This is a genomic window from Haloarcula terrestris (genome assembly GCF_031624315.1).
Taxonomy (GTDB): Archaea; Halobacteriota; Halobacteria; order Halobacteriales; family Haloarculaceae; genus Haloarcula; species Haloarcula terrestris.
Genome location: NZ_JAMQOM010000004.1, coordinates 438,833 through 546,503, shown reverse-complemented (window position 1 = coordinate 546,503; position 107,671 = coordinate 438,833). Strand labels below are relative to the sequence as shown.

The following is a 107,671-nucleotide window of genomic DNA, read 5'->3' as shown; positions in this document are numbered from 1 at the left end:
CTGATTTAGACTTAGCGACCGTAACACGGGTGAAGAGGCGGATTTCGGATGTCAAACCAATCTGTCTCTTCGCTTTCTACCAAGATAACGCAGTCGTAGCTGTCGCGGCTAGCGAAACTACAGAGCCGAAATATCGATACCAAGATGCCGAGGCCTGGCACCAACGTACTCGTACTATTTGTCGTAGTTTCTGTTATCGGTGTCTTGCTGCAAATTGAAGCAGGGGACCATACGCAGGCCCTTGCCTGGACGATGATTTCTGTGGCTCTCTTTATCGGGATGTGGAAGCACAAAGCGGGCGAAGTTGGGTAGGGAACGGGTAGGGAACTCTCTGAAAGGCCTAGAGAAGGCAGACACGTAGACGCACTACCAAGCCAGTACGAAAGGGGAGTTCTGCTGATTTCAGAGCCGCGAGAAGCCACTTACAGCAAGTCTGGGGATGCTGTGGAGCAGTCCAGAGATGAGGTCACAGGTCGATCGCCATCATCACTTCGTCGGCATACTCGTCAGCGAACTTGTAGTGGTCCTCGCGGACAGCTTCGGTATCCCAGCCGTGGGTTTCGAGGAACTCGATGGCGTCCTCGTTCGTCGAGGGGACAGAGTTGTACAGCTTCTCGTAGCCGTTCGAGGCCGCCCACTCGGTGCCCCGGGCGAGCAGCTGGGAGCCGATGCCGTGGCCCCGGTACTGTTCGAGGACGCCCAGCGTCAGCTCCGCCGTGTGGCTGAGCTTCGCGACCTCCGGGTGCTTGAGGTGGACCCAGCCGACCACGTCGTCGTCGATGCAGGCGACGAAGAAGATGCGCGATTCCAGTTCGTTGTGCCGGAGCAGGACACCCTCCGAGTCCACCACGTCGGCGACAGTCTCGGCGTCGACGTACTCCCCGCCGCCGATGGCGGCTCGAATAGCTCCGACGAGACCAGTCAGGTCTTCCTGACGGGCCTGCCGAATCGAGAACTCGATATCGTCGGCCTCGAACTCCTCCTCGACAGTGTCGTTGTAGGCGATGCGGAGTTCGCCGTCGATCTCTTCCAGTACCCCGTCGCGTTTGAGTATCGCCACGTGGTGGCCGAACGGTCGCGGGTCCATCTGTAGCGACCGCCGGGCGGCGCTCGGCTCAACCGACCCGTGCGATTCGACGTACTCGTAGATGTCCCGTCGGTCCTCGTGGTCGAACTGCAGCGGCTCTGTTAGCTCCATGGTATCTGTTACCACGAGACAGTACTTAGTCTTTTATCAAAAACCATGTACTTCATAGTAGAGAGTCGCTACCGCTCCGGAACGCCGGTCAGCAGTGCTGCCACGTCCCGAGCGTTGTGCGTATCGACGAGTAGTTCTGCGGCTGCTCTGATCGAGTAGGTGCCGTCTAATGCCACGCCGTAGCAGGCACCGTAGCAGTCCAGCCAGTCGTTCATCGCGCCCTCCAGTCGCTCGAACTCCGCGTCGGAGAAGCGGACCCACGACTCGCCGGTCCGGCCCTCACAGTACAGCGCAACGGTGGGGCCGAACCCTTCTCGAAGAATCTCCATCGCGCGCTCCTCGTCCGGCGGGTCGGGGTCCAGCGACTCCCGGGCCTGCTCGGCCCGGCGCGAGAGCGACTGAATCCGGTCGCGGTACTGGTGGCTCATCGGGACGTTTCAGCCCTGGTTGAACTCCACGCCTTTCCCGCCGGCGGGATGTTCCCACTCGGTGTCGGCGACGATGGCGCAGGTCCCGCACTCGACGCAGGGCTGTGTGTCGAGGCTCACGAGGTGTTCCTTGCGCCCGTTGGTCTGGACCATCTCGTCGCGGTAGCAGCCGCCGCCGAAGTCCTCGGCGCTGACCGGACAAGCCGTGACGGCAGTGCCAGAGGCTTCGAAGGACTTGTTGACGAGTTCGATGTGGGGGTCGCCCACGTCGTAGGTCAGGTCGCCGATACGGTCGGCCAGGTCCGGCGGTGAGACCGTGTTCTCCTCGGTCACCGGCTCGCCCAGTTCCTCGGCGATGACCGTCGGCAGCGTCACGTAGGGCAGTTTCGTGTCGGGGATCATCGACACCATGCGGGGCGATGAGTACGCCCGTTCGAGCAGTCCGGCCGCCGCGCGAACCCCGAACCGGCCGACGGCGGACTCGGCGATGACGTTTGAGAGGTCATCGACGGGACCGACTTCGCCGACCCGTCCGAACACCTTGTATCCGGTCGGCCGGAGCTTGTCCATCACGCCCTCGTCGTGGAGCTTTTTCTCGTACAGTTCGCCGGCCTGCGACGTGTCCCCGCGTGCCCGGGCGTCGGCGAACGCCTCGGCGGCCAGCGCCCCGGCGGTGACGGCGTGGTTCATCCCCTTGATGATCGGACCCTGAGCCTGCATCTGGCCGGCGGCGTCGCCGACCAGCACGAGGCGGTCCTCGTGTGGCGAGGGATGGGCGGCCTTCTTCGAGTCCGGGACCAGTTTCGCGCTGTACTCGCGCTCGTCGTACTCGTCGCCGAGCCACTGGGCCATGAGCGGATGGGTAAGCAGGCTATCAAGCAGTTCGTGGGGCTCGGCCCGTTCCGCGGCGAGAGAGTCGAGGTGGAAGACAGTGCCGATAGACAGCGAGGACTCGTTGGTGTAGAGGAAGCCGCCGCCCCGGACGCCGTCGAACAGATCGCCCGAGAACAGGTGAGCAGCGCCGTCGTCGGGAGCCACGTCGAAGCGGTCGTTGATGAGTTCGGGCTCCATGTCGACGACCGCTTTGACGCCCTGGAACCACTCTTCGGGGTCTTCCCAGTCCATCAGCCCGGCGTCACGAGCGAGTTCGGAGTTGACGCCGTCGGCCGCCACGACGAGATCGGCCTTGATCGGGTCCAGTTCCTCAGTCGTCACACCGACGATTTCCCCCCGTTCGCGGAGCAGGCCGGTGACGTGGACCTCAGTCAGCAAGCCGCCGCCGGTCTCACGGGTTCGCTCGTGGACCTGCTGGGCGAGCCAGGAGTCCATCTTCCGGCGGAGCACGGCATCGGCCCACGCCGTGTCGTGGTGGTGCAGGTCGCCGATGTCGAAGGACTTCACCTTGTCGCCGGCGATGTTGTGGATGTAGTTCTCGGTGACCGGCCGCTCCGTCGCTTCCTCGCGGAAATCGGGGAACAGCCCGTCGATGGTGTAGGGGGCCGACTCCTCGGCGTAGATGAGCCCGCCCGAGACGTTCTTCGAGCCGGCGTCGACGCCGCGTTCGAGCACCAGCGTCTCGACGCCGTTTCGCGCGAGCGTCGCCGCCGCGGCGGCCCCGCCCGGGCCACAGCCGACGACGACCGCCTCGTACTCCTCGACAGCGTCAGTCATCGCTTGCCTCCATCATCGCGCCGAGTTCACCGGTTTCGACCGCCTCGGTCAACTGCGGGAGCACCTCGAACAGGTCGCCCTCGATGAGGTAGTCCGAGAAGTCGCGGATGTCGGCGTCCGGGTCGGTGTTGATAGCGATGATGGTGTCGGACTCGTCACAGCCGACCTTGTGCTGGATCGCGCCGGAGATGCCCGCCGCGATGTACACGTCCGGCTCGACCGCCTGTCCCGACTCGCCGATCTGGCGCTCCTCGGTGACGTACTGCTCGACGTGGCCGTCGAAGGAGTACGAGGAAGTGATGACGCCACGAGAGAGGCCCAGGTCGGCGTCGTCGAAGGCGTCCACCAAGTCAATCGCCTGTTCGATGCCCCGCGTCGGGTCGTCGCCGATACCACGACCCACGGCGACGATAACGTCGTTTCCGGTGAGATCGACGCCGCCGGAGAGGCGGTCGAACTCCTCGACCTCGACGTTGAACCAGTCGTCGTCGAGGGCCATCTCGTAGTCGACGACCTCGCCGTTGCGCTCGAAGTCCGGGTCGGGCATCTCGAAGCTTCCCGGAATCACCGACGCCCCTTGCGGGTGGAAGTCCCGGTTGGGCTTGTCGATACAGAGGATCGTCGAGTACTCGAAGCCGGAGAAGTCCGGTCGCTTCATGTGCAGCACCCGTTCGAACTCCTTCTTGTCGCCGGCGGTGCCGACTTTCGCGGGATTGGATATCATCGCGTTCTCGATGTATAGCCCGGAACAGTCGGAGGCCAGCCCGGAGTCGAGTTCACCCTGAACGAGCGCCGAGAGGTCCCGGCCGTTGTTCGTCGCCGGGAAGACGGTGTAGCGCGGTTCGTGGTATTCCTTCCATTCGACGGACTCGCGGCCCTCGGCGGCGAGTTCGCCGCCGGCGCGGGCCATGTCACAGAAAATCTCGGTGTAGGGCTGGTGGCGGAACCGTCCTAAACGGGGGTCCTCGTGATACACCACCAGGTCCGCGCCGTAGGCGATGACATCCTCGACGTGGTCGCTGGCGTCAGCGCCGATGAGGACGGCGACGACGCGCTCGCTCTCATCGTACTCGTCGTTGTAGGCGTCCATCAGTTCCCGGGCCTTCCCGAGCATCTCCTTCGAGACATCGACGAGTTCGCCGGCCTGGGTCTCGCAGTACACCCACATGTCCCGATACTCCGCGCCGACAGTTCCCTCGACCCACTGCTTGTCGTTGGTCGGGTGGTCGAGGTCTGGGTACTTCTCTTCGGGCGGGACGTACTCGACCGCAGTCGCTTCCTCGCCCTCAGCTTCCTTCGTCCCTTCGACAGACTCGATACGGCTCTCGATCTGTGATTTCGCCGTCTTCCTGTCTTCGCCCGCCTTTTCGCGTTCGAGCAGGTCCCGGAGCACGTCGGCGTCATCGACCTCTCGCACCATGTTCGCCACATCCGCGACAGTGAGGTCGGAGAGGTCGACGGTTTCCGGGTCGATTTCGCCGTCGTCTTCCGATTCGACTTTGTCGATGCGGTCCTCGATGAGCGTCTTGACCGGGACTCGGTTCTCGTCGCTTTCCTCCAGATCCAGCATCGCCCGGAGTTCGTCGGCGTCGTCGATGTCCTTGATTTTCGGTCCGAGTTCGGCGATTTCGTGGTCTGTGGGGTCGATTTCGGGCATGGTCAGTCACCCGCCGCGTAGGGTGTCAGTTCGTCGAGTACCGGTTCCAGTGCCTCGCTCTCGTCGGCCTCGATCATCGTCGCCTCCCGTTCGGAGGGGGCTTTCGGAATCGGGTCGACCCCGGAGACGATGGTCGGGGAGCCGTCCAGGCCGATGTAGTCCGGGTCGAGATTGAGGTCCTCGTGGTCCCAGACCGTGAGGTAATCCTCGTACGCTTCGGCCCGCTGCTGGGTCTCCTCGCGGAGGTCCTTGTGTTTCAGCCGGTGGCTGGCCTTCCGATAGGTCGGTTCGAACTCGGGGTCGGCGACGATGAAACACGGCATCGGCGCTTTGACCGTCTCGATCTCGGAGATGTCGCCGTCGACCAACCGCTTCGCCCGAACGGTGCCGGCGTCCTCGTCGATGTCCAGCGAGAGAACGTGGGTGATTATCGGCCAGTCCAGACACCAGCAGGTCTGTGGACCGGTGTGGCCGGTCTCGCCGTCGGCCGTCTTGAACCCGGCAAACACCAGGTCGGGCTGGTCGTCCAGTTTCTGCAGGCCGGTGGCGACGGTCATTGCGGTGGCCCAGGTGTCCGCCGCGCCCATCTCGCGGTCCGAGAGGAGATACAGGTCGTCGGCGTACACGTCACGCATCCCCTCCTGTAAGACCTCTTCGTACCCCGGCGGCCCCATGCTCAGCAGCGAGACGTGGCCGCCGTTGCGGACTTTCGTCTGGAACGCCGCACGGAGCGCGTGCTTGTCGTTGGGGTTCATCACCGTCGGTGTCTTCCCCCGTTCGAGGTGCCCGTCCTCGTCGAACGATACCTGTCCCTCGCGGAAGTCCGGAACGCCCTTTGTCATGACGACTGTGTGCATATGTATCACGACCCTCGTGAGTGTATGTCACACAAGAAACGATAATAAATGTATGTTTACAATTCTGTGTGATAGGTCGAGGGCGATAGTCCAAGTGCGGTGGAATCCGGACAGCACTCAGGAAGCCGTCGATCTAGTCGCTACGGACCGGTTATCTATCAGATAGAGAATACGGTAACCGCGCGGAAACAGCAGCTTCTCGGGGTCTAGATACGACCGGCACGGCCCGGGTCCACGTCGATGGCGTCGACCGGGCACACGTCGACACAGAGCATGCAGTCGATGCACTGGTCCTCGTGAGCGGGGTCGGCTTTGATCTCGCTTTCCGGGTGGTCCGGCGTGTCGACCCACTCGAACACGTCGACAGGGCAGTCCTCTAGGCACGCACCGTCGGCGATGCAGATGTCGAAGTCGACGGCGACGTGTGTCCCGTGAATGCCCAGTTCCTCGGGCTCGTCGACCGGTCCCCAGACATCGTGTCCGTCGTGCTGTTCGACAACGTCGCGGTTCTCCTCGAACTCAGGATCTATGGCCATTGGTATCTTATCTCACTTTTGCGAGCTACTTAACGTTTCGACCTGTGCGTCAGAACCCCGGGCCGTCGCGGCGATCCGGGCCGTTCGGGTCCCTGCCGTCTATCGGTCCAGGGCCGTCGATACCGTCGCCTGGTCCCGGTAGGTCGCCACCGGACAGGCTGGCGGTTTCGGCTGCATCGGCCGCTTCCGCCGCATCCGCGCCGGCAGTACCCACTCCCCGGAAAAACTCGACGGTCCGCTCGTACACGTCGTCGTAGTGCGCCCCGTGGAACGGGAACCCGTGATCGGCGGGGACGGTCTCGTGAACCACGTCGGTCATCGGCCCGAGCGCGTCGGCCAGCAGTTCGGACTGGGACGGCGGTACGACACTATCCTCAGTTCCGTGGAGCAACAGCGTCGGCGGCGCGTCGGTATCCACCTGTGCGACGGGAGATGCGAGTTCGTAGGCTGCTGGTTCCTCGTCGGGCCCGCCACCGAGATACGCTCTGTGGGTCTCGCCATCTTCGGCGTCGGTGGCAGTGTCGATGGCGTGGAAGTCGTAGACGCCAGCGTAGCCGACGACAGCCGACAGGGCCGAGGACGCGCCGGGATACAGTTCGGGTTCGAACCCGGGCTCGTCCGCCGTCAGCGCGGCCAGGACAACGAGATTCGCCCCTGCCGAGTGGCCGATGCCGACGATCTGGTCGGTATCCGCGCCGTAGCCCTCGCCCTCCGTTCTGGCCCACTCGATGGCGGCCTTCACGTCGACCAGCGCCGCCGGGAACGTCCACGCCGGCGCGAGGCGGTACTGTGGCTCGATGACGAGGAAGCCGTCCGCCGCGAGGTCGAGCGCGTGCCGGGCGAACTCGCCCTTGTCGCCGAACGTGAACGCGCCGCCGCGGACGAGGACAGCGACCGGTTTCGGGCCGTTGGTCGCCGGCGAGTCGTACAGGTCGAGCGTCAGCGTCTCGCCGTCCACCTCGTGAAACGGGATGTCGCGCTGGACTGTCACCGACTCGGGAGCGCGGTCTGTCACGGTTGTCAGTCGGGCGGTCACCGGCTTAAGCCCGACGCTATTCGCTCTCGACTCCCCCGGAGTCGGGGGTGAACGCCGTGGTGTCAGGGGTGGGCGAAGTACGCGACGGACTCCGTGTCTGAGTCCTCGGCAATATCATCGAAGCGGGCGAAGCCGATGCGTTCGAACTGAACCACGTCGTCAGCCTCGTAGCCGAGCACTCCGGGTTCGGCGATGCCCGATACGTCGCCGTCCATCGTCCGCAGGCGAAGGACTGGGCCATCGGCGGGAGCCCAGTGAATCACGTCGACTCCCTCCTCGCGGACGGCGTCGATGTCGTCGCCGGTGTATTCGAAGGCGTCGCGGGTGTGGCGCACGCAGCCGTACCCCTTGAGCCAGATGCGCTCGCCGTGGGCCGGCAGGTCGTCGCCCTCGACAGCGACCCCGCCAGCCACCGGAATCTCGCGGCGGCCACGCTCCTCGAAGTCCGGGTGCAGCGGCGGTTCGCCGGCGTCCGGACCGCCGACGATCTGGCGCTCGACAAGGCTCCCGTGGTCGTCGGTGTCCCGGACGAAGAACGCCCGGTCCGAGTCGTCGTCGATCAGATCGCGGTTGTTCGAGTAGATCGACGACATCGCCAGGTCGACGTTGGACGTGGAGGTCCCGAGTTCGATCATCGCATCGACGACGGCCTCGCCGCGGATGCCGCGCCGTTCGAGGCTGGCGACGGTCGGCGCTCGGGGATCATCCCAGCCCGCCAGGTCGCCGTCCGCGATGAGTTCGGCAATGCTCGACGTGGAGAGGGGAACGTCGTAGGCGTCGACTTGGACGTGGCCCCAGTGGATGACCTCGGGGTACTCCCAGTCGAAGTAGTCGTAGACGAACCCCTGGCGCTTTGCGGAGTCCTGCAGGTCGATGCCGCGGATGATGTGCGTGACGCCCAGCAGGTGGTCGTCGAGCCCGCTCTGGAAGTCCAGCATCGGCCAGCAGCGGTACTCTTCGGCCGCCTCTCGCGGATGGGGCGTGTCGACCATCCGGAAGGCGACGAAGTCCCGCAACGCGGGGTTCTTGTGGGTGATATCGGTCCGGACCCGCAGCACCATCTCGCCGCTGTCGTAGTCGCCATCGACCATCGCCTCGAACTCAGAGCGCGTGGTCTCGGCGTCCTTCTCACGGTGGGGACAGGCCTCGCCGTTGTTCTTCAGGTCGGAGAACTCACCCTGCGGACACGAGCAGGTGTAGGCCCCGCCCTTCTCGATGAGCTCGCGGGCGTACTCGTAGTAGATCTCGACCCGGTCGCTGGCGTTGACCACGTCGTCCGGTTCGAAGCCCAGATAGTCGATAGCGTCCAGAATCGCGTCGTAGGCGTCGAGATCCGGGCGCTTCGTCTCAGGGTCGGTGTCGTCGAACCGGCAGATGAACTCCCCGTCGTAGCGCTCCTTGTACGTGCCGACGACAGCGGCCATCCGCGCGTGGCCGATGTGCCACGGGCCGTTGGGGTTGGGCGCGACCCGCATTCGAACGGTGTCGTACTCGTCGGCGTTGGGCAGGTCCGGCAGCGGGTGGTCTTCGCCCTCGTCTTCACTTTCCAGTTCTTCGAGTTTCTCCGGGGCGAGTTCGGCAAGGCGCTCGCGGCGCTCATCGGCATCCATGCCGTTGACCCGCTCGACGACCGGCGCGATGACGCCCGGGATCTCGTCGCCGTGCTCGCGGAACTCGGGGTTCTCGCCCATGAGCGGCCCCATTATCGCCCCAACCTGTGCCTCGCTGTCGTGTTTGACCGCGTTGAGGAGGGCGTTCGTCTCCGCCGCCTCCCTGATTCGGTCTCGCAGCTCGTCGTCCATTACCGGGACCTGCGACTGGGAGGGTCAAAACGCCGTCGGACCACCTTTTTCATCGTCGCCTTTCCTCGCTCGCTTTGCTCGCTGCGGGACGGTTCTCTGCTCACGGGCGCTTCGCGCCCGTTCGCATGGTCAGCGGGACCGATGGCCCCCCTCGACTCGAAAAACGTGGTCTTGCTGAGTGGAGTCGTTCGAGGGGCGCTTGCGCCCCTCGTGATGACGAGAGAGCGAAGCTCTCTCGAACCACGAAGCAAGGCTCGAAAGACGAGCGACGCGAGTCTTTCGGTGGCGAAAAAGGCCGGAAGCGCCGGCTTCGCCGGCGGATACTCGTCTCCACACATCGTTTCTTTTACCCACCGATATGCGCCCCTATCTTCTCCAGCGCCTCAATGCCGGTCACCTCGCCGGACTGATCGGGGACCGTCCACAGGTCCAGCTCAGGCAGCGATGCCCGAAGCTGTGCAATAGCCTCCTCCTGCACCGCCTGCTTCCCCAGACAGCGCTGACAATCGCCAGCGTCCTCGATAACCTTGTTCACGACCAGCGTCGTCACCGGCACGTCGAACTCGCGGAGCTTCTCAACCAGCCGCTCCGTTTCGCGGACGGCCATCGTCTCCGGAATCGTAACGACCCGAAAAGCCGTCTGGTCGGGGTCCCGCAGGACTGTGCCGACTCGCTCCATGCGCTCGCGCATCGCGGTGAAGTCGTCCGGGCCGTCGTCGCGCCGGCTCGCCATCGGGCCGAACATCATGGTCCGGGCGGTATTGACCTTCCGGCGGACCTGGTCGCGCAGGTCCATCGCCGTCGCCACACCGCGGTCCATCACCGACGGCAGGTCGAGCAGGCGGAGCGTGTGGCCGGTCGGCGCGGTGTCGAACACCACGCGGTCCCAGCGGTCGCTCTCGACGTACGTCGCCATGCCCTCGATAGCCGCCAGTTCGTCGCTGCCGGGCATCACACCGGAGGTAAACAGCTCAGTGATTTCGTCCTCGTCCATCCGGATGCCGGCATCGGAAAACTCCGCCGCCAGCGTCTCGAACAGCGACCGGTAGCGGTCGATGCCGGTCTGTGGGTCGATCTCGACGCCCCACAGGCCTGGCCGAATTTCCGTCGGGTCGCCGCCGACCTCGGTTTCGACGGCATCGGCCAGCGAATGCGCGGGATCGGTCGAAACGACCAGCGTCTCGTGGCCCGCCTCCGCCAGCCGATGACCGGTCGCCGCGGCTACCGTCGTCTTGCCGACGCCGCCCTTACCGCCGTAGAGAAGGAACCGGGTCACACGACTGCCTAGGGACTGACAGGTCTTAGTTGCTCACCAGCACCATTCAGGGTGGAAAAGAGGCGCGGCAAACGGGCCGCCGAACTGCCCTCAGTAGTCGCGTTCGACGAGGTAGTTCGCGATGCCCTCTAGCAAGTAGCGCGACTCGTTGTCCGGCAGGACTTCGAGGTTCTGCTTGCCGCTTGCAATGAGGTCCTGGCCGGTCTGGCGGGCGTATTCGATAGAGCCCACCTCGCGCAGGCGCTCGACGGCCGCGTCGATTTCGGCCTCCGAGACGGCCTCGACGGAGTTCGTGTCGATCAGTTCGCCCACGTCGACGCCTTGCTGGCGAGCGTGCAGTGTCACTAGCGTCTGCTTGTTCTCGACGAGGTCCGAGCCTCGCTGCTTGCCCAGTTTCTCCGAGGGGGTCGTCAGGTCAAGCAGGTCGTCCTGGATCTGGAACGCGCGGCCAACGTCGAGCCCGTAGTTGTACAGGGCGTCGACTGTCTCCGCGTCGGCCCCGAGCAGCGTGGCCGGGATCGAGGCGGCCGCGCCGTACAGCACGGCCGTCTTGAGTTCGACCATCTCCAGGTACTCCTCGGGCGTGACGACATCGCGTTGCTCGAACTCGATGTCAAGCGACTGGCCCTCGCAGATGCGGGTACACGTCGTGGCGAGTCGCTTGTTCGCGTCGACGGTCCGCTCGGGGGCCGCACCCGTATCGAGCAGGAACTCGAACGCTTTCGAGTACAGCGTATCGCCGGCCAGAATCGCCGTCGAGAGGTCGTACTCCTTGTGGACGGCGGGCACCCCGCGACGGAGCGCGTCGTCGTCCATGATGTCGTCGTGGATGAGCGTGAACGTCTGGATGACCTCGATGGCGAGGGCGGCCGACATCACGTCGGCCCGCCCGCCGTCGAGGGTCGGGAACTCGCGGTAGTCTGCCGTCAGCGAGTCGACATCCAGCAACGACTCCGCGACCAGCAGCAGGACTGTCGGGCGGAGCCGCTTCCCGCCAGCGTCCAGCAAGTAGCGCGACGCCTCGTAGAGGTGGTCCGGCTTCTTGACCGGAAGGTCCTCGGGAAGGGCGTCGTTGACCCGGTCCCGTCGGGCGACAATCGCGTCTTCGACCTGCTGATGGCGTTCGGACATCGATTTACTCTGTGAGCTGGATCATGTTGCCGTTGCGGGTGATGTGGAGGTCCCGTCCGGCTTTGTAGCCCATGTCTTCCGCGAGGTCGACGTACGGTGCGAACCCTTCCAGGCTCTGGTGGGCCGGGATGACGTTCTGGGGCTGGAGCGCGTCGAGCATCTCGTAGTGGCCCTCACTGCGGAGGTGGCCCGACACGTGGATGTCGTCGTAGATGCGCGCGCCCTGCATGCCCAGCAGTTTCTCGGACTGGTAGCGCTGGCCCTCGTTGGTCGGCTCCGGGATGACCCGGGCCGAGAACAGGACCTTGTCGCCGTCGTCTAGCTCGTAGGGCGTCTCGCCGCGACCCATCCGGGTGAGCATCGCGCGGGGCTCGCCCTGGTGGCCGGTGACGATGGGGAAGAAGTTCTCCTTGCCCTCGTTCATGATTCGCTTGAACGTTCGGTCGACGGATTTCCGGTGGCCGTACATGCCCAGGTCTTCCGGGAAGTCGACGAAGTCGAGCCGTTCAGCCGTGCCGGAGTACTTCTCCATCGAGCGGCCCAGCAGCACCGGCTGGCGGCCGATGTCGTCGGCGAACTCGACGAGGCTCTTGACGCGAGCGATGTGTGAGGAGAACGTCGTGGCGACGATGCCGCCGTCGTAGTCCTCGATACTCGTCATGACATCTTTGAGGTGGGTTCGAGCGACGTTCTCGGAGGGCGTGCGGCCCTTCCGCCCGGCGTTCGTACAGTCCTCGATGTAACAGAGGACACCCTCGCCCTCGCGGCCGATCTCGCGGAACCGCTTCATGTCGATGGGATCGCCGATGACCGGCGTGTGGTCCATCCGCTTGTCCAGCCCGTAGACGACAGCGCCTTCCGGCGTGTGGAGGACGGGGTTGATGGCGTCGATGATGGAGTGGGTAACGTTGACGAACTCCAGTTCGTTGCGCTCGCCGATGGACATCGTCTCGCCGGCTTCCATCTTGACGAGGTCGTTCTGGACCCCGAACTTCTCCTCGCTCTTGATCTGCTGTTTGACGAGTTCGATGGTGAACGGCGACGCGACGATGGGGGCGTCGTAGCGGTGGGCGAGCTTGGAGATTGCGCCGATGTGGTCGAGGTGACCGTGTGTCGGCACGATGGCCTTCACGTCGCCTTCCAAGTCGGACATGACCCGGTCGTCCGGGATGGCACCCATGTCGATGAGGTCCAGCGAGTGCATCCGTTCGGTCTCGACGTTGTCGTGAATCAGTACCTTCGAGAGGTTCAGGCCCATGTCGAAGATGACGACGTCGTCCCCTGCACGGACGGCCGTCATCTGTCGGCCTACAGCCTCGTAACCGCCAATTGTCGCGATTTCGACTTCCATGGTTGTAGCTCCGAGTGGAAAGCCGGCCGCGGGTCTGCGGTGGGGCACGGCAACGACGGTATCTGCAATGTTAGCGACTTCGTCCGCGTCGGCGCTCCAGGCCAGTCGGGTACGCCCGTAGCCTGTGCAACCGCAGTGGGAGGGACTTCCGTCCCGCAACTTACATCCGCCGTCTGCCGGCCGCCAGTACCGCAGTCCGCGGGCGGCCGTGCGCTCGGTTACTCCGGACTACAACGGCGCTTCTTAAAACGGTGTGGGTTTGTCGCTACTCGTCGTCTAAGGCGTCGGAAAGCGGATCGTCGTCGCTGGCCACGTCGAAGCCGGTGATGCCGTCCTCCGCGAGCGTCGAGTCCTCGTCGGCGTCCGCGGATTCGTCCGTGTCCGCAGGTGCGTCCGGATCCGGTGGCCCTCTCTCTGCCTGTCCGCCTTCACCGACCTGGTCACCGGTCCGCTCATCGTCAGCGCCCCCGAACAGGTCATCAGTCGTCCGCGGACCGCTCGATGTGTCAGAGTCCCCGGACTCATCGAACAGTCGCGTGTCCTCTGTCACGGCGTCACGCTGGCCTGTGTCATCAGCCACTGTGTTGTCGCCCCCCGCTGTCCCGGTAGCGTCACTGGCCTCGTTCTCCCAGTCGTCCGTCTCCGACGATTCGTCGGCTCCCCAGTCGTCAGCGGCCACCGGGTCCTCGCCCTGGGTGTCGAACTCCGCGGGGTCCGGCGGGGTCCATTCCTGGGGCTCCGTACTGGGCTCCGGCTCCTCAGCAGGGTCCTGTTCGAGCAGATCGCGGTCCGACTGCTCGTCAGGTTCGGATCGAGACGCTGGCGCTTCCGAATCAGCCGGGGGTTCCGACAGGGGCGAATCGCCGGTGGGAGCCTCGGCCGCCGTCTCCGGTGCTGGGTCAGCAACGGTCTCTGCCGGCTGGTCGTCTTGTGCCGCTGCGGGTGACGGCATCGCGTCGTCGTCTGTCGCCGGAGGCACTGTCTCGTCAGCCACAGGTGCCGGTGACGTGTCTTCCTCTACCGCCGGCGCATCGTCCGCTATCGGATCATCCGGCAGCGGGTCGTCGGTCGCGGCCGTCGCCGACGCGTCAGCCGGTTCGGTCGGCGAAGCGTCGGACACGTCCGTCGGTGCTTCTTCGTTAGATTCTGTTTCGGGCTGTGTCGCCGCGCGTATCTCCGACTCATCTGCGAGACCAGCGTCCGGGTCGGCGTCAGCGACCGGTTCCGATGCCTCGGATTCGACCGTCGGCGGCTCGACGGTTTCCGGGTCGTGGGCAGGATCCGTCTCCTGGGACACCTGCGGATCGGGATCGGCTGGCTCCGGAGCCGGTTCGTCGGACACCGCTGACTCGGGGTCTGCTTCCTCGGCCCCAGCGTCTGACTCGGCGTCGGGCACAGCACTGCCGGCGGCTGCTCCAGTTGCCGCCTGGTCAGTCGCCGAGGACTCGTCGGTAGCCTCACTGCTCGCATCAGGCTGGGCCGTCTGTGCCGCGAGTGCGCCCGCCATCGTCGCGTCGGCGACGAGTTTGTGGACTAGCCCGAACAGGCCGGAGAGCAACAGGAACCCGCCTATCACGCCGACAGCGATGCCGAGTATCGCGCGATAGCCCGCGTTCCCTTGAAGCGAGCTGAGTGTGCCGTTCTGTATCAGAACATATCCGACAGCGATGAGGCTGCCACCGACGCCGGCGACAACGAGCAATGTCCCGAAAAACTTCGTTCCGTATCGATAAACGTCGGTCAGACCTACTGCAGACATAGTCGCATAATTGATAACAGAGGACAAATATGTTACGACGGTTGACGAAGTGATATTTAGTTTACCTATCTGAATCCGGTGACTGACGAAATCGAGTTATCGGCCATTTTGAGTGCGTTACGGCACGGTTAGCGATCTTCAGGAAGCAAGCAGGTCCGTCAGTCCCCGCCATCACCGGCGATAGTCGTCCCGGGACTCTCACCAGCGAGAAACGCGGGGAGTGCGTCGGGGCCGAACACGACTGCTGGGGCCGAAAGCGCGAGGAGCGCACGGACCTTGCCAGCCATCCCGCCCGACACGTCCGTCGCGTCGCTCCCGCCCAGCGCCGCTGCCACCGCCTCGAACGATTCGATGCTGTCGACGACAGCGCCGTCCTCGTCGAGGACGCCCGACACGGTCGAACAGACGCCGACGCGGTCCGCGTCGACGGCGGGCGCGAGTTCGACGACCAGTTCGTCGCCGCTGAGAACCGTCGCGCCCGCGCCAGCGTGTGCGACGAGGTCGCCGTGAAGGACCGGGACGAACCCCTCCTCCAGCAACGTTGTGACCTGCCCCGTCGGCAAAGAGAGATCGCCGTCGGCATCGCGCGTGGCCGCCGAGAACGGATGGACCGGGACGGCCGGGACCCCCTGTTCTGTGAGCGCATCGACGACGGCGTCGTTGAGCCGGCACATCGCGCCGTGGATTGCCTGCACGCCGGCAACATCGTGGGTCCCGGCGGTCGTGCTGACACCGTACTCGGCGGCGTGATGGTGGCCGAAACTCCCGCCGCCGTGGACGAGCACGATGTCGTCACCGACCGCCGACTCGGCGATGGCCGACACCGCCGCCGACAGCGCAGCCCGGTCGACCGTCTCTGGCTCGTCTTTCTCCGTGATGACACTGCCTCCGAGTTTGAGGACGACCGTCATTCCTGCCGGACCCCGTCAGTGTCCAGTTCGGCCCGGAAGACGTTCTCACACCCCGGCGTGTACTTCAGCGCTGTGAGGGCGTCGTCCGTCTCGTCCAGCGCGACGATACAGCCGCCGCCGCCGGCCCCGGTGAGTTTCGCGCCGTGGGCGTCGGCGTCGCGGGCCGCCCACACCATCGAATCCAGCGACCGCGAGGAGACGCCAAGCGCCGAGAGCAGCCCGTGGTTGAAGTTCATTAACTCCCCCAGCGTCTCGTAGTCGTCCGTCCCAAGCACCGCCTCACCCTCACGGACGATGTCTCCGATTGCCTCGACAGTGTCGGCGGCGAAGTCGTACTCCTCGCGGAGGTCCCTGACGCCGGCGACCAGCGCCCCGGTGTCGCCGGCCCCGCCGTCGTAGCCGATGACAAAGGGAAGGGTGTCGATACCCTCCAGCCGTCGGCAGTCGTTGCCCTCCACGCGGACTGCCCCGCCCATCGCCGAGCAGAACGTGTCCGCGCGGGAGGCCTGCCCGTCCTGGACCTCGTGTTCGACCCGATAGGCGCGGTCGGCGATCTCGCTCGCCGACAGTTCGACGCCGAGTTCCCTGGTCGCCGCGTCGATGGCCGCGACGACAAGCGCGGCAGAGGAGCCCAGTCCCGCCCCGAGCGGGATGTCGCCCTCGACAGAGATCTCGAAGCCCGCTTCCGGCGCGTCGGCCGCGTCGCGGGCCTGTGCCACCGCCTCGTTGACGTACCCCATGCCGGCTTCGACGAGTGATTCGGCGACATCCACGTCCGGGTGGCTCTCCCCATCACCGGAGTACTCGACGGTGAAGCCGTCGAGTTGCAAGTCGTTCGCGTGAATGCGTAATCCTTCGTCGATCTCGGTTGCCGTCACGCGGACCCGCCGCTCGATAGCGCAGGGGACCGCCGGCTCGCCGTAGACGACCGCGTGCTCCCCGAACAGGTACACCTTCCCGGGAGCGCTCGACGTGACCATACCCGCCCGTGTGCACCCAGGGCGTTAGGCGTTTTCGGAGTTGCAGGACGCTCGGGGCGGGCGGCTACGGAGCGTCAGCATCGACACCGGTGATCTCGAACCGCGCGCCGCCCTCGCTGCCCTCGGTTACCCGGACAGTCCAGCCGTGTGCTTCAGCGACCTGGTCGACGATATGTAATCCGAATCCGGTTCCCTGCGTGCTCGTCGAGTAACCGGCATCGAACACCGTCTCGCGGTCGTCCTCTGGGATGCCGGGCCCGTCATCCTCGACGTAGAACCCACTGTCGTGTTCCCCCACGGTGACGGTCACCTCGTCGCCGCCGTGCTCGACCGCGTCGTCGGACCCTGTCCGACTGCCCGTGGAACCATGTTCCACACTGTTCCGAATGAGGTTCTCGAACAGTTGTCGGAGCCGGCTCTCGTCGGCGACGACGGCGAGATCGGTGTCGACGACGAGCGTCGCCGCTTCCGTCTCGACGTTTTGCCAGCAGTTCCGGACGAAGTCGGCGAGGTCGACCGCGGTCGCCTCGGACGGCGACATGCCATCCCGTGCGAGCTCCAGCAGGTCCTCGATCAGCGTGTCCATCCGCTGGTGTGCCTGTTCGATGTCGTCGAGGTGGTCGCTGTCACACTCCTCGCGGACGAGCGCCAATCGGCCCTGGGCCACTGTCAGCGGGTTCCGAAGGTCGTGGCTGACGACGCTTGCGAACTCCTCTAACCGCTCGTTTTGTTCTTTGAGTTGCTGCTCGCGCTGTTTGCGCTCGGTAATATCGCGGTTGTTCGTGACGATGCCCTCGATCGCGTCGTGGTCGAACTGGTTCGTTCCGTGGACTTCGAGCCAGCGCCACTCGCCGGAAGCCGTTCGAAACCGACATTCGACTGTGACAGTCTCGTCCGGGTTTGACAAGAGGTTATTGAACGTCTCGAAGAGGCTGTCAACGTCGTCCGGGTGGATGTAATCGAACCCGTTCTGTCCAGTCAACTCCCCGGGTTCGTACCCGAGAATCCGCGACACGGACGGGCTCTCGTACTTGATAACCCCCTGGTCGTCGAGCACCGTGATGATGTCGGTCGACTCCTGTAAGTACGCCTCGTACTGTTTCAGTTCGCGCTGTCGCTCCTTGCGCTCGGTGATGTCACGCTCGGAGACGAGCAGCGAGACGACCTCCCCGTCGTCGTTTGTGACCGGTCTGAACACGCCCTCGACCGTGTAGGGGTCGCCGTCCGGACGGACGAGATCGGCTTCGAAGGAGACGTACTCGCCGCCTGCGGCACGGTCGATCCACTCTCGGACGGACTGCTGTACGTCCGGCGAGTTGTCGAACCACGGCGTCTCCCAGAAGGGCACTCCCCGTACGTCGTTGGGCGAGGCATCAACGTACTCCATCGCCGTCTCGTTGATGTCGAGCACCGTCCCGTCGGTCGCAAGCAGCCCAGTGAGGAGCTGTGGGTCGTTGAAAACCGCCTGATACCGGCGCTCTATTTGGTGGAGTTCACGCTCGCGCTCTTTCCGGTCGGTAATGTGACGCGCCACTCCGACGACGCCCTCTATCGACCCGTCTACCTTCAGCGGGGTCAGCCGGTAATCCATGATCGTGTGGCCCTGGTCCGGAAAATCCGTTGCCGTCACCCCGCGGAACTCCGCTCGTTCCCCGTTGAGTAGTTCCTGGAAGGGGTCGGTGTCGCCGTCGGCTTCAGAGCGGATGTGTGGGATGAGGCGGCTTCGCTTCCCGATCAGTTCGTCCCGGCTCATGCCGTACCACTCCACGAGCGCATCGTTGACGATTTTGAACCGCTCGTCCGTGTCGTAGATACAGGCGGTCTCCCGCATCGAGTTCACCATCCGCTCGTAGCTCCGCAGTTCGCGGTTCTGTTCGCTGAGTGCCTGCTGTGACCGCCGGTGTTCGACGGCGTTCGTAATGCGGTTCGCCAGCACGGCGTACTGGTCGGGCCCGCCTCCTTTTTGTAGGTAGTCAGTTACGCCCGCTGAGATCGCCTCGCTTGCGACCTCTTCTGACCCCTTGCCGGTGTAGAGTATGAACGGGAGGTCGGGGTACTCCTGGCGAACGGCTTCGAGGAACTGGAGGCCGTTCCGGTCGGGCATGTCGTAGTCCGAGACGACACAATCGACGTTACGGTCGGCCAGCGCATTCTCGGCGTCGGCAACGTCAGTCATCGTCTGTACCTCGAACCTGTCGTTTTCGCGTTCGAGAAACGCCTCGACGAGTTCACCGATCGCCGGGTCATCATCGACATGCAGTACGCGGATTCGGTCAGCCGCTTCGTGGACCTCGGTGAGTGTCATCCGCCGCCCTCCTCTGGGTCCGCAATTCCAGCACAGCCAGTGTCGTCACCGCCACTGCCCGTCTCGGCAACGTTGGCTGGGGAACGCACGTCACGCGCGTCGTTGCCGCCGTGTCTGGCGGACCTCGTGAGAACGGTGTCGGTTGCAAGTACGTAGCTCGAACGTGTCGGTGCCATGATAATCACGTGAACGGAAAGCGGGTGTTGGCCGGTCCGTAGCGACTGGAATCGGGGAAACTCGGGTGTCGCGCCGGCCGGCCACAGGACCGCCTTCGATCCTCCTTACAATCACAGAGTGGGTAATCCACAAAACGATTGTGGCACTCTCACCGGGTACGCCGCGGAATCCGGCATCGCTGAGAGCGCGGGCAGAATCTACCGTTCCAGCACGCGCATCGACATTTCTTGTCTAGGATGGGCTGTCAGCGACGGCAGCAGTTCCAGTGGCGTCTCCCCCTGGAACTCCAGCCGGTACTGGCTTGCCGTCGTGGCAGTGATGAGTTGCGCTTCCAGCATGGCGAGGTGCTTCCCGATGCAGTGGCGCGGCCCCCCACCGAACGGGAAGTAGGCGAAACGCGGGCGCTCGTTGGCTCGCTCGGGCTTCCAGCGCTCCGGGTCGAATGCCTCGGGGTCGTCGTAGAACCGCTCGGAGCGGTGGACGCCCCACTGGGGGACCATCAGCGTCGTCCCCGAGTCCACATCGTAGCCCGAGAGCGTCACGTCCGCAGTCGGTTCCCGGAAGATGGTGTACACCGGCGGATAGAGTCGCATCGCCTCTTGAACCACCCATTCGAGGTACTCCAGCTCGCGGACGTGTTCCATTCCCGGTCGGTCGTCACCGATGACAGCGTCTAGTTCCTCGTGGACCCGCTGTTCGGCCTCGGGGTGTTCCGACAGTAGGAACCAGGTGTAGGTGAGCGTTAGCGCGGTCGTGTCATGGCCGGCAAGCAGCATCGTCATCATCTCGTCGCGCAGTTGCTCGGGCGACTGGTTCCCCTCGTCGCGGGCACGCAGGAGTACCGACAGGAAGTCCATCGGGCCGTCATCGTCCATCCCGACCGAATCCTCGCGGACCGCAATGATGTCGTCCAGAACCTCGTCCAGCGTCCGCACGGCGCGGTTGAACTCCGCGTCGTCGGGCATCGGCATCCACTGAGGCATGGCGAACCGGATGGGGTCCGGCTCGAAGCGCTGGCCAAGCGGCAACAGTTGCTCCTCGATGGTCTGGACTCGCTGCTCGGAGAGTTCGACGCCCATCATCAGGTCCAAGATCACGTCCAGCGTGACCCGCGTCATCGACTGCTCGGCGTCGATGACATCGCCGTGGGACCAGTCGGCGATCCGGTCCTCGGCGTGGCCGGTAATCCGGTCGGCCATCCCCGACAGCCGTGCCATCGAGAATGCGGGGTTCGCAAGCTTTCGCTGTTGCTCCCAGATCTCGCCCTCGCTCAGCAACAGCCCGTCGCCCAGCAGGTCCCCCAGCGCGTCGCCCTGGAAATCCGGTTTGCGGAACTGATCGGCTTCCGAGACGAGAACGCGCTCGATCGCCGTCGGATCACACAGCATGACCGTGTCCATCGGTCCCATATCGAAGCGGGCGACGTTCCCGTAGGCCTGCTCCAGCGCCGAGATGAACCGGAACGGGTCCCGCGCGTACGTGCGGCTGCTGCCGAACAGCGGTTCGCCCTTCGGTCCGGGCGGCGTCTTTGACATTACTAGTGGTTAGGGCCGGACACGTTTGAACCACATGCCAAATCACCGGAATATGGATTCTGTCGAGCGGATTCAGAGCCAGCGGCTGGCGTCCAGATTCCAGTCGGTGTGGCCGACGACCCAGACACCGCCGAGGCCACCGAGCGCGCTCAGGCCGACGGTGTACAGCAGAAAGAAGGCGAAGACCAGCGCCAGGAACAGGTCGTACCCCGGCGCTCCGGGCGGAATTCCGAACCCGAGCAGGCCGGCGATATACAGCGCCGGCATGAAAAGGGCAAGCAGCGGCACCATCGCACAGACACCGGCCAGCGTCCCCAGCCAGAGCCCCGTCCGGTAGCCACCGCCGTGGTTCGCGGCGGCCACGGCACCGCCGGCCACCGACGAGAACGGAATAAACGACAGGGCAACCGTGACGAGCGCCCCGATACCGGCGTTAGTCACCGACTCGCGCATACGCGTTCTCGTAGTGGGTTCCCCGTTGATGTAGGTATCGGCGGTTTCGGGCCGGACGGCTGCCCGCTCAGTCACCGATAGTCGTGTCGTACTTGACGTAGTTGCCCAGCCAGCCCCCGAGCGCGCTCAGGCCGAGGAAGTACGCGGCGGTCATAACCGTTCCGAGGACGAGCACGAGCAGTCCCGCCGCACCGAACAGGCCGAGTGCGTCGGGAACGATCGCCAGAAACGCGGCCAGGAAGACGAACACGACCGCGAAGAAGACCAGCGAGATCGCCAGCCCGATGACGCCCGATAACAGTCCGACGCGAAACCCGTCGTCCCGCTCGCCGCCTTCGAGATAGCCGGCGATACCACCACCGAGGAGCGGCGCGAACGGGACGAACCCACTCAGCAGAGCGGTTGCGACGGCACCGATGACGGCGTTGACGAACGTGTCTCCCTCTCCCATTTGCCGGTGCTACTCCGGGCCTCGTGGTAGGTCTTGTGTTGGCGAACAGTGGCGTCGCCACTTCTGTATCAGCGGGCCGGAAAACGAAACGAAGTAACAGCGACGTTAGATGTCGGACTCGAAGTCGTCGAGTCCGTACGTCGGCTCGGCACCGCGGCGGTCGAGCGTCTCGTTGGCCAGCAGCCAGTAGACGACCGACAGCGCCTTGCGCCCCTTGTTGTTCGTCGGGACGACCAGGTCGACGTTCGACGTGGTGTTGTTGGAGTCACACATCGCGATGACCGGGATACCGACCGTGATGGCTTCCTTGACAGCCTGGGCGTCACCGATGGGGTCAGTGACGACCACGATGTCAGGCTCGATGTAGCCGTCGTAGTCGGGGTTGGTCAGCGTGCCGGGGATGAACCGGCCGGTGCGGACGCGCGCCCCAATGGCTTCGGCGAACTTCTCGGCCGGGAACCGGCCGTACTGGCGCGAGGAGGCGGCCAGAATCTGCTCCGGCTCGTAGTTGGCCAGGAAGTCCGCGGCGGTGCGGATGCGCTCGTCGGTCATCGAAACGTCCAGCACGTAGAGCCCGTCGGTCCGGACGCGGTGGATGAACCGCTCCATGTCCTGGGTCTTCTGCTGGGTCCCGATGTGGACACCGGCGCCGAGGTAGTCCTCGACGGGGATGAGGAGATCAGCTTCCGACTGCTCGTCGGGCATGACATCCTCGTCCAGCTGCGGGCCGGCGGCCTCGTCGGCCTCGGCCGCTTCGTCGGCATCGTCGGTTGGTTCGGCCTCTGTCGCCTCAGCGGCGTCGTCGGCGGGCTGTTCGGCTTCCGTTTCGGTCTCCGCGTCGACCGCTTCGTCGTCCTCGTCGGACGGGTCGAAGTCGGAGTCTGACGCGTCGAGACCTTCTTTTTCGTTGCCGCTCATACTGCGTTGTCCTCGATACGGATTAGTTCATTCAGCTTGGCTGTGCGCTCGCCGCCGACCGCGCCGGTCTTGATGAACGGTGCGTCAGTGGCGACAGCGAGGTGTGCAATCGTCGTGTCTTCGGTCTCGCCGCTACGGTGGGAGACCACGGACTCGTAGCCGTTTGCCGTCGCCAGTTCGATGGCGTCGACAGCGTCGGTGAGCGTCCCGATCTGGTTCGGCTTGATCAGGATGGAGTTGCCGGCGTCGGCGTTGATACCGGCCTGCAGGCGCTCGACGTTCGTGACGAACAGGTCGTCACCGCAGACGAGCGTCTGGTCACCGACCTGTGCGGTCAGGTCCGCGAAGGCCTCGTAATCGTTCTCGTCGAGGGGGTCCTCAACGTAGACGAGGTCGTACTCCTCGACCTTCCCAGCGATGTACTCGATCTGCTCCTGGGTGGACTTGACGCCGTCGTCGTAGACGTAGCCGTCCTCGTCGGCGTCGTAGAGTTCCGCGCCGGCAACGTCGAGGCCGAATGAGATTGCGAAGCCGAAATCGTCGGCCACAGTCTCAACGGCCTCGTCCATGATCTCGAACGCTTCGTCGTCCGAGACGGACGGTGCCCAGGCCCCTTCGTCGCCCTTGCCCGCTGGCAGGTCGCGGTCGGCCAGGATGTCGTGGACCTCCTGGTGGACCGCGGCGTTGGCGAAGACGGCCTCCTCGACGCTTGGCGCGCCGACGGGGGCCGCGAGGAACTCCTGGATGTTGGTCGCGTCCGCGGCGTGTTCGCCGCCGCCGATGATGTTACCCAGCGGCGTCGGGTACTCGTTGCCCCGGAAGGTGCCGCCCAGGTGCTGGTACAGCGGTGCGCCCAGCACGTCAGCGCCGGCCTTCGCGGCGGCCATCGAAATGGCGACCGCGCTGTTGGCGCCGATACCGGAAAAGTCGTCGGTGCCGTCGGCGGCGTGGAGCGCTGCGTCGACATCGCGCTGGTTCCCGGCGTGGACCTCACCGATGAGCCGCGGGAGCGCTTCCTCGCGGGCGTTGGCGATGGCCTCGTTGGCGGGGAGTTCGATCGCCTCGTACTCGCCCGTGCTCGCACCGCTCGGTGCCTTGCCACGGCCGAAGCCCCCACTCTCGGTGAGCACGTCGGCTTCGACAGTCGCGTTGCCACGCGAGTCGAGAACGCGGCGGAGTCGTACGTCAGTGATGCGCGTCATCGTTAGTCACTCCTGTTGACCGTAAACGGTAGGACGCCAGCGTCGTACTCCTCGGCTGCGATGAGGATCGGCTGGGTGTGTTCCGTCTCGATGAGCACAGGCGCACCGTGGGCCAGCTGCAGCGCTCGTGCGCCGAGTTTGCGGGCCTTCTCGTAGCGGCTTTCCTGTGCGTTCATTGGTAGGGTGAGACGATGTCGACGAGGTCTTTGTGCGAGACGAGCATCCGGCGACAGCAGTGCCGCTCGACGCCGAGTTCGTCGAGGACCTTCTCCGGGTCCTCGGGCTCCTCGGCCTCGCGGGTGCGTGCCTTGAACTCCTCCCAGTGCTCGCCGACGACGTTACCGCACGTGAAACACCGGACCGGTACCATCATACCTGAATCACCTTAGCGGTACGATTTCTGGTAGCGGGCCCGCGCACCGGGGCCGCCCCACTTCTTGGGTTCGGACTGGCGAACGTCGTTGACCAGCAGCGAGCGGTCGAACTCCATGAACGCGTCGCGGAGTTCGGCGTCGTTGGTGTGGTCGACGAGCCCACGAGCGATGGCGGTTCGGGCGGCGTCTGCCTGCCCCATGACGCCGCCACCTTCAACGGACACTTCGACATCAACCTCGCCGCGGAGGTCGTCCTCAGCGATGCGGAACGGTTCCAGCATCTTGAGCTGCGCCAGCTCGGGGTCGACGAGTTCGACCGGCTGCGAGTCGATACGCACGCGGCCCTCGCCCTCGCGAACGGTCGCGCGGGCGACGGCGGTCTTCTTCTTACCAGACGTGTTCGTTACCATGTCTTGTTCGCTCCAAGTGTTTCGCTGACCTCGCCCAGCGTGACGAACTTGATGTTCGACAGTCGGTCAAGCGACGTGCCGTCTAGGACCTCGCCGTCCTCGTCGTACGGGTTGCCGAGGTAGACACGGACGTTCTCGAACGCCTCGCGGCCACGCTGCTTCTTGTGGGGCAGCATGCCACGGATGGTGCGCTTGAAGATGCCGTCCGGTCGCTTGGGGTAGAAGTACCCGTTGTCGTTACCGATGTCGACACGTTTCTTGTACTTCTCCGTGATCTGCTCCTCTCGGCCGGTGATCACGGCGCGTTCGGCGTTGACGACAGCGATGGTCTCGCCGTCGAGTGCCTGTTCGGCGACCTGTGATGCGACGCGGCCCATGATACAGTCGCGGGCGTCAACGATGACATCCGCGTCGAACTCTGCGACGCTCATCGGATCACCCGGACGTGGGAGCCTTCTGGGTTGTTTTCGATTGCCTGTTCGAGTGATACAGCCTCTCCAACCTGGTCGATCTTCGTCTCGGCGGTTCCGGAGAAGTCGACGGCGGCGACGGTGACATCCTTCTGCAGGACACCGGAGCCAAGCACCTTGCCGGGCACAACGACGGTTTCGTCTTCCTGGGCGTATCGTTCGATACGGCCGAGGTTGACTTCCGCGTGTGTGCGCCGTGGCTTTTCTAAGCGCTCGGCGACGTCGCCCCAGACAGCACCGCCCGAACTGCGGGCGGCTGACTTCAGGTCGGCGATGAGACTACTGAGTCTCGGGTTCGTCTTGCTCATTTGATTCCTCCGTTGTAGGAAAAGTGCAGGGAGCAGGATTTGAACCTGCGGACCCCTACGGGACAGCGCCCTGAACGCTGCGCCGTTGGCCAAACTTGGCTATCCCTGCGCGCGATTGTTCGTTTTGCGTGCCCCGTAAAACCCCTTTCGGTCCTCGCGCTCGGGGAGCGGGCGGTCATCGGCGCCGTGGAGTTGTGTCGGGACATTGTGTCGTTACAGTTGGACTGCGTCTTTCAGTTCGGTCGCGCGGTCACGCAGCGTCTCGACCGCACGCAGGACCAGTTCCTCAGCGGTGAACGACCCATCCGTCTCGACGTGGAACACAAACGCGTTCGGCACGTCCGAGACCTCGACATCCTTGCCGGGGTAGCGGTTCCGGAGGTCGTTGTCGAACTCGTCTGTCGCGACGAGGTCGCCGTTGGTGGCGTCGCCGGCGGCGTGTTCGGCCGCCTGCTCTTCGATGACGCCACGCAGGATGTTCGGGTCGTCGTCCTCGAACTCGCCGAGGTCGCCGACGACCTCCACCTGCTGGAGATGTCGGTAGCCGACGGCCACGCCACCCTGGTGTTTGGCGTGTTCCCGACCGGTGTCGAGAACGGCGTCGGCCTCGACTTCGAGGCGCTGGCCGTCCTTGAGGTCGATAACGGGGATGTTGTCGTCGGCCGCCTCGACCATCGGGTCCGAGGAGACGAGGTCACTGGAGTAGGCCGTGCTCGGCCCGTCGACGGACAGCGACAGCGTCACCTCGTCGCCGATCTCGAAGTCGTCGAGGTCGGTCGTCAGCGGGACCAGTCCCAGTCGGAGACCGATCTGCTCGTTGAACATCACGCTGGTGTTCTCGATGACGCGGACAGTGTCGATACTGAACGTCGGCACGTCCGCGACCATCGCTCGCCGGATACCGTTGGCAAACGCCGGCGTGATGCCACGCACGAGGATGCGGGCCTCGCGCTCACCGCGTTCGACGAACTCAACCTCGTAGTCCTGTGTCATTGGTTAGAATCCGGAGTTCTTGGGTGCACGAGTGCCGTCGTGCGGGGTCGGCGTGACATCCTCGATACGGCCGATCTCCAGACCGGCTCGGGCGAGTGCGCGGATCGTCGCCTGCGCACCCGGACCGGGCGAGGTCTGGAGGTTGCCACCGGGACCGCGGACCCGAACGTCGACGCCTTCGACACCGCGGTCGAGGGCTTTCTCCGCAACGACCTCGGCCATCTGCATCGCCGCGTACGGCGACGCTTCGTCGCGGTTCTGCTTGACGACCGTTCCGCCGGAGCTCTTTGCGAGCGTCTCCGCGCCGGTCTGGTCGGTGATGGTGATGATCGTGTTGTTGAACGATGCGTGCACGTGGGCGATGCCCCAGATGTCTTCGGTTTCTTCGCTCATTCTTGGGCCTCCGCGCGCTCAGGATGGAGTTCGTCCGACAGCGAGCTGTGCTCGTCGAAGCCGACCGAGCTCTCGACGGCGGTTTCGACCGTCATGCCGGGTCGGGTGACGCGAGCGTCGTCCAGCACGATGTGTCCGTGGACGATGAACTGGCGGGCCTGCTCGGGCGTGTTCGCGTAGCCCTTGCGGTAGACGACCGTCTGCAGGCGACGCTCCAGCACGTCGGTCACGTCCAGCGACAGCACGTCGTCGAGCTGGTCCTGCTCGTTGAGGATGCCGTAGCGCTTGAGCCGAGCGAGGAACTCCGCAGCCTCGGTCTCGTGTTCGCCGGCGCTGCCCAGCAGCTTCCGGGCCTCGCGGCGGTAGCCACGCAGCTCGGACTGTGCGCGCCAGAGCTCCTCTTTGTTCTTCAGGCCGTAGCGACCGATGAGGTTGGCCTCGTCGGCAATGCGTTCGCCCTGGAAGGGATGATTCGGCGTCTCGTAGAACTTCGTGTTTGAGCCAAGCGCCATTATTCGTCATCCTCCGCAGCGGCTTCCTCAGCCTGCTCTTCTTTGATCGCCTCGACGTTGACGCCGATGGTCCCCTCCGTCCGGCCGGTGGACTTGGTGCGCTGTCCACGGACCTTCTGGCCGCGCTTGTGGCGGACACCGCGGTAGGAGTCGATCATCTTCATGCGGTTGATGTCCTGCCGGCGGGTGAGCTGGAGGTCGTTGCCGGTCTCGTGGGTGGTCTCACCGGTGAAGTAGTCCTTCTGGTGGTTGGCCATCCACTCGGGCACCTCGTCGGCGAAGTTCTCGACGTGATCGACGACGCGCTCGATGACATCGTCGTCGAGCTTGCCGAAGACCGCGCGCCGGTCGACATCCGCCTTCTGGGCGATAATTCGGGCGGCCCGGTGGCCGATACCGTTCAGTTCTGTCAGTGCTCGCTCGACGGATTTCGTCCCGTCGAGGTCTGTCTGTCCGATGCGGACGAAATAGCGGATGTCCTCCTCTTCCTCGGCATCCGCGTCCTCGCCCGCGTTGGGGTCTTCTGCACTCATATGTAGGTACTGATGGGTGAGCGTCGTGGCTGGGATTCGAACCCAGGAGGCTGTACGCCACAGAGTTAGCAACCCTGCGCCTTGGGCCAGGCTTGGCTACCACGACACACGTTCTATGACACTCGCGCCCGCAGCACGCGGACTCGGGGGCCGGTCCCCCTACACGAGTCTATCCGATTCTATTCCGGGGTTGTATTTAAACGCAACGAAGGGGGCCGGCCGCGTGAATCCGAGACATGCCCACTGAGGGACACTGACACGCATCCGGCTCTCTCCCGACCCAACGTATTCCATGGAGATCGACGTGTGTCCGTACATGGGACGACCCGTCACTGACGGCGGCAGTAGTGTGGATCCGACTGACAGCCCGGCGGTCCGTGACCACCTCGAACGGTTCGCGGGACCGGCCGCAGTTACGGAGGCAGACGACGGGACGCTTCGGGCCGAGTTCAGTGGCCGGACCTACGTCGCGGTAGCACCCGAGGGTACAATCGACACCGGCATGCCACTACACTCGTTCACCGGGACGCCGGACCGACTGGTGTTCGACCACGACAGCGGTGAGCTACGTGCCGAACTGGACGGTGAGAGCGTCTACGTGTTCCGCCGTCCGTGACCAGTCGGTTCCATGCGCACGCGAGAAACCTGGATACTTCGCTGCTGTTGAGCCACGGATCGCCGCTCACCCGCGTTCGCGGGGTCACAATCCTTATCGCACCTCCGGGACCTACCCCTGTGCATGAATACAGACGACGTACGCGAGCGCCTGCGAACGGTCGAGGACCCGGACCTTGGAGACGACATCGTCTCACTGGGGCTGGTCAACAGTATCGACGTGACCGACGACGAGGTCAGTATCGACCTAGCGCTCGGTGCGCCGTACTCGCCGACGGAGACGCGCATGGCGAACGAGGTCCGCGAGGTGTTCGACGACCTAGAGCGCGAGACAGCGCTCTCCGCGAGCGTCGACCGCGGTGTCCCGGAGGCCGAGGACCCGCTGCCGAAGGTCAAGAACGTCATCGCGGTCGCCTCGGGTAAGGGCGGCGTCGGCAAGTCCACCGTTGCAGTCAATCTCGCTGCCGGCCTCTCCCGGCTCGGCGCGCGCGTTGGACTGTTCGACGCCGACGTGTACGGCCCGAACGTCCCGCGGATGCTCGACGCCGACGAACAACCGCGCGCGACCGAGGACGAGGAGATCATCCCCGTCGAGAAACACGGGATGAAGCTGATGAGTATGGACTTCCTCGTCGGCAAGGACGACCCAGTCATCTTCCGCGGCCCGATGGTCGACAACGTCCTCACGCAGCTGTGGGACGACGTGCTCTGGGGCGAACTCGACTACATGGTCGTGGACCTACCGCCGGGGACCGGCGACACGCAGTTGACGATGCTCCAGCAGGTACCCGTCTCCGGGGCCGTCATCGTCACCACGCCTGAGGAAGTCGCCCTCGATGACGCCCGCAAGGGACTCCGGATGTTCGGCCGCCACGAAACGCCCGTTCTGGGTATCGTCGAGAACATGTCGTCGTTCGTCTGTCCGGACTGTGGCGGGACACACGACATCTTCGGCAGCGGCGGCGGCCGCGAGTTCGCCGACGAGACGGAGATGCCGTTCCTCGGCGAGATTCCGCTCGACCCCGAAGTCAGGGAAGGCGGTGCCACCGGCGAACCGCTCGTCCTCGACGAGGACAGCGACGTGGGCGAGTCGTTCCGCGACATCGCCGCCCGCACCGCCAACATGCAGGGTATCATCCACCGGAAACGACAGAGCGACAGTCAGGCCGCCCAGCCCGAGCAGTAGCGGACCAGCGGCTGGAGGGAGCACTGCTCAGTCGCCGCAGGAGACAGAGAGAAAGAACCGAATTACGCTTCGACGGGGTTGTTCATCTTCCGGGTGACGTAGCCGGCGATACGGTTGCGGACACCCTTGGACTCGATGTTGGTCAGTTCCTCGACGACATCCTTGTTGTGTTCGAAGTCGGCACCGAAGGCGTCGGGGTACCGCTCCATGAGGAGCGTCCCGGTCTTCTTGACGTAGGCGGGTTTGATTGCCATGCGCGCTACTTGCTTGGTCGTACTCAAAAAGGGTTCGGAACAGACCACGCACGCGAACGTTTATCAGGAGGGACAGGACGACCAGGGACCGTGCGCTGACCGTCGCTGTGGCAGGAACCGCGGGAGTGCGACACGACCTGTCACCGACTGCGGTGTGTCGCCTGTTCGCCCCACTTCCGTGTCGAGTGGCTACCACTCGGCATCAATGAGTTCGCGAACGCGATCAAAGGCCGCTCGCTCGCGCTCGCTACCGGCCGTCTCGACCACGGACTCGAAGTACGCGAGCCGGCCGAGCATCGTTTCCCGGTCGTAGCTCGGTACGTCCAGCCGCGAGGCCGCGACAGTCGCCTCGACGACGGCGGCGTGGCCGCGGTTCGTCGTCGGGACGACGCGTCGCTCAACAGCGCTATCCACCGGATGGAGCGCCCACTCCACCCACTGGGTGTCTCCCTCCGAGCCGGAGCTACGCCGTTCGACATCGACCTCTACCCACGCGTCCGCACTGTCCAAGATGGGGTCGTCCTCCTCCCGAACCGACAGCGCCGCCTCGGCGAAGTCCACCGGGTCGCGCGTGAACTGGACGTAGCCGCCGCCACGCTCCCGGAAGTTCCGCCAGGTCCGGGTCCGGCCCCACGTCGTCGCCGTGGCTGGTTCGCGGCTGTCGGGCGCGTGGACCCCGAGGGCGGCGACGTTCCAGCGCTCATTTGGACCCAGTGTGGTGACGACCGTTTCGGTAACGCCGGCGAGCGCAACGGGCCACTCCGCTCCGGAGTCAGCAGCGTCTGACCCACTATTGCCGGACGAATCCGTGGTCACACTTCGAGCCCCCGTTCTAACGCGACGAACAGCCCGCCCACGACTAGGTCGGCGGTCGTTCCCGGGTTGATGTCCCGTTCGACGAACTCTGCTGCGAGCGCCGTCGCATCCTCCTCACCGTCGAGAACGGCCTGTGCACGTCGCTGGACCTCCTCGGCGGTTTCGCGGTTCTGGCGCGTGACAACGAACGTGTCCGGCTCGTCTGCAAGAAGCGCAATGAACACGTCAGAGGCGCGGTCGGCGACGGGTCCCGATCCATCCAGCAACATCTCGCTGGCCTCGAACACGCGCTCGAAGCCGGACACCCATTCGGCTGCCACGCCGTCGACATCGGCGCTGGACTCCATCACGTCGAACAGCGTCAGCCCGCGCGACCGGAGCTCCGGAATCGCGTCGCTCCCGCGACGAACATCGAGCGGTTCCAGCCCGTCCGGCGGGTCGTCGACAGCCACGTCGACGTGCTCGAAGGACCGATAGAACGCCGCCGCGTCGTCGACGGTCGTCTCACGGACCACGGCATCCACACCAGATGGCGACAGCCGCCCATCACTCGCTGCAGCCGCCAGCGGCGTGAGTATCAGCAAGGCCCCGAACTGGGTGTTCCCGGCTGATTGGCCAGCCATCCCCTCGACGGCTGTCTCGAACGCAGGACCGAGAGGGTCACCAGCGGCCGCGCGATCCAGCCCCGGACGTGCGCCCACAGCGCCGGCCATGAAATGCTCGAACCGGAGGTCGTCGTGCTCCCGCTCGCGGTCGACGTTGCCCGGTTTCGGCGTGCCGGAGACCTCAAGCAACAGCGCAAGCTGAGCGTTCTGTGCAACCGACCGCTCGCTCACGGAGACACCCCCTGTGGGAACCACGCCGCCGTCGCTTCACGGACAGCGCGGAGCGTCTCGGGGTCGTCGCTCGCGCGGCCAATGCTGACCGCGTCCGCGCCGTATTCGAGGTACTCCTGTGCTGTCTCTGTGCCTCGAACGCCGTTGTTGGCGACGACGAACAGGTCGGTGGCGTCGGCCACGTCGCCGATGACTGGTTCCGAGTCCATGGCATCGATGTGGAACATGTCACCGCCAGCGTCCTCAATGGCCTGGGCGACGGCCGGGAGCGAGACATCGTCGAGTTCAGCGCGGCCCTTCACCGAGACGGTCGCCCCTGTCGACGCTGCGGCCGCCACGAACTCGGCCAGCCGATCCGGTTCCCGGAGCAGTGACTCGCCAGCACCGGCGGCGCACATCTCGTCCTGCCGGCAGTGGGCGTTGATCTCGATGACAGCTCCGTGACGCTGACAGACGGCAGCGGCACGCTCAACAGGAGCGAGCGTCGCGCTTCGGACATTGAATGCCGGGCGCAGCGGTGCGTCCGCAAGCGCAGCCAACTGCTCGTCGATGAACGCGATTGGGTCATTAGGCAGGAACTCGGAGCGGTCGCGGTCCACCATCGCTCGGGCGGCCTCGCGGGTCCGAGCATCGAGTGCGATGCCGCCGAGGAACGCACACCCGACGTGAGATTCGACCGCGCGGGCCCACGACGCGTCGGCCTCGCCACTCAGACTCGCGAGAGCGACTCGCGGCTCGAACATCAGGCCACCTCCGAGAGGGCGGTTTCGACGGCGCGAGCCACCCGTTCGGCGTCAGCTTCGTCGTCGATGGTGGTGTCGGTTCGGACGACCGGCACGTCAAGCGGCGTCGAATCCGCCTTGTCGAGGACAAACGCGTCGGCGAAGGGGTAGGCTTCGCTAACGCCGGCGGTGCTTGGCTCCAGCCCCACGCCGGCCATCAGGTCCGCCGCCGGCCCCGAAAACACGGTGTCCTCGATGAACGGCGAAACGGCAACGACGAGTGTTTCGTGGAGCGCCTGCTCGATCTCGTCGATAGCGAGCAGTGGCCCAATCGAAGTGACGGGATTCGATGGGCCGATGACGACCGGGTCATCGAGCGCCGTGAGGACGGCGTCGGTCGCAGTGGCTCTTTCTGCGCCCCGGAACGCCACGTCCTCGACCGGCGGCTCGCCGTTCCGCCCGACCCACCACTCCTGGAAGTGCATCGGGCCGCTCGGCGTGTGGATGATAGTTGCCACGGGGTCGTCGCTCATCGGGAGCAGCGTCCGGTCCAGCCCGAACGCGTCGGCGAGTGTGCGCGTCACCTCAGTCAATGATCGGCCCTCGTCGAGCAGCGAGGTCCGCGTGACGTGGACCGCGCGGTCCCGGTCGCCGATATGCATGAACTCCGCGACGCCGGAGAAACGCCGCCAGCGAGCGAGATCACGCCCCTTCGTCTGTGCATCGTCGGGCAGGTATCGCGGCCCCCCGTCCAATCCCGCGGCGTCAGCGAGACGCGTCAGTTCGGTGTGTGTCTCGGCGGTGTCGTCAGCGATGCCCCACCACGTCTCACGGTCAAGGACGCCACCGTCCAGAAACAGGACAGTGTCCAGATCCGGACAGACGAGGTGGCCCCCGAGCTCGATATCGTCGCCGGTGTTGGCGACAACTGTCGTCGCCGCCGGCGAAAACACGTCGTCGGCACCGGCGAGAAGCTTCGGCGTGCCCGTCCCGCCGGCGAGAAACGTCACCATGTCTCGACGTAGGGGGAACTGACAGTATAAACGTGGCCACTGCTACCGGTCGGAACTGGAGACCAGATGTCGGCCCCGCATCCGGAGAATCACAGCTGAGAACTGGGTGGGTAGAGTGAAGGGAGTCCGTGGGATATCGGTGACAACGGGTGCTATGCCCATCGTGAATCCACACCGCTTCGCGCCTGCAACCTCCAATGAGGAGTACGTCTATGGCTCCTGTGCGCCGGGCTGGCATACAGCCGCCACACACCAAGACGCTATCGACGATTGGATCACACACATGCAGGCACACGACATCGAGCGGATCTGCTGTCTGCTTCCCGGCCGACAGCTCGACGACGCTGGGGCCAACATCCAGCGCTACCGGGAGGCCTTCGGCGCGTCGTCAGTCCGCCACGTACCGGTCCCCGACCACCAACTCATCCCCAAAGACCGCCTCCACGACGATATTCTGCCGTTCCTGGTCGACGCCCGCGACGCACAGGAACGGGTCCTCGTTCACTGCCTGGCCGGCATCGGCCGCACCGGGCAGGCACTCGCCGCGTGGCTGGTGTATCATTACGACTACGGCCCAGACCGCGCCATCGAGACTGTCCAAGAGATGGGACGTGACCCCGAGGAGGCCGTCAAATCGGGGAACGCGACCGAGGACGAACTGTCTGAGCTGCTGTCATCCGTCGCGCGCTTGTAGGTCGTTCTGGGCGGTCAGTCCGTCCGAGGAAGGAGACGAGCGCCGACGACGAAGCCGACGACGGCACAGACTGTGAGCACGGCGAGCGGGCCGAGCGCATCACCGCTCCCCGTCGTCGCGGCACGGACACCCCGCGAGAAGTATGTCAGCGGCGAAAGCCAGGTCGGCAGCCACGCGGGCAGGAGATCCTGTGGGACGAACGTCTCCGAGAGAAAGAGCAGCGGGAGCGCCAGTCCGTTGCTCGCCGCGATGACGCCGTCCTGTGAGTCCGCAAGGCTGCCAAGCATCGCACCGACGGCACAGAACAGCGCGACACCGAGGCCGACGAACGGAAGGAGAAGGACGGAAGGGCGGATGGTCGCCCCCGTCAGCCAGACCATTAGGCCCAGTATGAGGAGGCCGGCGATACCGATAATGACGACGTTGACGAGCGTCTGTGCCAGCAGCCACTCGGTCCGAGTCAGCGGCGTCGTCGCCAGTTTCTCGAATCGGTTCCCGTCCCGGTGGCGGGCCACCTCGCTGCCGACACGCGAGAGCGGCGTGAACAGGACGACGACGGCTAGATACCCCGGCGCGTAGAAGCTCGGTGGCTCCGTGAACAGTCCGCCGCCGCCCGGTTGGGTCTGGACCAGCACGCCGAAGATGACGACGATAATGACCGGGAAGAAGAACGTGAAGAAGACGGCGGTCCGTCGCCGAAGGAAGGCGAGCGATGCCGCACGCGTCTCCGATGTGAGCCGGCCAAGTCGGCTCATTGGACACCACCCGCGACCGGCTCTGTCCGCCGTGGTTCGCCGCGCTTTCCGACGGCCGTCCCGGTGAGTTCGAGGTACACGTCCTCCAAATCCGGCTGTTTCCAGGTGAGGCTGTCATACTCGATACCCGCCGCACCCAGTTCCTCGGTGATACTGCCGATAGACTCCGGGCGAATACCGTAGAAAACCAGCCGGCCGTTCCGTAGCGCCGTCTCTGCCGGGTAATCAATGGCCGAGACGGCGGCCTCATCGAAGGTCCCATCGACGATCAGTTGACTATCGCCGCCGTGGTCGGCCACGAGCCGGTCCGGCGAATCCAGTGCGATGAGTGTCCCATCAGCGAGGAGACCGACGCGGTCGGCAAGGCGCTGGGCTTCCTCCATGTAGTGCGTCGTGACGAGTATCGTTACGCCGCGGTCGGCAAGCCCCTCCAGCAACCGCCAGAGGTCACGCCGGCCGGCCGGGTCGATGCCGGTCGTCGGCTCGTCCAACACCAGCAGGTCCGGGTCGTTGATGAGCGCCGTGGCGACACAGGTCCGGCGCTGTTGCCCGCCCGAGAGGTTCTCGTAGGTCGTTTCGGCAGTGTCAGCCAGACCGACATCATCGAGGACGCCCTCGACAGCACGGGTGTCGTCGTACAGGCCGGCGTAGTATTCCAGTAGCTCCCGCGCCGTCAGTCGCTCGTGGGGGTCGAACGACTGGGGCAGCAAGCCGATCCTATCACGGGCGACCGCCGTTGGTGACTGGCCGAACAGTCGAACCTCGCCGGTGGCGTCCGTCGTTCCAGTCAGCGCCCGCACGAGTGTGGTCTTGCCGGCACCATTGGGACCGACTAGCGCGAGTACTTCGCCGGCGGTCGCCGTCAGTGAAACGCCGTCGAGCGCGACCGTGTCGCCGTAGTGTCGCCCGACATCCGACGCGACCAGTACCTCATCCATGCGCCCTCGTCCGGTCGGGTCGTCAAAAGCAGTTCCGTTCTTGCGCGAGAACCGGCTACACGTTGCGCCCGCATTTCAGACAGACAGCCGGGAGCCACGGCTTGTCCGTGACGACTGGTTGGGTGTCTTCACAGTGGTCACAGAATTCGGTTTTCGTCGCCATATGATGGATGTGTCACACCAAACCAATAAATAGCTTGTCGTGTGGTACATCCACTCACGGTACAGAGTCACCGGACAGGACGAGCCGCCAAACGAACCGATATCCGCCCTACACGACGTGTGAACGGATTTCACGGACGATGGCGTCCACGTCGAACTCGTCTCCGCTCTCGGCTTTGTCGTACACGGTCTCGCCGTCGACACTGACTCTGAACACGCCGTGGTCGCCCATGACCAGACGGACGCTGTCGAGGTCCCGCTCTAACCCCGATAGAACCGCTTGCTGGACGTTCAGCGCTCGCTCGCGGAAGCCACACGGTACACAGTATTCGATTTCGACAGTACTCATACCGACATTTACGCCTGTCACCCTGAAAGCCCTATGGCCGGTCGACCAGCGTCCGAAGCTGACCCACGAGCGTCACGTCGAAGCGGTGGACGCCATACAGCAGTGCGACTGAGATGACGAACACAGCCGTCGAAAGCCCGTACGACTGGCCGAGCGCGGCCTGGGATAGCGTTGCACCAACGCCCACGAACCCGCCCAGTATCGACGCGATAATCGGGAGGACACAGGAGACACAGGAGAACAGGCCGACAATCCCGCCCAGCGCGCCGCCGCTGGCGTCGAGGACGGTCACGAACACCAGATACGACAGCGCCAGGTAACCGGCGACCTTCCACGGGATCAGCACCACGCTGAGGGTCGCACCGCTGAACACGACCGTCGGCGAGAACCCGGGCGGGGCCTGCGTGACCAGCCGAAGGCCGGTCCCCTGGCCCCCCGTGCCGTACACGCCGCCGACGTACCCCAGCACGAGCAGATAGCCCAGTGTGACGACTGCACTGACGAGCGTCCGGCGGCGGCCACTCAGTGTCGGGCGCACCCGGAGGAAAACGAGACCGGCGATGTTGAGCCAGACGAACGGGAACACCAGCAGGAACGGGTCCGTTGCCGGCTGGGCCGTGTTGACGACGTAGCCAAGGATGAGGATGAACTCAGCGTTCAGCACTGCTGCCCAGGTCACCAGCGAGCGCGTGTCCGGTATCGCGTCCCTGAGGGTCGCTGTCGTGGTACTCATAGTGCGAGTGCGTCAACGACGATAGCGATCAGGACCGCTCCGAGATAGGCATTCGACGCATGGAACGCCCGGAACGCCGCCGCTTCAGTCTGCTCGTGGTGGAGCCTGACGACCGCCCAGAGGAACACTGCACCCAGCAACACCGACGTGAGAGCGTACAGCCACCCGAGGGATGTGAGTACCCCGAGAGCGCCCGAGGCGATGAGCGTCGCGCCGAGGTAGTAGACGATGTGTTTGCGCGTCTCCGTTTCACCGCGGACGACCGGCATCATCGGGAAACCGCCCGCCTCGTAGTCGTCCTTGTACGCGAGCGCGAGATTGTAAAAGTGCGCCGGGGTCCAGAGGAAAATGACGACGGCGAGGACGATGCCCGGGAGGCCGACCGAGCCGTCGGCGGCGACCCAACCGATGAGCGCCGGGAGCGCCCCGGCGGCCCCGCCGATGACGGTGTTCTGGACGGTGTTTGGCTTCAACACGAGCGTGTAGATGACGCTGTAGAACACAATCGCGGTGAGCCCGAGCAGCGCGACGAGCGCGTTCACCTGCCAGAACAGTCCGAGTGAGGCAAGCGAGAGCAGCAGGCCGAACGCCAGCGCGTTCCGGACCGGAATCTGGTGGGTCGCGATGGGGCGGTCCGAGGTCCGGTCCATCCGCTTGTCGATGTCGCGTTCGAGGACGTGGTTGAACGTCCCCGACGCGCCGATAGAGAGGACGCCGCCGCCGAGCGTGAGCAGCACCGTCCGAATGGCGAGTTCCTGCCCGGCGGCGAGTGCCATCCCGGCCGCGGCGACCAGACACAGGAGCCACATCAGTCGGGGTTTCATCAGCCGGAAATAGGCGAACGCGGTCCCGACGATCCGCTGTCGGGTAGTCAGTGTCGGCGTCCGGTCGGGCGTCCCGTCGTCGGCCGGTTCCGGAGCGAGCGTCGGATCCTCGACAGGGTCCTCGTCGTCGTTGCCCGTCTCGGCTTCGAGATGCCAGGCCAGGCCCAGCACGAACGAGCCGAAGATGGCCATACCCACAGCGAGGTGGGCGCCCGGAAGCAGCGCCGTACCCACGCTCGTTGCGACAAACGCGCCGAGTGCGATCTGTATCGGGTACAGCGCGGCCCCGAAAGCGAGGGCCGATTTCACGCGGCCGCGGCAATCGGACCGCAGTCCCACAACAGTTGTGACGACCGCGAGCAGTCCGACCGCGGCCGCGACGAGTCGGTGGCCCCAGGCGATCAGTAGAGCCGTGTTCGTCACCGCGACCGGGCCGTCACACAGCGGCCAGGTGGTACAGGCCGCTGCTGCGTCTGTGAGCGTTGTCGTTGCCCCGGCGAGGACCAGCAGGTACACGCCGACGGCGGTCGCAGCGAGCAGTCCGGTGAAGGTCCGGCTCTCTGCCATTGTCGTAACCTTCGGTGCTGTCCACTTAGACCCCGCGATTCCGCTGTCCCCGTCCGGAGATGTTCGGGTGTGCGTTTTCCGAAAATCCGGCGACTGCGGCGAAGACAGCAGTTATTTATCCCCGAAATCCTAAGCCGCATCCATGACCCGGAAACGTGCCGGTCTGGTCGCTCTGTTCGGTGTTGCGCTGCTCGCGCTCGCCGTCGAGCCGGCCGCCGCACAGATTCAGGACTCGACGACGGAGAGCCTCATCTGGGGGCTGAACATGAACCTCCTGTACGTCGCGATCCCGATTACGGTCCTCGTCGAAGGGATTCTCATCTACACCGTCTGGCGGTTCCGTAACCAAGAGGAGGCGCTGCCGACCCAGGAGAACCGCCGACTCGAAGTCACATGGACCATCGCAACGGCGATTATTCTCCTGTTCGTTGGCGTCGCATCCTACCAGGTGATGGCTAGCCCGTACGTCACCGCAGAGGCCGGTGACCAGGCCGCACAGCAGGCAGCGGAGACCGAACACGTCGTCGTCGAGGCCCAACGGTACGGCTGGACGTTCTATTACAACGGTTCCAGTTGGGACGGCGAGGCTAACGTGACGACCACGACGAACCTGAAGCTCCCGGCCAACCAAGACGTGTCCTTGCGGGTCACGTCGACTGACTGGCTCCACGCGTTCCACGTCCCAGGGCTCGGGCTGAAATCCGACGCGTTCCCCGGTCAGTACAACCGCATCCGGACAAACGTCGACAATACCGGCACGTACCAGCTCTACTGCGCCGAGTACTGTGGCTCGGGCCACTCCAACATGCTCGGAACCGTAGAGGTCGTCCCGCAGGACGAGTACGAGGACTGGCTGGCAGAACAGCGAAGCGGCGGTGACGGCTCCGAGAACAGCACCGAGTCGAGCGGTAACTGAGCGGTTTTTCCTTCGAGCGTCGTCGACTTATCGAACAGTATATTATCAGCAGGTCCGGAATTGCTTGCAGAATACGTCTGTAAATCACCGATTGTAGAGCGCTTTTTTTACTGCTGTCCGCTGTTTCTACCCATGGATTGGCTCACCGCATCCAACGGCTTGCTCGTCCGCGCTGGTCTGTACGCCCTCGTGTTCTGGCCACCAGTGGGGTACTATATCTACCGAGACGCAACGGAGCGTAATCTACCCTCACCGAAAATTCGAGGCGTTGCATACGGAGTGTTGGGGATACTCGGCTTGGCGATCTATCTGTTTCAGAAAGCGAAGAGCGAGACTAATTCTCCGTGACGCGATCCGTACGGGCTGAGTTCTCACCGCGACGGACCGATTGAGTCCGGCGTCTATATGCGAACGCTTCACCGCAGAGAGGCGCGCGGGCACCGCTGACAGTGCTCGACTAGACGACAAACGTGGAGCCTGCACTGATGCCTGTGGCGACAAAACAGCGATCACGGACACGCGACCAGCAGAACGGTCGCCGTGTCAGTCACTCTATCCAGCCGTTATCCGCAGATGTTCGCGGTCGCGTACACGTTACCGGTTTCGGTTATCTGCACGCCGATGCCGACGAGGTTAGCGTTGCGGAGCATGAGCCGGTCCTGATAGTCCGGCCACGCCATCCAGTCGTCGACGATCTTCTTGGCGACCTCCTTATCGGTGGCGTGGAACTTCTCCTCACCGCCTTCCTCGTAGGTCTGTCCGGCGACGGTCTTCTCGACTGCCTCGAATCCGTTGCGGTCCGGATTCTCGACGTAGTCACCCTCTGCGGACTGGAACTCACACCGGTCGTAGAGGCCGCTGTTCTCGTAGCGGTCCTTGCTTGAGACGCCGTCGATCTTGTGGATCGCCTTCCCCTCGATGGCCATCTGCTCGCTGTGGCCCTGTGCCATCTCGTCGAGGTCACTCTGCGTCTGCAGCCCCGATTCGAACGTCGGGACACCGGCGGCCTCGCGTTCCTCGTTGAGGTACTGACGGATGTAGTTCGAGATGTCCTGGGCATTGAACTCCCGTGCCGGAATTGACTCCTGTCCGGGGGTCGCTGTTTCTGTTGGCGCGGCCGTGGCCTCCGCTTCCGGTGTCGCCGTCGTGTTGCTGTTTGGCGTCGAGGTAGCCGTCGCCGTCGAACCGCCGCCTCCGTTATCGTTCTGTGACCCGGTCGTCTGTGTCGACGTGTCCGCTGTCCCGCCTGCGAACTGTGTACCGATGAGAACTCCTGTCCCCAGTACCACAAGAAATGCCACAGCAGCGATAGCGAGTAACCCTTTCTTTACCATGCTTGTCACCGTTAGATTGTAGGGGCATGTAAGTTTGATTCTTCATATACTTCAACTGGTTTTCACGTACGTTGCCGTCGCCGATGACGATAACCCATATATGCCACGGGCGGCCACTCCCGGTATGGTCGAGAACGTTATCTGGCCGGTGGCGCTCGACGCGGACCGCTCGCGCAACGACGGGCGTCGTGTCCCACTGGATCTGGCCGTCGAGGAGCCGACTGTCGACGAGATCGCCAAGGCCGTCCAGCAGGTCGGCTACGACGCGGTCATCGAGCGGGACAAGACGTACCCACGGGAGTACGAACCCCGGGGACGAGTCGTCGTCAAGGACGCGGACGACGCGACGAAAAGCGACCTACTCGGGGCCGTGGCGGCCTACATGCAGGCGCTGCGTGAATGAAACGCATCGGCACAGTCTCGCGGGTCGCACAGGGACTGGCTATCGTCCGGGCACCCGACGAGGAGTACGCGTCCGTCGGCACCGCTGTCGTTGACGAGGAACTACACACCGTTGGCTCCGTCGTCGATGTCTTCGGTCCCGTCGAACGCCCCTACCTCGCCGTCTCGCCGAACGATGACGTGCATCTCCCGGCGCTGGTCGGCAACGTCCTGTACGCGCGGTAGGTCCACTAACCGCTTGCATCCGTCCACACGCGCTTCGTAACGCTCAAACCGGTTCCTGCAGGACGTGTGTGCATGGAGCGACGGTGGCGAATCCTCGGCGGCTGTGGCCTCATCGCTGGTATCTTCCTGTTCGTCCAACTCGGCGCGCTGGCGCTGGTCCAGCCCTTCGAGTCGGCCGGATACCAGGCCGTCGAGGATCCCTCTGACCCCACGAACAGCCTCATGTACATCGGGGCGATCCTGGTCGCGACTGTCGTCATGTTGCTCGCCTTCCGCTACGATGTCGACCAGCTCATCCGCGGCCTCATCGTCTTCTCCGCGGCCTGGCTCTCCCTGTACGTGTTTCAGGTACTGGTCCCGCCGGTACTCACGTATGCCGGCCTCAACGTCGTTGCCGTCGCGTTGGCGCTGGGCCTGGGGGCAGCACTGCTTCTCTACCCCGAGTGGTACGTCATCGACGCCGCCGGTGCGGTAATGGGAGCGGCTGCCGCCGGCCTGTTCGGCATCAGCTTCGGTATTCTGCCGGCGCTGGTCCTGCTGACCGTGCTCGCGGTGTACGACGCGATCAGTGTCTACGGGACCGAACACATGCTCACGCTGGCTTCCGGCGTGATGGACCTCAAGGTCCCCGTCGTGCTCGTGATTCCGATGACGCTGTCGTACTCGTATCTCGACGCGGCCACGCCGGACCCGGCAGCAGCGGCCGAAGAAAGCGACGAGTCGCCGGCGGATGAACCCGGAACTGACCCCGACGGCCCGGCGGTCGCCGACGGGAGCCAGCCGGCGGCCGAAGCGGCGGCCGCGGAGCCAGAAAGCGACGAGGAGACAGACGACAGCCACGGCGATCCGCTGGAGCGCGACGCGCTGTTTATCGGCCTCGGGGATGCCATCATCCCGTCGATACTCGTCGCCAGCGCCGCGTTCTTCGCCTCGGCGGACGTGCTGACGGTGTTCGGCGTGCCGCTGCCGGCCCTGACCGCGATGGTCGGCTCCTACGTCGGCCTGGCCATACTGCTCTGGATGGTACTGAAAGGGCGTGCGCACGCGGGCCTCCCACTGTTGAACGGTGGGACTATCGCCGGCTACATCGTCGGCGCACTCGCCGCGGGCATCAGCCTGATCGACGCGCTGGGACTCGGGCCGTACCTCTAACTGACGGGATCTACCGCCGCTACCGGCCCGTCAGGGCCTGGCTCGCGGGCGCGAAATCGATCTCCTGGCCGCGGCCTTCGGCCTTCGCTCGCTCGTACAGTAGATGGCCCGCAGCGACGGTTTCGATGGCTGTCCCGCCGGAGTCGAACACGGTGATTTCCTCGGGTGACTGGCGACCCTTGGCATTGCCGGCGACGATGTCGCCCAGTTCCGCGTGGACGTGATCCTCGTCGATGACGCCCTCATCGAGGGCGTTGATGAACGACCCGGCGTCCTGTGTCACCCGCTCGCGCAGGTCCGGGACGTACGTGGCGCGTTCGATTGTCGTCGCGTCCAGTTCGTTCTTCTCGGGATGGTACTGCCCCATCGCGGTCACGTGGGTCCCGGGTTCGAGCAGGTCGCCGTCGAACACCGGTTCGCTCGCATCCGTCGCCGTGATGACGACATCGGCCCCCTCGATTGCCGCCGCGGGGGAAGCGACGGCCGCCACTGTCGGGTCCAGTGCGTCGTTCATCTCTGCGGCGAAGGACTCGCGGTGGTCGGCCGTCGGCGAGTACACTTCGATACGGTCGAAATCACGGACCGTCGCCGTCGCCCGGACCTGCCCGCGGGCCTGTGCGCCGCTGCCGATGACCGCGAGGTCGCTGGCGTCACGGCGAGCCAGCGCATCGACACCGACCGCCCCCGCGGCACCGGTCTTGTGTGGGTTCATGCTCGCGCCGTCGAGGACGGCCAGCGGTTCGCCGCTGTCGGCATCGAAGATCGGGAGCGCGAAGTGAGCATCCCGCCCGCCGAAGCCGGCGGCGTAGGTGTATCCGCCCATCGCGCCAGTGTCGGGGAGAATCGCGAGATAGCCCGTCAGCATGCCCGCGGGATCGTCCGAAAACAGCGTTGTTCTGGGAGTCGCCGGGGCACCCTCGCCCCGCTGGCGGTACCCCTCCCGGACGGCGTCGACGTACTCGGCGGGGGCGGCGAGATCAGCGACCTCGTCACTCTGCAGGAACAGCGCTGTCGCATCCGATGTCATACCCCGACGTTCGACCACCCGGCCCTTATACTGTCCGGCGATGGGACAGGATCCGAGACGCTGCCACGCCCTACACACGCCTGAATAGTCAGCTACACCAACCGAAAACAGGAGAGTAGACGGGTGAAACGACGCTCAATCCGCAGTCTGAAGCGGCTCCGACTGCGCGCTCTGCTGGGTCGACGCCTCGTTCGGAACCGGGTCAACGGGGGCACGGACGAACATCGCATGGCCGATGAGGCCGACAGTCACGACAGAAGCCATCGGAATCGCGGTTGTGAGGCCAAAGCCAGCAACGAACAGGGAGGCGGTGATGCCGGCCATGGCGAGCGGAATGAGTCCGAGAATGATGTCGTAATAACCCGTCATAAGTATGAATTATTCTATGGTGGAGGAGTATATGAACCTTTCCCTAAAATGTGGGTTTACACATTCAATGGCCCCTGCAAATTTACTCAGTACCTCCCGTATAACACTCCCATAAGTTATGAGTTGAATACAGGGGGAAAGTTAATATACTCGTATTCCTGTGAGCCGTTGACAATATAAGGGTAGAACCGTCCCGTTGACGCTGGCCCGCGGACCGGTTTAATAAGTGAGATATGCCACGGGAAATGTTAAACAGTCTGTAGTACTCTCGGTCTGGCAACTCCGACACCGGAAGTCTGATTCTCGGTAGAGTACCCATCTATCGCCTGTTTTCAGAATTTGAGAACTAGATTAGGTGGTACGTGGAGTGCTAATGGCTCCTATTTTCTCCGGTGATAACTGGGTCCGTGCGCTTATTAGGTGTGCCGGGATACGTTGAGCCGGAGAAAGACGGTAACGCCGACTTCCAACCGAGACAATGAGCACGAACGCAACGGACAACACGACGGGCGCCGCGACCGACGATCAAGAACGACGATACGCCGAACTGAACATCGGCGACGAGGAGTTCGTAATCTACGACCGGGAGAACCACCAAGCGTGGATCCAGTCCACAGAGTCGCTTGAAGTCGACAGCATGCGATAGTCCGTCACGGACACTGCGCCCACGTTGCAGACCCTTATTTTGCGAGTGCGACTGCACCGCGCCAGAGCATCAGCAACGTTCCACCGACGATCACAGAGACGAGCGCGAAGGTCACTGCGGCATTGCCGGGGAACACCGCTGTCGACCGGAGTCCCTGTGCGATCACAACCGCCAGTACCCACCCGACGATAGCGCGGCCGACCGCTGCCCGCACCGTTTCGGTCGCACCGGCGGTGTAGAGGCCGCCGAGTCCCGCGACAAGGAGCCAGCCGATATAAAACGGCGTCAGCGTCCCAGCGAACCGGCCGGGATTGAGGATTGGATTGATACCGTGGGTCACCTCGCCGACGCCGACGAACAGCGCGATCGCCAACAGGTCGCCGACGGCCACCAGCGCCGTCCGGGCGGACAGTTCGATACGACCGTTCCCCACCGTCGAGACGCTCATACAGACCGTTCCGGCTCCGGACACTTCGCTCTCCCGGATTCGGTGACACTGTGGTCGGTTGTGCCCCCTGGCCTACGGTAGCGACGCGAGACAGACCACCACCGATTACGGTGTTCGACCTATTCGGTTGGACTATGGAGTTCTCACTGCTCGGCTGGCCCGAGGAGGGACACCGGCTCCGGCTGGACCACGAGCAGTTCGCGTACGCGGGCAAGTTCGTGATGACCGCGACCGGGAAGGCCGTCGTCGGCGACGACGGCGTGGTAGCCGCGGCCGCGTTCGACGCCGACCGGACTGACCCCGATACCCTCTGTGTCCGGTATATCACAGTTCGGCAGGACCGGCAGGGCGACCGCCTCGGCGCTCGCCTCCTCCGGTTCGTTCGGGAGCAGGCCACGGAACGGGGCTTCGAGCGCGTCTCAATCGGTGTCAACAACCCCTTTTCCTATCAGGCCGCCTACCGGGCCGGATTCTGCTTCAGCGGCGCGGAGTCCGGGATGGCGGAACTCGAGCTCGTCTGGCCCGGGGACCGCAGTCCCGACCGGTATCAGGCTGGACTGGACCTGTTTCGGGAGCGTGACCTCTCGTCCGAGGAGGACTCGTTCCTCGACGCGAAGACTGGGGCCGAGCCGCCGTCGGTTCTGGATGACTGGGCCGAGCAGCCACCCGCAGGGACCGACTGAACTCCCGGACCGTGCGTCGACGTGGTGCCCCACGGTCCGAGGGATTCAAGCGGCTGTCGGCCGAAGCGCTGTCAATGGGAAACGCTGATTTGCGGTCGCTTGCGGCCTTGTCGGACGTGTCGTTCGACGACCTCGGCGGGAGCGTCGTCGCTGTGGACGCCCACAACTGGCTCTATCGCTATCTGACGACGACGGTGAAGTTCACCAGCGAGTCGAAATACACCACCAGCGACGGCGCGGAGGTGGCGAACCTCATCGGCGTTATCCAGGGGCTACCGAAGTTCTTCGAGCACGACATGACCCCAGTGTTCGTCTTCGACGGCGCGGTCACCGACCTCAAGGACGATGAGGTCGAGAAGCGCCGCGAGCAACGCGAGAAATACGAGTCCGAACTGGAGGCAGCCCGCGAAGCGGGCGATTCGACCCGCGTGGCGAAACTGGACTCCCGAACGCAGCGCCTGACCGACACCATCGTCGACACGACGCGGGACCTGCTGGAACTGCTCGACGTACCCATTGTCGACGCTCCGGCGGAAGGTGAGGGCCAGGCGTCGGTGATGGCCCGCCGCGGCGACGTGGACTACGTCGGGACCGAGGACTACGACGCACTGTTGTTCGGCGCGCCAATGACGCTCCGCCAGATTACGTCGAAGGGTGACCCCGAACTGATGGAATTCGAGGCCACGCTCGAGAACCACGATCTCACCTGGGAGCAACTGGTCGACGCCGCCATCCTGATGGGGACGGACTTCAACGAGGGCATCTCGGGTATCGGCCCCAAGACCGCCGTCAAAGAACTCCACGAACACGGCGACCTCTACGCCGTGCTTGCGGCCCGCGACGAACACATCGACCACGCCGACCGCATCCGGGACCTGTTTCTGGACCCGGCGGCCACCGACGACTACGAGATTCCCGACAGCATCGAACCGGACCTCGATGCCGCCCGCGCGTTCGTCACCGAGCAGTGGGAAGTCGACGCCGACGAAGTCGCTCGCGGCTTCGAACGCATCGACGAGTCGGTCGTCCAGACCGGTCTGGACCGCTGGGCCTGACGGCGCTGTCACGGGTCAGACCCGTTGATCAGTGACCAACAGCGGCGGCGAAAACGGACCGTCGAAAAAGCCTGCGCTACGACCGATCTAAACGACCGATTCGACCGTTTCGATCTCGTCGAGCTTGCGGTTCCGAATTGCCTCGCCGCTGGCCGTGTCGAAGAGGTGGACCGCGTTTTCGGGAATTCGGACTTTGACGCGCTGGCCGGCCTTGAGCTGTTTCATTCCGCCGACCGTCGCGATGAACTGGTCGTCCATCGACTCGTCGAACTGCAGGTGGGCCGTGTTCTCGTTCCCGCGCGGCTCGACGACGTGGACCGTCGAATCGAATACGTTGGGGCCGTCGCCCTGAACGAACTCGATGTCTTCGGGCCGGATGCCAAGCGTGATGTCGCTCGTCCCCTCGACTGCGGCGACCGTCTCGTCACTGAGTTCGTACTCGAACCAGTCGCCACGGAGCGTCGACCCGTCCAGGGTCATCGGGAAGAAGTTCATCGACGGCTCGCCGATGAAGCCGGCGACGAAGAGGTTGTTCGGCTCGTGGTAACACTCCAGGGGCGTCGCACACTGCTGGAGGACGCCGTCGTTGAGGATGGCGATGCGGTCGGACATCGTCATCGCCTCCGTCTGGTCGTGGGTGACGTACACCGTCGTCACGTCGAGGTCCTGCTGGAGCTCCTGGAGTTCGGTCCGCATCTCGGCTTTGAGCTTCGCGTCGAGGTTCGCCAGCGGCTCGTCCATCAGGAACACTTCGGGGTCCCGGACGATAGCACGGCCCAGGGCGACACGCTGTTGCTGGCCGCCGGAGAGTTCGCCCGGCTTGCGGTCGATAAGCTCGAAGATGCCCATGTCCTTGCAGGCCTGTTCGACGCGCTCGTTGATCTCGTCGTCGGGCATGTCGGTCGACTCCTCCAGCCCGAAGGCCATGTTCTCCCGCACGGTCATGTGGGGGTACAGGGCGTAGGACTGGAACACCATCGCCACGTTCCGGCGGGCCGGCGGCTGGTCGTTGATGATCTGTCCGTCCAGCCGAATCTCGCCGCTCGTGATGTCTTCGAGCCCGGCGATCATCCGCAGCGTCGTCGATTTCCCACAGCCCGATGGGCCGACGACACAGAGGAACTCGCCGTCCTCGATGTCGACCGATACCTTATCAACCGCGACAATCTCGCCGTCGTCGTCTTGGAACGTCTTCGTTACCTCGTCCAGTGTGAGTTGTGCCATTGTGAATACCTCCGTGATTACTCTCCAGCGACGCCTTTCGCGAACTGTTCGCCGAACACGATGTAGACGAGCAGCGTCGGCAGTGCTGCGACGATGGCCCCTGCCATCGTGGTGTTGAACGACTGGACGACCCCGCCAGTAAGCGCCGCAAGGCGCTGGGTCGCCACCTGCGAGGCCGGTTCGTTGATGAGCACCAGCGCGAACAGCAGGTCGTTGTACACCTGCGTGAACTGGTAGATCAGCGTCACCGCGAACATCGGCAGCGACAGCGGGAGAATGATGTTGCGATAGATACTGAACGCGCTCGCGCCGTCGAGGCGAGCGGCCTCGATCATCTCCTCGGAGATGCTCTGATAGTACGACCGGAACAGCAGCGTACAGATCGGAATCCCGTACGCCGCGTGGGTAATCGACAGTTGGAGCAACTGCACGTAGCCGTTGCGGCTCGGGTACTGCCAGTTACCGCCCGTAATGAAGCCAAAGAGGGTGTTGATGAACCCCTCGAGCAGTCCGGGAAGCACCTGGAACCAGAACTGTGCCAGCGGGACCAGCACGGCCTGGTAGGGGATGAAGATGCCCGCGATAATGAGGACGACCACGCCGACCTGCCCGCGCCAGCTGATCGTCGTCAGTCCGTACGCGGTCATACTGCCCAGCAGCGCCGACACAATCGTTGCGGGAATCGCCATCAGCAGCGAGTTCAGGAGTCCCGGTCGGAGCGTGTTCCAGGCGGTGGCGAGGGCTTCGAGCGTGAAGCCGTCAGCGCCCGGCGGCGCGAACGGGAGCGTCCGGGCGAACGCGCTCTCGGTCTTGAACATCGTCATCACGGCCGTCTCCACCGGGAAGAGGTAGAAGACGATGCCGGCCAGCAACAGGGCGTACAGCCCGATACGGCTGTTTTCTGTACTGCGGAGTTCCTCGATGAAATCGCCGTCTCTAATACTCATAGTTCACCCCGTCGGTATTCGCTGTAGAGGTACGGTCCGATGACCAGCAGTGCGAGGGCAAACAGCACGATAGCGACGGCCGACCCGTACGCCCACTGGAGGCTGTCGAACGCGACCCGATACATCATTGTCGCCAGAATGTCCATGTTCGCCCCCGGCTGTGAGCCACGGAGCGCGTAGATGAAGTCGAACGCTTTCAGCGCGAACACCATCAGCACCACCGACGCCGACACCGCGGAGGCGCGAAGCTGCGGGATGATGACCCGCGCGTACAGACGAACCGTCGACGCACCGTCGACCCGCGCGGCCTCGTAGTGTTCAGTCGGGATCGCCCGGAGGCCGGCGAGGAAGACGACCATCGCGTAGCCGCTGAACTGCCAGATGAGCGCGAAGATGACCGCCGCCAGGGCGGTCGTATTCCAGGAGAGCCACTGAATTACTTCGGCGTTGACTCCCGCCGGGCGAAGCAGCGCCACGAGCGCCCCTTCGAGATTGAATAGCCGGAAAAGCTGGTTGAGCACGCCGTTACGGGCGTTATACACCCACGCCCACATCGTCGCCGTAACGACGAACGAGAGGCTCATCGGCAGCAGGTAGATCGTTCGGAACGTGTTCTCAAAGCGTATCTGCTGGTCGATGAGGATGGCGACAAGCAGGCCAAGTGCCAGACAGAGGACGGTGAACACGACCAGTAACACCACTGTGTTCTGTGCCGCCTGCCAGAACGTCCCGTCGTTCAGCATGCGGGTGTACATGCTGAAATCGAAGGTCTCGTACTGTGCGCCGCCCAGACCGTTGTAATCAGTCAGCGACAGGAGGAAGTTCCAGGCGATAGCGCCGTAGACGAAAAAGCCCGCAAACAGGACTGGCGGGAGCCAGAACGGGGCTGATTCGACGAGCTCCCATTCGATCGGGAGCGAGTTCCGGAGCGAGTCGCCCCGGGTCGTCTCCACCGTCGCACCCCCGTCCGTTGCCAGTTGCTTACCGTCCGATTCGTCTCTCGATACCGCCGACCGGAGCCTACCCCCGGTGGCGAGGAGTCTGCTGAGTATCTCGCGCATGGTTGTGTCAGTCGTTCGCCGACGTGAGTTCGCCGTCCATCGTCCCGACGGATGTGTCGTCAGTCACATAAACTCGCCAGCCCGCACGCGCGCCAGCCGTGTCGATCCGGCCCAGCCTGTCGCACCAACACAGGCTGACGGTCGTGGCGGCGACGCCGGCGTGACGGGTGTGCCATCCCGTCGTCGTGCCGAGCGGGCGAGTGGTTGCAACGCGGCGGGTACACCGGCTGCGAGCGTTCGCGGTGTGTCACGTCCGTCGGTGTCCCATCGGCCCCCGACCGCCGACGACGGCAGCAACACACCGCCGTCATCGGGCATCGTGGGGCAGCAGTCATGAACGTCTCTGTGGCGTCGAACTCATGGTAAGTGGAAAGAGATTCTACTTAATATTTCCGAATGATAATACACGTTTATCCAGGTCAGGGGTTCTGAGCGCCCGGTCTCCGTCTTTCGGCCGCGTTTCGCGGTGACTGTCCCGACAGCCACAGATCTGTGCCGAGTGGTGCCCCGACTCGTACCGGTGGGTTTTACGACGGGGCGAACCACCCCCCGGACGTATGACCGACGAGTACCGGACAGAGCAGGACAGCCTCGGTGAGATGCAGGTGCCAGCCGACGCGTACTGGGGGGCCCAGACGCAGCGCGCCGTCGAGAACTTCCCGATCAGCGACGTGACCTTCGGGCGGCGGTTCATCCGTGCGCTGGGCGTCGTCAAGAAGGCGGCCGCACAGGCCAACCGTGACCTCGAAACGATCCCAGCGGACAAGGCCGACTGTATCGTCGAGGCCGCCGACGAGGTCATCGCCGGCGAACACGACAACCAGTTCCCCGTCGACGTGTTCCAGACCGGATCGGGCACGTCCTCGAACATGAACGCAAACGAGGTCATCTCGAACCGTGCCACGGAGCTGTACGGCGGCGACATCGGGACCCGCGAGATCCATCCGAACGACCACGTCAACTTCGGCCAGTCCAGCAACGACGTGATCCCGACGGCGATGCACGTCGCCTCGCTGGAGGCCGTCGAGAAGGACGTGATTCCGGGCCTGAAGACGCTGCGTGACGAACTCAAGGCCAAGGAAGACGAGTTCGACAACGTGGTCAAAACCGGGCGAACCCACCTCCAGGACGCGACGCCGGTGACGCTGGGCCAGGAGTTCTCGGGCTACCGGACACAGGTCGAGAAAGGCATCTCCCGCGTGCAGGACACCCACGGTCGCCTCGCCGAACTCGCGCTCGGCGGAACCGCGGTCGGGACCGGCCTGAACACCCACCCCGAGTTCCCGGCGAAGGCCGCCGAGTACATCAGCGAAGAGACGGACCTCGACTTCCGCGAGGCCGACAACCACTTCGAAGCCCAGGCCGCCCACGACGCGATGTCCGAGGCCCACGGCGCGCTCCGGACGGTCGCGGGCTCGTTGAACAAGATCGCCAACGACCTCCGACTGCTCGCCTCCGGCCCCCGAAACGGTCTCGGCGAGATCGACCAGCCGGAGAACCAGCCCGGCTCCTCGATCATGCCCGGGAAGATCAACCCCGTCGTCGCCGAGGCGGTCAATCAGGTCCACAAGCAGGTCGTCGGCAACGACGCCGCGGTCTCGGCCGGCGCGGCGGAGGGCCAGATCGACCTGAACCTCTACAAGCCCGTGCTGGCCTCGAACTTCCTGCAGTCGGCCAAGCTCATCGCCAACAGCAGTGCCGTGTTCGGCGAGAAGTTCGTCGCCAAGCTTGAGGCCGACGCCGAGTACTGCGCCGAGCGCGTCGAGCAGAGCATGGCACTGGCGACGGCGCTCAATCCCGCTATCGGCTACGACAAGGCCTCGAAGGTCGCCAAGAAGGCCCTCGCCGAAGAGAAGACCATCCGTGAGGTCGTCCTCGAAGAAGGCTACCTCGACGAGGACGAGGTCGACGACGTGCTCGACCCCGAGAAGATGACGAAGCGCGGAATTTTGGGCGAGGAGTAGCGAAGGCTGAGCGAAGCGAGGGGCGCGACCGTAAGGAGCGGCCCTCGGAAATGCGAACGGCGACGGACGGAGCCGTGAGCAGGGAGCTTCCTCGAAAATGCGAGCGGAGCGGGACCGACGGTCCCGCAGGCAGTCGGGCGGTATTGCCGCGACGACGGGGGACGGAGTGACGCACGGGCAGGCAGCCGCCCTCGCCGCATTTCATCACGCATCTCTCCTGAGCCGGCAGTCAAGAATGACACCCGATAGCCGACAGGTGACAGTCTCAACCCTGTGACTCGTCGTCGAGGACGTACCGGCTCTCGGGGTAGCGCTCGCCGCCGATATCGGTCTCGCTCTCGTCGGCGAACCGGAACCCGAACCGTTCGTAAAACTCGACGCCGGGCTCGTTCGCCGAGAGGACCATCGCGTTAATGCGGTCGACACCACGCTCGAACAGGTCCGCACAGGTCCGCTCTAACAGGGACCGGCCGACCCCCTGCCGACGATGGTCCGGATGCGTATAGAGACGGAGAATGTACCCCTCGCTTTCGGCGTTCGTCCACGTCGCGTGGATGAACCCCACGATGGACCCGCCCCGTTCAGACACCAACAGGAGCGTCTGCGGTTCGACCAGTTCCGATTCGAGCTGCTCTGTGGCGTACCAGTCGCTGACACCGTCTTTGACAGTCTCTCGGGAGAGAATATCCGGATAGTCCGTTTCCCAGGCCGCCGTCGCGATTCTATTGATGGCCGGCACGTCGTCCGGAGTTGCCGCTCGGGTTGGCATATGAAAACATACAGCACAGTCTGTGATATGTTTTCTCCGACTGAAAGAACTGAATTATCAGGTGTTGATCCTGTGATCGATTGGAGCGGGCAAAACCGACGACCGTACAGAACACATTCATAATCTTTTTTAATTATGTATTCGAGAGATACGACACCGATGCGCTACTCCGAGACGTTGCAGCTGTTCGACCAGGCCTGTGATTTCCCCGCCGACCACACGACTGTCGTCCAGCAACTCGGCGATGTCAAACTGGTCGCCCAGAACGGTGACTCCGTCCGAGTGAGTGAGGTATTAAACCGGACCGGCGAAACGAAATACGAGAGCTCAGAGGGGCTGTACAACTCGCTCGTGGGGAACCTCGACGACAACTTCATCGGCCGGAAATACTACGACGACCGGGCCGGCAGCACCGCCGGGACCGACGAGGTTCGCATCGAGAGCGACAGGCTGTGACGCGATGCCTGCCAGTGCTTGCCGTGGTCCGGGTCAGTTCCCCGGCGCGGTTTCGTTCAGCCACGCCGGTCGAGTAGCGGTGGTCTCACCGACGCGCTCGTACCAGAACCGGTACTCCACGACACGGTCCTCGGTGCGGTACCGAACGTCGAACTGACGGACGAAACCGTCGGGTTCGACCAGCAGTTCGACGCGATACGCTTCCAGCCGTTCCGCCGTCGGGATCTCGCCGCCGGAGCCCCGAATCCGATACAGCCGACTGCCGTTTCTGGTGACGACGGTCGTGGAACTCCGGTTCACCACGGCGTAGCGGTTCAGGTAGAACGTCGTCCTGTATGCGTACTTGTCACCGCCAAAGCGGACCGTGCCGCGCTGGCGCTCGACAGTGCCGTTGTCACGGCGTTCGTACCAGTTGGTGCCGTCGGCGAAGGTCGACTGTTCGTACCGCTCGACGGTCCCGTTCGCGCCGGTGGTCATTCGAACCATCTCGTCCCGATAGCGCGTCGGCGATGCGACCGCGATGGTCTCGGTTCGCCGGACGGAACTGGTGTCGTTTCGCCCGGTGTTGAACTCGTTGTACCGCTCGTTCAGCGTGTAGCTGGTGCCGTTGACCGCCTGTTGGTGGGCAGCGGAGAGGATGGCCACGTGACTGAGACCGTCCGTGGTAACGCCGGGGGGCGGGTCGGGGGTGGCTGGCGTGGCCGGCTCCGCCGCAGTCGGAACCGGGGCCGGCGTGACAGTGCCACGGGCTGCGGTGTCAGCGCCGACGAAGGCGTTACAGCCGGCTGTCGACAGGAGAACGACGACGGCGACCATCCACAGCCAGCGCATACGGACAGTGAGGAGTAGACCGGCAAAAGCGCGGCGACGAGCGCGGGAAGGGTGCGTTTTTTGGCCCCCGGTCCCGGACACCTCGACAATGACCGAGTACGACTACGAGGAGCTGGGGCTCGTTGCCGGCCTGGAGATCCACCAGCAACTCGACACCGCGACGAAGCTGTTCTGTGACTGTCCGACGACGATCCGCGAACCCGAGGAGAGCAATCGCTCCTTTACCCGCTATCTCCATCCCACCAAGAGCGAACTCGGGGAGATAGACGAGGCGGCACTGGAGGAGAGCATGGTCGACCGGGAGTTCGAGTACCTGGCCTACGACACGACCTGTCTCGTCGAGGAGGACGACGAGCCGCCCCACCGCGTCGACCGCGAGGCGATGGAGACGACGCTCGAAATCGCCCAGCTACTGGATATGTCCGTCGTCGACCAGGTGAATGTGATGCGGAAAATAGTCGTCGACGGGTCGAACACGACGGGGTTCCAGCGCTCCATGCTGGTCGCCAACGATGGGGCCATCGAGACCAGCGACGGCCCGGTCGGTATCGAGGACATGCTGCTGGAGGAGGAGTCCTGCCAGCGCGTCGAGGAGACCGAAGACGGCGTCCGCTTCTCGCTGGACCGACTTGGCATCCCGCTGGTCGAGATCGGCACGAAACCGGACATCAGGTCGCCGGAGCAGGCCCGCGAAGCCGCCGAGCGCATCGGGATGCTCCTCCGCTCGACCGGGAAAGTCAAGCGCGGCCTCGGGACGATTCGCCAGGACGTGAACGTCTCCATCGCCGATGGCGCGCGAATCGAACTCAAAGGCGTCCAGAGCCTCGACGACATCGACGACCTCGTCCGCAACGAGGTCCGCCGGCAGGTCGAACTGCTTGACATCGCCAACGAACTCGCCGAGCGCGACGCCGTTGTCGGCGAGCCAGAGGACGTGACCGATGTGTTCGAGGACACGGAGTCGGGCGTCATCGAGGGCGCGCTCTCCGCGGGCGGCGACGTGCAGGGCCTGCTACTGTCTGGCTTCGACGGTCTCGTCGGCCGTGAAATCCAGCCCGACAGGCGGCTCGGCACGGAGCTGTCAGACCACGCCAAGCGCCACGGAGCCGGCGGCATCTTCCACACCGACGAACTGCCTGCCTACGGCGTCACCGAGGCGGAAGTCGAGGCGCTGCGGGACGCTGTTGGTGCGGGTCCCGAGGACGCCGTCGCCATCGTCGCCGACGACCCGGAGACCGCCGAACTGGCTATCGAGGCCGTCGCCGAGCGGGCCGAAACGGCGCTCGAAGGCGTCCCGGAGGAGACCCGCGACGCCAACGAGGACGCCACCTCGCGGTACCTCCGCCCGCTTCCCGGCGCGGCGCGGATGTACCCCGAGACGGACGTGCCACCGGTCGAACCCGACGTGACCGAGGTCGAGACGCCGGAACTGCTCACGGAGAAGGTCGACCGGTACGAAAGCGAGTTCGACCTCGGCTCCGGCCTCGCCGAACAGGTCGCCTACGGCCAGCGGTGGCCGCTGTTCGAGGCCCTGGTCGAGGGTGAGGGCGTCGATCCGACGCTGGCCGCCGGCACGCTGGAGTCGACGCTGACCGAACTCCGCCGGGACGACGTGTCCGTCGAAAACCTCACTGACGACCACCTGCGGGAAGCGATCCTGCTGGTCGACGGCGGGGACGTGCCCCGCGAGGGGATGGAAGACCTGCTGACGGCGCTCGCAGAGACCCCGTCGCTGACTGCCGAGGAAGCCGTCGAACAGGAGGGGCTGGGCGGCGTCGACGAGTCGGAGGTTCAGGAGGCCGTCGCCGAAGTCGTCGAGCGCCACGCGGACCAGGTCGCCGAGGAGGGCATGGGGGCGTTCTCGGCGCTGATGGGCGAGTGCATGGGCGCACTCCGTGGCAAGGCCGATGGCGATACGGTCAGTGACGTGTTGCGCTCGGAGATTCAGAAGCGGGCTTAACTGGAGCGTTCAGCGTCTAAGGACTCCATCTCGACGGATTCCCGTGACAGACCGTCGCCGTCTCCGGAGAGGTCGTGTTCCAGTGTCGTTTCGAGCAGCGGCACGAGGGCCGGTGCGTTCGGCCCGATATCGACCGTGTCCTCCCCTTGGTCGTACTGAACGACGCCGGCGTCGACCAGCCGCGGGAGGTGATTGTGATAGAGGGTCGTGTAGATATCGAGTCGCTCGTCGCGGTAGCTCTCGACCGGCGTTCCGTGTTCGATTTCGGTAACTGTGTCCGCCAGCACTGCTAGTGAGACCGGCGTCGTGTACTGCGAAAGCGCGTACAGGAGGTACCGGCGATAGCGCGAAGACAGGAGCGACAGCCGGTCGTCTAGCGGAACCAATTCTTGTGTCTCGGGTTGTTGGGTGTTCATTTTTATCGGGCGTTGTGACAGGATGGATCGAGCGGGTGGCGGGCGTTTCGAGCGCGTCTGTCCGCGTGCCAATGCGATGTAGCCTGTCCGGTCATCTGTGGGGTGGCGCTACTGACGATCCAATACGGAGACGCGCTCGTCTTCGGTTGCGTCTGTGGGCTGTGCGGTCTCTGCGAGGCGGGTGATGCGGTCAGAGACGCGGTGGACTGTCCCATCGCGCGTACAGGGGGCAACGTGGTGGAGATCGCCGTCGACGTATTCGGCAAGGGCGACCGTCGGCAGCGCGATGACAGTGATCGACTCCTCGGAGGCCATATTCGTCATCGCGTGTCGCCAGTCGAAGGCGTCCAGGGAGGCATCGGAGTCTCCCTCCCAGCGCTCGAACATGGCAAGGCGATCCAGCAGGTTTCGGCCGTCCGCTGTCTGCCGTGCGAGTGACGGTGCGATCCGGTTCCCCCAGATCAGTATCGACAGGTCGTCGATACGGTCCGCGTTCTCTAGCGCCTGTAACTGATCGATCAGGTGGTTCTGTCGCTGTGTCGCGTCGACGGGACACAGCGACCGGACAAACAATTCGACGCGAACGGGCTTGGCAGTGGAATCCATAGTGGCGTGTCGGTGTCCTGTCCACCGCTACACCGGTAACCGCCCTAAGCACTCTCTCTAGGCCCCTAGAACGAACGGCGGCGAATCGGAGGAGCGGGTGATATATCCGGGTCGGTAAATAGCCGAGAGTGTCCGCACAACGGTGGGCCGGCTTCCGATTGTGTATTCAAAACTGCACATAAATACGTTGAAAAGTACGTTCAGGCTCTTTCCTGGCGTTCCTATGCGCTTTTGACGGTATTCATTAATATTACTATTCCAACTAAACGCCGGGCGTTAAGTGGCTCGCCGTCACAGGAACTGTATGGTACCGAGTGTCGTAGATGGGCACGATGTCGCGGCGCTGTACGGGCCGGCCATCGATACAGTCCCTATTATGTTCGCTATCGTTGACGACGCCGGGGTGATTCTCTCGACGAACGAGACATGGAGCGAGTTCGGTCAGGGAAACGGAATTCGAATGCCACCGGACGCGCTCGGAGTGAACTACCTCGACGTTGCTGACGCGGCAGACGATGCGACGGCCCGGCGGGCAGCCGACGGTATCAGGGCCGTCCTCGACGACGAGCGATCCACGTTCGAACTCGAATACCCGTGTCACTCCCCGTCGACGAAGCGGTGGTTCCTGCTGTATGTCGCCCCGTTCACCGCCGACGGATCGCGCTACGCCTCCGTCGCACACATCGATATCACGGCCCGGAAGCAACGGGAGTCGACGCTCGAAGCGGCCTACGACATCTGTACTGACGCCGACCGATCGTTCACAGAACAACTCGACGCGTTGCTGGAACTCGGCCGAGACACGCTCGGCACCTCGTTCGGAACGCTGTCCCGGGTCCACGGCGACGAGTACGTGTTCGAGGCGATCACGACACCGCCACCGACGGATCTAGAGGCTGGCAGCACGGTCAGCATCGATGCACTCCCGAACTGCAGACACGTCGTCGAACACAGTGAGCCACTCGCACTCAGCGATGTCGAAGCGGAGGCCCCGGACCTCGCTGACCCGGAGTGGGGGATCGCGAACTACATCGGCGCGCCCGTCTTCGTTGATGGAACGGTGTACGGGACGTTCTGTTTTTACGGGCTAGAGCCACGTGAAACGGAGTTCACGCAATGGGACTTGACGTTTGTCCGGATGCTCTCGGACTGGGCGGGCTACGAACTCGAACGGCGACGCCACGCAGAGCAACGCAACGCCCTGAGCACCGCCCTCCCTGACCCCAGTTTTATTATCGACGCGGAAGGGCGGATGCTCGACTGTCTAACCGACCCCGAAACGATGATGCTGGTCGACGACACGGATTCGCTTGTCGGCCGGACGCTACACGATGTGTTTCCCGCCACCACCGCCGATTCGTTGCTTTCGGCGGTTCGTACGGCTCTCCGGACCGGATCACTCCAGGCCGTGGAGTACAAGTTACAGCCACCCTCGGGGGACCGGTGGTTCGAAGCGCGGGTCGCGCCCCTCGAAAGCCGCGCGTACGACCTCGATACAGCCATCTTCATCGCACGCGATATCACCGGTCACAAGGACCGCCAGACGGAACTCGAACGCCAGCGCGACGAACTCGAACAGGCCCAGCGGCTCAACGTCCTGGGGCGGGAGATCGCCAAGGCGCTACAGGACACCCAGACCCGCGAGGAAATCGAGTCGGCGGTGTGTACGCACCTCACGGAATCGGACCTGTACCGGGCCGTCTGGACCGGGACGCGGGAGAGCGCCACGACGGTGACACTGGGTGCATCTGCCGGTATGGCCGTCGCACCATCGGACAGCGTGTCCCCGGCCGAGCACAGTCTCGCGATCGACGCCATCGAGACCGGCGAGGTCCAGGTCGTCGAGGACATCACCGGCGTGTCGACGGAGTCACCCACCGGCACCGACCGCCCGCTACTCCGGGACCGCTCCGCCGTCGCGGCGGTCCCCCTGACGACCGGCGAGACCACATACGGTGTGATGATGGTGTACGCGCCCGCCGGGGCCACAGTCGGCTGCCGTGAATCCGACATTCTCGCCGACCTGGGCCGACTCATCGCCCTCTCTATCCAGCGCGTGCACAGTCAGCGCTCACTCCTGGCCGCGACGACCGTCAGGCTGGAGTTCCTGACACCGGATTCCGACGGCATCTTCGCCGGACTGTCGGCTGCTCTCGACTGTTCGTTTACCGTCGAACGCCGAGTTCCGACCAGCGCCGAGAACTGCCTCTACTACGTCCGTGTCAGCAGTGCGGACACCGAACAGGTGTGTCAAGCGCTCGCCGAGATTCCGTCGGTCGAGTCCTGTACCGTCGTCGAGACGGCGTCGGAGAACCGCCAACCGCTGCTCGAAATCACACTCGATGAGATATCCGCGTCACCGCTTGACACGCTCGCGGACTACGGCGGCGCTGTGACACGGGCGGTCGCAACCGACGGAGATCTGCGGTTCTCGGCGGAGCTGGCACCGGACGTTGACATCCGCGCCGTCGTCGAAGCGGTCAGAGAGACAGCGCCCGGGACGGAACTACGGAGCAAGCAGTACTTCGACCAGCCGGTCTCGACGGCCGCGGACTTCCAGACGCGGATGCGCGACCGGCTGACGCCGAAACAGGCCGCCGCGCTCAAGACCGCCTACGCACGCGGCTACTACGATTGGCCCCGCAAGAGTTCCGCCGAAGAGTTGGCGGAAACGCTCGACATCTCCGCGCCGACCTTACACTACCGGCTGCGGAGAGCACACGACACCGTCATCGGGGCGCTGTTCGACTCCGAGGCCGGGTTCGAGGGGCTTGCCTAACCTGTCACTCGTCTTCGGCGCGCTCGATGCGCTGTCGCGCCTGCCGGAACAGGCCCCGAAGGGTCTTGGTCTCCCGACCGGTCGGCTGGGCACGCCCAAGCACCCGGCGGAACAGCCGTCGGGACTTGTGCTGTTTCTCTTCTGGGTGGCCGATAGCCCGCAGGAACCGGTCGAACTCCGCGTGCAGTCCCTCGACAGCCGGTTTCGCAGCGAGGGTGTGGAGTTCCTCGGGGTGCTGGGTCTCCGAGACGGTCAGGTCACGGAGTTCGTACAGGACGATGGTGGCCGCCTGGCCGAGGTTCAACACGGGATACGACGCGCTGGCCGGGATCGAACAGATCACGTCCAGCCGCGCGAGTTCGTCGTTCGAGAGCCCCACGCGCTCGCGGCCGAAGACGACGCAGATATCGCCCTCGACGCCCCGGAGTGAGTCAGCCAGATCGGCCGGCGTCGTCGCCGGATACCGGACGTGGTTGGCCGGGTCCTCGTTCGTCGTGGCCGTACAGGCGACGGTGTGGTAGTTCTCGGCGATCTCGTCGAACGTGACCGTCCGGGCGTTCGGGAGGATGTCGTCGCGGGCCTGCCCGGCGAAGCCGTACGCTTCGCCGTCGGGGTCGAGTTCCGGCGGGTCGACGAGCAGTAGTTCAGACAGGCCGAAGTTCTTCATCGACCGGGCGATTGTGCCGATGTTGCCCGGCGTCTCCGCGTCGACGACGGCGACCGAGATCATACGTCCAGATCGCTGAGGTCCATATCAATCGCGTCGAGGTCCTCCTCGTCCATCTGCTCGACTTCGTCTTCGAGCCCCGGAATCGCCTCGTCCCTGTCGGGTGCTTCCGGCAGCGCTGTCGGGTCCTCGTCGACGTGTTCGAGACCGACGTACCCCTCGGGGGCGCGGTTCCCGTCGGCGAACCACTCGTGGAAGGTCGAGGCCAGGTCCGTGTCGCCGGCGTAGGCCTCGCCGCCTTCCTCGCGGAACCAGTAGATGAAGTCCGTCTCGTGGTCCGAACAGACGACCACCTCGCCCATCGGCTCCCCGTAGATGGCGTCGGCGACGTTGCACTGTTCGATGTCCGCGTCGCCGTGAATCAGCCAGCAGGCGTCACAGGGGTCGACGACTCGCTCTGCAAGCACCAGCAGCCGCTGGCGGGTCTCCGGCTCCATCGTCTTGAGTGGCCGGACCCGCCCGTCCGATCCGAGCACGTCCTCGTCGAAGCGCCAGCCCCGTAGCCCGATATTGACCTTGCTCATACGCTGAAGTGGGGGAGTCCCGGACTAAAAGAGCGCGATATGGCGGTCGAGCCATGACTGGCCGTCCGCGTTCCACCGTCGTCCCGGAGCAATACGCGGGTACGACGGGCGGTTACACCTGCCACTCGTCCGAAACATACACTGTTCTAGTTAAATTTAACATCATTATTCCATCTATCCTTTCTGACCGGGGTTCAAATCAGGCAAAACTATCGGTCTCGCCCAAACATTTATACGTCATTAGCTTTTCTCCGTAAAAGAACACATGGAACGGCCCACGCGCCAGCGGGAGTCTGACCAGGAGGAACGCGAGGAGGAGTCCGAGAGCACGGGCCAGCAGACCTGTCCCGAGTGTGAGTCGGAGTCCATATCCAGCGACGGCGGTGGTGAACTCGTCTGCGAGGACTGTGGCCTCGTCATCGAGGACGAGAACATCGACCGCGGGCCGGAGTGGCGGGCGTTCAATCACTCCGAACGCCAGTCCAAGTCACGCGTCGGAGCCCCCACGACCCAGACGATGCACGACAAGGGGCTGACCACACAGATCGACTGGAAGGACAAGGACGCCTACGGTCGGTCGCTCTCCTCGGAGAAGCGGAGCCAGATGCACCGCCTCCGGAAGTGGCAGGAACGCATCCGAACCAAAGACGCCGGCGAACGGAACCTGCAGTTCGCGCTGTCGGAGATCGACCGCATGGCCAGCGCACTCGGCGTCCCGCGGTCGGTCCGGGAAGTCGCCTCGGTCATCTACCGACGGGCACTCAACGAGGACCTCATCCGCGGACGCTCCATCGAGGGTGTCGCCACCGCCTGCCTGTATGCGGCCTGTCGACAGGAAGGCATCCCCCGCAGTCTGGAGGAAGTCTCGGACGTGTCCCGGGTCGAACAGAAAGAGATCGGGCGGACGTACCGCTACGTCGCCCAGGAACTCGAACTGAAGATGGAGCCGGTCGACCCCAAGCAGTACGTGCCACGCTTCGCTTCCGAACTGGAACTCTCCGAGGAGGTCCAGTCCAAGGCCAACGAGATTATCGACACCACCGCCGAACAGGGCCTGCTCTCGGGCAAGTCGCCCACTGGCTATGCCGCCGCGGCCATCTACGCCGCCTCGCTGCTGTGCAACGAGAAGAAGACCCAGCGCGAGGTCGCTGACGTGGCCCAGGTGACGGAGGTCACCATCCGGAACCGGTATCAAGAGCAGATCGAAGCGATGGGCATCCACTGACTGGTCGCTCCCGCCGCGTTTTTGTGCGATAGTACATCCGTCGGTCGCAACACGAATACGGGCACGACCGACACAGGCAGTGTGCAGAACTATCTGTCTGGACGCGATACCCTAGGTATGCCTATCTCTCCGTCACAGAAACGGATCGCACTTCTTGTTATCGGCCTGATTATTCTCTTTGCCCCGGCGCTGTTCGTTGTCGCCACGCTCGAGTTTCTCATTCTCTCCGGTGACCTCGCGCTCAACGAGATCTCGCTCCTCGAGTTCCTCGAACTGTATCTCATCGACCTGGTGCTGTTTGTCGTACTCGGCTACGGCGTCTACCGGCTGACGTTCTGGCTCATCGAGAACCAGCTTCCGGACGCACTCGAGAGCCTGGATGAAACTGAGACGGCCGACGCGACCGAGGAATCAGAGACCGCTGGAACCGTGAGTGAAGACAGGTCCTGACTGCCATTCGTTGCTGTCGCAATAAAACAGCGCGTAGTGAATTACTCGTAATGTCGTGGCCGCTCCCTGCTCACGGCTCCTTCTGTCGCCGTTCGCACTAACGAGGGCCGCTCCCTACGGTCGCGCCCCTCGCTAATCTCCTGCAGTTGCCACCATCTCGTCGTCGGTATCGCTGACTGTCCCGAGGTTCATCATCGCCAGCAGCGCGATGACGCCAAAGCCGACCTTCGTGACTACGTCAAGGTAGACGATAACGAGCGACGCCGTCTCCACGTCCATCAGTCCCAGCCCCGCCGCGCCGACCAGCCAGACGACCGGATACACCAGCCAGAGGACGACGACGAAGTTCCGGAGCGTGCGGTACAGGCTCATCTCCACGTCCGAGAGCGTCGACTCAGCGGCTGCCGCGACGTTCCGATAGAGGAGGTAGATGACGCCGCCGAACAGCGTCGCACCGACCGCGAACAGCCCGTAGCTGATCGGCGACGGCGTGACCGCGCCGGCGAAGCCAAAGACGATAGTCAACGCCTGCAGGACGACGAGTTTCACCGTGTCCTCCCGGCTCGCGCCGGCGAGCAGCGCCAGGAACAGGACGTTGATCGGGGTCGTCAACAGCCAGTCGGCGTAGCGGATCACGTACACCGCGTGGCCCTCGCTCTGAATCGAGCCAAAGCCCATCGCCATCAGTGCGTAAGCGACGATGGCGATACCCGGAATCGCGATCAACAGCAGGTATCGCTTTCGCGTCTCTTCGGGAACGAGCGTGTAGCCGTACGCCAGCACGGCCGTCCCGAGCAGTTCGCCCAGTAGTCCCAGCGTGAACCAGGTGGTTATCGTTGCCATTGTTAGTCGTCCCCCACCGCGGCCGTGCTGTCGGTGTCCGTCCCAGCCGAGTTTTCGACGGTGAAGCGGTCCAGAAGCGATTCGAGATCGTTAGCCCGCTGTCGGAGTTCCGTCGCGGAGTCCGACACTTCGTCGATAGACGCCGACTGGTCCTGTGCCGCGCCAGCCACCGTATCCGCCTCCGTCGCGGTCTGCTGACTGATCGTCGTCAGGTCGTCGATGGTCCCCATCACGTCCTGTGCGGTCCGGGCCTGCTCCTCGGTCGCCCGGTCGATCTCCTGAATGCCGGTGTCGACCTCTTCCGTGTACTCCACAATCGTCTCCAGCGCGTCGACGGTCTCCTCGACCGTGGCGACGCCTTCGGTGATCCGGGTACTGGTCGACTCCATCGTCTCGACGGTGTCGCCGGCCTGCTCCTGAATGCCTTCGATGCGTTGTTCGATGTCGGCGGCGGCCTCCTTGGTCTCCTCCGCGAGGCCCTTGATCTCGTCGGCAACGACGGCGAACCCTTCGCCGTCCCCGTCGGCGTGTGCCGCTTCGATGGACGCGTTCAGCGCGAGCATGTTCGTCTGCTCGACGATGCTCGTGATGACGCCGACGATCTCGCCGATCTCGTCGAGTTCGTCGTCGAGTGCGTTGATCTCCGCAACGGTCTCGCCGGTCTCGTCCTCGATGGCGCTCATCTCCGCGATGGCCTCCTGTGCGGCTTCGCGGCCGTCCTCACCGACCTCCGCGGCCGACTGGGAGGTGGTCGCGACCTGCTGTGCTGAGGAGGCGACTTGCTGTGCGGTCGCCGAGAGGTTCTGCATCTCGGCGGCGGCCGATTCGAGCCCCTCGTTTTGCTCGGTCGTCCCTTCGAAAATCTCGTTGATCGACTTCGACACCTGCTTGCTGGCCTGGTCGACCCGCTCCGCGTTCGAATTGACACGGTCGCTGGACTGGATGACGTTCGTCGCGAACGCCTTCATGTCGGCGATGGTGTCTTCGAGTGCATCCAGCGTCGTGTTGATGTCCTCGCCGACCTCGGCCATCGCGTCGTTCATACTGTCCGTGTCCACGCGGGCGGTCAGGTCGCCGTTGGCAGCGGCCTCGAGCGCGTCGCTGTACTGCTGGGCCTTGAGTTCGAGGTGGCCGGTCAGGGCCTCCATCTCGTTGCGCTCGGACTCGACTTCCTCGCGGGCCGTCTCGGCCTGCTCCTTCGCTTGCTCGGCCTCCTCGCGGGCGGTTTCGGCCTCAGAGATCTGTGTGCGGAGGTTCGTCCGCATGTTGTCGAAAGCCCCGTACAGCGTTCCGAACTCGTCTTCACGGGAGGTCTCCAGGTCGATGTCGAGGTCGCCGTCGGCCATCGCTTCGGCTTTGGCGGAGAGCCGCCGGAGCGAGGCAATCGTGTTTCCGCCGATTGTGACCCCGATGAGGCCGAGGTTGACGACGGCGAGCAGAATGAGGCCGATGAGGTCGGAGTTGATCTGGTCGCTCAAGGCGTACGCGACCGCCGGGTCCGAGTGGACCATGACGACCCAGTCCTGGGATTCCAGGTGGGTGAGCCCCATCAGCATACTGTCTGTCTCGTGGAAGGAACTCTGTCCGGGTTCGAGCGTCCCGAGCGGATCCGACTCCATCTGCGAGATCGGTGCCGTCGCGCCGATCATCGACGTGTTTGGATGGGAGACGAACTCGCCGTCAGTGCCGACGACCGTGGTAAATGACCCCTCGCGCTGGTTCGAGATCTGGTCGGCCTTCTGGCGGAGGTCGATCATGTACACGAGCGCTCGGTTGTCCGCCCCTGGAATCGGGGATACAACGGCGATAATCGGGTTCTCGACGAGCGAGACCGAGAACGGCTCCGTCACGTGCGTGTCGTCGGGACTGTCGAACTGCGGCGGATTCGTGGCGAACGGGGCCCCCTGGTCTGCGGCGTTCACGCCGATGAACTCCCGGTTCGAACTGGCCCGGATCTCGTTCGTTTCGGTGTCGAGATAGTGTACCGCGACGACACCGGGCGGCAACTCCTCGTTCGTCCGTAACTGTTCCAGTCGTTGCTGTTTCTCCGTGGCCGTCCCCTCGGTAAATACGGGGAGTCGCGACGTTGACCGGACGTTCCGCCGCGATGTCGTCAGCCAGTCATCTAACTGTGCGGCCTGTGTCTCTGACAGTGCCGTGATGTCGTCCGTCACGTCTTCCTCCAGCGTCGCGGACGCCTGCACGCTTGTCAGGACACCGACTGCGATAATGACGAGTATCGCAAACGAAAGCGCCACACCGAGTCTGGCAGCGTAACTGCCGGCAATAACACTCGGGAGCGGCGAGTCCCTATCTGGTTCCATCAGCCAATGGTACGGAAAGACGCTAATAAAGCGTTGTTCCGCAATTCTCATGCCTGATAAGCGATACGGCTATCGTCGATACCGGACTCCTTCAGCGCGACACACGCCGATTGTTCGGGTCGTTCTGAAGGCACATTCAGTCGGGTCTCGGCGTGGTCCCGTGGGGAAAGGTTTTGCCGACACCACGTGACCCATATCCCAATGCGCGCTGTACGATTCCACGAGTACGGCGGGGCGGACGTGCTCCGCGTCGACGATGTCGAACGACCCACACCAGGTCCCGAGGAGGTCCTGCTCGAAGTAACGGCCGCGGCGGTCAACCCGGTCGATACGTACTTCCGAACCGGCGACTACGAACCGGGCGAACTACCCTGGACGCCCGGCTCCGACTGTGCCGGGACCGTCGCTGCGACCGGCGAAAGCGTGGCCGACTTCGCCGAGGGCGACCGGGCGTTCGCGACCGGGCTTGGCAATTGGCTCCAGGGGACCTGTGCGGAGTACGTCACTGTCCCCGAGTCGCATCTGGCCCACCTCCCCGAAGGGGTGTCCGCCGAGGCGGGCGCAGCCGTCGCCCTCGTCGGCGTCACTGCCTGGCAGACGCTTGTTGACGCCTGCTCGCTGGAGCCGGCCGAGCGGGCGCTGATTCACGGCGGTAGCGGCGGCGTCGGCCACGTCGCGGTCCAGTTAGCCGCGGCGAACGGAGCCCGGGTCACCACGACCGCGTCGCCGACCTACCACAGCCAACTGGCCGACCTCGGCGCGGACGACGTGTTCGATTACAGCCGGGACGACCTCGCCGATGCGGTGGTCGACGCTGGCGCGCCGGACGTGATTCTCGACCACCGGCTCGACGACTACCTCGCGTTCGACGCCGAAGTGGCCGCCCAGGGCGCTCGGATCGCTGCCATCGGCAACACCGACCTCGCGGCGACTTTCGAGAACGTCCCGCGGTGCCGGGCGAAGGCCCTCAGCGTCCACCACGTCTCGATGTTCAACACGCCCGAGTTCGGCGCGGTGCTTGACCGGCTTGCCACGCTCATGGCCGACGACGAGCTAACGCCGGTTGTCGCCCGGCGCTACGACCTCGATGCGGTCGCCCAGGCACACGACGACGTGCTGACCGACAGCTTCCTCGGCAAACTCGTCGTCACGCCGTAGCACGGTCGGTCTGAATCGCTCCCTGCTGGTGTTCGAAACCCCGCCCCCGACGATCGGAAACGGACCTTTATCGGCGTGCTATTCGTTGACACGTGTATGTCAGTCGAGTTTGACTTCGACGGCGAGGTAGCACTGGTCACCGGCGTTGGCGGGGCGCTGGGCAGCGCGGTCGCAAACGCCTTTCTCGAGGCCGGCACGACTGTTTGTGGCAGCGACATCATCGAGCCGAACACGGAGGACTTCCTGCTGGCCGAGCCCGACCGCGTGGATTTCCACCAGGCGGACTTCAGCGACGAGGACGACGTTGCCGCGACCATCGACGCAGTTATTGACGAACACGGGCGGCTGGACTACCTGCTGAACATCGCCGGGACCTGGCGCGGCGGCACACCGATCCACGAGACGGACGCGGACACGTTCGATTTCCTGTTCGACGTGAACCTGAAGACGATGTTCCTGGCGTCGAAACACGCCGTGCCGCACCTGCAGGAGACGGAGGGTGCCATCGTCTCTGTTTCCGCGCGGTCGTCGCTGGAAGGCGGCGAGGGCGACGGGATCTACCGTGCGTCGAAGGCCGGCGTCCGACTGCTGACAGAGACTATCGCGGCAGAAAACTCCGGGTCAGTGCGAGCTAACGCCGTGATGCCGAGCGTCATCGACACGCCGATGAACCGCGAGATGATGCCCGACTCCGACTTCGAAAAGTGGGTCGATCCGAACGAGATCGCGGCCGTGCTGTTGTTCCTCTGTTCGGACGCCGCGACGGCCACGAGCGGCGCGGCAGTGCCAGTGTACGGCGAAGCCTGACCCCGAGAGTCAGTCCGCTCTGTCCAGTCGCACTGTGACCGTCGCGCCGTCATCGTCATCCGCGCCGAATTCGAGTGTGCCGCCGTAGGCCTCGACGACCCACTTGGACAGCCACAGCCCCAGCCCGTTGCTGTGGGTTAGCTGTGTCACCGCTTGCTCGCCGCTGATCAGGTCGCGCTCGCTCTCCGGAATGCCGGGGCCGTCGTCGCTGACCGACACCGTGACCGACTTCGGTTCAGCCGCGACGTGGATGGCCACGGTCGCCGGGTCGCCGCCGTGGACCAGCGCATTCTCCATCAGTTCGCTGAACGCGATTGTGAGCGGCTCGCCGGCCAGCGCACGGGCGTTCTCGTCAGCGTTCACGTTCATTGTGGCATCGGGAAACTGCGGTCGCAGTTCCGTGACGCTCTCCTCGATGAGAGTGGCGAGGGCCACCGGCTCGCGGGAGACTTCATCCGTTTCGATGAGGTCGGTCACCGTCTCGACCTGACTATCGATCTCGGCGAGGTCGGACCCCACCGTTCGTACGCGGTCCCCGATGTCGTCCACGTCCGGGTTCGGAGTGCCGGCGAGTGCGTCCCCAAGCCCGAGCAACACCTGTGCGCTGTGTTTCAGGTCGTGGCGGATGAGGCGGTTCATCACGGTCGATTTCTCCCGCTGGCGCGCGAGGTTTCGCGCCCGTATCCGCCGGACATCGTTCACACCGATGAGAACGTGTGCCGTGGCGCTGACGCCGACGATGATCGTCCCGCTGAACAGTGGTGCGAGGAGCGTCCCCCCGCTCGACCGCTGATAGAGCAGAATCAGGATCAGCACGGCCGACGTTGCGACGATGCCAAGAAGGTTCCAGCCGGCGACTCTGAGCACGTGTTTCGTGCGGAGATCGCTGCGGAGGAGGACACCGCTACCCGCCAAAAAACCGAGACCGATCAGCAGGCCAAACACCGCGATCACCGTCTCGACGAGGCCGTTCGTGACGCCGACCAACTGCCGTACCGACACCAGCCCCAGCCCCCCGCCGGTCAGCGTAAGCGTCCCACACCCGAGAATACGTTTCGTAGTCACGTGTACCCTCTGTCGGGAAACGACCGGCAAAAAGGTATCACCGCGATTCTCTCAGTTGATACTGTTCGGGTTCGAAGGGGACGTTTTCCCGCCGGTACCACCGACTGGTACTGCGGCCGAGAATCACGGTGGTTTTATTCGCCAAAGGAATATCCGGCGGCACAATGAGTGACAGAGAGACGTGGGCGTCACGGCTCGGGTTCATCCTCGCAGCCATCGGTAGCGCAGTCGGGCTCGGAAACATCTGGCAGTTCCCGTTCAAGACCGCGACGAACGGCGGTGCGGTGTTCCTGGTGTTCTATCTCGCGGCCGTGTTGCTCATCGGCTTCCCGGCGATGCTGGCGGAGTTCGTCATCGGACGGCGGACGAACCGGAATGCCGTCGACGCGTTCGCCGAACTCGGTTTCAAGCAGTGGCGGGTCGTCGGTGGCCTGGGTGTCTTTACGGGCTTCTGGATTCTCTCGTATTACAACGTCGTCGGGGGGTGGGTCATGCGGTATATCCTCGGCAGCGCGACGGGCGCATACTTCGGCAACTCCGCGGAGTACTTCGGCGCAATCTCCAGTGGTCCAGCGGCCGTCGCCGGGCAGGCGCTGTTCCTGCTGATCTGTGTCGGCATTGTCGCTGTGGGTGTCGAGAACGGTATCGAGAAGGCGACGAAGGTGATGGTCCCCAGCATCGTCATCCTCATGCTCGGGATGGCGGCCTGGGTCACCACGCTCGACGGGGCAGGGGCTGGCTACAGCTACTTCCTCTCGCCGGACTTTTCGACGCTTGCGGCGAACGCCGGCGATCTGATCCCGTTCGCCGTCGGACAGGCGTTTTTCACCCTCTCGCTGGGAATGGCGGCCATGATCACCTACTCCTCGTACATCGGTGACGACGAGAGCCTCCCGGTTGATGGGGGCATCATCGTCGTGACGAACACGCTCGTCGGTGTGCTTGCGGGGCTCGTCGTGTTCCCGATTCTCTTTGCCATCGGCGTCAGTCCCGACACCAGTGGCCCATCAGCGATATTCGTCGCCATGGCGTCGGCGTTCGCACAGCTCCCGGCGGGACGGCTCCTCGGCGTGGTGTTCTTCGGCGTCGTCCTCATCGCCGCGATATCCTCTGCGATCAGCCTGCTGGAAGTTGTCGTCTCCTACGGCGTTGACAACACGTCGTACTCGCGAGTCTCACTGGCAGCACTGCTCGGGGTTGGGCTGTTCATTCTGGGTCTGCCGTCGGCCTGGAACCTGGCGTGGTTCGGCTGGTTCGACACACTCGCGTACAAGCTGTTCCTCCCGCTGTCGGTGCTACTCATCCTGGTGTTCGTCGGCTGGGTCCTCTCCTCGAACGCAGTTGCTGAACTGCGGCAGGGAACGGGCGGACTCCGGGCGTTCGGTCCGACCTGGCTCTGGATGGTCCGGACGGTGGTTATCCTCGGCGTCCTCCTGACGCTGGCACTCGGACTGCAGACACTGTTCCTCACTGAGGACCCCGCAATCATCCCGCCGATATAGACGGCGTCCAGCAGTCAATATATCCGGGCATCGTTCAGACCGCTTTCAGCAGCCACACAGTAGCGTACTGGTTTCAGTTCGCCTCGCCCTGTGTAACCTCAAAGATCTCGTCCGCAGTGAGTCCGTGGGCTTCTTCGTGAACTTTCTCACCCGCTTCTTTGCTCGGACCTTCAAACAGACAGAAGACGGCACCTTCGTCCTCGTCGACCCAGTAGTTCAGGTATTTTACACCGTGTTTGTCTTGTGCTTCAACGTCTTTCTCGTGAGCCTGAACAACGTCTTCGACGGTGGCGTCAACATCTCTGTGGACATCCATATACAGTGGCATAGCACGTAGCGATACAACCGGAGGTGTGTTAGTACACCAACAATTTCACGCGACGCCGGCTACTGATTAACTGAGTTACAGCCCATGAACACGCTTCGCAAGACCGACCGGTATGTTGTGATCCACAGTGGGATACTGTTTTTCTGTGCTGGCAGTTTCAAATCGGGGGCAGCACAGGGCTGTGACGCCAACAGCCCGTCTCAGTCGGACTCGAAACCACGCGATTCGCCCGCGAGTCCAAACCCGTCCGTCGCGGCGTCAGTCTCGTCGGTCCCGGCCGAAAGCAGCGCGCGGACATCGACCGATTCGCTGCCGAGTACTGCGAAGCCGGCGAAGATAGTCAGGAAGCCCGCGACCGCCGTCGAGGTGATGGTCTCCCCGAGCAGCGCCCAGCCGCCCAGCGTCGACACGACGGGGACCACGTAGAAGATGAGGTTGGCCTGGATTGCACCGGTCGTGTCGAGCAGGCCGAAGTAGGCGATGTAGGCGACCGCACCGGCGAAGATGCCGACGTACAGCAGGGCCGCTATCGCGGTCGGTGACCAGACTGCCGTGGCCGCCGATTCGCCCGTGCCGACGCTCAAGGCGTGACAGAGGACGGCCGCGACGGGGAGCGCCCACGCCGTCCGGACCGTGCTCGACAGGCCGCCGTCGGACCATCGAATGAGGACGCTGCCCAGCGCCGCACTGGTCGCGCCGGCGAACAGGACGAGTTTGCCGATGCCACCGCTGAGGAGCATCGCCGGGTCGGGGCTGACGACGAGGCCGACGCCGAGCAAGCCGATAATCATGCCGAGGCCGCCACGGGCCGAAAGCCGCTCGTCGGAGAGCAGAATGGCGGCGAAAACCGGCGTCAGAATCGGGTTGAGACTAAAGACGATGGCGGCGACAGCGCTGGTGGCGGACTGCTGGCCCACGAACATCAGCGCGTTCGCGAGACCGATGGCGAACAGGCCCGTCGAGAGGATCCCTAGCACGTCGCCGCGGGTCCGCGGAAGCAGGTCAGCCCGGGATCGGGTCACGACGACGTAGCCGAGGAGGACGACGGCGGCGATATCGAATCGCAGGGCGACGAACAGCAGCGGCGGGAGATACGACAGCCCTGCTTTCGCCCCGACGAACGTCCCGCCGAACAGGACGCCGGCGACCGCAGCGAAGGCGAGCGTGCGGCGCGAAATCATGCCGCCACCTCGTGTGTAATTTCTGAAACGACTGCACAGCCGACAGAGAGAACGCGTGAAAGAACCTGAGTCATCGTACTCTACGGTACGGGATCGGGGTTTATAGGAGCGTTTAGAAAATCTTACATAACGCGAAAGGACCGAATACCCGTGGCGGATATTCACGGTGTGAAACTATTTCACACTGCGAAAGCGCTTTAGGACACAGTCTCAAAGGAGGCGGTATGGAATCGGCGCTCGAAGAGATCGAGTTCCTCGCGCTCTCGTCGAACCGGGTCGAAGTGCTACGGCTCCTGGCGGCGGAGCCACACTCACGCGGGGAGCTCGCGGCCGAAACCGGCGCGTCGCAGGCGACGCTCGGCCGCATTATCGCGGACTTCGAGAATCGGTCGTGGATTCGCCGGACGGGCGGCGAGTATGTCGCGACGGCGACGGGTCACATCGTCGCCGACGGATTCACTGACCTGCTAGATATCCTCGAAACCGAGCGGGGCCTGCGGGATATCGTTCAGTACCTCCCGACCGACGCGATGGACTTCGACCTCCGCCATCTGGCCGATGCCACGATCACCGTCCCGAGCCAGACGCGCCCGAACGCGCCGGTCCAGCGGCTGCTGGACCTGCTGCGGGACGCCGAGAAAGTCCAGACCTTCTCCCATGCGTTCAACGACCAGACGATACGCGTCGTTCAGGAGCGGGTGGCCGCCGGCGACCAGCAGTTCTCGGGTGTGTTCTCCCCCGGCGCGATAGACGCGCTGACGGCGGACGACCGGCTCCGAAGCCGGCTCGAATCGCTGCGTGCCGAACCGAACGCGTCGTTCCGGGTTCGGCCCGAGGGCGTGCCGCTCGCGGTGATGATCGCCGACGACGTGGTCCACATGCTGCTGCGGGACGACAGCGGCGTTCTACAGGCGTCGCTCGATACGACTGCCCCGGCCGTCCGCGAGTGGGCGACCGAGACGTTCGACACGTACTGGGAGTCCGCGGAGCCGCTGTCGGCTGACGGGTCGCTGTGACGCCTCGCGGTATCGAGCGACTGTATTCCGCTATTCCCGTAGAAAACAGCTCAGCGGCGGTTACCGGACCAGATACGGGTCCTCGCCCGGCATGAACCGCCCGAGGTCCGCCTCGCGGCGGTAGTCCGTCTCAAGCAGCGCGGTCAGTGCGTCGACGAGAGCGTCTTCGTCGTCGTCGGTCCACTCCGCGGGTTCTTTGATTGGGTAGACGAGCCAGCCGCTCCCGACGACCTCCGTGGCGTGGCGGGCGTCCATGTCTATGGACTCGGTCGGCTCCGATGTCGCGTTCGCGAACACGTGTCGCGTTGCACGCTCGCCGACGGGCAGCAGTACGTGAGCGGTGATCGCTCGAAGCTCCGTATCGAACAGCGGCTCGAACTCGTCGTAGTCCGCCTCAGTCGGCGGCTCGCCGCCGCACATGTACAGGTACGACAGGTACGTCTTCTCGACGGTCGGCGGGTCGCCGGCTTCGCTCAGGAGCCCGGCTCTGACGAGCGCGCGCTGGAGCCGCTCGCCCGCGGCGTTGCCGGTAAACGGGACACCGGATGTAGCGCCGCCGTGGACGCCCGGATGGTCACCGATGACGTGGAAATGGGCGTTGGCGTCGCCGTACCCCGGCACGAACGGCTCACACGGGGCGTCGAAGCCGAAGGGGTTGTGCTGGCGGGCCGTGACGTTCTTCACGCGCGACAGCAGCAGGCCGGCGGTCAAAACTCCGCCGGTTTCGGCTGTCGAATACGGCAAATAATGGTTAAGTTTGATAACGCTTTTCTCGGATGCCCGCAAGGAGTCGGATATGCTCCGGTCCGGGAGAAGTGATATCGCGTGAGCCACGATGACCGTGTCGAGGACCTTCGAGAACGAAAAGCAGCGGCCGAGCGGGGCGGCGGTGAGGAGCGGATCGAGGCCCAGCACGACCGCGGGAAACTCACCGCCCGCGAGCGCATCGACTACTTCCTCGACGACGACACCTTCGTCGAGATCGATTCGCTCCGGGAACACCGCTCGACGAACTTCGACATGGACGAGAAGAAAGTACCGGGCGACGGCGTCGTCGTCGGCTACGGCAAGGTCGACGGCCGCCAGGTGTACGTCTTCGCACACGACTTCACCGTTTTCGGCGGCTCGCTGGGCGAAGCCTTCGCACAGAAAGTCTGTAAGGTGATGGACAAGGCCATCGAGACGGGCGCGCCCATCATCGGTCTGAACGACTCCGCCGGCGCGCGGATTCAGGAGGGGATCGACTCGCTGGCGGGCTACGCGGACATCTTCCACCGCAATCAGCAGGCCAGCGGCGTCGTCCCACAGATTTCGGCGATCATGGGGCCGTGTGCCGGGGGCGCAGTGTACTCCCCGTCGATCACGGACTTCATCTACATGGTCGAGGAGACCAGTCACATGTTCATCACCGGGCCGGATGTCATCGAAACGGTCACCGGTGAGGAGGTCGGCTTCGACGAACTCGGCGGTGCGAAGACCCACGCCTCCGAGTCCGGCGTCGCCCACTTCACGGCCGCCGACGAGAAGGAGGCGATAGACGACATCCGCTACCTCCTCTCGTATCTCCCCCAGAACAACGTCGAAGACCCGCCCCGCGTCGAGCCCTGGGACGACCCCGAGCGCCGGGACGAAGAACTGAAGACGGCCGTCCCGGACGCGCCACAGAAGCCCTACGACATGACGGACGTGGTCGGCCGCATCGTCGACGAAGACTCCTTCTTCGAGGTCGCCGAGGACTTCGCGCGTAACATCGTCATCGGGTTCGCCCGCATGGACGGCCACAGCGTCGGCGTCGTCGGCAACCAGCCGCGGGTCAACGCGGGGACGCTCGATATCAACGCCTCGCGGAAGGGCGCGCGCTTCGTCCGGTTCTGTGACGCGTTCAACATCCCGATTCTCACGTTCGTCGACGTGCCCGGGTTCATGCCCGGCAAAGACCAGGAGCGCAACGCCATCATCAACCACGGCGCGAAGCTCCTGTACGCCTACTCCGAGGCCACCGTCCCGCTGGTGACCGTCATCACGCGGAAAGCCTACGGCGGGGCCTACGACGTGATGGCGTCGAAGCACATCGGCGCGGACATGAACTACGCCTGGCCCACCGCCGAAATCGCCGTGATGGGGCCACAGGGCGCGGTCAACGTCCTCTACGACGACGAACTGGAGGACGCCGACGACGTGGAGGCCCGCCGGCAGCAACTCATTGACGAGTACCGCGACGCCTTCGCCAATCCCTACACGGCGGCCGAGCGCGGCTTCGTCGACGACGTTATCGAGCCCCAGGAGACCCGCCCGCGACTCATCGACGACCTCGACCTCCTGCGGGGGAAACGCAAAGAGCAGCCCGACCGCAAGCACGGGAACATCCCACTGTGACGATGGCGGCTGATACAGACTCGGCGGTCGACGCCGAACTGGTCGCGGAAATCGCCGCACAGCTCGATGACGCCTCGACGGACGAGGCGGCCGCCATTGCTGTCGCCGTCGGCGCACACCTCACCGACCGCCAGCGCGCGGCCGCAGCAGCGGCGGCGGCCGCCGCAGCGGACGACGGGGACTCCTGGGACGGCAAGCAGTGGTCGTTCTCCGGCCGTGTCGAGGCCACGCAAAAGCGGTCCGTCCGGGTCCGCTCCGACGCGCCGACCGACCCCTGGAGCGCCGCCGGTCGCACTGAGCGGTTCTGACCGCGGACAGTTCCATCGCGGGTCCGCCGCCGACGCCGTGGCTTGATTCCCCGATGTGCCCCTTACTAGCATGATTATATATGTAAGATTGGCCGCTATCTGCGCATAGTTTTATGGGCCGACTCTCAGTATGACGGCGTATGTTCGATAAGGTGCTCGTCGCTAATCGTGGGGAGATAGCGGTGCGCGTGATGCGCGCATGCGAGGAGTTGGGCATCGGCACAGTGGCCGTCTATTCCGACGCCGACAAGCATTCCGGGCACGTCCGGTATGCGGACGAGGCGTACAACGTCGGTCCGGCCCGTGCCGCCGACTCCTATCTCGACCAGGAAGCGATTATCGACGCTGCCAAGCAGGCCGATGCCGACGCCATCCACCCTGGGTACGGCTTCCTCGCGGAGAACGCAGACTTCGCGGAGCGCGTCCAGGAGACGGACGGCGTCACCTGGGTCGGCCCCGAAAGCGAGTCGATGGAGGCACTGGGCGAGAAGACGAAGGCCCGCAAGATCATGCAGTCGGCCGACGTGCCCATCGTCCCGGGAACGACCGACCCGGTCGAGGACCCCGAGGAGGTCGTCGAGTTCGGCGAGGAGAACGGCTTCCCGGTGGCCATCAAGGCCGAAGGTGGCGGCGGCGGCCGCGGGATGAAGATCGTCCACGACCCCGAGGAAGCCGAGGAGCAACTCGAAAGCGCGAAGCGGGAGGGCGAGGCGTACTTCTCGAACGACTCCGTCTATCTGGAGCGCTATCTGGAGAACCCCCGACACATCGAGGTCCAGATCATCGCCGACCACCACGGCAACGTCCGGCATCTGGGCGAGCGTGACTGCTCGCTCCAGCGCCGCCATCAGAAGGTCATCGAGGAGGGACCGTCTCCCGCGTTGAACGATGCCCTCCGCGAGAAAATCGGCGACTCCGCCCGCCGCGGCGTCCGCGAGTCGGGCTACTACAACGCCGGGACCGTCGAGTTCCTCGTCGAGGAGGATACCGAGCGGGAACCCGGGGAACTGCTCGGCGAGGACGCGAACTTCTACTTCCTCGAAGTGAACACCCGGATTCAGGTCGAGCACTGCGTCACCGAGGAGATCACCGACATCGACATCGTCAAGTGGCAACTGCGGGTGGCGATGGATGAGGAGATCACCTTCGCACAGGACGACGTGGAGATCGAGGGCCACGCGATGGAGTTCCGGATCAACGCCGAGAACGCAGCCAACGACTTCGCGCCCGCCACCGGTGGCAGCCTCGACACCTACGACCCGCCGGGCGGGATCGGCGTCCGCCTCGACGACGCGCTCCGGCAGGGTGATGACCTCGTCACCGACTACGACTCGATGATCGCGAAGCTCATCACCTACGGCGGGGACCGCGAGGAGTGTATCGAGCGCGGGAAGCGGGCGCTCAAGGACTTCGACATCGAGGGGATTCCGACCGTCGTCCCGTTCCACCGCCTGATGCTCACCGACGAGAAGTTCGTCGGCGGCACGCACACCACGAAGTACCTCGACGAGCAACTCGACCGCACGCGCGTCGAGGAGGCGCAGGAGAAGTGGGGCACCGTCACCGAGTCCGACGGCGACGACGATGAGGAGGTCGTCGAGCGGGAGTTCACCGTCGAGGTCAACGGCAAGCGCTTCCAGGTCGATCTCGAAGAGCGTGGCGCGCCGCCCATCAACGTCGGCGACGTGGACGCCGAGGGCGGAAATCAGCCACAGCGGCCACAGAGCGGCGGTAGCTCTGACAGCGGGGGCGGCAGTGCCTCCACTGCTGAGGGTCAGGAAGTCGCCGCGGAGATGCAGGGTACGATTCTGGAGGTCAACGTCGAGGAAGGCGACGAGGTGGAGGCCGGCGACGTGCTGTGCGTGCTGGAAGCGATGAAGATGGAAAACGACATCGTTGCCGAGCGCGGCGGCACGATCAACGACGTGGCCGTCAGCGAGGGCGAGTCCGTCGACATGGGCGACCTGCTCTTTGTGATTGGATGAGTTAGAGAGGGCACCGCGTCGTCTCGCTGTCTGCAGACGCCTTTTATTCTGGCCGGTCGAAGCCGTGCGTATGAACGAGACGCGTCACCGGGTGCTCGATGCGCTTGCGGACGGTCCCGTATCGGGGCCAGCCCTTGCCGACGAACTGGATATCTCCCGCTCTGCGGTCTGGAAACACGTGGAAGCGCTCCGCGACGAAGGGTTCGAAATCGGGAGCGGCGACGCGGGCTACGCCCTGGAATCGGTTCCGGAGTTCGGGGCGAGTGCGGTCGAATACGGTCTAGACGCCCCGTTTGCCATCGAGTACCACGACAGCATCCCGAGCACGAACGCACGCGCCCGGGACCTGGCGGCCGAGGGTGCGTCAGACCTCGTGGTGCTGGCCGACGAGCAGACCGGGGGCCGGGGCCGACTCGACCGCGACTGGCACTCGCCCAGCGGCGGGGTCTGGCTCTCGGTGCTGTTCCGGCCCGACGTGCCGATGGCCCACGCACCAGTGTTCACGCTCGCGGCGGCCGTCGCGGTAACGCGTGCAGCCCGCGAGGCCGGCGTCGAGGCCGGTATCAAGTGGCCCAACGACGTGCTCGTCCGTCACGGCGACGCGGAGCGAAAACTGGTCGGGATTCTCACCGAGATGGAAGGCGAGGCCGACCGCGTCTCGTGGGTCGTCGTCGGCATCGGCGTCAACGCCAACGTCGACCCTGGCGACCTGCCCGAGGAAGCGAATCCGACGAGTCTCTCGGCTGAGCGCGGCGAACCGGTCGACCGTCGGCTGTTCACCCAGCGGCTGCTGGAGGAATTCGACGCGCTGCGACAGGACCCCGAGAGCGTGCTCGACGCCTGGCGTGAGTACGCGACGACGCTGGGAAAACAGGTCCGGGTCGAGACTCCATCGAGAACCATCGAGGGCGAAGCGGTCGACATCCAGTTCCCCGGTTCGCTCGTCGTCGAGACAGAATCCGGTACCGAGATCGTGTCAGCGGGCGATTGCGAGCATCTCCGGCCGCTCACGGAGTGAGAACGCCGACGCAATTAGACGACTCACTGGGGGACGCCCGCGGGCTGTTCGTCTTCCGGCACGTCCTCCGGCGTCGTCTCGACCGGAACGGTGACGACCGGGACGTGGGCCGACCGAACGACACGCTCGGCGACGCTCCCCAGCAGCAGACGGTCGATGCCGCCGCGGCCGTGGGTCCCCATCACGATGAGGTCGCAGTCGTGCTGACTCGCGTAGTTGACGATCTCCCGGCTCGGACTCCCCTCGGCCGTGGCTCGGGTGAGGGTCACATCGTCATCAATGAGTCGCCTCGCCATGTCCAGTGCCTGCTCGCCCTCGCGGTGGAGCGACTGAGTGACGTTCTCCCACGTCGGCTCGTTCGGGAGCGTCGAGAACCGGCCGGTGTCGATGACGTACAGCCCGTGTATTTCGCTTCCGTGGGCCGTTGCGAGCGACTCAGCGTGTTCGAGTACGTCTCGGATCCCCGCCGAGCCGTCTGTCGGCACCAGTATTCTGTCGTACATACTGTCCTATTGACCGGCCGAGCGCATAGTAGTTTGGCAAACGATAGCACACAACAGGAGACGTGGAGAGCCGGCTCAATTCAACTCTCTATCCCGTTCGAATCCGGCAGTGGTGTCGTCGGTCGACTGGTCGTCGAGGGTTCGTTCGAGCCGTCGTTCGAGTTCGGCTTCGGTTATCTCACCGTTGGCGTAGCGTTCGGAGAGCCGTTCGACGGGGTCTGTTTCGTCAGTGCTGGTCACGCCAGCTCCGCCGGTACTCTGCATCTGAGACACGTCGGTGGCCGACGCTGTTTCCTCGTCCCCGCCGATAGCCCTCGACGCCAGCCAGTACACGGCGTAGCCGAGAGCCGCCATGACGCCAATGGTAGCGGCCAGGGAGACGATGCCGAACAGGAGGCCGATCAGGCCCCACACCAGTTCGAACACGAAACTCACGACGGTGAGGACAACGATCAGCGAAACGACCCCTAACAGGCCGTACAGCAGCACTTTGAGCGGTGTACTCAGGGCGCGGTCGGTGGTGGAGGGCATCACCCAGGGGTACTGTTCTCGCAGTGATAAGAATTACTCCGCCTGCGGATAGATGACCCGACGAACGTCGGCCGACCCAGCGCGACGGACCACGGCCCGGACCGGATTTCGCGCCCCGGAGAGGTTGTCCGAGTCCCCGTCGAGCACCAGCAGGCGCGCCGGCTGTCCGGTCTCGATGAGGCCGCCGCCGAGGCCCGCGATCTCGGCCCCGTTGACGGTCGCCATCCGCAACACTTCGCGGGCCGAGAGGTCGTACAGCTTCGCGGTGAACTCCATCTCGCGGAACATCGAGGGACTGTTGAGCATGACGTTGTCCGTCCCGAGCGCGACCGTCGTCCGGTCGGCCAGTTCCTCGACCGGCGGGCGGCCAACGTCGGTGACGATGTTCGACCGGGGGCAGACGACGACGGGAAGTTCGCTGTCGGCGACCCGTTCGAGATGCAAGGGCTTGGCGTGAACCATGTGGACGAGGAAATCCGGGTCCAGATCGAGCGCGGGATTGATATCGGAGCTGTCGACCTCGCCGGCGTGGATACCGAACAGCTTTCCGGCTTCTCTGGTGGCGCGTCGCTCCGCCCCGAACTCGCTGTCGTTGGCTCCGCTTGCACCGAAGCCGTCGGCCTGCTCCATTGCATCGGTCGTCTCGCGTCCGAGAATCACGCTTTCGAGGTCCGACCCGGCCAGCGCGTCCTGTATCGCGCGGACGCCCTCGACGCCGCCCTCCCGGAACTCGATGAACGCGCCGGTGCCGGCCTGCGCCATGAACGACAGCGACCGCGCCATCGCGGCCACCAGTTCGTCACGGCTGGCGTCCCGGAGCAGTCGGTGTTTCAGGCCGTCCGGCGGCGCGACCAGTTCCTCCAGCGAGAGCCCCTCACCGGCCTCTTTGGCAATTGAATCGCCGATGTGAGTGTGGGCGTTGACGAACGACGGCGCGATGATGTCGTCGCTGTCGACCGCAGCCTCCTCGACAGCGGTTATCTCCCCGTCCTCGACGACGACGCAGCCCTCGACAGCCTCGAACGACCGCCCCGTCAGAATCGTCCCTTCGAGAATCATACTCCCTGTTCGCCCGTTCTCTCAGTTAAATTCATCGAGGGTCGCATGGATGCCCGACCGTACGTCCCGGACTCTGGCCCCGTCGAGGTCGAGCCCCAGTTCGCGGATGGCCGCCGCACCGACCCGCTCGCTCTCGGATTCCGGGGCGTAGACGCCGAGCCGCCACTGGTCACGCTGGGCGGCGCGGATGGCGTTGACGAGCGTCGACTGCTCGCCGAGCCGGCGGACCTCGCCGTTGACGAGGACGCGGCTGCTCGATTCGGTCATCGACGGTTCGGGTGGAATGTCGAGGATGACGGCGTCGCTGTCGACGTTCGCCTCGTCGGCGATGGCCCGCTCCATGGTCCCGACTGCGTCGTGGTCGGCCGCCAGAATCTCGTCGGGCACGGCCTGTCGCTCGGCCCAGACGGCGCGCTTGTAGAGGTCCCGCTGGCTCAGCCGTCGGGCGTACGCCGTCGTCGCATCGCACTGCCGGAGCGCTACGAGCAGGTCGCTGTCGTCCCACCGGCGAAGCGTCTCGGCCGTCGTATCCGTCGCCGCGAGCAGTTCCTCCGTCCCCCGGCGCAGCATCGACTTGGCGATGCGGGCGACGTGGTGCTGGTAGACGGTGGGGTTCATCAGCGCCCGCGCCAGCAACAGCGACTCGGCGGTCTGGACGTTCCCCTCGTCCAGGACGAGTTCGCCGTCGACGAAACTCAGTTCCCGTATCAGCCGCTCGTGGTCGATGGTTCCGTAGGGTACGCCCGTGTGGTGGGCGTCACGAACCAGGTAATCCATCCGGTCCACGTCCAGTTCGCCGGAGACGAGCTGGCCCAGTTCGCCCTCGCCCGCGACGAGGCCGGCCACGCGGTCGGGGTTGAGGCCGTGGTCCGAGAGGACCCGTGCGACCGGGCCGTCTCCGAGGAGTTCGTCCACGTCGTCGTGGTACTTCCCCGTCCGGCGGTGGATGAGTGCCTCGACGTTGTGGCTGTACGGCGAGTGCCCGACATCGTGGAGAAGCGCCGCCGCGCGGACCCGTTCGGCCTGCTGGCCCTCGATGCCGAGATGGGACAGCGCCCGGTCCGCGAGGTGGTACACTCCCAGCGAGTGCTCGAATCTGGTGTGGTTCGCCGAGGGGTAGACGAGCGTCACCGTCCCGAGCTGTGAGATGTGTCTGAGCCGCTGGACCGGCGGCGTATCGAGCAACGCCGCCGCGACGCCCTGGACCTCGATGTGGTCGTGGACGCTGTCCTTGATTGTGGTCATTGCCGTGGCCTACGGCGGCGGCCGGCAAAATCGTTCGCCACCGGACGCGCTGAGAGAGCGGTCGCCTATCGGGGCACCCAGCCGTAGATGTGGTTCAGCATGACGTAGGTGACGAGCCCGAGAAAGAGGCTCAGTCCCCAGGCGGAGACCGCGATGCGGCCCACGCGGGCGTGGATTGTCTCCCGGAGTTCGGCCGGGGAGTGGGTCAGTCCGAGGACGACGGCGTGGACGACGACGGGTACGGACACCGCGGACAGCAGGATGTGGACCGCAAGCATCACGATGTACGCCGTCCAGACGAAGCCCTCGGCGACGATCTCCTTCTCGAAGCCGCCGCCGACCTTGAGGATGTACAGGACCAGAAACGCCATGATGAGGGCGAAGGCGGACAGCATCGCCGTGCGGTGTTTCTGTACCTGGTCGTTTTTGATGAAGTAGACGCCGGCGACGATTGCCAGCAGTGCGATGCTGTTGACGACGGCGATTGCGTCACCCAGCAGGATGACGGTGTCCCGCGAGAACTCCGGCAGCGGTAACACGCCGCCGAACGCGCCGAACACGAGGGCGTAGCCAACGACCGAGACGACAGCGGTGACGAGCCGCGGGCGAGCGCGGGCACGCGACTGGAGTGTGTCTGCGACGGCCATACTCGGACTCCGGCCCGGAGCGGTAACTGTGTTCTGAAACGGGTGAGAACGACAGGCGGATTGCGATAAGGGCAGTGGCTACTGGCAGCGCAAAAGCAGAGAATTGCAGAAAAGCGGCGTCGGAATCAGGCGAAGGTCCGGGAGACCTCTTCCTCTTCGGTGTCTTCCTGCTGGATCTTCTCCCAGGCGTTGTGGAAGTCGACCATCGTGACCTCGGTGCGGTCGTCGCGGATGGCGAACATCCCGGCTTCGGTACAGATGGCTTTCACGTCAGCACCGGAGGCGTCCGTTATCTCCTCGGCCAGGGCCTCGAAGTCCACGTCGTCGGCGACGTTCATGCTGCGGGTGTGGATCTTGAAGATCTGCTCGCGGCCCTCGACATCGGGATTTGGCACTTCGATGAGACGGTCGAAGCGGCCGGGGCGGAGGATGGCGCGGTCGAGCATGTCGAAGCGGTTCGTCGCCGCGATGATACGGATGTCGCCGCGGTCGTCGAACCCGTCCATCTCGGAGAGCAGTTGCATCATCGTCCGCTGGACCTCGGCGTCGCCGGAGGTCTTCGACTCCGTTCGCTTGGCCGCGATGGCGTCGATCTCGTCGATGAAGACGACGGCGGGCTCCTCCTGCCGAGCGAGTTCGAACAGATCACGGACGAGCTTCGCGCCCTCCCCGATGAACTTGTGGACAAGTTCGGAGCCGGCCATCTTGATGAACGTCGCGTCGGTCTCGTTGGCGACCGCTTTCGCCAGCATCGTCTTCCCGGTGCCGGGCGGGCCGTGCAGCAGGACGCCACTCGGCGGGTCGATGCCCACGTCTTCGAACATCTCGGGGCTCTTGAGCGGCATCTCGACGGTCTCGCGGACCTCTTCCATCTGCTCTTCGATGCCACCGATGTCGGCGAAGGTGACATCCGGCGACTGGTCAACCTGCATCACGCGGGCGCGAACGTCGGTCTCGTCATCCAGTTGCTTGACGATAGAGAGGGAGTTGTTGACGGCGACGCGGTCATCGGGTTCGAGGTCCTCGCGCATCTCGTCGGTGACCTCCGTCAGGGCCTCCTGGTTGTTGCCGTGCTGTTTGATAATCACGCCGTCACTGGACAGTTCCTGAACGGTGGCGACGAACAGTGGTGACTGCTTGAGCTTCTTGTTCTCGTGTGTCAGCCGTTCGAGCTTCTGCTGGTACTTGTTGTTCTCCGCGTTCGCGTCCAGCAGCTTGTCGCGCATCTCCTCGTTCTGGGATTCGAGCACCTCCAGCCGCTCCTGCAGCGCCTCGATCTTCTGTTGCTGAGACGCGTCATCGTCGTACGGCATGTCGACCTCGTCGACGGTGTCGGTCATTACGACGCCTTTAGTAGGTGTATCGTTATGAGGCTTCGGGTAGTGCCAGAATCTGTATCGCCCGCCGTGAGCCCCGTGGGGGCCGCTACTGGCTGCTCCCCGTCTGTGGGTCCGAAACCGGCACGTTTCTTGGCCCCCGCTGGCAACAGCCGACCATGCCAACGGAACGCGAGGAAGTCATCATCGTGGGCGGGGGCGTCGCCGGGCTGTCGGCGGCGATCTACACCGCTCGTGCTGACCTGTCGACCCGGATTATCTCGACCGGCGAGTCGATACTGAACCGCAACGCACACCTGGAGAACTACCCCGGGTTCCCGGCCGGAATCAACCCCCGGCTCCTGCTCGAACTCATGCGGGCACAGGCGCGGCGGGCCGGCGTCTGGTTCATCGACGGCGAAGCCGAGCAGGTCGAGCAAATTGACGGGGGCTTCGAAGTCACCTGTACCGACGGCGAGTCCTACGACGGAACGCATCTCATCGCCGCCTCCTGGTCGGACCCGTCGTATCTGGAAGGCCTTGACATCTCGCTCGTCGACCGGGGTTCGAAGCAGTTCATCTCGACCGACGACCAGGGCCGGACCGAGGTCGAGGGGCTGTACGCCGCCGGTCGGCTGGCCGAGCAGCACCACCAGACCATCGTCGCCGCGGGCCACGGCGCACAGGTCGGACTCACACTGCTGGAAGACTCCGACATCGACTTCTATCACGACTGGACCGCTCCGGAGGGGTATTTCACCGGCCGCGACCGTCCGGTTCCGCCAGGGTGTGAGGAGATCGACGAGGAAGAGCGCAAAAAGCGCGAGCAGGAGTCGCTGGAGGTCATGCAGCGGTACTTCGAGGAGCCGATGCCGGGCGAGCCGACGATGCACCCGAGCGTCGATCAGGATTCAGACTGACGCCGTTTCGAGGGAGCGTTCGACGGACTGCAGCCGCTCGATCCGCTCGGCCGTCGCCGGGTGGGACCGCGTTTCGATGGACAGCGAGTCGGTCGAGGCCGCCGTGTCGAACCCGTGCGGGAGAAAACACAGTCCGCGGACGCCCGCGTATGCGGCGCGCTTGTCGGCCGCCGGACGGTCGTCGTCGCCGTCGAGCGTCTCTAACGCCGCGACGAGCGCGGTGGGGTCCCCGGTCAACTGTGCCGCGCTCCGGTCGGCGGCGAACTCCCGAGCGCGCGAGAGCGACCGCCCGAGGACGACTACGGGCGCGGTGAACACGCCCAGCGCGACGCCACCGAACAGCACCGTCACCGCGAACAGAAACAGGAACCCAAGCGTGAACGAGAGGCTCCCGAACGGGGCGTCGAGTACCCGGGCGCTGCACACGTACGCGAGACCGAGCGCGACCAGTCCGAGCGCGTAGCGGCTCCCGCCGGGGAGCAGGTCCGCGAGCGGGTCGTACTCGCCGTTGGTCAGCGACGGGAGGAAGCTGGCAAGCGTCATGACGGTCGCGTCGCGGTTGGCGATATGCATCAGTTCGTGGGCCAGCACCGCATCGAGTTCCTCGCCCGCAAGCGTCGACAGGAGCCCCTCGCTGACGACGACCGTCGCGCCACCGAGCGTCCCGAGAGCGAAACTGTTCGGCACGTCAGCGTCCGCGACGGCGATCTGTGGTGGTGTGAGGTCTGCCAATTGTGCGAGCCGTTGCACCCGCTCGTGGAGATCGGGGTACTCCTCGGGGCCGACGACACGAGCGTCAACCTCGGCCATCGTCTGGGCTCTGGTGTAGCGAAGCTGTGCCCAGACAAAGGCCACGAGCGCCGGGATCAGAATCGCCACCCACCAGGCGATCCGCGCCGACGCGCCGCCGAACGGGAGGCGGGCCGCGACGGCGTCCCGCACGGGGGCAAGCCAGGGCGTCAGCAGCACCGCCGCGGTGGCGACCACCGCAACGTCGATGGCGAGGAGGAGCAGGAGGGTCCGCAGGATACGGCGGGTCAGTGTCCGCATGGGGTTGGTTCTGCTATACCCACAGCGAATGAAAGGTTTTCTGCTCCGGCGGATCGGGAGTGAGGGAAAATATTTACTCTACCGCCAGAAACCGTCCGGTAGTGTCAACGAAGCTGGTGCGTGCCGCCCTCGCCCTCCTCTGTGCAGTCGCGGTCCTGTTCGGCACGGCGCTGTTTCCGGGCGCGCTCGGCGTCGAGTTCGGCTCGGACGGGCCACTCGACAGCCAACAAAGCGGGCCGGCCACGCCCGACGGAACAGCGCCCGAGGAAGTCGATGGTGGGCCGACGCCGGTAGCGACGAGCGACGGGGTGGACGCGACACCGACCCCGGAGGCGACAAGCGACGAGACGGCATCGGCTGCGACAGCCACACCGACGCCGACGGAAACGGAGACTGCGGCAGCCGGGGACGGCTCCGATAGCGCTGCCCCCATACTGGTGAAAGTACTCGGACTGGCGCTGATCGGCGGGTTCGGCGTCGTCGCAATCGGTGTCCTCCGGGCCGCATCGAAAGAGGACCGCGACGGGACGACAGCCGCCGGGACCCTCCTCCCGGTCGTCGACAGGCTGGTCGGGCGGGTCGCCGGAGCGGTTTCGGACGGGGCAATTGGGCGGACTTTCGGTCGGATTCCACAGGTGACGACCGCCGCGTTGCTCTCTGGATCGGCGGCCCTCTCGCGGGTGGGGGCCGGTATCAGTACCGTCTCTAGCGGCGTCCTGTCCGGGTTGGCGACGGGCATCGGGTCAGTCGGAACGATGTTGCTACGGGGTGTCGCCGGCCTGCCGAGCGCCCTCGGGTCGCTGTCCGTCGCCCCGTTCAAAGCCCTCGGCGGCCTCGGCGGGAGCGGCGGCTTTCTCACCTCGGTTCGAAGCGGTATCGACAGCCCGTCGCTGTTTAGCTCGTCGGACTCGACGCCCGAGCGGACGACACCCACCGCTTCGACGGAAACGGACGACGGGCCGGACATCGATTCGCTGTCGGTTCAGGACGCCTGGGCGCTGCTTGCCGAGCGTGTGTCCGTCCCGGACCCGGAGACGGCGACGCCGGGCGAGTACGCCCGCCAAGCCATCGACAGCGGGCTCCCGGCCGAGCCCGTACGCCGGCTGACCGTCCGCTTTCGGGAGGTCACATACGGCGGGCAATCGCCGACTGCGGAGCGAACCGAATCGGCACGTGACGCTCTCAGACAGCTCCTCGGGGGCGGTGACGACTGATGAGCGACGGGGAGTCGCACCAGGGGCAAGGCGAAACCGCCCGGGCAACCATCGATATCAGCGTCGAGCGCCCGACACCGGAGCGCAAATTCGTCCGGTATAGCTTGCTTGGGCTCGGTGCGCTTGCCGGCGCGGTGTTCGTCATCACGTTCCCCTCAGTCCTGCCGGATGTCAGCAATGGAACGGTCCAGAGCATCCGGTTCGTCGCAAGCATCAGCGCCGCCGTCATCGGCCTCTTCGGCCTGTACTCCGTCGTTCGGACGCGGGAATCGAGTCTTCCGCCGGTGAAGGGGGGCCAGCCGCGTGACCCATATCACGAGGATGACACCGACGACGAGCCCGAGGAGTTGCTCGACGAGCTACTGGAACCGGAGACGGCGCAGGCGGACGCCGTCGACCGTGTCGGCAACGAAATCGACGATCTGCTCTCGGATATCGACGGCCGCGTCGACCCCTACAACGGTCTCGAAGCGAGCTACGCGTCCGAAGTCAGGGACAGGCTCCGCGAGACCGCGCGACAGGTGCTGGTCGAGACGGCAGACATGTCCTTGGAGACCGCTGCCCGGGCAGTCCGCACCGGGTCGTGGACGGACGACCGCCGGGCGGCCGCGTTCCTCGGCGGCCCGGAGGCTCCCGACCCGCCCATCGAGATGCAGCTTCGGGACTGGGCCAGCGGCGAGGGGTTCGACCGGAAAGTCGAAGCGGCGACGGCCGAGATACGACGGCTCCAGCGGGGTGAGCGCGCGTGACTACGCGCGAGACGACCCAGCGCAACGTCGGCGTCTCGGCCGCGCTGGTCGCCGGCGGGGCCGGCATCGTCACCGGGAATCCGGCGGTTTTCATGGTCGCGGCAGTGGCGCTGGTATACGCGGCCTATCAGGCAGCCATCGGCGACCCCGAGCCGACGCTCACGGTCGAACGGCACGTCGAACCGACCGACCCGCTCCCCGGGTCGGACGTAACGGTGACGGTGACGCTCACGAACGACGGGGACGCGACACTGCCGGACGTTCGCGTCCTTGACGGCGTTCCGGAGCGGCTGGAAGTAGTCGAGGGGTCCCCGCGGTTTGGCACCCACCTCGAAGCCGGGGCGTCGGAGTCGGTCACCTACACCGTCGAAGCCCGGCGCGGCGACCACGCCTTCACCGACGTGGCAGTGGTCTGTCGGAACCTGACCGGGACCGTCGAGTTCGCCGAGCAGGTCGGTGTCGAGACGACGGTGTCATGCAGTGCGAGCGTGGACAGCGTCTCGCTCTCCGGCCAGACACTCTCCCAGTCCGGGCGCGTCCCGACGGACGCCGGCGGGAACGGACTCGCCTTCTACGCCATCCGCGAGCACCAGTCCGCGGACCCGATGAGCCGCGTCGACTGGAACCGCCTCGCGAAGACGAACGAACTGGCGACGGTCGAGTTCAAGGAGACGCGGGCGGCCACCGTCGTCACGCTCGTTGATTCGCGACACGCCGTGGCGAGCGAGGCGAACGCGCCCACCGCCGTCCAGTTCTGTGCCTACGCGGCCCAGCAGGTCGGCTCGGCGCTGCTGGATATGGACAACCGAGTGGGGGCCGCCGTCTACGATAGTTGCGAGACGCTCCAGCCGTCGGCCAACCGGGCACAGGAACAGCGGCTGGAGGGGTTCCTGGGCGAAATTGTGAGCGGGTCGGCTACCGGATCGTCGGGGACCCGCGATTCGTGGCTGTTCGACACGGACACCCGCACCCCCCGGATGCAGTCGTCGACCAGGATGGGGGACCGCTACGGAATCGCCGACGGCGGCGACGCGGTAGCGACGCTGGACCGCTCGATACCGAGTGAATCACAGATCGTGTTCTGTACGCCACTGCTCGACGACAGAGCAGCCGAGGCGGCGAAACGGCTCGCCGCATACGGGCATGCAGTCACGGTCCTCAGCCCGGACATGACGACCGGGGACAGCCCGGGCAGTACCGTCGAGCGAATCGACCGAACGGCCCGCCTCGACGACCTCCGGGGAACGGTTCGAGTCGTCGACTGGACGCCCGCGGAGCCGCTCGCTAAATCACTCATCCACGCAACAGAGCGGTGGGCATGACGGGACTCGACAGTCGCCCGGCGGCGTCCAGCGCGGCGCTGGCTGGGACGGTCGCCGTCCTCGTCGCGCTCGGCCTCGGCATCGCTGTCGGGGACCCGATAGTGGTTCTGACCGGCCTCGTCGGCGGGCTCTGTGTCGCGGCCGGGGCCTGGGCGCTCCGCAGCGACGAACACACTCGCATCGCCGGCGGCAGCGTCGCCATCGTCGTCGGCGCAGCCGTGTTCTGTGGGACCGCGTTACTGGCTGGCGACTACTGGTCGCTGGCCGTGGCACTCGGGTTCTCGCTGGCCGCGACGCTCGTCGTCACCGACGCCAGCAGCGGGCTGGTGCCCCCGGCCGACGGGACGGACGAACTCTCGACGGCCCTGGAAGAAAATTTCGTGGTGTTGCTCGTCGGCATCGGGGTCGCGACCGCCTGTTCCATCGCCGCCGCCATCAGGCTGCCGTGGGTGCTCGTCCGTGTCGTCACTGGGTTCTCGATGCATCCGCTCGTGGGCTTCGTGACGCTACAGGCCGGGGTCCTCCTCGCCCTGTTACTGCTGGATCGGGTCACTGCGGTGCTGGAGTCGTGGATTCCGGCACCGACGGCGACGACCGACCGGGCACTCGACGGCCTCGACCTCGTGGGAACGAGCTGGTGGGACATCGACCTCCCGGTCAAAGTCGCCGTGGGCCTGCAGTTGCTCGTGGCCGTTGTCCCGACGGCCCAGGGGCTGTTCGACCGCTTTCTCGGCACCCTCCCGATGCTCGGGCCGATCCTGCGAGTGGCCCTCAGTGGCCCGCTCCACCTCCCGCTCGCGGTCGGACTGCTGGCCTTGCTGGGTATCCTCGTCGCCGAACAGCTCCGGCAGTGGCTGCTGCAGTGGCTCGGGGACAGTCCCGGGCGGTCACTCGCGCGACAGGCCGGCGGTATCGCAGTCCCAGTGGTACTGCTACTGAGCGCGCTGGCCCTCACAGCCGCCGGCGTGACACGACGCGTGGCCCCCACGTTCGGCGAGGCTGGCCACTACGGCACGGCAACCGTGCTCCTCCTGGGCGTCCTGATTTCCGTCATCGTCCTCCGGGCACTCAGCAGGATACTGACCGGAATTGCTCGGGCAGAACTACTGTCTCGGCGGGTGACCGGGTTCGCAACCGGGAGCGCGCTGCTGTTCCTCACGACACTGGTCGCGGCCGAGCGCGGGCTCGCACCGCTGTTCGTCCTCGTCGGAAGTGCGGCGGCGCTGCTGGTCTGGGACGCCGGCGTCCACGCCAGCAGTATCGGCCACCAGCTGGGCCGGGACGCCGAGACGACCGACAGCGAGTTCGTCCACGTCACCGGGACCGCGGCCGTCCTCGCCGGCGCGATCCTGCTCGTGATGGTCGTCAGATACGTGCTCATCCCGGTCGCGGTTCCGGCTACGTCGGCCGGCCTCTCGCTCAGTTCGGTGGTGGCACTGGGGTTGGTTCTGCTGGCGATAGCCGCCTTCACCCTCGCGTTGAACGCCCACGACGAGGGGCCACGAACGAGCAGCGACGGGGGCGAGCGGCAGAGCGACCCAGCCGCCAGCGATGGCGACTAGCCCGTGCTGGAGAGACGGGGGCTTTTACCCCCGCACCGAGAACCGGCGGGTATGCTGACCGGAGTCAACGTCGTCCTGGGGGTGTCGGGCTCTATCGCGGCCGTCAAGACGGTGGAACTCGCACACGAACTCCGACGGCAGGGCGCGTCCGTCCGGGCGGTGATGACCGACAGCGCGACGGGCATCATCCACCCGTGGGCGCTTGAGTTCGCAACGGACAATGACACCGTCACGGAAATCACGGGCAGCGTCGAGCACGTCGACCTCTGCGGGCGCTCGGGCTGGGGGGACGTGCTCCTGCTCGCGCCGGCGACGGCAAACACCGTCGGGAAGGTCGCCGCTGCCATCGACGACACGCCCGTGACGACGTGTGCGACGACCGCCCTCGGCGCGGACGTGCCGGTCGTCGTCGCGCCGGCGATGCACGAACCGATGTACGACCACCCCGGCGTGCTGGACGCCATCGACCGCGTCGAGTCCTGGGGCGTCGAGTTCGTGGACCCGCGAATCGAGGAGGGAAAGGCCAAGATCGCCACCGAGGCGGCCATCGTCACGGCGACCGCCCGGGCCGCGGGCGACCGGCCGCTGGCGGGCAAACACGTCGTCGTGACCGCGGGCGCGACGACGGAGTCAGTCGACCCCGTGCGGACGCTCTCGAACCGGTCCTCGGGACGGACCGGGCGTGCGGTCGCGCGGGCCTGCTACGTCCGCGGGGCCGACGTGACACTCGTCCACGATGGGCCGGACGTGCCCTACGCGACCGTCGAGCGGGTCGAATCCGCCGCGGAGATGACCGACGCCGTTCGCCGGGTCGCAGACTCGGCCGACGCGCTGGTCTCGGCGGCGGCCATTTCGGATTACACCGTCGAACAGGCTCCCGAGAAGATCAAAAGCGGGCAGGAGGAACTGACACTGACGCTCAAACCGACGCCGAAACTCATCGACACCGTCCGGTCTGTCCATCCCGACCTCCCCATCGTCGGCTTCAAGGTCGAAAGTGAGGGCGACGACGAGACACTGGTCGAGCGCGCTCGCGAGATCCGCGAGCGGTCAGGGCTGGCCTTCGTGGTCGCCAACGACGCGAGCGTGATGGGGGCCAGCGAGACGCGCGCCCTGCTCGTGGACGGCGATGGGGCCGCGGAGTACGTCGGGGACAAGCGGGGGCTCGGCGCTCGCGTCGCGGACGAACTCGGTGCCCATCTGTCCAACGGCGAGCGAGCGCGTAACTGATTACGAAATAGTTTTGCGTGTTCCGTGGTTCCGGTCCGATAACGACAGTATAGCCCGACAAACCGCTTATTCGGAGTTTTTAAACAGAGACTGTGACTGCACCACCACCCCGTCGCCTGCTCGTGCCAGTAGCTGATTCGGTGACGGTCCGGAACACCGTCGCCTACGCCGTCGAACAGGCTGAATCGGCGGCCAGAGACGGACCGCAACAGGTGTCGCTGCACCTCGTCGCCGTCGCAAGCACGCGCGCCGTCGACCCGGACGCCCAGTCTGAACTCGGCCAGGCGAAGGACCTACTCGACCGCATCGAGGTCTGGCTCGACGAAGATCTGGGGGCCGACCCCCCGTCAAACCTCGACGTAGAAACGGGGGTCATCGGGGCCAACCGCTACCTGTTCAGCCCCGGCGACTACGCCGACGCGATACTGGCCTACGCCGAGGAACAGAACATCGATCGGGTCGTCCTCGATCCGGAGTTCAACCCGGGCGGTACGACGCCGATGCTTCGGCCGCTCGAAGTCGAACTCTCCCGGGGCGATATCGAGGTCGAGACCGCCCCCGTCGAGCGGCCAGCGCGGTCGACCGCGCTCGCTCGCGCCGCGACGCTCCCGAAGTATCTCACCGTGTTCGGGGCGTCATACCTGTTTTATCTCCTGTTGAGTTCGTACAAGCCCCTGGATTTCTTCACTGGCGCGATAACCGCGACTATCGTCACCGCGTTGCTCGCGCCCATCGCGTTCAGCCGCCAGCCGTCGCTGACGCGGATCCCGAAACAGCTCGCCCGGATGGCAATCTACGTCCCGTACCTCCTCAAAGAGATCGCCGTTGCGAACCTCGAAATCGCCTACGTCGTCTTGCACCCGTCGCTGCCAATCGATCCTGAGATGGTCGAGCTGGAGGCCGCCGTCTGGGGGGACGCCGCGGTGACGACGCTGGCAAACAGCATCACGCTGACACCCGGGACGCTCACTGTCAGCGTCTCGGACCAGGCGTTCGACATCCACTCGCTCACCGGGAGCGCGCGAGAGGACCTGTTCGGTGGAAGCCTCGAACGGGCCGTCCGGTTCGTCTTTTACGGCCGGGAGGCCGCAGCGATCGCCTCGCCGCGCGAGCGCGGACAGGGGGACAACAGCGACACCGAGAGCGACGTTGGAGAGCCGGAGGTGGCCGACGATGATTGAGTTCGAAGCGGCACTGTTGGCAATTGCCGCCACGTTCGTTCTGTTCGCAATTGTGGCCCTCTACCGCGTGTTCGCGGGGCCGACGGACCACGACAGAGTCATCGCGGTCAACGTGATGGGGACCAACACCGTCATCGCTATCGCGCTCGTTTCCGGCGCTCTCGATAAGCCGCTGTTCCTGGATATCGCGCTCGTGTACGCCCTGCTGAACTTCCTGCTCTCGATAGCGTTCTCGAAGTTCAACGTCGAACATGGGGGTGTGCTATGACGCCGACGGAGTGGGGTATCGTCGCGCTTGCGCTGGTGGGCGCGTTCTTCGGCGGCGTCGCCTCAATCGGCATCGTCCGATTGCCGGACGTGTACACGCGCGCTCACGCGGCATCGAAAAGCGACACGCTGGGGGCCGTCCTCACTATCGGGGCCGCCGCACTCGCGATTCAGACCGACCTCTCGACGATCAAGGCCGTCTTCCTGCTGGTGTTCATGTTCCTGACGAACCCGACGGCCGCCCACGCAATCGCACGGGCGGCACAGGACCAGGGTATCGAGCCGTGGACCGCCGGCGACAAGGAGGGAAAGCAGTGAGTCTGACACTCATCGAGGCGGCGCTGCTGGTGTTCGTGCTGGGCTGTGCGATCGGCGCGGCAATGCTCCGTGACGTGCTGGCGTCGCTGATGGCGTTTGCCGCCTACAGCCTCGGTATCTCCATCATCTGGGTGATGCTGGAGGCCCCCGACGTGGGCCTGACCGAGGCCGCTGTCGGGGCCGGTATCATGACCATCCTGTTCATCTTGGCCCTTGCAAACACTGTTCGGCCACAGGAGAACGGCCTGTTCGAGTCGATTAGCCTTCGGACCGTCGTGCTGGTCGGCGCGTTCGTCGTCGTCATGATCGCGACGGTCCCGTCGCTGCCCGCCGTCGGGGCGGACGGGGCGGCAAACCCCGTCGTCAGCGGCGAGGTGACGCAGTACTACATCGAGAACGCGTACGAAGACACTGAGGTCCAAAACGGGGTGACGGCCGTGCTCGCGGCCTACCGCGGGTTCGACACGCTGGGCGAGGCTGTCGTGGTCTTCTCGGCCGGCGTGGCGGCACTGACCGTCCTCAGACAGGAGGTGTTCGCATGAGCAACGAGGAGCGAACCGGGCTGTACGTCGAGAGCACGATCATCATGACGACGGTGCGTGTCGTCGCGCCGTTCGTCCTCACGTTCGCCCTGTTCGTCATGTTCCACGGGGCAAACTCCCCCGGCGGCGGCTTCCAGGGTGGTGTCATCGCCGGGTCGGTCCTGATGATGCTCGCCTTCGCCTACGGTATTGACGCGGCGCGGCAGTGGGTTGATGTCCGCGTTATCTCCGCACTGGCCTCCGGCGGTGTCCTCGTATTCGCGGCCATCGGCCTGGGAACGATACTCCTGGGCGGGAACTTCCTCGAATACCACCTGTACGAACAGTTCATTTCGCATGCGACCGCCTACGGTATCGAACTCGTCGAACTGGGTATCGGTGGTATCGTCGCCAGCGTCGCTATCGGCCTCTTTTTCCTGCTTGCTGCCGGCTTCGGCCACGCCGTCGACGATCCGGAGGGTGAAAGCTAATGCTCGAACTGCTGAACTCACACTACAACTACTTCGCGGTGATGCTCCTGCTTGGTATCGGCCTCTATATGCTCATTGAGTCCCGGAACCTCGTGAAGAAGGTCATCGGGATGAACATCTTCCAGACGGGTATCTTCCTGTTTTTCATCACGCTCGCGTTCCGGGCCGGCGGGAACCCGCCGATCATCAAGGAGGGGGGCGGCCCCTACGTCAGCCCGCTGCCACACGTCCTCATCCTGACCGCTATCGTCGTCGGGGTGAGCCTTACGGCCGTGGCGCTTGCGCTTATCATCCGCATCTACACCGAGTACGGCACGCTGGACGAAGACAAACTCAAACAGCTCTACTATGATTGAACAACTCCCCGTTTTGCTGGTCGTACTACCCATCGTCGGCGGTTCGATACCGCTCGTCGCTAGCCTCGTCAGCGACCGGGCCGGCTGGCCCATCGCGACGCTGACGCTCATCGGCCAGGTCGGACTGGCCGGGTTGCTCGCGTGGGCCGTCAGTACGAGTGGCACTGTTTCCTACGCGGTCGGCGGCTTCGCCGCGCCGTACGGCATCGAACTCGTCGTCGACGGGCTCTCCGGGGCCGTCGCCTTGCTCGTGGCCGTCGTGTCGCTGGGCGTGCTCGTCTACGCTCGGCAGGCCGGCCCACACTCGAACTCCTTCTATGGCCTCTACCTGCTGTTGGTCGCCGGCCTGACGGGGATGACCGTCACCGGCGACGTGTTCAACCTCTACGTGTTCCTCGAAATCACGGGCCTGGCGGCCTACGGTCTGGTGGCGAGCGGCCGTGACGCAAGCGCAGCCGTCGCGGCGCTGAAGTACCTCATTATCGGGACCGTCGGAGCCTCGCTGTATCTCCTCGGTATCGGCTACCTGCTCGCGGCGACGGGGACGCTCAACATGGCCGACCTGGCGACCAAGCTCGGGGAGATGGCGGCTTACGACTCGACGCTCGTCCTGACCGCGTTCGGGCTGATGATCGGCGGGTTGACGGTGAAAGTCGCCCTGTTCCCGCTGCACACCTGGCAGCCAGACGCCTACGCGAACGCGCCGGACACCGTGAGCGCGTTCATTTCGGCGCTCGTCTCGACGGTCTCGGCGTACGCGCTCGCCCGTCTGCTGTTTTCCGTGTTCACCGTGGAGTTCCTGACGGCCGTGCCCGTCGCTCGCTGGGCGCTGGTCGGACTGGCCTGCGTGAGTATCATCGCGGGGAGCGCGCTCGCCGTCTCACAGAACAGTGTCCAGCGGATGCTCGCGTACTCCTCGGTGTCGCAGTTCGGCCTCGTCATCGCGGGGTTCGCCATCGCGACGCCGATTGCCGTCGTCGGCGCGACCGTCCACCTGCTGGGCCACGCGGTCATGAAAGGCGGGCTGTTCGCCGCGACGGGAATTATCGAGCGCAAGACGGGCGCGACGACCGTGAGCGGCTATGCCGGCATGGGGAGCCGCGTCCCGCTGTCGGCGTTTTCGTTTGCCGTCCTCTCGCTTGCCATGGTCGGCGTCCCGCCGGCAGTCGGCTTCGTCGGCAAGTGGTATATCGTCCTCGGCGCAGTCAACGCCGAGATATGGCCCGTCGTGGCCGTTCTGCTCGCCAGTACGCTCCTGACGCTCGCGTACTTCGCTCGCCTCGTCGAGCGGCTCTACTTCGCCGAAGCGACCATCCACGCGGAAGAGGGCGTCCCTGAGGACGCCCCCGTCACGGACGGGAGCGGAAAGGCGGTCTCGTTCGGGATGGTCGCCGTCGTCGTCCTTGCAGCCGTCCTCGCGGTCGCGCTGACCGCAGCCGTACCGGAGTTGCAAACAGTGCTTGAGGAAACGCTTCCACCCCTTCTAAACCAATGACTGAGTTACGACCCATCCTGGCGATCCTCGTCTCGGCGGCGGCTATCCCCGTCATTCTCTCGCTCAAAGGCCGGCCGAATCTGCGAGAGGGGGTGACCCTGGCCGTCGCGTTCACAAAGTTCGGCATCATCGCGAGCATGGTTCCCGGCGTCCTGAACGGGACAGAGTACGAGTTCGCAATCGGACAGTTCGCCACTGGAATCGAACTGGCGTTCAGCGTCGACCCGCTGGGACTCCTCTTTGGCCTGCTCGCGAGCCTGCTGTGGATCGTCACGAGCTTCTACAGCATCGGCTACATGCGCGGCCTGGACGAACACGCCCAGACCCGATACTTCGCCTCCTTCGCCGCCAGCCTCGCGTCGGCGGTCGGCGTCGCGTTCGCGTCGAACCTGCTGACGCTGTTTGTCGCCTACGAGTTGTTGACCGTGTCGACGTATCCGCTCGTCACCCACGACGAGACGGACGAGGCACGCGCCGCCGGCCGGAAGTACCTCGCGTACACCTTCGGGGGCGGCGTGGCCGTGCTGGGCGGGACCGTCCTCGTGTTTGTTCTGGCCGGAACGACCGCGTTCACGCCCGGCGGCCTCGAAGGCCTGGCGACGGCCGATCCGACGCTGGCGCGGGCGGCCTTCACCTTGCTGGCGGTCGGTTTCGGCGTCAAGGCCGCACTGATGCCGGTACACTCCTGGCTCCCGGACGCGATGGTCGCTCCGACGCCGGTGTCGGGGCTGCTCCACGCCGTCGCAGTCGTCAAAAGCGGCGTGTTCGGCATCGCTCGGGTCGTTCTCGACGTGTACGGCACCGAAACGATGGCGGAACTCGGCGTCGGACTCCCACTGGCCGCGATTGCGGCCTTTACCCTCCTGACGGCGAGCATCATCGCACTCCGACAAGATAATCTCAAGCGGCGGCTGGCGTACTCGACGATCAGCCAACTCTCCTACATCGTGCTCGGACTGGGACTGCTCCATGGACAGGCCCTCACTGGCGGCCTGCTCCACATCCCAGCGCATGCATTCATGAAGCTCACGCTGTTTTTCTGTGCCGGCGCGATACACGTCGAAACGCATACCGACGACATCAGCGATATGGCCGGCATCGGGAAACGGATGCCGCTGACGATGGCCGCTTTCGCCGTCGCCGCGGCCGGAATGGCCGGAATCCCGCTTGTAGCTGGGTTTGTCAGCAAGTGGTATCTCGTCATCGGCGCGCTGAGTCTCGATGGGGGACTCATTTTCGCCGCAGCCTTGCTGGTCTCCGGTGTTCTCAACATCGCGTACTTCTGGCCCATCGTCTACCAGGCGTACTTCGAGTCGCCGGAGAGCCACGACGAAAAGCCCCTCCTAGAGGGGCCACTCGGTGGCCGGAGCGAACTGCGAGCCGACGGCGGGGAGGGACACGATTCAGACACCGCTGACGACCACGCCGGCGAAGGCGACGTTCCAGACCCAGCACACGTCGACCATCTCGGGAAGCGCCACGAGGATCACGAACACCACGGCGGCCCGCCAGAGGGCGGCTGGGACGACCGCGGCTGGCGCGGCGGCGAGAGCACGTGGTTCATGCTCGGCCCGATACTGACCGCGGCCACGCTGTCGCTGCTGCTGGGGACAGTGCCGTACACGGCTGTCTTCCTGCGCATCGTCGACACTATCGTCAGTAATCTTCCGGGGGTGGTCGCCTGATGTCGACGCTGACGATGGTCCCGCCGGTCGTCGTCCTGCTGGCGCTGGCAATCGTTGTTTCCCGGCTCCCACGGCGGGCCGGGCACGCCATCGGCGCGCTCGTCCCGGCGCTTGCAGTACCGTGGGCGGTCATGGTGCCCGAGGGTGCGCATCTTGGTGTCAGATTCCTCGGATTCGAGGCCGTCCTCCTGAACGTCGACCCGTTCTCGCGGCTGATGGGCATCATCTTCGGGCTCATCGCCGCCGTCGCCGTCCTCTACTCCTACGCCAGCGAGGCCGACACGACACAGACCGGCTTTGCCCTCTCGTACGTCGCGACTAGCTTCGGGGCGGTGTTCGCCGGCGACTGGCTGACGCTCATCTTCTTCTGGGAGCTGATGGCCGTCACCAGTACCCTGCTGGTGTGGCACTACGGCGGCAAGGCGGTTCGGGCCGGCTTCCGGTACGCGCTGCTGCACGGCCTGGGCGGCACGCTGTTGATGGCCGCCATCCTCGGCCACTACGTCGAGGTGGGCACGTTCCTGTTCGCGTCGGTGCCGGGCGGTCCCGAAGCGGGCGGCATTACTGCCGGTCTTCCCGCCGCCCTGGCCGCCATCGGCATCGGCGTCAACGTCGGCTTCATCGGCCTGCACGCCTGGCTGCCCGACACCTATCCGCGCCCGCACATCGCCGCCAGCGTCTTCCTCTGCGTGTTCACGACAAAGACCGGCGTCTACGGGATGTACCGGGCGTTCCCGGGTGGACACGACGCAATCGCGTACATGGGTGGCGGGATGGCCATCTTCGGGGCGTTGTTCGCGCTGTTCCAGAACGACATGCGGCGGCTCCTCTCCTATCACATCCAGTCCCAGGTCGGGTACATGGTCGCCGGCGTCGGCATCGGGTCCTCACTCGCTCAGGCCGGCGCGTTCGCCCACGTGTTCAACCACATCCTCTACAAGGGGCTGCTGTTCATGACCGCCGGCGCTGTCATCTACCGGACCGGTGAGGAGAGTCTGAAGAAACTCGGCGGCCTGGCCCGCGAGATGCCGATTACCGCGGGCGCGTTCTCCGTTGCCGCCCTCTCAATCGCCGGTTTCCCCGGCTTCAACGGGTTCGTCAGCAAGGGAATCATCATCTCCGGGAGCCACTACACCTTCGGGAAGGGACCGCTGCCACTCGGTGAGTTCTATACGCTTGAGTGGATGCTGCTCCTTGGCGGCATCGGGACGTTCATGTCGTTCATCAAGTTCGGCTACTACGCGTTCTTCCACGGCTCGTACGACGGTAGTGTTCCGGACGCGAACCGCGGTCAAAGCATCGCCATGGTGTCCGTGGCCGCGCTCTGTGTCATTTACGGTGTGTACGACACGGCACTGTTCACTATCCTTCCGTTCGATGTGACGAGCGAGGCTGCCGTCGACCACGTCTACGAGACGTACACCATCCCACATCTCATCGAGGGAGTCGCCCTCGCCGTCATCGGACTGGTCGGCTTCGCGGTGACGAAAAAGCCCCTGTCGAAGCTCGGCCGCGTCCCGGACATCGATTCGCTGTATAATCCCGCTATCTTCTATGGCTCCCGCGGGCTCGTCGTCGGCGTGACCGAACTGTACGCCGCTGTGGACCGTGCGGTGGTCAGGGCTACGGCCGTCGTCACGCAAACGGTGACAGCCCCGAACGACGTGATCGCACGGTTCCGAGACGATGACAGCCTCGTCCATCCGATGCGGGCCGGCATCGGGCTCAGTATTCTCATCCTCGCGGTGTTCGTTACGGTAGCGCTGCTGGCCCTTTCGTGATGGTTGAAAACACATTCTGTGATAATTGCGTCCCTAATCGTACAGATTTGGCCCCATACACCTCAGAATAGTTGTTAGCAGACGAGGTGATTACAGTCTCTGATAATACAGGTGCAGACTTATATATCTCCATAGCCACGATTCGATAAGCACGGCATAACAGGGGAACCTGTTGATGCGTGCGGACACAACAATGGAACTCAAACGATTCTTCAACGACGACGACGCGGTTTCGCCGGTCATCGGGGTCATCCTGATGGTCGCAATCACGGTCATCCTCGCGGCCGTTATCGCAACGTTCGTCCTCGGTCTGGGCGACCAAGTCAGTAACACGGCACCGCAAGCTAGCTTTAGTACGGATTATGATTCTGGCGCAGGCGAAGTGGCTGTCACCCACGACGGCGGCGACTCAATCACGGCAAGTAACCTTTACTTCAGAGGGAGCGGGTTCGCTGGTTCCGGCGCTGCTGCTAGCAATGAAGTTGACCAAAACAATGAGCAGTGGCCGGCTGCCAACGCCAGCAGTAACAGCAAAGTCGTCGCAGGTGACCGGGTTGCTGTGCATGTGGGCACCAGTGGCGATTACGACTTCAGCGTCGTCTACGAATCCTCAACCGGCGACAGTTCAGCGACTCTCGCCACTGCAACCGGTCCGAACGCATAAACTCGTATCAGCATCGTTTTTTCCGGCAGTAAAAGCAGCGAGTTTATAACTGATGAACACTCTGAATTTGGCTGTATTCCTCACTATGGGTGGTGGGAATTGGAGGACATTACATGAGTAAGCAGATAGAACGGTCGGACTCCACCGATTCGGAGGACGACCTTTCGAAAGGAGAGATATTCGACGTTCTGCAGAACGAGCGGCGTCGGTACACGCTTCAGTATCTCCGGGAACACGATGGACCGGTGCAGCTCGGTGACCTCGCGTCCCACGTGGCGGCGCAGGAGTACGACTGCCCGAACACCGAAGTCACAAGCGCGCAGCGAAAGCGCGTCTACACCACGTTACAGCAGTCGCACCTCCCGCGGATGGACGACACGGGTATCATCGACTACGATTCCGAGAATGGAATGATCTCCAGAACCGCACAAACGGAAGAACTCACAGTGTATCTCGAAATCGTCCCCGGAAGCGAGTTCCCCTGGCGCGAGTACTATCTCTCACTCGGTGCGGTCAGTCTGGCAATCGTCACGATCCTCTGGGTCGGCGTCTATCCGTTCACGGTCATTCCGCCGCTGGTCTGGGCGACGCTGATCGCTGTCGTCCTCAGTATTTCCGCGGGCTATCACACCTACGTGGGTCGTGAGATGACACTTACTGAGTATGTGGCCCAAGAAGCCGAATCCGGAGACTGAACGACGCCGTTCTTTTCACTTCCCTCCTCGTTTTGTTTGTCTCGTTTGATACTGAATTATCCGAGTACCCATGTATCGAATTCCAGCAGTACAGCCAGCCTTGAAGGATTTCAAGGCAGCATTGAACGGCTAAAACGTGGTATGAGTATAAGTAGGTACCTCCCATGTGGTTGAGTCAGCACACCTCCGCGAGCCGGTAAGTGTATCCTTCGATGTTTAGGATGGCACTACTCGGATCACGCTCGCGGTGTGCGCCGAACAAACCATGGATATCAAACAACTCATCCACGACGACGACGCTGTGTCGCCGGTCATCGGGGTCATCCTGATGGTCGCAATTACGGTCATCCTCGCGGCCGTTATCGCCTCCTTCGTGCTTGGTCTCGGTGACCAGGCGCAGCAGGCAACGCCACAGGCTAGCTTCTCATGGGATTATGAAGGCGGCAGTACGGAAACAGTTACAATAACTCACGATGGCGGAGATTCAATTGAGGCTCAGGAACTTTACGTCCGTGGAGATTTCAACTATGCAACCTCGGGAGATACATGGGGGAACTGGAGTTCATCAATAACAGATTCTTCCGAAGTGACTGCCGGTAATTCAATAGATATCAATGCCGGATCAGAATACGATCTACGCGTAATCTACGAGACTCAAGAAGGCGATAACTCTGCCACGCTCTCTCAGGATACTGGCCCGGACGCATAATCCGGCCAGCACCTCTTTGTTTTTAGCCGGTGAGCGGCAGCAGTGTGCTGGTATTCGAGAGTAGCAGATTCATACAACCAGAAAGCCCCGAGGCGCTGGGCTACTGTGACTCGCTGCGCGCTTCACTCACTCCGTTCGTTCCAGTGCTTGCGTCGTCTCGAACGCCCAGCGCCTCGCCCCTTTCAGTCCAACCCAGTATGGATTGACCAGTCAGCTACGAAGATTCCTCATCTAGCACATTTGACAACCCAGAATCACGAATGAGAAGCCGCCACGATGCTTTTATTGCCAGGTATCCAGTGACCGGTAACAATGGAGCAAACGCGGGCTGTTGTCATTAGTGTGACAGTCCTCATGCTCGGCGTCACACTGCTTTCCGGCCCGCTGGTGCCCGGTGTCACACTGGCAGCCGAGCCAGAGCCGGTTGCACTCGAATCGGGCAACGCCACGGTTTCTGCGGTTGAAATACCTGAGCGAGTTACACTCCAAGCGGGGTCTTACGGCGCGGCAAGCTACTATCTCAACGCACCGGCGGTCCATGTGAAGTTCTCGAATCTTGCCGGACAGCCGACACTTGTCTACGAACTCACAATCGAGGAACTCGGTTACTCGCGGACGACGAATCATTTCCTGGACGAATCAGCCGGTAACGCCTACGAACTGACGCTGGCGTCGGACACGTTCACCGACGCGGAGATCCAACGAGAGCAGTACAACGGCACGGTGACCGTCAGCAAGCGCGACGGCGCGGGCCACAGTGTGGTGGCGACGCGCAACGTCACGATTGCGGTGGTCGAATGACAGCGACGGAGTTCGTCGGCGGTCTGCGTCAGCGCACCACCGGGGTGTCGAACATTCGCCGAACGGCGTATTCAGTGCTGTTCGGGGATCGACTCGGATTGATTGTGTTTCTCGCAACAGTCGTTCTGTTCGGGCTGGTGTGGCGGACGGCGTTCCTGATCACGGATTCCTACACGCTGGCGAACGGGCTATACAGCCTCTCGAACGGACATGTAGCGTTGACCGACGCGGTCTATAGCCCCGGATTGGATACACCCGGAGCGAATCGCTACGGCGGCCAGCGGTTCGCGCGAAATTACGGTGTCATCGTCCTCTCGCTTCCGGTCGTGTTCGCGCTCGACCTGCTCACCGCCGTCGTCGAACTCCGGATTGCGCTGGTCGCGCTCTGGTCGCTCGCGCTGCTAGCGCTGGTGGTCCAGTGCGGTCACTACACCGACAGCGAATGGGTCTCTATCGGCGGCAGCGTCGCCGTTCTGGGGCTGTTCGGGCTGAACGTCGCGCTGGCACAGCCACTCGATACCGGTCGAACGCATCTGTACGCGCTGCAACTGACGCATCTTCTCATTGCGGCGTTCGCACCGGTCGTTCTCTATCGACTCCTCAGTCGAATGCAGACTCGTCGGCTGGGGTTCCTGAGCGCTGTCGTGCTCACAGCCGGGACGCCGCTGGCGTTCTGGGCGTCCGTGCCGAAGCGCCACGTCGTCACCGGCACAGTCGTCGTCTGCATCGTATACTGCCTCTATCGGAGCCGCATGCCGACGGACGGTCCGATCATCAGAGCGGAATCTCGGACGTTCCGCGCGCTCGCCTACGCAATGGTCGGGCTGTATGCCTGGGTACATTCCCCGGAGGCGCTCCTGCTCTGTGTCGCCCTCGCGCTGGTCGACATCCCGACAGCCCCGGACAACAGTCCACGAACACTGATCTGTATCGGCGTCGTCTTCGCTCTCTCCCTGCTGCCGTTCATCATCACCAACATCGCCATCTCAGGCTCCCCGATCAAACCACCGAGGGTACTTTCTCGTGGCGGTTCCGTGGGCGGGGATGTCGCAGGTAGTGCTGGCGGGGGTAGCAGTGCCAGCGGGAGCGGATCCAGCAGCTTACTCGCACCGCTACTCCCCCTGTTCAGCGTCGTCGAACGCGGACTGCGACCGCTGTTGCTGCTGAGCGGCGAACTCGTTAGGGGACTTGACACGATCCAGCAACGGCCAGACGACGTGTATCACGCGTTCGTCCGGTCCGGGAACGCGAGCGGCGCGCTCGATATCGCCGGTGAGGAATCTGTCAATCTCTCACTACTGGAGTCTGCACCAGTTCTCGTCGCCATGGTCGGTGCGCTGCCAGTCGTCCGGCGGCTGCGCTGGCCCTCGTCAATGGCTGACCGCGTCCTCAGCGCCGACCGCGTCGTAGACGCGTTCGCAGTGACCGCGTTCGTCGGTGTCGTCTTGCTCTACGCGGGTCGTTTACCACTGCACGCGCAAGTGACCGCCCGATACGTGTTCCCACTGTATCCTCTGGGCGTGTATCTGGTCATGCGGCTCCCGGCGGTACGCGGGAGCCTGACGAATCACTGGCGCGTGTTTCTCTGGACAGTTACGGGGACCGTATTGATCGGCGGGCAACTGGCCCTGATTTTCGTCGCCCTGACGGTCAACGGCATCGGCGAGGCGTTCCAGTTCCACGCGCTTCTCGGGCTCGCGATAGCCGTCCCGCTTGGCGGCTGGGCGGTGATTGGTCGGTCCAAAGGGGTGGCCGGGCAGACTGGGGCAGTTCTCCTCGGTGCTGCAACAGGCGTGACAATGGTGTTTCTGCTGCTGACGAGCGTCGAGTACTACGCGCTCGGGGATACCCACCTCCTCCCGATGATGCGAGTGCTCGCCGAACTGGTGGCGCTCTACTGAGTCGGTGACGGTGAATTTTAGTACGGGCTTGTAGTACCGCCAGCATGGACCGACTCAAGGAGTCTCTGCTCGACGCGCCGATCATCGAGAAGGACGGCTACCACTACTTCGTTCACCCCATCAGCGATGGCGTCCCGATGCTCCGGCCGGAGCTCCTGCGTGAGATCGTCATCAAGATCATCCGCAAGGCGGAGCTTGAAAACGTCGACAAAATCGTCACACCGGCGGCGATGGGCATCCACATCTCGACGGCCGTCTCGCTGATGACCGACATCCCCCTCGTCGTCGTCCGCAAGCGCCAGTACGGCCTCGACGGCGAGGTGTCACTCTCCCAGGTAACCGGCTATTCCGAGAGCGAGATGTACGTCAACGATGTGTACGAGGGCGACCGCGTGCTCGTGCTCGACGATGTGCTCTCGACCGGCGGGACGCTGGCCGGCCTCACTGGCGCGCTCGAAGACATCGGCGCTGACATCCGCGACATCGTCTGTGTCATCAAGAAAGCCGATGGGACGAACAAACTCGACGAAGCGGGGTACGACGCCAAGACGCTGATTAACGTGCAAGTCGTCGACGGCGAAGTCGTCATCGTCGACGAACACGGCGACGATTAGGACGCCCACTGAGACGGTTTGTGTCGGGAGACGGGAGCGGACGGACAGTAACCACCAGTAGGCTTACAAAAATTCGGAGCGATACTGGCTGTTGTGTCCCCCTCCATTCGGTCCCTCACGAAGGATGTCGCCGCACTGGTCAGTTCGCTTGTTCTGCTCGGACCGTTGGCGTTCGGGTTGCTCGTCGGCGCAGGTGCAACGATGGCCGAAATCGCTGGGCTCGCGGTTCCAGGCCTGGTAGCGACCGCCGGGATTGCCGGTGCCGTCCTGCTGTCGCTCTGGCTTGCGCTGGAAGGTGCGATGGTACAGCGTCATGGACTCAATGTGATAGACCGCGGTGGCCCAGTCCAGCGCACTGCCCGGTATCTGTTGGTCACTGTCACCACTCTCGCCGGACTCGTTGTCTCGGTCCGGTTTCTGGCGTTGTCGCTGCCGTGGGCAGTCGAGACCCAGAACACGCCGGCACAGTTACTGGGCGGCCTGCTCGTCGTTGCACTGATCGCTACGCTGTACCGGACACTCACAGCGGCTAGAGACGGATACTTGCAGAGCGGTGAGCAGCAACAGTGAGCGGACTGAAAGACGAGTCAGGCGAGTGATAGATTTGAACCACGTCGAGACGTACTCACGACGTTGCGCGCGACTTGCCTCGTTCAAATCTTCGCAACTATAATTGCCGAACTCAGTGCCGCTCGGCGATAAAACGCCTCGCTAGAGGAGTGAGCTCGGCAAAATGATAGCGGGAGGTAGATTTGAACTACCGATCTGCGGGTTATGAGCCCGCCGGAATCTCCTGGCTATCCCATCCCGCTACTTTCTGGTAGTCCGGTCCCCTCATTAAGGGTTGTGATTCGAGTGCCGTCCGTGAGTTAGTGACGCGCCCCTCAGCCGTCCGTGTGGACCTGCCACGTGAAGATGCTCTCGGCGACGTAATTGACCAGCATCGCCACACCGATCGCGATCGGGCTCGCGGCGATGAACCACAGGTCCGTCCCGGCGACGACGAGTTCGATCGCCAACCGCTGTGTGAGCAGCCAGTAGATGGCCAGTTGTACCGCGACGCCGCCGGACCGGACCAGATGGGATTTCCCGAGCCGTTTCGCGAACGAACGACGACCGGTCTCGCCCTGGCCGGCAAACGTCCAGTGTTCGTTGACCAGAAACATCACGAGGATCGCCGTCTCGACGCCGGCGGCTTTGGCCCACATATCGCTGACACCGAACGCCAGGCCCAGCACAGCGAGAACGGTGTTGTCGCTGATCGCGCCGACGACGCCAACGGAGACGAACTGGCCGAACCGAACGCCAGACACTAGCGACTCGAACCGATCCGGAACGACGCGTCGGACCTGTTGTGCAATGTCCATCATCGGTCCTTCTCGATCAGGGCGGTCGGCTCGTCGAGATGTTCAGCCAGGGCCGTGTGAAACCCGTCGTCTCGCAACTGCTTCGCGCGGTGTCGAGCCGTCAACAGCGCCTGTAACAGGTCTATCGACGTTCGTATCGGCGACACCGTCGAGCCGGGCTTGTCCTCCCACTCGATGGGGACTTCCTCGATACACAGGTCCAGGGCGGCAGTGATAGCGATCAGTTCCACGTCCCACGCGAAGCCGGGTTCGTACAGGTGGTCGCGGACGCGCTCCCAGGCGGCCGCGTCGATGGCTTTCGCACCGCACTGGTAGTCGTACAGCCTCGCATCGAGCAACTGGCCGGCGAGCCACGCGAACCCGTCACCGAGAAAGCGGCGAGCGAACGTCTGGTGTGACGCGATTGTGGCGTCCGGGTGGCGACGAGAACCCACAGCGAGGTCCGTGCGGCCGTTGATAACCGGATCGAGTATCTGTTCGAGCGAGCCGACCGGTGTCGACCCGTCAGCATCCACAAAGGCTAGCACGTCGGTATCCAGCCGCTCGAACCCCGCGGTGATCGCCGCGCCCTTTCCGCGACGGTAGGGAACGGTGTGAACCTCGACCGGCAGCGAACGAAGCGATTCAGGAACGCCGTCTCGTGGTGCATCGAGTTCGACGACGATAGTCTGGGGCGCGAGGGCGTCGTTGATAGCGGCGATATAGGTCCCGAGCTGGTCCGTGTCGGGACGGTAGGCTGGGAGGACAACCCCGACGGAACGCGACATTGGCGAGTAGTGGGGCAGGCGGAAGTAAAAACAGTTCGAAGCTACCGGTCACTAATCAGTTGATAAGTCCGTACACAACGGAAAAGCGTATAGGCCAGCGAACCGGCCCCTTCACTGATGGAATACGGGCTCCTCGTTATCTGGCTCGCCCTCTACCTCTCGTTACTGTACGCCGGTGGGACCGTCGCTGGGCTGCTGTTCCCCCGCTTTGCCGACCGCGGAGTCGCGTTCGGAATCCCGGTCGCCGTCTCGATACTCTGGCTGGTCACCTATTTCGTCGGCCGTCTCTCGCTGTCCCTCGGCATCTGGCTCGGCGTCGCCGTTCTCGCAGCGAGTACCCTAGCTGTGTGGCGGCTTGACAGTGCGCCAGACGTGCAAACATACGCAGAGCCGGCCGGCGTGTTCACAGTCGCGTTCCTGTTTCTCGTCGGCGTCCGGGCGCTTGACCCCGCAATCGTCCCCATCGGCGGCGAGAAGTTCCTCGATTTCGGGCTCCTACAGTCGCTAGTCCG

115 protein-coding genes and 3 tRNA genes (1 of these 118 only partly in view) are annotated in these 107,671 nt (G+C 64.5%); 47 read left to right on the top strand and 71 right to left on the bottom strand.

What is annotated here, in order from left to right:
* Positions 1–466: 466 nt before the first annotated feature.
* From NDI54_RS13070 to NDI54_RS12915, 32 genes are all read right to left on the bottom strand, one after another.
* On the bottom strand, positions 467–1,198 hold the full coding sequence (locus NDI54_RS13070; protein WP_310896870.1) for a GNAT family N-acetyltransferase: 732 nt from the start codon (positions 1,196–1,198) through the stop codon (positions 467–469).
* 68 nt (positions 1,199–1,266) lie between these two features.
* Positions 1,267–1,626: a hypothetical protein gene (locus NDI54_RS13065; protein WP_310896869.1), complete on the bottom strand. Its 360-nt coding sequence runs from the start codon at positions 1,624–1,626 to the stop codon at positions 1,267–1,269.
* Between the two features lie 9 nt (positions 1,627–1,635).
* The gene (locus tag NDI54_RS13060) at positions 1,636–3,297 is read right to left on the bottom strand and encodes an FAD-dependent monooxygenase (RefSeq protein ID WP_310896868.1); all 1,662 of its coding nucleotides are present in this window, start codon (positions 3,295–3,297) and stop codon (positions 1,636–1,638) included.
* A complete protein-coding gene (locus NDI54_RS13055) occupies positions 3,290–4,954 on the bottom strand; it encodes an electron transfer flavoprotein subunit alpha/FixB family protein (protein WP_310896867.1) in 1,665 nt (554 codons plus the stop codon). Before NDI54_RS13055 ends, NDI54_RS13060 begins: the two co-directional genes overlap by 8 nt.
* Before the next feature lie 2 nt (positions 4,955–4,956).
* Positions 4,957–5,811 carry an electron transfer flavoprotein subunit beta/FixA family protein gene (locus NDI54_RS13050; protein ID WP_310896866.1) on the bottom strand — a complete coding sequence of 285 codons (855 nt, stop codon included), beginning with the start codon at positions 5,809–5,811 and terminating at the stop codon, positions 4,957–4,959.
* Positions 5,812–6,017: 206 nt separating this feature from the next.
* On the bottom strand, positions 6,018–6,347 hold the full coding sequence (locus tag NDI54_RS13045; RefSeq protein WP_004516778.1) for a 4Fe-4S dicluster domain-containing protein: 330 nt from the start codon (positions 6,345–6,347) through the stop codon (positions 6,018–6,020).
* A gap of 49 nt (positions 6,348–6,396) precedes the next feature.
* The gene (locus NDI54_RS13040) at positions 6,397–7,362 is read right to left on the bottom strand and encodes an alpha/beta hydrolase (protein ID WP_310896865.1); all 966 of its coding nucleotides are present in this window, start codon (positions 7,360–7,362) and stop codon (positions 6,397–6,399) included.
* A gap of 83 nt (positions 7,363–7,445) precedes the next feature.
* Positions 7,446–9,185 carry a glutamate--tRNA ligase gene (locus NDI54_RS13035; RefSeq protein WP_310896864.1) on the bottom strand — a complete coding sequence of 580 codons (1,740 nt, stop codon included), beginning with the start codon at positions 9,183–9,185 and terminating at the stop codon, positions 7,446–7,448.
* 346 nt (positions 9,186–9,531) lie between these two features.
* On the bottom strand, positions 9,532–10,461 hold the full coding sequence (locus NDI54_RS13030; protein WP_310896863.1) for an ArsA family ATPase: 930 nt from the start codon (positions 10,459–10,461) through the stop codon (positions 9,532–9,534).
* A gap of 90 nt (positions 10,462–10,551) precedes the next feature.
* On the bottom strand, positions 10,552–11,592 hold the full coding sequence (gene idsA3 / locus NDI54_RS13025; protein WP_310896862.1) for a geranylfarnesyl diphosphate synthase: 1,041 nt from the start codon (positions 11,590–11,592) through the stop codon (positions 10,552–10,554).
* Positions 11,593–11,596: 4 nt separating this feature from the next.
* Positions 11,597–12,943, bottom strand: a complete 1,347-nt coding sequence (locus NDI54_RS13020; protein WP_310896861.1) for a ribonuclease J — start codon at positions 12,941–12,943, stop codon at positions 11,597–11,599.
* 265 nt (positions 12,944–13,208) lie between these two features.
* Positions 13,209–14,702 carry a hypothetical protein gene (locus NDI54_RS13015; RefSeq protein WP_310896860.1) on the bottom strand — a complete coding sequence of 498 codons (1,494 nt, stop codon included), beginning with the start codon at positions 14,700–14,702 and terminating at the stop codon, positions 13,209–13,211.
* 158 nt (positions 14,703–14,860) lie between these two features.
* On the bottom strand, positions 14,861–15,613 hold the full coding sequence (locus NDI54_RS13010; RefSeq protein WP_310896859.1) for an isopentenyl phosphate kinase: 753 nt from the start codon (positions 15,611–15,613) through the stop codon (positions 14,861–14,863).
* Entirely contained in the window at positions 15,610–16,593 is a 984-nt protein-coding gene (gene mvk / locus NDI54_RS13005) for a mevalonate kinase (protein ID WP_310896858.1), read from the bottom strand. The genes NDI54_RS13010 and mvk overlap by 4 nt, the downstream gene beginning before the upstream one ends.
* A gap of 64 nt (positions 16,594–16,657) precedes the next feature.
* Positions 16,658–18,898, bottom strand: coding sequence for a PAS domain S-box protein (locus tag NDI54_RS13000; protein WP_310896857.1), 2,241 nt, complete (start codon positions 18,896–18,898; stop codon positions 16,658–16,660).
* Entirely contained in the window at positions 18,895–19,074 is a 180-nt protein-coding gene (locus NDI54_RS12995; RefSeq protein ID WP_310896856.1) for a hypothetical protein, read from the bottom strand. Before NDI54_RS12995 ends, NDI54_RS13000 begins: the two co-directional genes overlap by 4 nt.
* Before the next feature lie 198 nt (positions 19,075–19,272).
* Complete coding sequence (locus tag NDI54_RS12990; protein WP_310896855.1) at positions 19,273–20,610, bottom strand: cytochrome P450; 1,338 nt, start codon at positions 20,608–20,610, stop codon at positions 19,273–19,275.
* Positions 20,611–20,682: 72 nt separating this feature from the next.
* A complete protein-coding gene (locus NDI54_RS12985; RefSeq protein WP_310896854.1) occupies positions 20,683–21,063 on the bottom strand; it encodes a DUF5518 domain-containing protein in 381 nt (126 codons plus the stop codon).
* 67 nt (positions 21,064–21,130) lie between these two features.
* Complete coding sequence (locus NDI54_RS12980) at positions 21,131–21,514, bottom strand: DUF5518 domain-containing protein (protein ID WP_310896853.1); 384 nt, start codon at positions 21,512–21,514, stop codon at positions 21,131–21,133.
* Between the two features lie 105 nt (positions 21,515–21,619).
* On the bottom strand, positions 21,620–22,432 hold the full coding sequence (rpsB, locus tag NDI54_RS12975; protein WP_310896852.1) for a 30S ribosomal protein S2: 813 nt from the start codon (positions 22,430–22,432) through the stop codon (positions 21,620–21,622).
* Positions 22,429–23,634, bottom strand: coding sequence for a phosphopyruvate hydratase (gene eno, locus NDI54_RS12970; RefSeq protein WP_310896851.1), 1,206 nt, complete (start codon positions 23,632–23,634; stop codon positions 22,429–22,431). Before eno ends, rpsB begins: the two co-directional genes overlap by 4 nt.
* Before the next feature lie 2 nt (positions 23,635–23,636).
* Entirely contained in the window at positions 23,637–23,810 is a 174-nt protein-coding gene (locus tag NDI54_RS12965) for a DNA-directed RNA polymerase subunit K (protein ID WP_004516796.1), read from the bottom strand.
* Positions 23,807–24,007, bottom strand: a complete 201-nt coding sequence (locus NDI54_RS12960) for a DNA-directed RNA polymerase subunit N (RefSeq protein WP_004516797.1) — start codon at positions 24,005–24,007, stop codon at positions 23,807–23,809. The genes NDI54_RS12965 and NDI54_RS12960 overlap by 4 nt, the downstream gene beginning before the upstream one ends.
* A gap of 12 nt (positions 24,008–24,019) precedes the next feature.
* Positions 24,020–24,418, bottom strand: coding sequence for a 30S ribosomal protein S9 (locus NDI54_RS12955; RefSeq protein WP_004516798.1), 399 nt, complete (start codon positions 24,416–24,418; stop codon positions 24,020–24,022).
* On the bottom strand, positions 24,412–24,849 hold the full coding sequence (locus NDI54_RS12950; protein WP_310896850.1) for a 50S ribosomal protein L13: 438 nt from the start codon (positions 24,847–24,849) through the stop codon (positions 24,412–24,414). Before NDI54_RS12950 ends, NDI54_RS12955 begins: the two co-directional genes overlap by 7 nt.
* A complete protein-coding gene (locus NDI54_RS12945; protein WP_004516800.1) occupies positions 24,846–25,196 on the bottom strand; it encodes a 50S ribosomal protein L18e in 351 nt (116 codons plus the stop codon). The genes NDI54_RS12950 and NDI54_RS12945 overlap by 4 nt, the downstream gene beginning before the upstream one ends.
* A gap of 24 nt (positions 25,197–25,220) precedes the next feature.
* Positions 25,221–25,305: transfer RNA gene (locus tag NDI54_RS12940), tRNA-Leu, on the bottom strand.
* 104 nt (positions 25,306–25,409) lie between these two features.
* A complete protein-coding gene (locus tag NDI54_RS12935; protein WP_310896849.1) occupies positions 25,410–26,189 on the bottom strand; it encodes a DNA-directed RNA polymerase subunit D in 780 nt (259 codons plus the stop codon).
* Positions 26,190–26,192: 3 nt separating this feature from the next.
* Positions 26,193–26,582 (bottom strand): 30S ribosomal protein S11, encoded by a 390-nt coding sequence (locus tag NDI54_RS12930; protein ID WP_004516802.1) that lies wholly within the window; start codon positions 26,580–26,582, stop codon positions 26,193–26,195.
* Positions 26,579–27,094, bottom strand: a complete 516-nt coding sequence (locus NDI54_RS12925) for a 30S ribosomal protein S4 (RefSeq protein WP_310896848.1) — start codon at positions 27,092–27,094, stop codon at positions 26,579–26,581. The genes NDI54_RS12930 and NDI54_RS12925 overlap by 4 nt, the downstream gene beginning before the upstream one ends.
* The gene (locus NDI54_RS12920) at positions 27,094–27,627 is read right to left on the bottom strand and encodes a 30S ribosomal protein S13 (protein WP_310896847.1); all 534 of its coding nucleotides are present in this window, start codon (positions 27,625–27,627) and stop codon (positions 27,094–27,096) included. Before NDI54_RS12920 ends, NDI54_RS12925 begins: the two co-directional genes overlap by 1 nt.
* 21 nt (positions 27,628–27,648) lie before the next feature.
* A tRNA-Ser gene (locus NDI54_RS12915) sits at positions 27,649–27,733 on the bottom strand.
* Between the two features lie 210 nt (positions 27,734–27,943).
* On the opposite strand from NDI54_RS12915, the gene NDI54_RS12910 reads away from it, so the two are divergent.
* A complete protein-coding gene (locus NDI54_RS12910) occupies positions 27,944–28,243 on the top strand; it encodes a hypothetical protein (protein ID WP_310896846.1) in 300 nt (99 codons plus the stop codon).
* 123 nt (positions 28,244–28,366) lie between these two features.
* Positions 28,367–29,428 (top strand): Mrp/NBP35 family ATP-binding protein, encoded by a 1,062-nt coding sequence (locus NDI54_RS12905; protein ID WP_310896845.1) that lies wholly within the window; start codon positions 28,367–28,369, stop codon positions 29,426–29,428.
* A 62-nt stretch (positions 29,429–29,490) separates the two neighbouring features.
* On the opposite strand, the gene NDI54_RS12900 is transcribed toward NDI54_RS12905, so the two are convergent.
* The 5 genes from NDI54_RS12900 to cofD all read right to left on the bottom strand — a co-directional run bounded on the left by NDI54_RS12900 (position 29,491) and on the right by cofD (position 33,069).
* Positions 29,491–29,682, bottom strand: a complete 192-nt coding sequence (locus NDI54_RS12900; protein ID WP_004516807.1) for a 30S ribosomal protein S17e — start codon at positions 29,680–29,682, stop codon at positions 29,491–29,493.
* A 189-nt stretch (positions 29,683–29,871) separates the two neighbouring features.
* On the bottom strand, positions 29,872–30,498 hold the full coding sequence (locus NDI54_RS12895) for a DUF447 domain-containing protein (protein WP_310896844.1): 627 nt from the start codon (positions 30,496–30,498) through the stop codon (positions 29,872–29,874).
* Entirely contained in the window at positions 30,495–31,358 is an 864-nt protein-coding gene (locus tag NDI54_RS12890) for a triphosphoribosyl-dephospho-CoA synthase (protein WP_310896843.1), read from the bottom strand. Before NDI54_RS12890 ends, NDI54_RS12895 begins: the two co-directional genes overlap by 4 nt.
* Positions 31,331–32,077, bottom strand: coding sequence for a tRNA-dihydrouridine synthase (locus NDI54_RS12885; RefSeq protein WP_310896842.1), 747 nt, complete (start codon positions 32,075–32,077; stop codon positions 31,331–31,333). Before NDI54_RS12885 ends, NDI54_RS12890 begins: the two co-directional genes overlap by 28 nt.
* Positions 32,077–33,069: a 2-phospho-L-lactate transferase gene (gene cofD, locus NDI54_RS12880; RefSeq protein ID WP_310896841.1), complete on the bottom strand. Its 993-nt coding sequence runs from the start codon at positions 33,067–33,069 to the stop codon at positions 32,077–32,079. Before cofD ends, NDI54_RS12885 begins: the two co-directional genes overlap by 1 nt.
* Before the next feature lie 154 nt (positions 33,070–33,223).
* On the opposite strand from cofD, the gene NDI54_RS12875 reads away from it, so the two are divergent.
* The gene (locus NDI54_RS12875; RefSeq protein WP_310896883.1) at positions 33,224–33,763 is read left to right on the top strand and encodes a protein-tyrosine phosphatase family protein; all 540 of its coding nucleotides are present in this window, start codon (positions 33,224–33,226) and stop codon (positions 33,761–33,763) included.
* A gap of 14 nt (positions 33,764–33,777) precedes the next feature.
* On the opposite strand, the gene NDI54_RS12870 is transcribed toward NDI54_RS12875, so the two are convergent.
* The 5 genes from NDI54_RS12870 to NDI54_RS12850 form a co-directional block, all read right to left on the bottom strand.
* A complete protein-coding gene (locus NDI54_RS12870; RefSeq protein ID WP_310896840.1) occupies positions 33,778–34,518 on the bottom strand; it encodes an ABC transporter permease in 741 nt (246 codons plus the stop codon).
* Entirely contained in the window at positions 34,515–35,456 is a 942-nt protein-coding gene (locus NDI54_RS12865; protein ID WP_310896839.1) for an ABC transporter ATP-binding protein, read from the bottom strand. The genes NDI54_RS12870 and NDI54_RS12865 overlap by 4 nt, the downstream gene beginning before the upstream one ends.
* 271 nt (positions 35,457–35,727) lie before the next feature.
* A complete protein-coding gene (locus NDI54_RS12860) occupies positions 35,728–35,967 on the bottom strand; it encodes an Rdx family protein (protein ID WP_310896838.1) in 240 nt (79 codons plus the stop codon).
* Between the two features lie 31 nt (positions 35,968–35,998).
* Positions 35,999–36,700, bottom strand: a complete 702-nt coding sequence (locus NDI54_RS12855) for a DUF7546 family protein (protein WP_310896837.1) — start codon at positions 36,698–36,700, stop codon at positions 35,999–36,001.
* Positions 36,697–38,091, bottom strand: a complete 1,395-nt coding sequence (locus NDI54_RS12850; protein WP_310896836.1) for a heme o synthase — start codon at positions 38,089–38,091, stop codon at positions 36,697–36,699. Before NDI54_RS12850 ends, NDI54_RS12855 begins: the two co-directional genes overlap by 4 nt.
* Positions 38,092–38,233: 142 nt before the next feature.
* Here NDI54_RS12850 and coxB point away from each other — a divergent pair, with 142 nt between their 5' ends.
* Positions 38,234–39,007: a cytochrome c oxidase subunit II gene (gene coxB, locus NDI54_RS12845; RefSeq protein ID WP_310896835.1), complete on the top strand. Its 774-nt coding sequence runs from the start codon at positions 38,234–38,236 to the stop codon at positions 39,005–39,007.
* 563 nt (positions 39,008–39,570) lie between these two features.
* Here coxB and NDI54_RS12840 read toward each other — a convergent pair.
* Positions 39,571–40,341, bottom strand: coding sequence for a CAP domain-containing protein (locus NDI54_RS12840; protein ID WP_310896834.1), 771 nt, complete (start codon positions 40,339–40,341; stop codon positions 39,571–39,573).
* A 124-nt stretch (positions 40,342–40,465) separates the two neighbouring features.
* On the opposite strand from NDI54_RS12840, the gene srp19 reads away from it, so the two are divergent.
* The 3 genes from srp19 (at position 40,466) to NDI54_RS12825 (ending at position 42,120) form a co-directional block, all read left to right on the top strand.
* Positions 40,466–40,744 (top strand): signal recognition particle subunit SRP19, encoded by a 279-nt coding sequence (gene srp19 / locus NDI54_RS12835; RefSeq protein ID WP_310896833.1) that lies wholly within the window; start codon positions 40,466–40,468, stop codon positions 40,742–40,744.
* Positions 40,741–40,968, top strand: coding sequence for an H/ACA ribonucleoprotein complex subunit GAR1 (locus NDI54_RS12830; protein WP_310896832.1), 228 nt, complete (start codon positions 40,741–40,743; stop codon positions 40,966–40,968). Before srp19 ends, NDI54_RS12830 begins: the two co-directional genes overlap by 4 nt.
* A 72-nt stretch (positions 40,969–41,040) precedes the next feature.
* Positions 41,041–42,120: a presenilin family intramembrane aspartyl protease PSH gene (locus NDI54_RS12825; RefSeq protein ID WP_310896831.1), complete on the top strand. Its 1,080-nt coding sequence runs from the start codon at positions 41,041–41,043 to the stop codon at positions 42,118–42,120.
* Positions 42,121–42,139: 19 nt separating this feature from the next.
* Here NDI54_RS12825 and NDI54_RS12820 read toward each other — a convergent pair whose 3' ends face one another.
* Complete coding sequence (locus NDI54_RS12820; RefSeq protein ID WP_310896830.1) at positions 42,140–43,147, bottom strand: ornithine cyclodeaminase family protein; 1,008 nt, start codon at positions 43,145–43,147, stop codon at positions 42,140–42,142.
* A 135-nt stretch (positions 43,148–43,282) separates the two neighbouring features.
* Positions 43,283–43,516 carry a hypothetical protein gene (locus tag NDI54_RS12815; RefSeq protein ID WP_310896829.1) on the bottom strand — a complete coding sequence of 78 codons (234 nt, stop codon included), beginning with the start codon at positions 43,514–43,516 and terminating at the stop codon, positions 43,283–43,285.
* 478 nt (positions 43,517–43,994) lie between these two features.
* Here NDI54_RS12815 and NDI54_RS12810 point away from each other — a divergent pair, with 478 nt between their 5' ends.
* The gene (locus NDI54_RS12810; RefSeq protein WP_310896828.1) at positions 43,995–44,162 is read left to right on the top strand and encodes a DUF7331 family protein; all 168 of its coding nucleotides are present in this window, start codon (positions 43,995–43,997) and stop codon (positions 44,160–44,162) included.
* A gap of 34 nt (positions 44,163–44,196) precedes the next feature.
* On the opposite strand, the gene NDI54_RS12805 is transcribed toward NDI54_RS12810, so the two are convergent.
* Positions 44,197–44,610: a DUF3054 domain-containing protein gene (locus NDI54_RS12805; RefSeq protein WP_310896827.1), complete on the bottom strand. Its 414-nt coding sequence runs from the start codon at positions 44,608–44,610 to the stop codon at positions 44,197–44,199.
* A gap of 134 nt (positions 44,611–44,744) precedes the next feature.
* Here NDI54_RS12805 and NDI54_RS12800 point away from each other — a divergent pair, with 134 nt between their 5' ends.
* Both NDI54_RS12800 and fen read left to right on the top strand, forming a co-directional pair.
* Complete coding sequence (locus tag NDI54_RS12800) at positions 44,745–45,293, top strand: GNAT family N-acetyltransferase (protein ID WP_310896826.1); 549 nt, start codon at positions 44,745–44,747, stop codon at positions 45,291–45,293.
* A 74-nt stretch (positions 45,294–45,367) separates the two neighbouring features.
* The gene (gene fen / locus NDI54_RS12795; RefSeq protein ID WP_310896825.1) at positions 45,368–46,348 is read left to right on the top strand and encodes a flap endonuclease-1; all 981 of its coding nucleotides are present in this window, start codon (positions 45,368–45,370) and stop codon (positions 46,346–46,348) included.
* An 87-nt stretch (positions 46,349–46,435) separates the two neighbouring features.
* Here fen and NDI54_RS12790 read toward each other — a convergent pair whose 3' ends face one another.
* Genes NDI54_RS12790 through NDI54_RS12780 form a run of 3 tightly spaced genes read right to left on the bottom strand, consistent with a single transcriptional unit; the run spans position 46,436 to position 49,580 of the window.
* A complete protein-coding gene (locus NDI54_RS12790; RefSeq protein WP_310896824.1) occupies positions 46,436–47,572 on the bottom strand; it encodes an ABC transporter ATP-binding protein in 1,137 nt (378 codons plus the stop codon).
* Between the two features lie 17 nt (positions 47,573–47,589).
* Positions 47,590–48,519, bottom strand: a complete 930-nt coding sequence (locus NDI54_RS12785; protein WP_310896823.1) for a carbohydrate ABC transporter permease — start codon at positions 48,517–48,519, stop codon at positions 47,590–47,592.
* Entirely contained in the window at positions 48,516–49,580 is a 1,065-nt protein-coding gene (locus tag NDI54_RS12780; RefSeq protein ID WP_310896822.1) for a carbohydrate ABC transporter permease, read from the bottom strand. Before NDI54_RS12780 ends, NDI54_RS12785 begins: the two co-directional genes overlap by 4 nt.
* A 557-nt stretch (positions 49,581–50,137) precedes the next feature.
* Between NDI54_RS12780 and NDI54_RS12775 the strand changes: the two genes are divergently transcribed.
* Positions 50,138–51,544, top strand: a complete 1,407-nt coding sequence (locus NDI54_RS12775; protein ID WP_310896821.1) for a class II fumarate hydratase — start codon at positions 50,138–50,140, stop codon at positions 51,542–51,544.
* 265 nt (positions 51,545–51,809) lie between these two features.
* On the opposite strand, the gene NDI54_RS12770 is transcribed toward NDI54_RS12775, so the two are convergent.
* Positions 51,810–52,313, bottom strand: coding sequence for a GNAT family N-acetyltransferase (locus NDI54_RS12770; RefSeq protein WP_310896820.1), 504 nt, complete (start codon positions 52,311–52,313; stop codon positions 51,810–51,812).
* A 159-nt stretch (positions 52,314–52,472) separates the two neighbouring features.
* On the opposite strand from NDI54_RS12770, the gene NDI54_RS12765 reads away from it, so the two are divergent.
* A complete protein-coding gene (locus NDI54_RS12765) occupies positions 52,473–52,769 on the top strand; it encodes a DUF5789 family protein (RefSeq protein ID WP_310896819.1) in 297 nt (98 codons plus the stop codon).
* 33 nt (positions 52,770–52,802) lie between these two features.
* Here the strand turns inward: NDI54_RS12765 and NDI54_RS12760 are convergent, their stop codons facing one another.
* On the bottom strand, positions 52,803–53,600 hold the full coding sequence (locus NDI54_RS12760) for a hypothetical protein (protein ID WP_310896818.1): 798 nt from the start codon (positions 53,598–53,600) through the stop codon (positions 52,803–52,805).
* Positions 53,601–53,688: 88 nt separating this feature from the next.
* Between NDI54_RS12760 and gatE the strand changes: the two genes are divergently transcribed.
* Positions 53,689–55,560: a Glu-tRNA(Gln) amidotransferase subunit GatE gene (gatE, locus tag NDI54_RS12755; protein ID WP_310896817.1), complete on the top strand. Its 1,872-nt coding sequence runs from the start codon at positions 53,689–53,691 to the stop codon at positions 55,558–55,560.
* On the opposite strand, the gene NDI54_RS12750 is transcribed toward gatE, so the two are convergent.
* A complete protein-coding gene (locus tag NDI54_RS12750) occupies positions 55,557–55,976 on the bottom strand; it encodes a DUF7344 domain-containing protein (protein ID WP_310896816.1) in 420 nt (139 codons plus the stop codon). The two genes, gatE and NDI54_RS12750, sit on opposite strands and share 4 nt — an antisense overlap.
* Before the next feature lie 108 nt (positions 55,977–56,084).
* Positions 56,085–56,582 carry an HTH domain-containing protein gene (locus NDI54_RS12745; protein WP_310896815.1) on the bottom strand — a complete coding sequence of 166 codons (498 nt, stop codon included), beginning with the start codon at positions 56,580–56,582 and terminating at the stop codon, positions 56,085–56,087.
* A gap of 304 nt (positions 56,583–56,886) precedes the next feature.
* Between NDI54_RS12745 and NDI54_RS12740 the strand changes: the two genes are divergently transcribed.
* The gene (locus NDI54_RS12740) at positions 56,887–59,361 is read left to right on the top strand and encodes a bacterio-opsin activator domain-containing protein (RefSeq protein ID WP_310896814.1); all 2,475 of its coding nucleotides are present in this window, start codon (positions 56,887–56,889) and stop codon (positions 59,359–59,361) included.
* A 4-nt stretch (positions 59,362–59,365) separates the two neighbouring features.
* Here the strand turns inward: NDI54_RS12740 and NDI54_RS12735 are convergent, their stop codons facing one another.
* Both NDI54_RS12735 and NDI54_RS12730 read right to left on the bottom strand, forming a co-directional pair.
* On the bottom strand, positions 59,366–60,091 hold the full coding sequence (locus NDI54_RS12735; RefSeq protein WP_310896813.1) for an RNA methyltransferase: 726 nt from the start codon (positions 60,089–60,091) through the stop codon (positions 59,366–59,368).
* Positions 60,088–60,612 (bottom strand): hypothetical protein, encoded by a 525-nt coding sequence (locus tag NDI54_RS12730; RefSeq protein ID WP_310896812.1) that lies wholly within the window; start codon positions 60,610–60,612, stop codon positions 60,088–60,090. Before NDI54_RS12730 ends, NDI54_RS12735 begins: the two co-directional genes overlap by 4 nt.
* Before the next feature lie 265 nt (positions 60,613–60,877).
* Between NDI54_RS12730 and NDI54_RS12725 the strand changes: the two genes are divergently transcribed.
* Both NDI54_RS12725 and NDI54_RS12720 read left to right on the top strand, forming a co-directional pair.
* On the top strand, positions 60,878–61,837 hold the full coding sequence (locus tag NDI54_RS12725) for a transcription initiation factor IIB (RefSeq protein ID WP_310896811.1): 960 nt from the start codon (positions 60,878–60,880) through the stop codon (positions 61,835–61,837).
* A gap of 117 nt (positions 61,838–61,954) precedes the next feature.
* Positions 61,955–62,287: a hypothetical protein gene (locus tag NDI54_RS12720; protein WP_310896810.1), complete on the top strand. Its 333-nt coding sequence runs from the start codon at positions 61,955–61,957 to the stop codon at positions 62,285–62,287.
* 132 nt (positions 62,288–62,419) lie between these two features.
* Here the strand turns inward: NDI54_RS12720 and sop2 are convergent, their stop codons facing one another.
* Both sop2 and NDI54_RS12710 read right to left on the bottom strand, forming a co-directional pair.
* Positions 62,420–63,130, bottom strand: a complete 711-nt coding sequence (sop2, locus tag NDI54_RS12715) for a sensory rhodopsin II (protein ID WP_310896809.1) — start codon at positions 63,128–63,130, stop codon at positions 62,420–62,422.
* Between the two features lie 2 nt (positions 63,131–63,132).
* Positions 63,133–65,388, bottom strand: a complete 2,256-nt coding sequence (locus NDI54_RS12710; RefSeq protein WP_310896882.1) for a methyl-accepting chemotaxis protein — start codon at positions 65,386–65,388, stop codon at positions 63,133–63,135.
* A 267-nt stretch (positions 65,389–65,655) separates the two neighbouring features.
* Here NDI54_RS12710 and NDI54_RS12705 point away from each other — a divergent pair, with 267 nt between their 5' ends.
* The gene (locus NDI54_RS12705; RefSeq protein WP_310896808.1) at positions 65,656–66,612 is read left to right on the top strand and encodes an NADPH:quinone reductase; all 957 of its coding nucleotides are present in this window, start codon (positions 65,656–65,658) and stop codon (positions 66,610–66,612) included.
* Positions 66,613–66,708: 96 nt separating this feature from the next.
* The gene (locus NDI54_RS12700; protein WP_310896807.1) at positions 66,709–67,419 is read left to right on the top strand and encodes an SDR family oxidoreductase; all 711 of its coding nucleotides are present in this window, start codon (positions 66,709–66,711) and stop codon (positions 67,417–67,419) included.
* A 9-nt stretch (positions 67,420–67,428) separates the two neighbouring features.
* On the opposite strand, the gene NDI54_RS12695 is transcribed toward NDI54_RS12700, so the two are convergent.
* Positions 67,429–68,484, bottom strand: coding sequence for a sensor histidine kinase (locus NDI54_RS12695; protein ID WP_310896806.1), 1,056 nt, complete (start codon positions 68,482–68,484; stop codon positions 67,429–67,431).
* Positions 68,485–68,648: 164 nt separating this feature from the next.
* On the opposite strand from NDI54_RS12695, the gene NDI54_RS12690 reads away from it, so the two are divergent.
* Entirely contained in the window at positions 68,649–69,986 is a 1,338-nt protein-coding gene (locus NDI54_RS12690) for a sodium-dependent transporter (protein WP_310896805.1), read from the top strand.
* Positions 69,987–70,059: 73 nt separating this feature from the next.
* Here the strand turns inward: NDI54_RS12690 and NDI54_RS12685 are convergent, their stop codons facing one another.
* Complete coding sequence (locus NDI54_RS12685) at positions 70,060–70,302, bottom strand: DUF4242 domain-containing protein (RefSeq protein ID WP_310896804.1); 243 nt, start codon at positions 70,300–70,302, stop codon at positions 70,060–70,062.
* 212 nt (positions 70,303–70,514) lie between these two features.
* Positions 70,515–71,495: a DMT family transporter gene (locus NDI54_RS12680; protein ID WP_310896803.1), complete on the bottom strand. Its 981-nt coding sequence runs from the start codon at positions 71,493–71,495 to the stop codon at positions 70,515–70,517.
* Between the two features lie 224 nt (positions 71,496–71,719).
* Here NDI54_RS12680 and NDI54_RS12675 point away from each other — a divergent pair, with 224 nt between their 5' ends.
* Positions 71,720–72,511: a helix-turn-helix transcriptional regulator gene (locus NDI54_RS12675; RefSeq protein ID WP_310896802.1), complete on the top strand. Its 792-nt coding sequence runs from the start codon at positions 71,720–71,722 to the stop codon at positions 72,509–72,511.
* 60 nt (positions 72,512–72,571) lie between these two features.
* Here the strand turns inward: NDI54_RS12675 and NDI54_RS12670 are convergent, their stop codons facing one another.
* On the bottom strand, positions 72,572–73,195 hold the full coding sequence (locus tag NDI54_RS12670; RefSeq protein WP_310896801.1) for a uracil-DNA glycosylase family protein: 624 nt from the start codon (positions 73,193–73,195) through the stop codon (positions 72,572–72,574).
* Positions 73,196–73,336: 141 nt separating this feature from the next.
* Here NDI54_RS12670 and NDI54_RS12665 point away from each other — a divergent pair, with 141 nt between their 5' ends.
* From NDI54_RS12665 to NDI54_RS12650, 4 genes are all read left to right on the top strand, one after another.
* Positions 73,337–74,887, top strand: a complete 1,551-nt coding sequence (locus tag NDI54_RS12665; protein ID WP_310896800.1) for an acyl-CoA carboxylase subunit beta — start codon at positions 73,337–73,339, stop codon at positions 74,885–74,887.
* Between the two features lie 2 nt (positions 74,888–74,889).
* On the top strand, positions 74,890–75,195 hold the full coding sequence (locus NDI54_RS12660) for a hypothetical protein (protein WP_064288302.1): 306 nt from the start codon (positions 74,890–74,892) through the stop codon (positions 75,193–75,195).
* Between the two features lie 140 nt (positions 75,196–75,335).
* Entirely contained in the window at positions 75,336–77,180 is a 1,845-nt protein-coding gene (locus NDI54_RS12655) for an acetyl-CoA carboxylase biotin carboxylase subunit (RefSeq protein WP_310896799.1), read from the top strand.
* 70 nt (positions 77,181–77,250) lie between these two features.
* Entirely contained in the window at positions 77,251–78,198 is a 948-nt protein-coding gene (locus NDI54_RS12650) for a biotin--[acetyl-CoA-carboxylase] ligase (RefSeq protein ID WP_310896798.1), read from the top strand.
* A 23-nt stretch (positions 78,199–78,221) separates the two neighbouring features.
* Here NDI54_RS12650 and NDI54_RS12645 read toward each other — a convergent pair whose 3' ends face one another.
* From NDI54_RS12645 to pan1, 6 genes are all read right to left on the bottom strand, one after another.
* Positions 78,222–78,701, bottom strand: coding sequence for a universal stress protein (locus tag NDI54_RS12645; RefSeq protein ID WP_310896797.1), 480 nt, complete (start codon positions 78,699–78,701; stop codon positions 78,222–78,224).
* Between the two features lie 75 nt (positions 78,702–78,776).
* Positions 78,777–79,232, bottom strand: a complete 456-nt coding sequence (locus NDI54_RS12640) for an SHOCT domain-containing protein (protein WP_310896796.1) — start codon at positions 79,230–79,232, stop codon at positions 78,777–78,779.
* Positions 79,233–79,265: 33 nt separating this feature from the next.
* Positions 79,266–80,291, bottom strand: coding sequence for an amidohydrolase family protein (locus NDI54_RS12635; protein WP_310896795.1), 1,026 nt, complete (start codon positions 80,289–80,291; stop codon positions 79,266–79,268).
* Positions 80,292–80,312: 21 nt separating this feature from the next.
* Positions 80,313–81,536 (bottom strand): HD domain-containing protein, encoded by a 1,224-nt coding sequence (locus tag NDI54_RS12630; protein ID WP_310896794.1) that lies wholly within the window; start codon positions 81,534–81,536, stop codon positions 80,313–80,315.
* 65 nt (positions 81,537–81,601) lie between these two features.
* The gene (locus NDI54_RS12625) at positions 81,602–82,183 is read right to left on the bottom strand and encodes a DUF420 domain-containing protein (RefSeq protein WP_310896793.1); all 582 of its coding nucleotides are present in this window, start codon (positions 82,181–82,183) and stop codon (positions 81,602–81,604) included.
* A 125-nt stretch (positions 82,184–82,308) separates the two neighbouring features.
* Complete coding sequence (pan1, locus tag NDI54_RS12620) at positions 82,309–83,523, bottom strand: proteasome-activating nucleotidase Pan1 (RefSeq protein WP_310896792.1); 1,215 nt, start codon at positions 83,521–83,523, stop codon at positions 82,309–82,311.
* A gap of 155 nt (positions 83,524–83,678) precedes the next feature.
* Here pan1 and NDI54_RS12615 point away from each other — a divergent pair, with 155 nt between their 5' ends.
* Positions 83,679–84,419, top strand: coding sequence for an NAD(P)/FAD-dependent oxidoreductase (locus NDI54_RS12615; protein WP_310896791.1), 741 nt, complete (start codon positions 83,679–83,681; stop codon positions 84,417–84,419).
* Here the strand turns inward: NDI54_RS12615 and NDI54_RS12610 are convergent.
* On the bottom strand, positions 84,411–85,469 hold the full coding sequence (locus NDI54_RS12610; protein WP_310896790.1) for a M48 family metalloprotease: 1,059 nt from the start codon (positions 85,467–85,469) through the stop codon (positions 84,411–84,413). The genes NDI54_RS12615 and NDI54_RS12610 overlap by 9 nt on opposite strands.
* Positions 85,470–85,570: 101 nt before the next feature.
* On the opposite strand from NDI54_RS12610, the gene NDI54_RS12605 reads away from it, so the two are divergent.
* The 21 genes from NDI54_RS12605 to NDI54_RS12505 all read left to right on the top strand — a co-directional run bounded on the left by NDI54_RS12605 (position 85,571) and on the right by NDI54_RS12505 (position 105,595).
* Positions 85,571–86,683 (top strand): DUF4129 domain-containing protein, encoded by a 1,113-nt coding sequence (locus tag NDI54_RS12605; protein WP_310896789.1) that lies wholly within the window; start codon positions 85,571–85,573, stop codon positions 86,681–86,683.
* Positions 86,683–87,432 (top strand): DUF7269 family protein, encoded by a 750-nt coding sequence (locus NDI54_RS12600; RefSeq protein WP_310896788.1) that lies wholly within the window; start codon positions 86,683–86,685, stop codon positions 87,430–87,432. The genes NDI54_RS12605 and NDI54_RS12600 overlap by 1 nt, the downstream gene beginning before the upstream one ends.
* Positions 87,429–88,754, top strand: coding sequence for a DUF58 domain-containing protein (locus NDI54_RS12595; RefSeq protein ID WP_310896787.1), 1,326 nt, complete (start codon positions 87,429–87,431; stop codon positions 88,752–88,754). The genes NDI54_RS12600 and NDI54_RS12595 overlap by 4 nt, the downstream gene beginning before the upstream one ends.
* Complete coding sequence (locus NDI54_RS12590) at positions 88,751–90,316, top strand: DUF7519 family protein (protein ID WP_310896786.1); 1,566 nt, start codon at positions 88,751–88,753, stop codon at positions 90,314–90,316. The genes NDI54_RS12595 and NDI54_RS12590 overlap by 4 nt, the downstream gene beginning before the upstream one ends.
* 51 nt (positions 90,317–90,367) lie before the next feature.
* Complete coding sequence (gene coaBC, locus NDI54_RS12585) at positions 90,368–91,546, top strand: bifunctional phosphopantothenoylcysteine decarboxylase/phosphopantothenate--cysteine ligase CoaBC (RefSeq protein WP_310896785.1); 1,179 nt, start codon at positions 90,368–90,370, stop codon at positions 91,544–91,546.
* A 140-nt stretch (positions 91,547–91,686) separates the two neighbouring features.
* Positions 91,687–92,727, top strand: a complete 1,041-nt coding sequence (locus NDI54_RS12580) for a monovalent cation/H+ antiporter subunit E (protein WP_310896881.1) — start codon at positions 91,687–91,689, stop codon at positions 92,725–92,727.
* A complete protein-coding gene (locus NDI54_RS12575) occupies positions 92,720–92,995 on the top strand; it encodes a cation:proton antiporter (protein ID WP_310896784.1) in 276 nt (91 codons plus the stop codon). Before NDI54_RS12580 ends, NDI54_RS12575 begins: the two co-directional genes overlap by 8 nt.
* A complete protein-coding gene (gene mnhG / locus NDI54_RS12570; protein ID WP_310896783.1) occupies positions 92,992–93,312 on the top strand; it encodes a monovalent cation/H(+) antiporter subunit G in 321 nt (106 codons plus the stop codon). The genes NDI54_RS12575 and mnhG overlap by 4 nt, the downstream gene beginning before the upstream one ends.
* A complete protein-coding gene (locus NDI54_RS12565) occupies positions 93,309–93,854 on the top strand; it encodes a DUF4040 domain-containing protein (protein WP_310896782.1) in 546 nt (181 codons plus the stop codon). Before mnhG ends, NDI54_RS12565 begins: the two co-directional genes overlap by 4 nt.
* Positions 93,851–94,324, top strand: a complete 474-nt coding sequence (locus tag NDI54_RS12560) for a Na(+)/H(+) antiporter subunit B (protein ID WP_310896781.1) — start codon at positions 93,851–93,853, stop codon at positions 94,322–94,324. Before NDI54_RS12565 ends, NDI54_RS12560 begins: the two co-directional genes overlap by 4 nt.
* Complete coding sequence (locus tag NDI54_RS12555; protein ID WP_310896780.1) at positions 94,324–94,680, top strand: cation:proton antiporter subunit C; 357 nt, start codon at positions 94,324–94,326, stop codon at positions 94,678–94,680. The genes NDI54_RS12560 and NDI54_RS12555 overlap by 1 nt, the downstream gene beginning before the upstream one ends.
* The gene (locus tag NDI54_RS12550; RefSeq protein ID WP_310896779.1) at positions 94,673–96,175 is read left to right on the top strand and encodes a monovalent cation/H+ antiporter subunit D family protein; all 1,503 of its coding nucleotides are present in this window, start codon (positions 94,673–94,675) and stop codon (positions 96,173–96,175) included. The genes NDI54_RS12555 and NDI54_RS12550 overlap by 8 nt, the downstream gene beginning before the upstream one ends.
* Complete coding sequence (locus tag NDI54_RS12545) at positions 96,172–97,860, top strand: cation:proton antiporter (RefSeq protein ID WP_310896778.1); 1,689 nt, start codon at positions 96,172–96,174, stop codon at positions 97,858–97,860. The genes NDI54_RS12550 and NDI54_RS12545 overlap by 4 nt, the downstream gene beginning before the upstream one ends.
* Positions 97,860–99,641 carry a Na(+)/H(+) antiporter subunit D gene (locus tag NDI54_RS12540; RefSeq protein WP_310896777.1) on the top strand — a complete coding sequence of 594 codons (1,782 nt, stop codon included), beginning with the start codon at positions 97,860–97,862 and terminating at the stop codon, positions 99,639–99,641. Before NDI54_RS12545 ends, NDI54_RS12540 begins: the two co-directional genes overlap by 1 nt.
* A 193-nt stretch (positions 99,642–99,834) precedes the next feature.
* Positions 99,835–100,305 carry a type IV pilin N-terminal domain-containing protein gene (locus tag NDI54_RS12535; RefSeq protein WP_310896880.1) on the top strand — a complete coding sequence of 157 codons (471 nt, stop codon included), beginning with the start codon at positions 99,835–99,837 and terminating at the stop codon, positions 100,303–100,305.
* 113 nt (positions 100,306–100,418) lie between these two features.
* Positions 100,419–101,000 carry a DUF7344 domain-containing protein gene (locus tag NDI54_RS12530; protein WP_310896776.1) on the top strand — a complete coding sequence of 194 codons (582 nt, stop codon included), beginning with the start codon at positions 100,419–100,421 and terminating at the stop codon, positions 100,998–101,000.
* Positions 101,001–101,265: 265 nt separating this feature from the next.
* Positions 101,266–101,709, top strand: a complete 444-nt coding sequence (locus NDI54_RS12525; RefSeq protein ID WP_310896775.1) for a type IV pilin N-terminal domain-containing protein — start codon at positions 101,266–101,268, stop codon at positions 101,707–101,709.
* A gap of 312 nt (positions 101,710–102,021) precedes the next feature.
* Complete coding sequence (locus NDI54_RS12520; RefSeq protein WP_310896774.1) at positions 102,022–102,510, top strand: hypothetical protein; 489 nt, start codon at positions 102,022–102,024, stop codon at positions 102,508–102,510.
* Complete coding sequence (locus tag NDI54_RS12515) at positions 102,507–104,411, top strand: hypothetical protein (protein WP_310896773.1); 1,905 nt, start codon at positions 102,507–102,509, stop codon at positions 104,409–104,411. The genes NDI54_RS12520 and NDI54_RS12515 overlap by 4 nt, the downstream gene beginning before the upstream one ends.
* Before the next feature lie 44 nt (positions 104,412–104,455).
* On the top strand, positions 104,456–105,025 hold the full coding sequence (hpt, locus tag NDI54_RS12510; protein WP_137682615.1) for a hypoxanthine/guanine phosphoribosyltransferase: 570 nt from the start codon (positions 104,456–104,458) through the stop codon (positions 105,023–105,025).
* Positions 105,026–105,118: 93 nt separating this feature from the next.
* Positions 105,119–105,595 carry a hypothetical protein gene (locus NDI54_RS12505; RefSeq protein WP_310896772.1) on the top strand — a complete coding sequence of 159 codons (477 nt, stop codon included), beginning with the start codon at positions 105,119–105,121 and terminating at the stop codon, positions 105,593–105,595.
* Positions 105,596–105,762: 167 nt separating this feature from the next.
* Here NDI54_RS12505 and NDI54_RS12500 read toward each other — a convergent pair.
* The 3 genes from NDI54_RS12500 to NDI54_RS12490 all read right to left on the bottom strand — a co-directional run bounded on the left by NDI54_RS12500 (position 105,763) and on the right by NDI54_RS12490 (position 107,159).
* Positions 105,763–105,837 (bottom strand) — tRNA-Met (locus tag NDI54_RS12500).
* 72 nt (positions 105,838–105,909) lie between these two features.
* Entirely contained in the window at positions 105,910–106,392 is a 483-nt protein-coding gene (locus NDI54_RS12495; RefSeq protein WP_310896879.1) for a GtrA family protein, read from the bottom strand.
* Positions 106,392–107,159, bottom strand: a complete 768-nt coding sequence (locus NDI54_RS12490) for a glycosyltransferase (RefSeq protein WP_310896771.1) — start codon at positions 107,157–107,159, stop codon at positions 106,392–106,394. Before NDI54_RS12490 ends, NDI54_RS12495 begins: the two co-directional genes overlap by 1 nt.
* Positions 107,160–107,276: 117 nt before the next feature.
* Between NDI54_RS12490 and NDI54_RS12485 the strand changes: the two genes are divergently transcribed.
* Positions 107,277–107,671: the 5' end (the start) of a DUF2298 domain-containing protein gene (locus tag NDI54_RS12485; protein ID WP_310896770.1), read on the top strand. Its footprint extends 1,924 nt past the window's final position; 395 of the gene's 2,319 nt are visible here — the first part of the coding sequence; it begins with the start codon at positions 107,277–107,279; its stop codon lies off the right edge, out of view.

Excerpts from the sequence above, each read along its gene's own strand:
- NDI54_RS13070 (WP_310896870.1), bottom strand. The coding sequence starts at position 1,198 with ATGGAGCTAACAGAGCCGCTGCAGTTCGACCACGAGGACCGACGGGAC.
- NDI54_RS13065 (WP_310896869.1), bottom strand. The coding sequence starts at position 1,626 with ATGAGCCACCAGTACCGCGACCGGATTCAGTCGCTCTCGCGCCGGGCC.
- NDI54_RS13060 (WP_310896868.1), bottom strand. The coding sequence starts at position 3,297 with ATGACTGACGCTGTCGAGGAGTACGAGGCGGTCGTCGTCGGCTGTGGC.
- NDI54_RS13055 (WP_310896867.1), bottom strand. The coding sequence starts at position 4,954 with ATGCCCGAAATCGACCCCACAGACCACGAAATCGCCGAACTCGGACCG.
- NDI54_RS13050 (WP_310896866.1), bottom strand. The coding sequence starts at position 5,811 with ATGCACACAGTCGTCATGACAAAGGGCGTTCCGGACTTCCGCGAGGGA.
- NDI54_RS13045 (WP_004516778.1), bottom strand. The coding sequence starts at position 6,347 with ATGGCCATAGATCCTGAGTTCGAGGAGAACCGCGACGTTGTCGAACAG.
- NDI54_RS13035 (WP_310896864.1), bottom strand. The coding sequence starts at position 9,185 with ATGGACGACGAGCTGCGAGACCGAATCAGGGAGGCGGCGGAGACGAAC.
- idsA3 (WP_310896862.1), bottom strand. The coding sequence starts at position 11,592 with ATGTCCGAACGCCATCAGCAGGTCGAAGACGCGATTGTCGCCCGACGG.
- NDI54_RS13020 (WP_310896861.1), bottom strand. The coding sequence starts at position 12,943 with ATGGAAGTCGAAATCGCGACAATTGGCGGTTACGAGGCTGTAGGCCGA.
- NDI54_RS13015 (WP_310896860.1), bottom strand. The coding sequence starts at position 14,702 with ATGTCTGCAGTAGGTCTGACCGACGTTTATCGATACGGAACGAAGTTT.
- NDI54_RS13010 (WP_310896859.1), bottom strand. The coding sequence starts at position 15,613 with ATGACGGTCGTCCTCAAACTCGGAGGCAGTGTCATCACGGAGAAAGAC.
- mvk (WP_310896858.1), bottom strand. The coding sequence starts at position 16,593 with ATGGTCACGTCGAGCGCTCCCGGGAAGGTGTACCTGTTCGGGGAGCAC.
- NDI54_RS13000 (WP_310896857.1), bottom strand. The coding sequence starts at position 18,898 with ATGACACTCACCGAGGTCCACGAAGCGGCTGACCGAATCCGCGTACTG.
- NDI54_RS12995 (WP_310896856.1), bottom strand. The coding sequence starts at position 19,074 with ATGGCACCGACACGTTCGAGCTACGTACTTGCAACCGACACCGTTCTC.
- NDI54_RS12990 (WP_310896855.1), bottom strand. The coding sequence starts at position 20,610 with ATGTCAAAGACGCCGCCCGGACCGAAGGGCGAACCGCTGTTCGGCAGC.
- NDI54_RS12985 (WP_310896854.1), bottom strand. The coding sequence starts at position 21,063 with ATGCGCGAGTCGGTGACTAACGCCGGTATCGGGGCGCTCGTCACGGTT.
- NDI54_RS12980 (WP_310896853.1), bottom strand. The coding sequence starts at position 21,514 with ATGGGAGAGGGAGACACGTTCGTCAACGCCGTCATCGGTGCCGTCGCA.
- rpsB (WP_310896852.1), bottom strand. The coding sequence starts at position 22,432 with ATGAGCGGCAACGAAAAAGAAGGTCTCGACGCGTCAGACTCCGACTTC.
- eno (WP_310896851.1), bottom strand. The coding sequence starts at position 23,634 with ATGACGCGCATCACTGACGTACGACTCCGCCGCGTTCTCGACTCGCGT.
- NDI54_RS12965 (WP_004516796.1), bottom strand. The coding sequence starts at position 23,810 with ATGAACGCACAGGAAAGCCGCTACGAGAAGGCCCGCAAACTCGGCGCA.
- NDI54_RS12960 (WP_004516797.1), bottom strand. The coding sequence starts at position 24,007 with ATGATGGTACCGGTCCGGTGTTTCACGTGCGGTAACGTCGTCGGCGAG.
- NDI54_RS12955 (WP_004516798.1), bottom strand. The coding sequence starts at position 24,418 with ATGGTAACGAACACGTCTGGTAAGAAGAAGACCGCCGTCGCCCGCGCG.
- NDI54_RS12950 (WP_310896850.1), bottom strand. The coding sequence starts at position 24,849 with ATGAGCGTCGCAGAGTTCGACGCGGATGTCATCGTTGACGCCCGCGAC.
- NDI54_RS12945 (WP_004516800.1), bottom strand. The coding sequence starts at position 25,196 with ATGAGCAAGACGAACCCGAGACTCAGTAGTCTCATCGCCGACCTGAAG.
- NDI54_RS12935 (WP_310896849.1), bottom strand. The coding sequence starts at position 26,189 with ATGACACAGGACTACGAGGTTGAGTTCGTCGAACGCGGTGAGCGCGAG.
- NDI54_RS12930 (WP_004516802.1), bottom strand. The coding sequence starts at position 26,582 with ATGAGCGAAGAAACCGAAGACATCTGGGGCATCGCCCACGTGCACGCA.
- NDI54_RS12925 (WP_310896848.1), bottom strand. The coding sequence starts at position 27,094 with ATGGCGCTTGGCTCAAACACGAAGTTCTACGAGACGCCGAATCATCCC.
- NDI54_RS12920 (WP_310896847.1), bottom strand. The coding sequence starts at position 27,627 with ATGAGTGCAGAAGACCCCAACGCGGGCGAGGACGCGGATGCCGAGGAA.
- NDI54_RS12910 (WP_310896846.1), top strand. The coding sequence starts at position 27,944 with ATGGGACGACCCGTCACTGACGGCGGCAGTAGTGTGGATCCGACTGAC.
- NDI54_RS12905 (WP_310896845.1), top strand. The coding sequence starts at position 28,367 with ATGAATACAGACGACGTACGCGAGCGCCTGCGAACGGTCGAGGACCCG.
- NDI54_RS12900 (WP_004516807.1), bottom strand. The coding sequence starts at position 29,682 with ATGGCAATCAAACCCGCCTACGTCAAGAAGACCGGGACGCTCCTCATG.
- NDI54_RS12885 (WP_310896842.1), bottom strand. The coding sequence starts at position 32,077 with ATGTTCGAGCCGCGAGTCGCTCTCGCGAGTCTGAGTGGCGAGGCCGAC.
- cofD (WP_310896841.1), bottom strand. The coding sequence starts at position 33,069 with ATGGTGACGTTTCTCGCCGGCGGGACGGGCACGCCGAAGCTTCTCGCC.
- NDI54_RS12875 (WP_310896883.1), top strand. The coding sequence starts at position 33,224 with ATGCCCATCGTGAATCCACACCGCTTCGCGCCTGCAACCTCCAATGAG.
- NDI54_RS12870 (WP_310896840.1), bottom strand. The coding sequence starts at position 34,518 with ATGAGCCGACTTGGCCGGCTCACATCGGAGACGCGTGCGGCATCGCTC.
- NDI54_RS12865 (WP_310896839.1), bottom strand. The coding sequence starts at position 35,456 with ATGGATGAGGTACTGGTCGCGTCGGATGTCGGGCGACACTACGGCGAC.
- NDI54_RS12860 (WP_310896838.1), bottom strand. The coding sequence starts at position 35,967 with ATGAGTACTGTCGAAATCGAATACTGTGTACCGTGTGGCTTCCGCGAG.
- NDI54_RS12855 (WP_310896837.1), bottom strand. The coding sequence starts at position 36,700 with ATGAGTACCACGACAGCGACCCTCAGGGACGCGATACCGGACACGCGC.
- NDI54_RS12850 (WP_310896836.1), bottom strand. The coding sequence starts at position 38,091 with ATGGCAGAGAGCCGGACCTTCACCGGACTGCTCGCTGCGACCGCCGTC.
- coxB (WP_310896835.1), top strand. The coding sequence starts at position 38,234 with ATGACCCGGAAACGTGCCGGTCTGGTCGCTCTGTTCGGTGTTGCGCTG.
- NDI54_RS12840 (WP_310896834.1), bottom strand. The coding sequence starts at position 40,341 with ATGGTAAAGAAAGGGTTACTCGCTATCGCTGCTGTGGCATTTCTTGTG.
- srp19 (WP_310896833.1), top strand. The coding sequence starts at position 40,466 with ATGGTCGAGAACGTTATCTGGCCGGTGGCGCTCGACGCGGACCGCTCG.
- NDI54_RS12830 (WP_310896832.1), top strand. The coding sequence starts at position 40,741 with ATGAAACGCATCGGCACAGTCTCGCGGGTCGCACAGGGACTGGCTATC.
- NDI54_RS12825 (WP_310896831.1), top strand. The coding sequence starts at position 41,041 with ATGGAGCGACGGTGGCGAATCCTCGGCGGCTGTGGCCTCATCGCTGGT.
- NDI54_RS12820 (WP_310896830.1), bottom strand. The coding sequence starts at position 43,147 with ATGACATCGGATGCGACAGCGCTGTTCCTGCAGAGTGACGAGGTCGCT.
- NDI54_RS12815 (WP_310896829.1), bottom strand. The coding sequence starts at position 43,516 with ATGACGGGTTATTACGACATCATTCTCGGACTCATTCCGCTCGCCATG.
- NDI54_RS12810 (WP_310896828.1), top strand. The coding sequence starts at position 43,995 with ATGAGCACGAACGCAACGGACAACACGACGGGCGCCGCGACCGACGAT.
- NDI54_RS12805 (WP_310896827.1), bottom strand. The coding sequence starts at position 44,610 with ATGAGCGTCTCGACGGTGGGGAACGGTCGTATCGAACTGTCCGCCCGG.
- NDI54_RS12800 (WP_310896826.1), top strand. The coding sequence starts at position 44,745 with ATGGAGTTCTCACTGCTCGGCTGGCCCGAGGAGGGACACCGGCTCCGG.
- fen (WP_310896825.1), top strand. The coding sequence starts at position 45,368 with ATGGGAAACGCTGATTTGCGGTCGCTTGCGGCCTTGTCGGACGTGTCG.
- NDI54_RS12790 (WP_310896824.1), bottom strand. The coding sequence starts at position 47,572 with ATGGCACAACTCACACTGGACGAGGTAACGAAGACGTTCCAAGACGAC.
- NDI54_RS12785 (WP_310896823.1), bottom strand. The coding sequence starts at position 48,519 with ATGAGTATTAGAGACGGCGATTTCATCGAGGAACTCCGCAGTACAGAA.
- NDI54_RS12780 (WP_310896822.1), bottom strand. The coding sequence starts at position 49,580 with ATGCGCGAGATACTCAGCAGACTCCTCGCCACCGGGGGTAGGCTCCGG.
- NDI54_RS12775 (WP_310896821.1), top strand. The coding sequence starts at position 50,138 with ATGACCGACGAGTACCGGACAGAGCAGGACAGCCTCGGTGAGATGCAG.
- NDI54_RS12770 (WP_310896820.1), bottom strand. The coding sequence starts at position 52,313 with ATGCCAACCCGAGCGGCAACTCCGGACGACGTGCCGGCCATCAATAGA.
- NDI54_RS12765 (WP_310896819.1), top strand. The coding sequence starts at position 52,473 with ATGCGCTACTCCGAGACGTTGCAGCTGTTCGACCAGGCCTGTGATTTC.
- NDI54_RS12760 (WP_310896818.1), bottom strand. The coding sequence starts at position 53,600 with ATGCGCTGGCTGTGGATGGTCGCCGTCGTCGTTCTCCTGTCGACAGCC.
- gatE (WP_310896817.1), top strand. The coding sequence starts at position 53,689 with ATGACCGAGTACGACTACGAGGAGCTGGGGCTCGTTGCCGGCCTGGAG.
- NDI54_RS12750 (WP_310896816.1), bottom strand. The coding sequence starts at position 55,976 with ATGAACACCCAACAACCCGAGACACAAGAATTGGTTCCGCTAGACGAC.
- NDI54_RS12745 (WP_310896815.1), bottom strand. The coding sequence starts at position 56,582 with ATGGATTCCACTGCCAAGCCCGTTCGCGTCGAATTGTTTGTCCGGTCG.
- NDI54_RS12740 (WP_310896814.1), top strand. The coding sequence starts at position 56,887 with ATGGTACCGAGTGTCGTAGATGGGCACGATGTCGCGGCGCTGTACGGG.
- NDI54_RS12735 (WP_310896813.1), bottom strand. The coding sequence starts at position 60,091 with ATGATCTCGGTCGCCGTCGTCGACGCGGAGACGCCGGGCAACATCGGC.
- NDI54_RS12730 (WP_310896812.1), bottom strand. The coding sequence starts at position 60,612 with ATGAGCAAGGTCAATATCGGGCTACGGGGCTGGCGCTTCGACGAGGAC.
- NDI54_RS12725 (WP_310896811.1), top strand. The coding sequence starts at position 60,878 with ATGGAACGGCCCACGCGCCAGCGGGAGTCTGACCAGGAGGAACGCGAG.
- NDI54_RS12720 (WP_310896810.1), top strand. The coding sequence starts at position 61,955 with ATGCCTATCTCTCCGTCACAGAAACGGATCGCACTTCTTGTTATCGGC.
- sop2 (WP_310896809.1), bottom strand. The coding sequence starts at position 63,130 with ATGGCAACGATAACCACCTGGTTCACGCTGGGACTACTGGGCGAACTG.
- NDI54_RS12705 (WP_310896808.1), top strand. The coding sequence starts at position 65,656 with ATGCGCGCTGTACGATTCCACGAGTACGGCGGGGCGGACGTGCTCCGC.
- NDI54_RS12700 (WP_310896807.1), top strand. The coding sequence starts at position 66,709 with ATGTCAGTCGAGTTTGACTTCGACGGCGAGGTAGCACTGGTCACCGGC.
- NDI54_RS12690 (WP_310896805.1), top strand. The coding sequence starts at position 68,649 with ATGAGTGACAGAGAGACGTGGGCGTCACGGCTCGGGTTCATCCTCGCA.
- NDI54_RS12685 (WP_310896804.1), bottom strand. The coding sequence starts at position 70,302 with ATGGATGTCCACAGAGATGTTGACGCCACCGTCGAAGACGTTGTTCAG.
- NDI54_RS12680 (WP_310896803.1), bottom strand. The coding sequence starts at position 71,495 with ATGATTTCGCGCCGCACGCTCGCCTTCGCTGCGGTCGCCGGCGTCCTG.
- NDI54_RS12675 (WP_310896802.1), top strand. The coding sequence starts at position 71,720 with ATGGAATCGGCGCTCGAAGAGATCGAGTTCCTCGCGCTCTCGTCGAAC.
- NDI54_RS12660 (WP_064288302.1), top strand. The coding sequence starts at position 74,890 with ATGGCGGCTGATACAGACTCGGCGGTCGACGCCGAACTGGTCGCGGAA.
- NDI54_RS12655 (WP_310896799.1), top strand. The coding sequence starts at position 75,336 with ATGTTCGATAAGGTGCTCGTCGCTAATCGTGGGGAGATAGCGGTGCGC.
- NDI54_RS12650 (WP_310896798.1), top strand. The coding sequence starts at position 77,251 with ATGAACGAGACGCGTCACCGGGTGCTCGATGCGCTTGCGGACGGTCCC.
- NDI54_RS12645 (WP_310896797.1), bottom strand. The coding sequence starts at position 78,701 with ATGTACGACAGAATACTGGTGCCGACAGACGGCTCGGCGGGGATCCGA.
- NDI54_RS12640 (WP_310896796.1), bottom strand. The coding sequence starts at position 79,232 with ATGCCCTCCACCACCGACCGCGCCCTGAGTACACCGCTCAAAGTGCTG.
- NDI54_RS12635 (WP_310896795.1), bottom strand. The coding sequence starts at position 80,291 with ATGATTCTCGAAGGGACGATTCTGACGGGGCGGTCGTTCGAGGCTGTC.
- NDI54_RS12630 (WP_310896794.1), bottom strand. The coding sequence starts at position 81,536 with ATGACCACAATCAAGGACAGCGTCCACGACCACATCGAGGTCCAGGGC.
- NDI54_RS12625 (WP_310896793.1), bottom strand. The coding sequence starts at position 82,183 with ATGGCCGTCGCAGACACACTCCAGTCGCGTGCCCGCGCTCGCCCGCGG.
- pan1 (WP_310896792.1), bottom strand. The coding sequence starts at position 83,523 with ATGACCGACACCGTCGACGAGGTCGACATGCCGTACGACGATGACGCG.
- NDI54_RS12615 (WP_310896791.1), top strand. The coding sequence starts at position 83,679 with ATGCCAACGGAACGCGAGGAAGTCATCATCGTGGGCGGGGGCGTCGCC.
- NDI54_RS12610 (WP_310896790.1), bottom strand. The coding sequence starts at position 85,469 with ATGCGGACACTGACCCGCCGTATCCTGCGGACCCTCCTGCTCCTCCTC.
- NDI54_RS12600 (WP_310896788.1), top strand. The coding sequence starts at position 86,683 with ATGAGCGACGGGGAGTCGCACCAGGGGCAAGGCGAAACCGCCCGGGCA.
- NDI54_RS12590 (WP_310896786.1), top strand. The coding sequence starts at position 88,751 with ATGACGGGACTCGACAGTCGCCCGGCGGCGTCCAGCGCGGCGCTGGCT.
- coaBC (WP_310896785.1), top strand. The coding sequence starts at position 90,368 with ATGCTGACCGGAGTCAACGTCGTCCTGGGGGTGTCGGGCTCTATCGCG.
- NDI54_RS12575 (WP_310896784.1), top strand. The coding sequence starts at position 92,720 with ATGATTGAGTTCGAAGCGGCACTGTTGGCAATTGCCGCCACGTTCGTT.
- mnhG (WP_310896783.1), top strand. The coding sequence starts at position 92,992 with ATGACGCCGACGGAGTGGGGTATCGTCGCGCTTGCGCTGGTGGGCGCG.
- NDI54_RS12560 (WP_310896781.1), top strand. The coding sequence starts at position 93,851 with ATGAGCAACGAGGAGCGAACCGGGCTGTACGTCGAGAGCACGATCATC.
- NDI54_RS12555 (WP_310896780.1), top strand. The coding sequence starts at position 94,324 with ATGCTCGAACTGCTGAACTCACACTACAACTACTTCGCGGTGATGCTC.
- NDI54_RS12550 (WP_310896779.1), top strand. The coding sequence starts at position 94,673 with ATGATTGAACAACTCCCCGTTTTGCTGGTCGTACTACCCATCGTCGGC.
- NDI54_RS12545 (WP_310896778.1), top strand. The coding sequence starts at position 96,172 with ATGACTGAGTTACGACCCATCCTGGCGATCCTCGTCTCGGCGGCGGCT.
- NDI54_RS12540 (WP_310896777.1), top strand. The coding sequence starts at position 97,860 with ATGTCGACGCTGACGATGGTCCCGCCGGTCGTCGTCCTGCTGGCGCTG.
- NDI54_RS12535 (WP_310896880.1), top strand. The coding sequence starts at position 99,835 with ATGGAACTCAAACGATTCTTCAACGACGACGACGCGGTTTCGCCGGTC.
- NDI54_RS12530 (WP_310896776.1), top strand. The coding sequence starts at position 100,419 with ATGAGTAAGCAGATAGAACGGTCGGACTCCACCGATTCGGAGGACGAC.
- NDI54_RS12525 (WP_310896775.1), top strand. The coding sequence starts at position 101,266 with ATGGATATCAAACAACTCATCCACGACGACGACGCTGTGTCGCCGGTC.
- NDI54_RS12520 (WP_310896774.1), top strand. The coding sequence starts at position 102,022 with ATGGAGCAAACGCGGGCTGTTGTCATTAGTGTGACAGTCCTCATGCTC.
- NDI54_RS12515 (WP_310896773.1), top strand. The coding sequence starts at position 102,507 with ATGACAGCGACGGAGTTCGTCGGCGGTCTGCGTCAGCGCACCACCGGG.
- hpt (WP_137682615.1), top strand. The coding sequence starts at position 104,456 with ATGGACCGACTCAAGGAGTCTCTGCTCGACGCGCCGATCATCGAGAAG.
- NDI54_RS12495 (WP_310896879.1), bottom strand. The coding sequence starts at position 106,392 with ATGGACATTGCACAACAGGTCCGACGCGTCGTTCCGGATCGGTTCGAG.
- NDI54_RS12490 (WP_310896771.1), bottom strand. The coding sequence starts at position 107,159 with ATGTCGCGTTCCGTCGGGGTTGTCCTCCCAGCCTACCGTCCCGACACG.